Genomic DNA, 115,343 nt, shown 5'->3' with positions numbered 1-115,343 from the left:
GCCGTCGGGCAGCCCTTGACGCTTGGTGCGCAGACGCTCGTCCACGCCATGCAAGTCATAGAGCATGACGTACGGCTTGGGCAGGTTGCGCAGGAAAGTCAGGACTTCGACGAGTTTGGCGCGGGCAACCCAAAGCACTGGCATGCCGGTGCGGGTCGGCTGGGCGGTGAACGCCTCGGGGCCAAAACGGTTGTTCAGTTCGACGACCACATCCTGGTCGTCTGCCTTGTAAGGCGGGATGTACAGAGCACTGCCTGTAGTCATGGTTATTTATCGCTTTCGGTCAACGTAAAGAATGAAGCCAGGTTCTCGTTTCTTATGCAGAGCAGAGCTGGATCAGACTTCGTCGGGGCTGCGCAGGTTGGTGACTGCGATACGCTGTTCGCGACGCTGTTCCTTTTGCGATGGCATCTCGGCGCGATAGACGCCTTGATCACCAACGACCCAGGACAGTGGGCGACGCTCCTGGCCAATCGACTCCTGCAACAGCATCAAGCCTTGCAGGAAAGCTTCAGGGCGAGGCGGGCAGCCAGGCACGTAGACGTCCACGGGCAGGAACTTGTCCACCCCTTGAACGACGGAATAGATGTCGTACATGCCACCGGAGTTGGCGCACGAACCCATGGAGATAACCCACTTCGGTTCGAGCATTTGCTCGTAGAGACGCTGGATGATCGGCGCCATCTTGATGAAGCAGGTCCCGGCAATAACCATGAAATCCGCCTGGCGCGGCGATGCCCGGATCACCTCGGCGCCAAAGCGCGCGATGTCGTGGGGCGCCGTGAAGGCGGTGGTCATTTCCACGTAGCAGCACGAAAGGCCGAAGTTGTACGGCCACAGGGAGTTCTTGCGACCCCAGTTGACCGTGTTGTTCAGCACGTCTTCGAGCTTGCCCATGAAGATGTTTTTGTGGACTTGATCTTCTAACGGATCGGAAACGGTTTCCCGCTCGCCAATCGGATACTGCTCGTTAGGAGCATCGGGGTCGATCCTGGTGAGATTGTATTGCATTGCCAAAGCCTCATTGTTTCAGCTTCGCTTGCCGCTTACGACGACCTTCCGGAGCCCAATCAAGAGCCCCCACCCGCCAAAGGTAGACAAGACCTGCCAACAGAATTGCTATGAAAACGAGAGCTTCGACGAATCCGGTCCAGCCGCTTTCGCGGACGGACACAGACCATGCAAAGAGAAAGAGGGCTTCGATATCGAAGATCACGAAGAGCATCGCGACCAGATAGAATTTGGCTGAGAGCCGCAAGCGGGCGCCACCGGTAGGCAGCATGCCGGACTCGAACGGTTCATTTTTGCTGCGGCCCCAGGCTTTTGACCCGAGCAGGCTCGACACGCCGAGCATGAAGGCACACAGGCCGACAACGCCCAGAAGGAAAATGGCAAAGCCCCAGTTGTGGGCCATGAGTCCTGTCGCTTCGGGCATGCTGGAAATCCTTAACAGAGAGCAAAGGTCTCTGAGCTTGAAAAGAAATAACGCAGTGACGATATGTCGCAGCAATCAATCGCGGTGATTTTATGGCTAAACACCGGGCAAGTAAAATTCCTATAGCGAAATTATTTATTGGAATAAGCACATAGCGTACCTCCAGGACCCTGCGGCCCCGGCCCCGTGGGCGTTGGCCGGCTGTTGATCAATAATATTTCGTGCGGAATGCAACAATGATAATGGCTTTCAAATGATAATTATTATTATCTGTGGCGGCCTTTCTGCTACGCACTTAGTGTTGTGTCCGAGGGGCAGCCTTACATTGCCGCTACTGCAATTGTCAGCGTCGGACGTTTTACTCCTTTTCGGACTGCCCAATACTGCGTTCGATCAATTTTTCTAACCGTGCGCCGCAGTTTTTTTGGGGGGGGCGGGCTCGGTGAAGGTTGGATCTGCATGGGGACTGCTCCTGTGGGAGCCAAGCTTGCTCGCGATGCCGGCAACGCTGTCCCGAGGCAGACTGCGCAATCGTTCATTACGGGCAAGCTTGGCACCCACAGATGCAGGCTAGCTCCTACAGAGTAGATTGCTTGAAAAAAAACGGCTCAAAAAAGCCGTGGGCGTCCGATCAATGTCGCTCAGCTAGCCCCGCGCAGATCCTATGGCCAGGGTATTTCGTGTTTAAGCGACCACCGTCGTGCGAGCAAAAAACGGCACGAGGTTGGGTTTAAGGTCTTGAAGAGGTGATATCAAATGGCTATCTTTATGCTTCATTCATCTAATCATCTATATCAATGCTGGTTAGATTTTCGGCCCCTTCTTAGATAGCCGCGTCAGTTTTCATCGTTCGTGGCTGATACCAAAGGAAAGTCATGAACTCTTGGATCGCGAATATGAGCGTTATGCTCAAGCTGGCTTTGGGCTTTGCTGTTGTGCTGCTTCTGACCGCTATTCTCGCCGCGACCGGCTGGTTCAGCCTGGGGAAAATGATCGAGCGCACGGATCGAATGACCAGCATTACCGAACTGGGCAACCGCCTTGATCACCTGCGCAGAGCTCGCTTGCAGTACCAGTTGGACCGGGGTGATGAACAAAAGGGTGCATTGATCCAGGCGTCGCTGGAGCAGTTTGTCGCCCAGCAGAAAAGCCTCGCCAAAGAACTGAGAAAACCGGAAAACCTGAAGAAACTTGCTCTGATCGAGCAGGCCAGCACGCAGTATCAAGTGGCACTCAATACGATGCGCGAGGCTTATCGCAATGACGCAGCCATGCGCAAGGAAATGGGCGTCAATGCGGTCAAGGGCGCCGCGCTGATTGCCAGGGTCATCGCTGACGTGGAAGCACTGCCCGCCTCGGATGAGCGCCGCTTTGACCTTTACAAGCTTATTCTCAAGGCCAAAGAGGACGTGGCGCTGGTGCGTTATGAAGTGCGTGGCTATACCGGCAACCCCAACAGCGCCACCGAACAAGCCGCCACCCGCCAGCTCGAAAATGCGTTCAAGAGCATCGAAGCGCTCAACAGCGCTTTCGGCCCAACCTATGCCGACACCATCAAGCAGTTGGAAACCGCGCTGATTGCTTACCGTCGTTCGGTACAGGACTTCACGGCCAGTAATCAGGCCATAGGCAAGGCTGTGCAGGACACCACCGATTTGGGTGAAACCATCACCCGTCTGTCTGACGAAATGTATGCCAGCCAACTGGCGTCCCGTGACGAAGACAGCGCCCAGGCTCGCATTCTGCAGCTGAGCTGTACGGCCTTGGCGATGTTGTTGGGGATTTTCGCCGCCCTGATCATCACCCGCCAGATTACACGGCCGTTGCAAGACACATTGGCTGTGGTCGATCGCATTGCGGCAGGCGACCTCACGCAACACATGATCGTGACTCGTCGTGATGAGCTGGGTGTCTTGCAGCAGGGTATTCAGCGTATGGGCAGCACCTTGCGCGACCTGATCGGTGGCATCCGCGATGGTGTCACCCAAATCGCCAGTGCCGCCGAAGAGCTATCGGCTGTTACTGAGCAGACCAGTGCCGGGGTCAATAGTCAGAAGATCGAGACCGATCAGGTGGCGACCGCCATGCACGAAATGTCGGTTACCGTGCATGAAGTCGCGCGTAATGCCGAACAGGCTCGCGCAGCCGCTTCAGAGGCCGATGCACAAGCCCGTATTGGCGACCAAGTGGTCGCGCAAGCCATCGTTCAGATCGAGCGCTTGGCCAGCGAGGTCGGGCGCTCAGTCGACGCCATGAACGAGCTGGAGCAAGAAAGCGGTCGCATCGGCAAGATCATGGACGTGATCAGGGCGGTGGCTGAGCAGACCAACTTGCTGGCCCTTAACGCCGCCATTGAGGCCGCTCGCGCGGGTGACGCCGGGCGCGGTTTTGCCGTGGTCGCCGACGAAGTACGTGGGCTGGCCCAGCGTACCCAGCATTCCACCGAAGAGATCGAGAGCCTGGTGGCGGGCTTGCAGAGCGGCACGCGTCAGGTATCGAGCATTATGCAGAGCAGCCGCGAACTGACCGACAGCAGCGTGGAATTGGCATGCAAGGCCGGCACATCCCTGGGTAACATCACCCAGGCGGTTTCTGGCATTCAGGCCATGAACCAACAGATTGCCGCCGCCGCGGTGCAACAAAGCTCGGTGGCCGAGGAAATCAGTCGCAGTGTCCTGAGTGTGCGCGATGTATCCGAACAGACCGCCTCAGCCAGCGAAGAAACCGCAGCCTCCAGCATCGAATTGGCGCGCCTGGGTAACCAGTTGCAGCAGTTGGTCAGTCACTTCAAGGTGTGAAAGGGGGGGGGCGTTCTGGCGGCCATGCTCCAACTGGTAATTCCAGCAATGGTCGTTCCGATCCCCACTCATACCAAAAAACCGCATGGCCTTGACGATCAACGGTTGGTGAAAGCTGGAAAAACGGCGAAAAAAAGCCCCGAACCAGTCGGGGCTGTAGAACGTCGGCTTTGCGGTTAGCTTTTATTCGGTCCACAAGGGCCGTTGACTCAAGGCATGCCGAGGATCAGTGGAACTGCTCTTCTTCGGTGGAGCCGGTCAGCGCGGTTACCGAGGAGGTGCCGCCCTGGATCACGGTGGTCATGTCGTCGAAGTAGCCGGTGCCCACTTCCTGCTGGTGAGCCACGAAGGTGTAGCCCTTGGCGGCGTCAGCGAACTCCTGCTCTTGCAGCTTCACGTAGGCGGTCATGTCGTTGCGGGCGTAGTCGTGCGCCAGGTTGAACATGCTGTGCCACATGTTGTGAATGCCGGCCAGGGTGATGAACTGGTGCTTGTAGCCCATGGCGGACAGTTCGCGCTGGAACTTGGCGATGGTCGCGTCGTCCAGGTTTTTCTTCCAGTTGAAGGAAGGCGAGCAGTTGTACGACAGCAGTTGGTCCGGGTATTCCTTCTTGATCGCTTCGGCGAAGCGACGCGCCTCGTCCAGATCCGGCTTGGCGGTTTCGCACCAGATCAGGTCGGCGTACGGCGCGTAGGCCAGGCCACGGGCGATCGCCTGGTCGAGACCGGCGCGAACCTTGTAGAAGCCTTCCTGGGTGCGGGTGCCGGTCACGAACGGCTGGTCGTACGGGTCGCAGTCGGAAGTCAGCAGGTCAGCGGCGTTGGCGTCGGTACGGGCCAGGATGATGGTCGGTACGCCGGCAACGTCGGCGGCCAGGCGGGCAGCGGTGAGCTTCTGCACGGCTTCCTGGGTCGGCACCAATACTTTGCCGCCCATGTGGCCGCATTTCTTCACCGAAGCCAGTTGGTCTTCGAAGTGAACGCCGGCGGCGCCTGCTTCGATCATGCTCTTCATCAGCTCGTAGGCGTTCAGTACACCGCCGAAACCGGCTTCAGCGTCGGCCACGATTGGCGCGAAGTAGTCGATGTAGCCTTCGTCGCCTGGGTTCTTGCCGGCTTTCCACTGGATCTGGTCGGCACGACGGAACGAGTTGTTGATGCGCTTGACCACGGTTGGAACCGAATCCACCGGGTACAGCGACTGGTCCGGGTACATCGACTCGGCGGAGTTGTTGTCCGCAGCCACTTGCCAGCCCGACAGGTAGATCGCCTGGATACCGGCCTTGACTTGCTGCACAGCCTGGCCGCCGGTCAGGGCGCCCATGCAGTTGACGAAATCTTTCTCGGGACGGAAGGCTGGCTTGGCGCCCTGGGTGACCAGGTTCCACAGTTTCTCGGCGCCCATTTTCGCAAAAGTGTGCTCAGGTTGAACCGAGCCACGCAGACGGACGACGTCAGCAGCGGAGTAATTGCGCTTCACGCCTTTCCAGCGCGGGTTTTCAGCCCAATCTTTTTCAAGGGCTGCAATTTGCTGTTCGCGTGTCAGTGCCATGGAGATAAACCTCGTCGCATAGGTCTGGGGTGGAAAATTCCTGCTCCTGCCGACCAGGGGTTGGACGGTCAAGTCGGTTCAGGCGGGGAGGCGACGGGATGAACGATGGGCTCGAGGGGAAAGTGAGCAGGTAGAGGCGAACTGCGGGCGCATTCGGGCGTCGTGGGCCTTTATACGAACTCAGAGTGATGCCGGGTTACCTAGTTACGCTTCCGTCCCTCGGGACAACTTCGTTCCAGTCGCAACCTCGTCAAACACACCTTGTGGGCGGTACAGACACGAATCGGCTCGCAGGGTAGTTGCAAGCGTCGACCCGAAGGCCCTTGCCAGGGCCCCTGATTAGCGGGAGCGAGGCCATCATGCCTTCGGTTTTTTGGCTCGTCAAACGTTTTGTAGTGCTTTTTTTATAGCACTACATCTTTGGTCTAATACGACTCGTCAGTCAGTTTTTGGTGCTTCAGTTCAGGGTGTCCACCTTGACCCGCAGAATCATGTCGTCCCGGCCTTGGGTCGAGTAGCTGCGGCTCAGCCCCTGTTTATCGGCCTGAGTCTGGCGATTGACCCCGGCCAGGGTGATCCATTCACCCAAGCGGCCGCTGACCGTTGTGTCGGTACTTTGAACGTTCACTACATCGGGACGTTCCTGGCTCATACGGTCACGGTTGGTACTGATGTTCAGATGAACGGTCTCGCCGGTGACGCTGGCCGTGACATAGAAGCCCTGGGTGACGTTGCGGTATTCGGTCTGGCTTTGCAGGCGGCCGTAGGTGTCGGTCTGGGTGCTGGTGAACGGCACGCTCTGGCCGACCTGAATCAGCGCCGGCTGGCCTTCGCTGGCTTGTACCTGCTGCACGCCGCCTTCGCGGCTGGCGGTGCTGCGGTTGATGATGCGGGTCTGGCTGGGAGCGGCGCCGTTGATCGAATAGCCCTGGTCGCCCTGCAAGTTGTTTTCGTTGGTGTCGACCGTGATCAGCAGGCGCTTGGGGGCGGTGTCCAGTTGGGCGAGAAATGCCTTGAGCTCCTCGATTTTACTGGGCTCGGCATTGACGATCAGTTGGTTGCCATAGGCGCTGACCTGGCCGTCCTTGCCGATGAAATTCTGCGCCACCGGCAACAGGTCGGCGCTGGTTCGGTAGTTCAGCGGGACGATTTCAGTAGCGGCCATCACCGACAGGCTGCAGCCGAGCAGCAGGGTGGCGAGCAGGGTGCGTAAGGACATGTCCATTTCTCCGCGAGACAAAGGCTTGATATTGCCAGTTTGTCGGCCTGGGGTGGGGCAAGTTGAATGTTAGACGGCAAAACGCCCCGGCATCGGTGGATGGCGGGGCGTTTTGTGGTGTTCTTCAGGGCCTCATCGCGAGCAAGCTCGCTCCCACATTGGAATAGTGATGTACACGAAACCTCTGTTCACCGCAGATCCCTGTGGGAGCGAGCTTGCTCGCGATGGCCGCGCCACAGGGTTTCAGGCTGAATGGCGAACCATGTCCACATGCGGAATCCCGGCTTCCAGGAACTCCTCGCTGACCACGGCAAAACCCAGTCGCTCGTAGAACGGCGTGGCATGCACCTGGGCGCTGAGCATCTGTTGCTTGAGCCCGAGCTTCTCGGCTTCGGCGATCACGGCGTGCATCAGTGCGTCACCCACCTTCAGGCCGCGCCAATCCTTGAGGACCGAGACGCGACCGATATGGCCGTCAGTCAACAGGCGCGCGGTGCCGATGGGGAAGTCGCCTTCAAACGCCAGAAAATGCACCGCGCTCTGGTCATCGGCATCCCATTCCAGTTCAGGCGGGACGGATTGCTCGGCAATGAACACAGTCTCACGAATGCGCCGGATCTCGGCGTTATCCTTTTGCCAGTCTGCGACACGAACGTGGATTTTATTCATCAGCGAACCCCAGGCTGCCTTGCTTGACCAGCTCGCAGATCAGGCCGCGACCGTCTTCGTCGGCCAGCCACGGGCCGAGGTTTTCGCTGTGCAGGGCATCGGCGGCGCAGATCATTTTCAGCAGGTCGCGCAGCTTGCCCGGCAGATAACGGCTCTGGCCGCTGGCAAACAGCAGCAGGTCATCATCGACTTCCGACCAGGCCAGGCGGGCGCTTGGGTTGCGGATGATCACTGCGCCCTGTTCCAGGCCGGCCAGCAGGTCGTCTTCTTCCAGTTCCGGGCCTACCACCAGCTCCGGGTAGCGCGGCTCGGTCATGAACTGGCCGAACCAGGTCAGCAGCAGGCGCTCGTCGCTCATGTGCTCGGCCAGCAGGCCCTTGAGGCGATCGAGGGCGTCGTGCTGGATCTGGTGCGGGTCGGCCACCGGGCGCGCATCGGCGTCGGTGTAGCGTTCTTCGTCCGGCAGGAACTGGCTGAGGAAGTCGGTGAAGTGGGTCAGCACTTCGGCGGCGCTCGGCGCGCGGAAGCCTACCGAGTAGGTCATGCAGTCATCCACGGCCACGCCGCAGTGCGCCAGGCGCGGCGGCAGGTAAAGCATGTCGCCCGGTTCCAGGGTCCACTCGTCGGTGGCTTCGAAGTCGGCGAGGATGCGCAGGTCGGCGTGTTGCAGCAGCGGGCTCTCGGAGTCGCACATCTGGCCGATTTTCCAGTTGCGCTGGCCATGGCCCTGCAGCAGGAACACATCGTAATTGTCGAAATGCGGGCCGACGCTGCCACCCGGGGCGGCGAAGCTGATCATCACATCGTCGATGCGCCAGCTCGGCAGGAAACGGAAGTTTTCCAGCAGTTCGCTGACTTCGGGTACGAACTGATCGACAGCCTGCACCAGCAGGGTCCACTCGCGCTCCGGCAATTTGCTGAATTCGTCTTCGGCAAACGGGCCGCGACGCAATTCCCAGGGACGTTCGCCGTGCTCGATGACCAAGCGCGATTCGACTTCTTCTTCCAGGGCCAGGCCGGCCAGTTCGTCGGCATCGATCGGGCTTTGGAAGTCTGGAATCGCCTGGCGGATCAGCAGTGGTTTTTTCTGCCAGTAGTCGCGCAGGAACTCCCGTGCCGTGATGCCGCCCAGGAGTTGCAGAGGAATATCAGGATTCATGTGTAACCTATTGAAAAAATATACTTTTCAGACGCGAATAAAAACGCCCGGCGCGGCCGGGCGTCTCAGGGCAAAACGGTGGATCAGATGCGCTTGGCTTGTGCCGCTGCGTTGCCGATGTAGTTGGCCGGCGTGAGCTTTTTCAGCTCGGCGCGGGCCTCGGCAGGCATGTCCAGGCCATCAATGAAAGTCTGCAACGCTTCAGGACTGATGCCCTTGCCACGGGTCAGTTCTTTGAGCTTTTCATACGGGTTTTCGATGTTGTAGCGACGCATCACGGTCTGGATCGGCTCGGCCAGGACTTCCCAGCAGGCGTCCAGGTCGGCGGCGATTTTCTGCTCGTTGAGTTCCAGCTTGCTGATGCCCTTGAGGCTAGCTTCATAGGCAATGACGCTGTGGGCAAAGCCCACGCCCAGGTTGCGCAGCACGGTGGAGTCGGTCAGGTCGCGCTGCCAGCGGGAGATCGGCAGTTTGCTCGCCAGGTGCTGGAACAGCGCGTTGGCGATGCCCAGGTTGCCTTCGGAGTTTTCGAAGTCGATCGGGTTGACCTTGTGCGGCATGGTCGAGGAACCGATTTCGCCGGCAATGGTGCGCTGCTTGAAATAACCCAGGGAGATGTAGCCCCAGATGTCACGGTCGAAGTCGATCAGGATGGTGTTGAAACGGGCGATCGCATCGAACAGCTCGGCGATGTAGTCGTGCGGCTCGATCTGGGTGGTGTACGGGTTGAAGCTCAGGCCCAGCTCGTCTTCGATGAAGGCGCGGGCGTTGGCTTCCCAGTCGATGTCCGGGTAGGCCGACAGGTGGGCGTTGTAGTTGCCCACGGCGCCGTTGATCTTGCCCAGCAGTGGCACGGCGGCGACCTGGGCGATCTGGCGCTCCAGGCGGTACACCACGTTCGCCAGTTCCTTGCCCAGGGTGGTCGGCGAAGCCGGTTGACCATGGGTGCGCGATAGCATCGGAACGTCGGCGAAGCGGATTGCCGACTCGCGGATGGCCTGGGCGGTCTGGCGCATCAGCGGCAGCATCACGTCATCACGGCCTTCGCGCAGCATCAGGGCGTGGGACAGGTTGTTGATGTCCTCGCTGGTGCAGGCAAAGTGGATGAATTCGCTGACGTTGGCCAGTTCCGGCAGCTTGGCCGCCTGCTCCTTGAGCAGGTATTCAATGGCTTTGACGTCGTGGTTGGTGGTGCGCTCGATCTCTTTGACGCGCTCGGCGTGCTCCAGCACAAAGTTTTCAGCCAGGGCGTTCAGCACCGCGTTGGCTTGCGCGGAAAACGCCGGGACTTCGGCAATGCCAGGGTGAGCGGCAAGGCGCTGGAGCCAGCGCACTTCAACCAGGACGCGAGCGCGGATCAGGCCGTACTCGCTGAAAATCGGGCGCAGGGCCTGGGTTTTGCCGGCGTAGCGGCCGTCAACAGGGGAAACCGCAGTGAGCGAAGAAAGCTGCATGGGGTGTTCTCGGACAGTCGGGCAACGAAATGGGGCGCGTATCATACATGAAAACAATCGCCGGTCCGTCGCCAACTGACCGGCGTATTACGCGTAACGGAACACTATTTACCACCTGTGGCGAGGGAGCTTGCTCCCGCTGGGGCGCGAAGCGGCCCTGAGTCCAGGCAGTCCGCTGGATCAGCCGGACTCAAAGGACTGCGTTGCAGTCCAGCGGGAGCAAGCTCCCTCGCCACAAAAAAAACGGGTTGAGGCGACTTATTCGTTGCGCATCAACGGGTAAAGCTCTTTCAGCAATTTGCGTCGGCTGATCACCAGTTGCCAGCGATGACCACCCAACTGCCGCCACAGCCGCGCCGAGCGAATTCCGGCCAGTAACAGGGCGCGGATCTTCGAGGCATTGCTCGGTTGTTGCAGATTGCGCATGTCGCCGTGTACCTGAATGCGCTGGCGCAAGGTGCTCAGGGTGTCCTGGTACAGCGCACCGCAAGCGGCGATGACGTTTTCGTGGGCGGGACCGAAGTGTTCAACCTGGGACTGAATCTGCGGCAGGCGATTGCCGATGGTATCCAGCAGGTCGTCGCGCTTGGCCAATTGCCGTTCCAGACCCAGCATCGACAGCGCGTAGCGCAGCGGCTCGCGTTGCAGAGTGCTGGGGTCGCGCTCCAGGGCACCGATCAGTGCGCGATAACCCTCGCGCAGGTTCAGGTCATCGCCGCCATAGACTTCAAGTGTGTCCTTGGGATCACGAATCAGCAGGCTGCCGAGCATGCAGCTCAGGCCCGCTTCGGTGGCCTGGCCGGTCTTGGCGATCCGATCCACCAGCACGGCGGCGAGAAACACCCCGCCCAATGCCGTCAGTTGCTCCTGGGTCGGACTCATGCCTTGCTGCTCCAGGGCTCTGCGACTTCGATCACGCCGCCGCCCAGGCAGATTTCCCCGTCGTAGAACACCACGGACTGGCCGGGTGTGACTGCTCGTTGTGGGTCATCGAACGTCGCGCGATAGCCCGTGGCGGTTTTTTCCAGCATGCAGGGCTGATCACTCTGGCGGTAGCGAACCTTGGCCGTCAGACGGCGCGGTTGGCTGAGGTCGATCGGGTTGACCCAATAGATGTCGGAGGCGAGCAGGGCGCGGGAGAACAACCACGGATGGTCGTTGCCCTGGCCGACGATCAGCTCGTTGTGCTCCAGGTCCTTGACCAGCACGTACCACGGCTCTTCACCGGCGTCTTTCAGGCCGCCGATGCCCAGGCCCTGGCGCTGGCCGATGGTGTGGTACATCAGGCCATGGTGGCGGCCGATGACGTCGCCTTCGGTGGTCTTGATTTCGCCTGGCTGGGCCGGCAGGTACTGCTTGAGAAAGTCGCTGAAACGCCTTTCACCAATAAAGCAGATGCCGGTGGAATCTTTCTTCTTGGCGGTGGCCAGGGCGTGTTTTTCGGCGATCGCGCGCACTTGCGGCTTTTCCAGCTCGCCCACCGGGAACAGGGTCTTGGCGATCTGCTCGCCGCCGACGGCGTGCAGGAAGTAGCTCTGGTCCTTGTTCGGGTCCAGGCCCTTGAGCAGTTCGGTACGGCCGTCGATGTCGCGGCGGCGCACATAGTGACCGGTAGCGATCAGGTCAGCGCCGAGCATCATGGCGTAGTCGAGGAACGCCTTGAACTTGATTTCCCGGTTGCAGAGGATGTCCGGGTTCGGCGTACGACCGGCCTTGTATTCGGCCAGGAAGTGCTCGAACACGTTGTCCCAGTACTCGGCGGCGAAGTTGGCGGTGTGCAGCTTGATGTCGATCCTGTCGCAGACGGCCTGGGCGTCCGCCAGGTCGTCCATGGCGGTGCAGTATTCGGTTCCGTCGTCTTCTTCCCAGTTCTTCATGAACAGGCCTTCCACCTCATAACCCTGCTCGATCAGCAGAAGGGCGGAAACGGAAGAGTCCACGCCGCCGGACATGCCGACAATGACGCGCTTGTTGGTGGTGTCAGAAGGGGCTGGATCACGCATAGCAGTTCAATGAGTGTCTTGAAAAAGGACGCGATTCTATCAGGCCCGGACGCGCAAGGCTAAAGAGAAGGACGGATCAGCGTCAGACTGTGGCGATGACCGGCCAGATAATCGTCGATGCAGCGGATGATCAGCTCGCTGCGCCAGTGGTCACGCTGTTCGAGCAACTCGTTGCGGGTCAGCCACTTGGCGCCCAGGATGCCATCATCCAGTGGATAGTCCGGGCGGTGGTTCAAGGCCTTGGCGGCGAAACAGACCCGTTGGTAGGTCACGCCATTGCTGGGGGCGGTGTACAGGTAAATGCCCACCACGCTGGTAGGTTCGACGTCCCAGCCGGTTTCTTCCAGGGTTTCGCGCACGGCGGCTTCGATCAGGGTTTCGTTCGGGTCCAGGTGGCCTGCAGGCTGGTTGAGCACCGCTCGTCCGCCCTTGGATTCTTCCACCATCAGGAAACGGCCGTTGTCTTCGACGATGGTGGCGACGGTGATGTGGGGGTTCCAGTCCATGGGGTTTCCTCTATTTCTCAGATTGGAATACGGGCCACTGTGGGAGCGAGCTTGCTCGCGATAGCGGTGGGTCAGTCAATATCAATGTTGAATGTTATATCGCTATCGCGAGCAAGCTCGCTCCCACAGGGGAATACTGTGTTGTCAGGGGAATATGGTGTGTCTGGAAACACAAACCCCGGCACCAGGGCCGGGGTTTGTGGTGTTCCTTTACAACCTTACACCAGCGCAGCAATCGCCGCGTTGAAGGTGTTGCTTGGGCGCATGGCCTTGCTGGTCAGCTCCGGGTTGGCGAAGTAGTAACCGCCGATGTCCACCGGTTTGCCTTGGACGGCATTGAGCTCGGCAACGATTTTTTCTTCGTTGTCGGTCAGTGTCTTGGCCAGGGCAGTGAACTGGGCCTTGAGGGCTGCGTCGTCGTTTTGCGCGGCCAATGCCTGGGCCCAGAACAGGGTCAGGTAGAAGTGGCTGCCGCGGTTGTCGATGCCGCCGACCTTGCGCGAAGGCGACTTGTTGCGGTCCAGGAACTCACCGGTGGCCTGGTCCAGGGTCTTGGCCAGCACCAGGGCTTTAGGGTTGTTGTAGGTCACGCCCAGGTGTTCAAGGGACGCGGCCAAGGCCAGGAACTCGCCCAGGGAATCCCAGCGCAGGAAGTTTTCTTCCAGCAACTGCTGAACGTGCTTGGGTGCCGAACCGCCGGCGCCGGTTTCGAACAGGCCACCGCCGTTCATCAGCGGCACGATCGACAGCATCTTGGCGCTGGTGCCCAGTTCCATGATCGGGAACAGGTCGGTCAGGTAGTCGCGCAGCACGTTGCCGGTCACCGAAATGGTGTCCTTGCCTTCGCGGGTACGGGCCAGGGTGAATTTCATCGCGTCGACCGGCGACATGATGCGGATGTCCAGGCCGGCAGTGTCGTGGTTCTTCAGGTAGGCCTGGACTTTCTCGATCACCACGCCGTCATGGGCGCGCATCGGGTCCAGCCAGAAAATCGCCGGGGTGCTGCTGGCGCGGGCACGGTTGACGGCCAGCTTGACCCAATCCTGGATCGGCGCGTCCTTGGTCTGGCACATGCGGAAGATATCGCCCGCCTCGACGTTCTGCTCCAGCAGGGTGCGACCGGTGTTGTCCGAAACACGGACCACGCCGTCGGCCTTGATCTGGAAGGTCTTGTCGTGGGAACCGTATTCTTCGGCTTTCTTGGCCATCAGGCCGACGTTCGGCACGCTGCCCATGGTGGTCGGATCGAAAGCGCCGTGTTGCTTGCAGTCTTCGATCACCGCCTGGTAGATGGTGGCGTAGCAGCGATCCGGGATCACGGCCTTGGTGTCGTGCAACTGGCCGTCGGTGCCCCACATCTTGCCGGAGTCACGGATCATGGCCGGCATCGAGGCGTCGACGATGACGTCGCTCGGTACGTGCAGGTTGGTGATGCCTTTATCGGAGTTGACCATCGCCAGGGATGGGCGCGCCGCGTAGACCGCCTGGATGTCGGCTTCGATCTGCGCCTGCTGCTCGGCCGGCAAGGCCTTGATGCGGGCGTACAGGTCGCCGATGCCGTTGTTCAGGTTGAAGCCGATCTGCTCCAGCACTTGTGCGTGCTTGGCCAGGGCGTCTTTGTAGAACTCGGCGACGATCTGACCGAACATGATCGGGTCGGAGACCTTCATCATGGTGGCCTTGAGGTGGACCGACAGCAGGACGCCTTTTTGCTTGGCGTCTTCGATTTCAGCGGCGATGAAGTCGCGCAGGGCGTTCTTGCTCATCACGGCGCAGTCGAGGATCTCACCGGCTTGTACGGTGGTTTTTTCTTTCAGGACAGTGGCAGTGCCGTCCTGAGCGATCAGCTCGATTTTCACGCTGCCGGCGGCGTCGATCAGGGCGGCTTTTTCGCTGCCGTAGAAATCACCGGTGCTCATGTGGGCCACATGAGACTTGGAGTCGGCTGCCCAGGCGCCCATTTTGTGCGGGTGCTTGCGCGCGTAGTTCTTGACCGACAGCGGTGCGCGGCGGTCGGAGTTGCCTTCACGCAGGACCGGGTTCACGGCGCTGCCCTTGACCTTGTCGTAGCGGGCGCGTGCGTCTTTCTCGGCGTCGCTGGTCACAGTTTCCGGGTAGTCCGGCAGTGCATAGCCCTGGGCCTGCAATTCCTTGATCGCGGCCTGCAGTTGCGGCACCGAGGCGCTGATGTTCGGCAGCTTGATGATGTTAGCTTCAGGCGTCACGGCCAGGTCGCCCAGTTCGGCGAGGTGGTCGGCGACGGCTTTGTCACCCAGTTGCTCGGGGAAGCTGGCCAGGATGCGCCCTGCAAGGGAGATATCGCGGGTTTCCACGGCGATGTCGGCCGAGGCGGTAAAGGCTTCGACGATCGGCAGCAGCGAATAGGTGGCGAGGGCGGGAGCTTCGTCGGTGAAGGTGTAGATGATCTTCGAGCGGGTGGGCATATTCGGATTAACTCTCTTCTTTGCTAAAGCATGCGCAGAAACTCGAGGGGCGCCGGGTAAGCGCGTTCGTTCAAAGTCATCCGTGAGTCGAATGTCGAGGTTTCTTCGCGGTGATGTTGGGTGCATCAGTCGAGCGTCAAGCGGTCGGGCCGCGGTAACGGTCCGGCTTTCAACGGGCCGAAAGTCTTGTGATAGAGCCATCAGCCGTCGTGACCCTGTGGTCAGCGGCGGCATTATACATAGGTAGCTGGCGATCTGCCGATGGTTCATATACTTGCGTACTCGTCCATTGGTCTAAACGTCGCAGTGCTAGAGGAGCAGGCTATGCTCACGTTTGGCGCTTTTCCCTTGTTTTTCAGGGTTGTACACCGCGAACTGCAACGCTTTTCCCCGGATGAGCCTAACGTAGGGTTTGCGCGCCGATACAACTGGGGTACGCTCGAACGCAGCCAGATGTTCAATCCAAGCAATGGAGTTCAGCATGGGGTATCAAAAGATTCAGGTTCCAGCCGTCGGTGACAAAATCACCGTCAATGCAGACCATTCTCTTAATGTTCCCGACAACCCGATCATCCCCTTCATTGAAGGCGACGGCATTGGCGTCGATATCAGCCCGGTCATGATCAAGGTGGTGGACGCTGCGGTTCAGAAGGCCTATGGCGGCAAGCGCAAGATTTCCTGGATGGAAGTCTACGCCGGTGAGAAAGCAACTCAGGTTTACGACCAGGACACCTGGCTGCCCCAGGAAACCCTGGACGCGGTCAAAGACTACGTGGTTTCCATCAAGGGCCCGCTGACCACGCCGGTCGGTGGTGGTATTCGCTCGCTGAACGTCGCCCTGCGCCAGCAGCTCGATTTGTATGTATGCCTGCGTCCGGTGCGCTGGTTCGAAGGCGTGCCAAGCCCGGTCAAGAAGCCTGGCGACGTGGACATGACGATCTTCCGTGAGAACTCCGAAGACATCTACGCCGGTATCGAGTGGAAAGCCGGTTCGCCCGAAGCCACCAAGGTCATCAAGTTCCTGAAAGAAGAAATGGGCGTTACCAAGATCCGTTTCGACGAGAATTGCGGCATCGGCGTCAAGCCGGTTTCCAAGCAGGGCACTCAGCGTCTGGCCCGCAAGGCCTTGCAATATGTAGTGGATAACGATCGCGATTCGCTGACCATCGTGCATAAAGGCAACATCATGAAGTTCACCGAAGGTGCCTTCAAGGAGTGGGCCTACGAAGTGGCGGCCGAGGAATTCGGCGCGACCCTGCTCGACGGTGGGCCTTGGATGCAGTTCAAGAACCCGAGAACCGGCAAGAACGTCATCGTCAAGGACGCTATCGCCGATGCCATGCTCCAGCAAATCCTGCTGCGCCCGGCCGAATACGATGTGATCGCGACCCTGAACCTCAACGGCGACTACCTCTCCGACGCCCTGGCGGCGGAAGTGGGGGGCATTGGTATTGCGCCGGGCGCCAACCTGTCCGACACCGTGGCGATGTTCGAAGCCACCCACGGCACGGCACCCAAGTATGCCGGCAAGGACCAGGTCAACCCGGGTTCGCTGATCCTGTCGGCGGAAATGATGCTGCGGCACATGGGGTGGACCGAAGCGGCCGACCTGATCATCAAGGGCACCAACGGCGCGATTTCCGCCAAGACCGTGACCTATGACTTCGAGCGCCTGATGGACGGCGCCACGCTGTTGTCTTCCTCGGCCTTCGGTGATGCACTGATCTCGCACATGTAAGCGGATCGGCAGTCAGCAAAACAATGCCCGGCTCGAGTGATCGAGTCGGGCATTGTTGTTGTCAGGGGAGGCTTGTGCCGATCAATGGGCTTCAGTGGTCATGGCATTGACGGGGGTAGCGCAAGAGGTATCTTCGACGGTGTCGGGTGCAATATTGACCGCGTGCAGGCCCTTGGGCCCCTGGATGACTTCGAACGTGACGCGTTGTCCGGCTCTCAGGGTTTTATAGCCATCCATCTGAATCGCCGAGTAATGGGCGAAAAGGTCTTCATCCCTGCCGTTTGCGATAATGAAACCGTAGCCCTTGGCATTGTTGAACCATTTGACTTTGCCACTCATCTTGACGACCGACATAGGCCATATCCCTCTGCAACACACTCCGTCAGTGGAGTATCATCCAATCCATCCGCAGGCTAATCTTGGAAAACAGGATCGATTCCACGGACCTTTTTAACCCACGATGGGCTCTATTGGTTGTAACACCGTTTTCCCGATAGTCAAGGTGACCCGGCGAACGTGGTTGAAATCGCCTACAAGCGCCCCCATCACTGTATTTGCCAACTAAACGAACCTTTCTTTCCATGCATGCAATCAGCCAGATTCGACTAACATTCAATCAGGATCGCCCGGATCTACATGACGACGATTCCGCAGGCATTGCTGTTCAGGAAGCAAAGCCTGCATTACAGGCGCCACCGATGTACAAGGTGGTTTTGTTCAACGATGACTACACACCGATGGATTTCGTCGTCGAAGTGCTCGAGGTGTTTTTTAACCTGAATCGCGAGCTGGCGACCAAGGTCATGCTGGCCGTCCATACAGAGGGACGGGCAGTATGTGGAGTGTTTACCCGCGACATCGCCGAGACGAAGGCCATGCAGGTCAACCAGTACGCCCGGGAAAGCCAGCATCCGCTACTCTGTGAAATCGAGAAGGACGGTTAACGCCGACCACTTGGGTATGAGGTGAAGCTATGTTAAACCGCGAGCTCGAAGTCACCCTCAATCTTGCCTTCAAGGAGGCTCGTTCGAAGCGTCATGAATTCATGACCGTCGAGCACCTGCTGCTGGCCCTATTGGATAACGAGGCTGCCGCCACCGTTTTGCGTGCCTGCGGCGCAAACCTCGATAAACTCAAGCATGATTTGCAGGAGTTCATCGACTCCACCACGCCATTGATCCCCGTTCATGACGAGGATCGCGAAACCCAGCCAACCCTGGGCTTCCAGCGTGTCCTGCAGCGTGCTGTCTTTCATGTACAGAGCTCGGGTAAGCGTGAAGTGACCGGCGCCAACGTGCTGGTCGCCATCTTCAGCGAACAGGAAAGCCAGGCGGTTTTCCTGCTCAAGCAGCAGAGTGTTGCGCGCATCGATGTCGTCAATTACATCGCCCATGGCATTTCCAAGGTACCTGGGCACGGCGATCACTCCGAAGGTGAACAGGATATGCAGGATGACGAGGGCGGTGAGTCTTCTTCTTCGGGCAATCCGCTGGACGCCTACGCCAGCAATCTGAATGAACTGGCGCGCCAGGGGCGTATCGATCCACTGGTCGGACGTGAGGCGGAAGTCGAGCGGGTCGCGCAGATCCTGGCCCGACGCCGCAAGAACAACCCGCTGCTGGTGGGCGAGGCGGGCGTGGGCAAGACTGCGATCGCCGAAGGCCTGGCCAAGCGCATCGTCGATAACCAGGTGCCGGACCTGCTCGCCAACAGTGTGGTGTATTCCCTCGATCTGGGGGCCTTGCTGGCGGGCACCAAGTACCGCGGTGATTTCGAGAAGCGCTTCAAGGCATTGCTGGGCGAGCTGAAAAAGCGTCCGCAGGCGATCCTGTTCATCGACGAAATCCACACCATCATTGGTGCCGGTGCCGCGTCCGGTGGCGTCATGGATGCCTCGAACCTGCTCAAGCCGCTGCTGTCTTCGGGTGATATCCGTTGCATCGGTTCGACCACGTTCCAGGAATTTCGCGGGATCTTCGAAAAAGACCGTGCCCTGGCCCGGCGTTTCCAGAAAGTCGATGTGTCGGAGCCTTCGGTGGAAGACACCATCGGTATCCTGCGTGGGCTGAAGGGGCGTTTCGAACTGCACCACAATATCGAATACAGCGATGAAGCCCTGCGCGCCGCTGCTGAGCTGGCCTCGCGCTATATCAATGACCGGCATATGCCGGACAAGGCCATTGATGTTATCGACGAGGCGGGTGCCTATCAGCGGCTTCAGCCAGTGGAGAAGCGCGTCAAGCGCATCGAAGTGCCACAGGTCGAAGACATCGTGGCGAAAATCGCGCGGATTCCGCCCAAGCACGTCACCAGTTCCGACAAGGAGCTGCTGCGTAATCTGGAGCGTGACCTGAAGCTGACCGTGTTCGGTCAGGATGCAGCCATCGATTCGCTGTCCACCGCCATCAAGTTGTCTCGCGCCGGACTCAAGTCGCCGGACAAACCAGTGGGTTCTTTCCTGTTCGCAGGTCCCACCGGTGTCGGCAAGACCGAGGCCGCACGGCAATTGGCCAAGGCGATGGGGATCGAGCTGGTTCGCTTCGACATGTCCGAGTACATGGAGCGTCACACCGTATCGCGTCTGATTGGTGCGCCTCCGGGATATGTCGGTTTCGACCAGGGCGGCCTGCTGACCGAGGCCATCACCAAGCAGCCGCATTGCGTGCTCTTGCTCGATGAAATCGAGAAGGCGCATCCGGAAGTCTTCAACCTGCTCCTGCAGGTCATGGATCACGGTACGCTGACCGACAACAACGGGCGCAAGGCGGATTTCCGCAATGTGATCATCATCATGACCACCAACGCCGGCGCCGAAACCGCGGCTCGCGCTTCGATCGGTTTCACCCATCAGGACCATTCGTCCGATGCGATGGAAGTGATCAAGAAGAGCTTCACGCCTGAATTCCGCAACCGCTTGGACACCATTATCCAGTTTGGTCGCCTCAGCCATGAGGTCATCAAGAGTGTGGTGGACAAGTTCCTTACCGAACTTCAGGCGCAGCTCGAAGACAAGCGTGTGCTGCTGGAAGTCACCGATGCGGCCCGCAGTTGGCTGGCGGCCGGTGGTTACGATGTGACGATGGGGGCACGGCCGATGGCTCGCCTGATCCAGGACAAGATCAAGCGTCCACTGGCGGAGGAGATCCTCTTTGGCGAACTGGCCGAACATGGCGGTGTGGTCCACATCGACATCAAGGATGGCGAGCTGACCTTCGACTTCGAAACCACGGCTGAAATGGCCTGATCGTTACACGCAGGAAAAGCAAAAGGCGCCGAAAGGCGCCTTTTTGCTATTCCGAACTCACATCAATCCTTGTGGGAGCGAGCTTGCTCGCGATGGCGGCGGTACATTCGGCATTGGGGCAAGCTGGCCCACAGCTATCGCGAGCAAGCTCGCTCCCACAGGGTTTTGTGTGCTCATGGAGAGAGGGGCAAATCCCAGACAAACAAAAACGCCCGGCATCAGCCGGGCGTTTTGTATTGACTTGTTAGCGAGCGCGGTAAGTGATGCGCCCTTTGCTCAAGTCATAGGGCGTCAGCTCGACGCGCACTTTGTCACCGGTAAGAATACGAATGTAGTTCTTGCGCATCTTGCCGGAGATGTGCGCGGTTACGACGTGCCCATTTTCCAACTCCACACGAAACATGGTGTTGGGCAGGGTGTCGACGACAGTGCCTTCCATTTCGAAGCTGTCTTCTTTCGACATGCAGTAAAGCCCTCGGTATCCAGTGAATGGCCCGGTGCAACTGCGCCAGGCAAAAGCGGCGTGCATTGTGCCCGAAAAAGGGGGTTTAAGCCAAGGGGTTCTAACTGAGGACGACCCATCTCTGGTTAATCAGCAATTCGATGGGGCGATATTGGGTCTTGTAATTCATTTTTTTGCAGTTTTTGATCCAGTAGCCCAAGTACACCGCTTCCAGCCCGAGGCGCCGGGCTTCGTTGATCTGCCAGAGGATGGCAAAACGCCCCAGACTGCGCCGTTCTTCGTCGGGCTCATAGAAGGTGTACACCGCCGAAAGCCCGTTGGGCAGCAGGTCTGTGACGGCGATTGCCACCAGTCGCCCTTCGAGGCGGAACTCATAGAAGCGGGAAAAGGGCAGGTCGCGGACCAGAAAGGTCGAAAACTGATCACGACTGGGCGGGTACATGTCGCCGTCGGCGTGGCGCTGCTCTATGTAGCGCTGGTACAGATCGAAATACTCCTCGCTGAACTGCGGCTTGGCTGGCCGGACCTGCAGGTCGGCGTTGCGCTTGAAAATCCGCTTCTGCTGGCGATTGGGTACAAACTGAGCCACGGGGATGCGCGCCGGAACGCACGCATTGCAATGTTGGCAATGGGGCCGGTAGAGATGATCGCCGCTGCGACGGAAGCCCATCTCCGACAGATCTGCGTAGACATGCACATCCATGGGCTGGCTAGGGTCGAGGAACAGAGTCGTGGCCTGCTCCTCGGGCAGGTAACTGCAAGAGTGGGGTTGAGTGGCATAGAACTTCAAGCGCGCCAACTCGGTCATGATCAACCCTCGGGAGTAAGCTTTGGATTAAGTGTAAGCCAGGAGCGCCATTGTCGCTCAGCAAACCCAGGTTGCGTGGTTGGGCTGGTCCAGATGCGCCTTGAGGTAGCCGGCAAACTCAGCCCTTGGGATCGACCGGGCGCCGAGGCTGTGCAGGTGTTCGGTGGGCATTTGGCAGTCGATCAGCACGAAACCGGCCGCTTTGAGATGTTGGACCAGGGTGGCGAAGCCGAATTTCGAGGCGTTATCGGCCCGACTGAACATGGACTCGCCAAAAAACAGCTGCCCCATGGCCAGGCCATACAGGCCGCCCACCAATATACCCTGGTCCCATACCTCCACTGAATGGGCGAAACCGCGTCGATGCAGCTCCAGATAGGCGGTTTGCATGGCCTCGGTGATCCAGGTGCCGTCAGCATAGTCCCGGGGCGCGGCGCAGGCCTCGATGACAGCGGCAAAGTCCTTGTCGAACGTCACGGCATAGCGTTGCTTGCGCAGGAGCTTGCCCAGGCTGCGCGATACATGCAGTTCGTCGGGAAACAATACGGTGCGTGGATCCGGTGACCACCACAAGATCGGCTGGCCTTCGGAGAACCACGGGAAACAGCCGTGGCGATAGGCCCGGATCAGCCGATCGGCGGACAGGTCGCCACCGGCGGCCAGCAAGCCATTGGGGTCGCTCAGGGCTTTGGCCAGTGGCGGAAAATCGAACGTGTTGCGTTGTAGCCAAGTCAGCATGGTCATCCGGGCTTGCAGAAGGGGAGGGCGGGTCTTGTGCGCAGACAAGAGGCCGCCTAAAGGTTAACCGTCAAACCACCGGAATGTCATCGAGATACTTCTCGGCGTCGAGTGCGGCCATGCAACCGGCGCCGGCCGATGTAATGGCCTGTCGATACACGTGATCGGCCACGTCGCCGGCGGCGAACACGCCTTCGATATCGGTTGCAGTGGCATTGCCCTCGCTGCCGCCGCGGACGATCAGGTAGCCGTCGCGCATTGTCAGTTGGCCCTGGAACAACTCGGTGTTGGGTTGATGGCCGATAGCGATAAACACGCCGGCCAGGGACAAGGTGCTGGTCTGGCCGGTCTCACTTTGGCGCAGACGCGCGCCGGTGACGCCGCTGGCGTCACCCAGCACTTCATCCAGATTCTGCTTCCAGTGCAGTTTCACATTGCCGTGGCGGGCTTTTTCGAACAGCTTGTCCTGCAGTATTTTCTCTGCGCGCAGTTTGTCCCGGCGGTGAATCAGGTGTACCTCGCGGGCGATGTTGGACAGGTACAAAGCCTCCTCAACCGCCGTATTGCCACCACCGACCACCGCCACTACCTGATTGCGGTAAAAGAATCCGTCGCAGGTTGCACAGGCGGAAACGCCCCTGCCGGCGAAGGTCTGCTCCGAGGCCAGGCCCAGGTATTGGGCTGAAGCGCCAGTGGCGATAATCAGCGCGTCGCAGGTGTAGGTGCCGCTGTCGCCGATGAGTTCGAAAGGGCGCTGTTGCAACTTGGCGGTGTGGATATGGTCGTAGACGATCTGCGTGTCGAAGCGCTCGGCGTGGCGTTGCATGCGTTCCATCAGCACCGGACCGGTCAAGTCCGTGACATCGCCGGGCCAGTTGTCGACTTCGACGGTGGTAGTGAGCTGGCCACCGGCCTGCAGGCCAGTAATGACAACGGGTTTGAGGTTGGCACGGGCGGCATAGACAGCGGCGCTGTATCCCGCAGGGCCGGAACCGAGAATGATCAGGCGTGAATGCTTCACTTCGCTCATAAAAACACCTCATAAGCCTTTGTCACGAAAGAGAATGCATGCTCCAATTGACGCCAACACAGCTGGTTTTTGGCTATGCTGTAGCCCATCGTGCGGGCAATGCCTTGGGGCTGACAAACCCGTACAATGCTTGAGTTTTGAACGCAGGAGAGGCAAAAGATCAAAATCTTCGGCAACACCTGCGGTTTTCTGGATGCACGTCACAGTGGTAAAAGTAGTACCGGTTGTGCACATTCACTTTTTTGCCTGCTCGTGATGAGCAGTTTTTTATAGTCATTCAACAGATGGACGCGCCTTTGGCGCAGGAAAAGAAGCGTTTTGAAGAAATCCACCGCAGCACCTAAAACAGTCGTTCCGCTCTGGCGCCAGCAATTGCACTACCGGCTCAAGGAAGGTGCGTTGATCGCCATCGGCGCCTTGTGCCTGTTCCTGATGATGGCCTTGCTGACCTATGGCAAGGACGATCCGGGCTGGAGCCACAACAGCAAGATCGACGATGTGCAGAATTTCGGCGGTCCGGCCGGTTCCTACAGCGCTGACATCCTGTTCATGGTGCTGGGCTATTTCGCCTACATCTTTCCGCTTTTGCTGGCGATCAAGGCCTATCAGATTTTCCGTCAACGCCACGAGCCCTGGCAGTGGAGTGGTTGGCTGTTTTCCTGGCGCCTGATCGGCCTGGTGTTCCTGGTGCTGTCGGGCGCTGCGCTGGCCCATATCCATTTTCACGCTCCCACCGGCCTGCCGGCCGGAGCGGGCGGTGCGCTGGGGGAAAGTCTTGGCGAGCTGGCCAAAAACGCCCTGAACATCCAGGGCAGCACGCTGCTGTTCATCGCCCTGTTCCTGTTCGGCCTGACGGTGTTCACCGATTTGTCATGGTTCAAGGTGATGGATGTCACCGGCAAGATCACCCTGGACCTGATCGAGCTGATCCAGGGAGCGATGAATCGCTGGTGGGCGGCGCGCACCGAGCGCAAGCAACTGGTGGCGCAACTGCGCGAGGTGGATGACCGCGTCCACGACGTGGTGGCCCCGACCGTCACGGACAAGCGTGAGCAGGCCAAGGTCAAGGAACGCCTGATCGAACGTGAACAGGCCCTGAGCAAGCACATGTCCGAGCGCGAGAAACAGGTGCCGCCGGTCATCACCATGGCTCCGGCCAAGGCGCCGGAGCAGAGCAAGCGCGTGCAGAAAGAGAAACAGGCGCCGCTGTTCGTTGACAGCGCGGTGGAAGGCACCTTGCCGCCGATCTCGATCCTGGACCCGGCCGAAAAGAAACAGCTCAACTATTCCCCCGAATCCCTGGCGGCCGTCGGTCACCTGCTGGAAATCAAGCTCAAGGAGTTCGGCGTCGAGGTCTCGGTGGATTCGATCCACCCGGGCCCGGTGATTACCCGTTACGAAATCCAGCCGGCCGCCGGCGTGAAGGTCAGCCGTATCGCCAACCTGGCCAAGGACCTGGCACGTTCTCTGGCCGTGACCAGCGTGCGGGTAGTGGAAGTGATTCCCGGCAAAACCACCGTGGGCATCGAGATTCCCAACGAAGACCGGCAGATCGTGCGCTTCTCCGAAGTGCTCTCCACCCCTGAATACGACAACCACAAGTCGCCGGTCACCCTGGCCCTGGGCCATGACATCGGCGGCAAGCCTGTCATCACTGACCTGGCGAAAATGCCGCACCTGCTGGTGGCCGGTACCACCGGTTCCGGTAAGTCGGTGGGTGTGAACGCGATGATCCTGTCGATCCTGTTCAAGTCCGGCCCGGAAGACGCCAAGCTGATCATGATCGACCCGAAAATGCTCGAGCTGTCGATCTATGAAGGCATTCCGCACCTGCTGTGCCCGGTGGTGACCGACATGAAGGACGCCGCCAACGCCCTGCGCTGGAGCGTTGCCGAGATGGAGCGCCGCTACAAGCTGATGGCAAAGATGGGCGTGCGTAACCTGTCGGGCTTCAATGCCAAGGTCAAGGAGGCCGAAGAGGCCGGTACGCCGTTGAGCGACCCGCTGTACCACCGCGAGAACATCCACGACGAAGCGCCGCTGCTGCACAAGCTGCCGACCATCGTGGTGGTGGTGGACGAATTCGCCGACATGATGATGATCGTCGGCAAAAAGGTCGAAGAACTGATCGCCCGGATCGCCCAGAAGGCCCGTGCCGCTGGTATCCACCTGATTCTCGCGACGCAGCGGCCGTCGGTGGACGTGATCACCGGCCTGATCAAGGCCAACATTCCGACCCGCATGGCGTTCCAGGTGTCGAGCAAGATCGACTCGCGGACCATCATCGACCAGGGTGGCGCCGAGCAGTTGCTGGGCCACGGTGACATGCTCTACATGCCGCCGGGCACCAGCCTGCCGATTCGTGTGCACGGTGCGTTCGTGTCCGACGATGAAGTGCACCGGGTCGTTGAAGCCTGGAAACTGCGTGGCGCCCCTGAATACAACGACGACATCCTCAATGGTGTCGAGGAGGCCGGCAGCGGCTTTGAGGGCAGCAGCGGTGGTGGCGATGACGATGCCGAAACCGATGCGCTCTATGACGAAGCGGTGCAGTTTGTCCTGGAAAGCCGCCGGGCCTCGATTTCCGCCGTTCAGCGCAAGCTCAAGATCGGCTACAACCGTGCCGCACGCATGATCGAGGCCATGGAAATGGCCGGGGTCGTGACGGCGATGAACACCAACGGCTCGCGCGAAGTACTGGCGCCGGGCCCGATGCGCGATTAATGACCTGAGCGGCCTGGCGACACGCCGCTCGACCTCCCACGACTTCAAGAGGACTCCCATGCGCCTGATTCGCATGTTGCTGTTGCCCGTACTGGCCCTGACCACCTTGTCGGCCCATGCCGATGAAAAGGACGTGGCCCGCCTGACCCAGTTGCTGGAACGTTCCCAGACCCTGACCGCTCGCTTCTCCCAACTGACCCTCGACGGCAGTGGTACCCAGTTGCAGGAAACCGCCGGTGAGATGGCCTTGCAGCGTCCGGGCCTGTTCTATTGGCACACCGATGCACCGGCTGAACAACTGATGGTTTCCGATGGCAAGAAAGTCTCGCTGTGGGACCCGGACCTGGAACAGGTCACCATCAAGACCCTGGATCAGCGCCTGACCCAGACGCCGGCGTTGCTGCTCTCCGGCGATGTTTCCAAGATCAGCCAGAGTTTCGACATCAGCTCCAAAGAGGCCGGTGGCGTGATTGACTTCACCCTCAAGCCCAAGACCCGGGACAGCCTGTTCGACAGCCTGCGCCTGTCCTTTCGCAACGGTCTGGTCAACGACATGCAACTGATCGACAGTGTCGGTCAGCGCACCAATATCCTGTTCACCGGGGTCAAGGCCAACGAGCCGATCGCTGCGTCCAAGTTCAAGTTCGACATCCCCAAGGGTGCGGACGTGATCCAGGAGTAAACCCAAGCCCCCTGTGGGAGCGAGCTTGCTCGCGATAGCTGCATCACATTCAACATCTCCGTTGATTGACACACCGCTATCGCGAGCAAGCTCGCTCCCACAGGGGAACTGTGTTGTTCGTTGTTTAACTGATCGGCAACAGGACCCAGCGGAGGTTTTGTAGTAATCATGGACCTGTTTCGAAGCGCCCCGATTGCCCAGCCATTGGCCGCCCGCCTGCGCGCGACCAACCTGGATGAGTACGTCGGCCAGGAGCATGTGCTCGCTCGCGGCAAGCCTCTGCGCGAAGCGCTGGAGCAGGGCGCGCTGCATTCGATGATTTTCTGGGGCCCGCCGGGCGTGGGCAAGACCACCCTGGCGCGGCTGTTGGCCGAAGTCTCGGATGCCCATTTCGAGACGGTTTCGGCAGTGCTGGCCGGGGTCAAGGAAATCCGCCAGGCGGTGGAAGTCGCCAAGCAACAGGCCGGGCAATACGGCAAGCGCACCATCCTGTTTGTCGATGAAGTGCACCGTTTCAACAAGTCGCAGCAGGACGCGTTCCTGCCCTACGTCGAAGACGGGACGCTGATCTTCATTGGCGCGACCACCGAAAACCCTTCGTTCGAACTCAATAACGCCTTGCTGTCCCGGGCGCGGGTCTATGTGCTCAAGAGCCTCGACGAGGCGGCGATGCGCAAGTTGGTGCACCGGGCGCTGACCGAGGAACGCGGCCTGGGCAAACGCCAGTTGAGCCTCAGCGACGAAGGCTTCCAGATCCTGTTTTCGGCCGCCGATGGCGATGGCCGGCGCTTGCTCAACCTGCTGGAAAACGCCTCGGACCTGGCCGAAGACAACAGCGAGATTGGCGTCGAACTGCTGCAAAGCCTGTTGGGCGATACCCGTAGACGCTTCGACAAGGGCGGTGAGGCGTTCTACGACCAGATTTCGGCGCTGCACAAATCCATCCGTGGCTCCAACCCCGACGCGGCCTTGTACTGGTTTGCGCGCATGATCGACGGCGGCTGCGATCCGCTGTACCTGGCGCGTCGAGTGGTACGCATGGCCAGCGAAGACATCGGCAATGCCGATCCCCGCGCCCTGAGCCTGTGCCTGGCCGCCTGGGATGTGCAGGAGCGCCTCGGCAGCCCGGAAGGCGAACTCGCCGTGGCCCAGGCCATCACCTACCTGGCTTGCGCGCCAAAGAGCAATGCGGTGTACATGGGCTTCAAGGCCGCGATGCGCAGCGCCACCGAGCATGGCTCCCTGGAAGTGCCGCTGCACCTGCGCAACGCGCCGACCAAACTGATGAAGCAATTGGGCTATGGCGATGAATACCGTTACGCTCACGACGAACCGGACGCCTATGCCGCCGGTGAAGACTATTTTCCCGAAGAACTCGAACCCCAGCCGTTCTATCAGCCGGTGCCCCGTGGCCTTGAACTGAAGATCGGCGAGAAACTCAATCATTTGGCACAACTGGACCGTCTGAGTCCAAGGCAGCGGAGAAAACCTTGATCCCCTTGATCCTCGCAGTCTCTGCTGGTGGCGTTGCCGGCACGTTGTTGCGCTTTGCGACTGGCAATTGGGTCAACGCAAATTGGCCGCGGCACTTCTATACCGCCACGCTGGCCGTTAATATCGTGGGCTGTCTGCTGATCGGCGTTCTATACGGTCTGTTTTTGATTCGCCCCGAGGTGCCCATCGAGGTGCGCGCGGGGCTGTTGGTCGGCTTTCTTGGCGGCCTGACGACTTTTTCATCCTTTTCACTGGATACGGTGCGCCTGCTGGAAAGCGGGCAGGTGCCGCTGGCCCTGGGCTACGCGGCCATCAGCGTATTCGGCGGGCTGCTCGCCACCTGGGCTGGCCTGTCCCTGACCAAACTTTGATAACGAGAGACCGACATGCTCGATTCCAAACTGTTACGTAGCAACCTTCAGGACGTAGCGGACCGCCTGGCATCCCGTGGCTTCGCCCTGGACGTCGCGCGCATCGAAGCGCTGGAAGAACAGCGCAAGACCGTCCAGACCCGCACCGAAGCCCTGCAGGCTGAACGTAACGCGCGCTCCAAATCCATCGGTCAGGCCAAGCAGCGCGGCGAAGACATCGCACCGCTGATGGCCGATGTCGAGCGCATGGCGGGTGAGTTGAGTGCCGGCAAGGTCGAGCTGGACGCGATCCAGACCGAACTGGATTCGATCCTGCTGGGTATCCCCAACCTGCCGCATGAATCGGTCCCGGTCGGTGAAGATGAAGACGGCAACGTCGAAGTGCGCCGTTGGGGCACGCCCAAAGTCTTCGATTTCCCGGTGCAGGATCACGTCGCCCTGGGCGAGAAGTTCGGCTGGCTCGATTTCGAAACCGCCGCCAAGCTGTCGGGCGCCCGTTTTGCCTTGTTGCGCGGGCCGATTGCCCGTCTGCATCGCGCCCTGGCGCAGTTCATGATCAACCTGCACGTCACCGAGCACGGCTACGAAGAAGCCTACACGCCTTACCTGGTTCAGGCGCCAGCCTTGCAGGGCACTGGCCAGTTGCCGAAGTTCGAGGAAGACCTGTTCAAGATCAGCCGCGAAGGCGAGGCCGACCTGTACCTGATCCCTACCGCCGAAGTGTCGCTGACCAACATCGTCGCTGGCGAGATCGTCGACGCCAAGCAACTGCCCATCAAGTTCGTCGCCCACACACCGTGTTTCCGCAGTGAAGCCGGGGCATCGGGCCGTGATACCCGGGGCATGATCCGTCAGCATCAGTTCGACAAGGTCGAGATGGTGCAGATCGTCGAGCCCTCGGTGTCCATGCAAGCGCTGGAAAGCCTGACCGCCAACGCCGAGAAAGTCTTGCAACTGCTGGAGCTGCCATATCGCACCCTGGCGCTGTGCACCGGCGACATGGGCTTCAGTGCGGTGAAGACTTACGACCTGGAAGTCTGGATCCCGAGCCAGGACAAGTATCGCGAGATTTCTTCGTGCTCCAACTGTGGCGATTTCCAGGCCCGCCGCATGCAGGCGCGTTTCCGCAACCCGGAAACCGGCAAGCCGGAGCTGGTCCACACCCTCAATGGCTCCGGCCTGGCCGTGGGCCGCACCCTGGTGGCGGTACTGGAAAACTACCAGCAGGCCGACGGTTCGATCCGTGTGCCCGAGGTGTTGAAGCCCTACATGGGCGGCATCGAGGTCATCGGCTAAATGGACTATTTGCCACTGTTCCACAACCTGCGCGGCAGCCGCGTGCTGGTGGTCGGCGGCGGCGAGATTGCCTTGCGCAAGTCTCGCCTGCTGGCCGATGCCGGCGCGTTGTTGCGGGTGGTCGCACCCGATATCGAACCGCAGTTGCGGGAACTGGTCAGTGGCAGCGGCGGTGAATGCATCCTGCGTGGCTACGTGGAAGCGGACCTGGACGGCTGTGGCCTGATCATCGCCGCCACCGACGACGAATCGCTCAACGCCCAGGTGTCGGCCGACGCCCACAAGCGTTGCGTGCCGGTCAACGTGGTGGACGCACCGGCCCTGTGCAGCGTGATCTTCCCGGCGATTGTCGACCGCTCGCCGCTGGTGATCGCGGTGTCCAGCGGCGGCGATGCGCCGGTGCTGGCGCGGTTGATCCGAGCCAAGCTGGAAACCTGGATTCCTTCGACCTATGGGCAACTGGCCGGGCTGGCGGCGCGTTTTCGCAGCCAGGTCAAAGGGCTGTTCCCGGATGTGCAGCAACGCCGGGCGTTCTGGGAAGAGGTGTTCCAGGGGCCGATCGCTGATCGACAGTTGGCCGGGCAGGGCGCCGAGGCCGAGCGCCTGTTGCGTGAAAAGATTGCAGGCCAGGCGCCGAATGCACCGGGTGAAGTCTATCTGGTGGGCGCTGGCCCTGGTGATCCGGACCTGCTGACCTTCCGTGCCTTGCGTCTGATGCAGCAGGCGGACGTGGTGCTTTACGACCGTCTGGTGGCTCCGGCGATCCTTGAGCTGTGCCGGCGTGACGCCGAGCGGATCTACGTCGGCAAGCGTCGCTCAGAGCACGCGGTGCCCCAGGAGCAGATCAACCAGCAATTGGTCGATCTGGCCCGGCAAGGCAAACGTGTGGTGCGATTGAAGGGCGGTGATCCGTTCATCTTTGGCCGTGGCGGTGAAGAAATCGAAGAACTGGCGGCCCATGGCATCCCGTTCCAGGTGGTTCCGGGCATCACCGCCGCCAGCGGCTGCGCGGCCTACGCCGGGATCCCGCTGACCCATCGCGATTATGCCCAGTCGGTGCGATTCATCACCGGTCATCTGAAGGACGGCACCAGTGACTTGCCGTGGGCGGACTTGGTGTCGCCGGCGCAGACGTTGGTGTTCTACATGGGGTTGGTGGGGCTGCCGATCATCTGCGACGAGTTGATCAAGCACGGTCGCGCGGCGGACACACCGGCGGCGCTGATCCAGCAAGGCACCACCTCCAACCAGAGGGTGTTCACCGGCACCCTGGCAGATTTGCCGAAAATGGTGGCCGAGCATGAGGTTCATGCACCGACCCTGGTGATCGTTGGGGAAGTGGTGCAACTGCGCGAGAAACTGGCGTGGTTTGAAGGGGCTCAGGGGCAGGTCTAGACAGACCGTGTCGCTCCAATCGCGAGCAGGCTCGCTCCCACCGTGATCGTGTACAACCGCAGATTCATGGTTGAACAACGATCACATATGGGAGCGAGCCTGCTCGCGATTGGCCTTCAGAATCAACAAAGATCCTGGATCAGTTCTCAACCCCCCGCCAAATCCCTTTCCCACTCAACCGCTCCCGATCATGGGCAACCCTGAAGTCCTGCTCCGGCCCCTTGGGCACGATTCCGTTGGGGTTGATGGTCTTGTGGCTGCCGTAGTAATGGCGCTGGATATGGGTGAAGTCCACAGTCTCGGCAATCCCCGGCCACTGGTACAACTCCCGCAACCAGTTCGACAGGTTCGGATAATCCGCAATGCGCCGCAGGTTGCATTTGAAATGGCCGAAATACACTGCGTCAAAGCGGATGATGGTGGTGAACAGGCGGATATCGGCTTCGGTCAGGTATTCACCGGCCAGGTAGCGTCGGGTTTGCAGCAATGCTTCCAAGCGGTCCAGCTCAGCGAACAAACCATCGAACGCTTCTTCGTAGGCCGCCTGAGTGGTGGCGAACCCGGCGCGGTACACGCCATTGTTCACAGCCGGGTAAATGCGTTCGTTCAATGCATCGATATCGTTGCGCAGGTGCTCAGGGTAGAGGTCCAGGTCGTTTCCGGTCAAGCCGTCGAAGGCGCTGTTGAACATGCGGATGATTTCCGCTGATTCGTTGTTGACGATGCGTTGTTGCCGTTTGTCCCACAGCGCTGGCACGGTGACGCGACCGGTGTAGTGCGGCGTATCGGCGGTGTAGCGCTGGTGCAGGAAATCCAGGTGATCGAGTTTGTCGCCAGTGGAGCCCTGACGCTTGTCGAAGGTCCAGCCGTTTTCCAGCATCAGGTAGCTGACCACCGAGACATCGATCAGGTCTTGCAGGCCTTTGAGGTTGCGATAGATCAGCGTCCGGTGGGCCCAGGGGCAGGCCAGGGATACATACAAATGGTAGCGCCCGGACTCGGCGGCAAATCCGCTGTCGCCCGTGGGGCCGGCGCTGCCGTCGGCGGTGATCCAATGGCGGCGTTGCGCCTGTTCACGCTGGAAGGTGCCGTCCTTGCTTTCATACCACTGGTCCTGCCAGCGACCTTCGACTAACAAACCCATCTCGATCTCCTCTACCAATAAACGTTGGAGAGGAGTCTATTCCCATAGGTTCGAACAAAAAGCGCAAAGGTTGGGCGTTGATGATCGGTTAAATCGATCGATCCCGCGCGGCCCAGTATTGGCGGGCTTGCTCTAACGCGTCTTCCCGAGCCAGACCCAGGCCGCGCAAGGCCAGGGCCATGGTGGCGATCAGCGCCAGTTGCGGGTAGCTGTCTTCAACATCGCCTCGCCAGATGGCTTTGAGGTGCTCAGGGTCGAGGCTTTGCGGTTTGACGTGGCGCTGTTCGGCCAGTCGCGGCCATTCCTCATCCCAGCTCACACCGTCGCGGGTGCCATACAGGTGGCTGTCGGCGTCCGGGTTGATCTCGATCTCGCCACCGTCGCCCTTGATCACGATGGTGGTGTCTCCCAGCAAACCGCTGGCATCGCGGTGGACCGCCTGGTAGCCCGGATGGAAAATGCTTTGCAGCCCGCAACGGGCGCCCAGGGGGTTGAGGATCCGCGCCAGGGAATGGATCGGTGAACGCAAGCCCAGGGTGTTGCGCAGGTCAATCATCCGTTGCATCTGCGGTGCCCAGTCCACCAATGGCATGAAGGCCAGGCCACCGTCGTCCAGCGCTGCGCCAACCTGCTGCCAGTCGCGGCACAGGGGGATGTTCAGGAAGCCAAGCAGTTGTTCGGTGTAGAGCCGGCCCGCCGTATGCGCGCCGCCGCCATGCATGAAAATCCGCACACCGTTCTGCCCGAGGCATTTGGCCGCCAGCAGGTACCACGGTAAATGACGCTTCTTGCCGGCGTAGGTCGGCCAGTCCAGATCCACCGCCAACGCTGGGGTCTGCAGGCGCTCACGCAAGGCTTGGGTGAAACCGGTCATTTCTTCGGCGCTTTCTTCCTTGTGCCGCAATAGCATCAGGAAGGCGCCGAGCTGGGTGTCCTCGACTTGCTCGTCCAGCACCATGCCCATGGCTTGCCGCGCTTCTTCGCGGGTCAGGTCACGGGCGCCGCGCTTGCCTTTGCCGAGGATGCGCACGAATTGGGCGAACGGATGTTCGGCCGGGGTCTCAAGGGTCAGCGATGGGAAGTCGGTCATAAGCAGTTCGTCGGTTTGGGCAGGCCCGCCAGCTTGGCGGCGAGTTTGGCGGGGGTGCCTTTGAACAATCGGTTCAGGTGCAGGCTGTTGCCCTTGTCGGCGCCCAGTTTCAGCGCCGTGTACTTGATCAGCGGCCGGGTCGCGGGGGAGAGCTGGAATTCGTTGTAGAAGCCGCGCAGCAGTTCGAGGACTTCCCAGTGTTCAGGGCCCAACTGGATGTCTTCGGCGGCCGCCAGGGCTGTGGCGACTTCGGCCGACCAGTCATTGAGATCGGCCAGGTAGCCGTCCTTGTCCAGCGCAATGGCGCGTTGGCCCACGTTCAGCACGTTCATAACCAGGTGTTGACCTTGTCATGGTGGACCGACAGCGCGACGAACGCCGGGTAGTCGATGGCCTCGGCCCATTGCGGAATGTCCAGGGCCCGGGCTTGTGCGTCTTCGCCAAGCACGAAAAGCTTCAGGCCTCTGCGCTGCAGTTCTGCAAACGGCACCGCGGCGGCTCCCAAGGCGTATGTCGCGTCGCCGCACAGCAGCAGTGCGTCCTGCTCGCCCAGTACCCGCAGGCAACTGGCGAAGCGGCTATCGCCGAAGGGGGAATGAGACAACACATGCAAAGTCGACATCAGAGGGTGATCACCTGGTCATAACGATCAATGAGCGCGGCGATCTGCGGCGCGCTGAGTATTTTCAGCTCGTCCAGCGCCAGGGCAGCGGTTGCGACGCCACGTTCGGCGGCACTGTCGGCGCAGACGTAGAGGTCCTCGACGCCAAACATGGGCAACGCCTGCAAGTTCGCGCTCAGGTCCTTTTGCTGGAGCGCCTTGGCGTTCTGGCCGTTGGCGAGCTGAAAGACGCCGTCGTCGAGGAACAGCAGGCCGATGGGCAGGTCGAACGCGCCGCCGGCCAGCACGATGTCCAGCGCTTCCCGGGCCCCGGGGCCCGACCAGGGAGCCTGGCGGCTGATGAGTAACAAGGATTTGGCCATTACGCGCCTCCAAAACAGATCAAGCGGTCGGCGTCCTGGATCGCATCATGCAACTGGCCCAGGCCGGACAAGGCCCAGGGCGCACTGACGCTGACCGCCGAACGCTGGTAGCGCTGGGCCTCTTCATCGTTCAGCACGCCACGGCGCAACGCCGCTGCGATGCAAACCACGCCGTCGAGCTGGTTGTCGCTGACAAAGGCGCGCCACTGTCGGGGCAGATCTTGTTCATCCTGGGGCGTTACGAGGCTGTCGGCAGCGTTATAGACGCCATCCTGATAGAAGAACAGCCGCACGATTTCATGCCCACCGGCCAGCGCGGCCTGGGCAAACAACAGGGCGCGGCGCGAGGAGGGCGCATGGGCGGCGGAAAACAACGCGATGGCAAACTTCATGACAGACCCGATCAGCAAAACTGCGGCCATGATAAAGCTTTATGGACGGGGGGGCGATTGCCAGGAAAGGGGCGAGCGCCACAGGAAGTACTCAGCCTTGGTTTTTGAGACCATTCAACTCGCAATATTCCGCCCACTCCATCCCCGCCATCTGCGCCACCTCCTTGTGGACTTCCATGCGCTGGTTTTCATAGTCCTGGGGCGAGGTGGCGGTCAGTTGCAGGGTCAGTTCCCAAGCGAACAGGCCCTGATGCTCAGCCTCGGCTTCGAATGCTTCATGCAAGCGCTCGGCGCGATATTGCGCGGCGGTCTCGCCCTTGGCCTGGGCCAACAGCGGGTTGAGGTTGTCCAGCTCGACGCGCAGCTCGGGGCGTTCATCGAGAAATTTGTCCAGCGCTCGTTCATGTTGCTGTTCGGTTGCCGCCATGGTCACTCCTTGGGTGCCGGGGGTTGTTTCTTGCTGGCCTTGGCCGCAGCGGCCAGGCATTCGAGGGCGAACTGTTCGGTGTAGGTCATCTGTATCGGCGTGGTTTCGCCCTTGACGGTGCGTTCGCCGTCGAGGATGTAGCGAATCCGCTTGTCGGTGACACCGATTCGCTTGGCGATCCAGGCCGGGGTCTGGCCGATCTGGCTGATCAGTTTGTCAGCGTATTCGGTGCTGGGTTTGTAGAACTCGGCATTGGGTGTCATGGGCTGTTCCGCGCGGGCAAGTGGCAATGGCGCGACAGGTTGCGCGAATCATCGCCCGGTGTCGCGTATAAATTTCAGTAAAGCAGCATGAAGGCCCAGGCCGCAGTGCTACAGTCAGTTTTTTTTCTCTATGAGTGAACGCAATGCGAATGCTGATGGTGGCCGTGGCCGCAACGTTGCTGGTTGGCTGCGCGGGTTCGGCGATGAACCAGGCCCGTACTCAAGCACCCTATAAGACATTGACTTCGGACAAGCCGCAGCAGGTGGTGGCCGAGTGTGTGCAGTTTTCCTGGCAGGACGAAGCTGCGTTTGGCGTCGATGCCGGTGCCTATCTGCAACCCGGCAAGACGGGTGGCATGACCGTGTACACCCGCTCGGCCGAGTCGTTTGTGGATCTGCAAACCAGCGCTTCCGGCACGGCGCTGAACTACTACGCCCGGCATGACGACTTTGTTGCCAAGCGTCGGTTGGCGGCGTTGGCGACTTGTCTGTAGACCACTTGCACTGCTATCGCGAGCAGGCTCGCTCCCACAGGTTTTTGTGTCGTTTGCAGATACTGTGAACACCCGCAACCCCATGTGGGAGCGAGCCTGCTCGCGATGAGGCCGGCACAGCCCACATCACCGCAGCTGACCCACCGCTATCGCGAGTAAGTCCACAAGAGCCTGTATTTCACTCGGTCTGGCTCAGGCGCTTCTGGAAGAAGAAGCGCTGGTGGCCCGGCGGGTAATCGTCGATCTGGCCGATTTCCGTGAAGCCCAGTTGCCTGTAGAACGCGGGCGCCTGGAAGTCGAAGGTGTCCAGCCACATGCCCACGCAGTTTTTCTCTCGGGCAAAGTCTTCGGCCATCTGCATCAACGTCGAACCAGTGCCCTGGCCACGGGCCTGTTCCGGCACCACCAGCAACTCGATATAAAACCATTGAAAGAACACTCGACCGTAGAGCCCGCCCACGGTTTCGCCGCTGTGTTCGTCGCGCACCAGCCAGGCGACCAACTCAGGCACCGTCCCGCCGGTCTTGGCCGTGTTGTAGGCGCGCAGCGGGACGAGGATCGCCTCGCGGTCTTCTGCGGTGGGGGTGTCCGTACGTTCGATTCGTAGCGTCATCGGCAATGTCCTTGTGCGGTGGGGGATGAGCCGCACGAGCCTATCCCAAACCTGGCTTTTGCGTCACCCAAGCGACGGCGAACAGGCGTACTACGCAAACCGGGCCATACTGCCTAGTGTTTTGACGCGATCCGCGACAGGGAATGATCGCCAGGTTGTTAATCTGTTGTCGGGATCCAACACGTTTTGAAGAGGAACGTCATGAACACCGCATTGCTGATCATCGATGTCCAGAGCGCGCTGTGCAGCGGCCAAGAGGAGTGTTTCGACAGCCCACGCATGATCCGGACAATCAACGAGCTCAGCGCCAGGGCCAGGGCCGTCGGCTTGCCGGTGATCCTGATCCAGCACGAAGAGCTGGAGGGGGCGCTGACTTATGGTTCCAGCGCCTGGCAACTGGCCGACGGCCTGTTGACCGCACCGGATGACTTGCGAGTACGCAAGACCACGCCGGACGCCTTCTACCAGACCGATCTGCTGTCGCTGCTGCAAGCGCGGATGATTGATCGCGTGGTGATCTGCGGGTTGCAAACCGACTATTGCGTCAACGCCACCGTACGTCAGGCCCATGCCCTGGGTTACGACGTGGTGCTGGCCGCGGACGCCCATTCCACCGTGGACAACGGCAGCATGGCGGCCGAGCAGATCATTGCCAACCACAACAACCGGCTGGGACGCCTGAGCAGCGCGGTGTCGCGGATCGATGTGCTGCCGGCGGGGGAAATCCGTCTCTGACCGCGACACCCAAACCTGTGGCGAGGGAAACCGGACGATGGCATCGGATGCGTTGATCAGCGCCGCAGCACGAGCACTGGCGGCGGGGGATCCGGTGGCCGCGCTCAATCGCGTTTCCCTGCGTGACGATGCGCCGGCCTTGGCGCTTCGCGGCATTGCCATGGCGCAGTTGGGCGAGCTGGAGCGGGCCAGGGTGCTGATGCGGCGGGCGGCTCGGGCCTTCGGGCCCCGGGAGGCCGTGGCACAGGCGCGGTGCGTGGTGGCCGAAGGGGAGATCGCCCTGGCGTCCCGTGATCTGGCTTGGCCGGTGAAGCGCCTGGAGGCTGCGCGGGCGGTGCTTGAACGCCAGGGCGACCGGACGAACGTCGCCCACGCACGCTCAATCGAAATCCGCCGCTTACTGCTGCTAGGCCATCTCGACGAGGCCGAGGCGAGGCTGGTTGACCTTGACCCGGGCTGTCTTCCACCGCCGTCCAGAGCCGCTTGCGAACTGGTGGTGGCGGGCATCGCCATGCGGCGGTTACGAACGAAAACCGCACGGGCGGCACTTGAACGTGCCACCCAGGCTGCGCGACAAGCCGGCATTGGCGCGCTGACTGCCGAAGTCGAAAGCGCCTGGCGCGTCCTGCAGGCTCCGGCGGCGCGTCTGATTGCAGGGGGCGAGGAGCGCTTGCTGACCCTTGAGGAGGTTGAAGCACTCCTGTCCAGCGACGCGTTGGTGGTGGACGCATGTCGCAATGGCGTGAACAGGGCGAGCCTGCGGATCTCTCTTGCCAGGCGCCCGGTGTTGTTCACCCTCGCCAGGCAATTGGCTCAAGCCTGGCCTGCCGATGTGTCCAGGGAAACCCTCGTTGCCCAGGCCTTTGGCTTGAAACTGACGGATGATTCCCATCGCGCCCGACTGCGTGTTGAAGTCGGGCGCTTGCGCGTGGCGCTGCGCCCGCTGGCCGAGGTGACGGCGACCCCGCGTGGGTTTGCCCTGGTGCCGCGCAGGGAGGGCGAAGTGGTGGTGCTGGCGCGTCCTGTAGAAGAGCCCCACGCCGCAGTGCTGGCGTTGCTGGCCGATGGCCAATCCTGGTCCAGTTCCGCCCTGGCGCTGGCCCTGGATGCCAGCCAGCGCACCGTGCAACGGGCCCTCGATACGCTGGCCGCGTCGGGCAAGGTGCAGTCGGTCGGGCGTGGGCGGGCCTGTCGCTGGCTGGCGCCACCGCTGCCCGGATTCACGACGGTATTGTTACTCACCGCGCTGCTGCCCGATGGTTAGGATGCAGTCACACCCCAACGAGGAGGCTTGCAAGATGAAACGTTCAGATGCGCAGATCCTGCGTGAATACGGCCCTTTTCCCGGCGTCGATTGCGTGCATGGTGTCAGTCATGACGGCGAGCTCGTCTGGTTCGCTTCCGGCGACAAGCTGCATGCCCTCGATCCGGCCAGCGGCCAGACGTTGCGTTCGCTGGACGTTCCGGCAAACGCCGGAACGGCTTTTGACGGTGAACACCTGTTCCAGATCGCCGGAGACACCATTCGCAAGATCGACCCGCGCAACGGCCAGGTACTGGCGACCATTGCGGCGCCCAATAGTGGTGATGATTCAGGACTGGCCTGGGCCGAAGGATCACTCTGGGTCGGCCAGTACAAGGCGCGCAAAATCCTCCAGATCGATCCCTCCACTGGCAAGATCCTGCGCACCCTCGAATCCAACCGCTTCGTCACGGGCGTGACCTGGGTCGACGGCGAACTCTGGCACGGCACCTGGGAAAACGATGAAAGCGATCTGCGGCGCATCGACCCGCAAACCGCAGAAGTGCTGGAAAGCGTGACCATGCCGCCGGGGATTGGCGTGTCGGGGCTTGAGTCAGACGGCGGCGAGCGGTTCTTTTGCGGCGGTGGCAATAGCGCGAAGGTGAGGGCGGTGCGTCGGCCGGCCTGAAGCGTGTGTGGGAGCAGCTTTTGCTCCCACACAGCGACGATGGATGCTGATGTGTTTCAGCTGCGTCCAGCGGCTTCGGCAACCGGCGCTTTGATGCGCTCGACCTTGCGATAAGTCAGCAACACGATGCCGGTGACCACAATCGCGCCGCCAATCACCTGGCCCGGGTTGAGCATCTGGTCCAGCACCAGCCAGCCTATCAGCAGGGTCGCCAGCGGTTCGATGTTCATCACCGGGGCGTTGCGCGGCATGTCCAGGCGGGGCACGGAAATGAATAGCACGATAAACCCGGTGCCATAGAGCACCACCAGGGTCGCCAGGGCAAACCAGCCGGTGCTGCTGGCCGGCAGGTCGAAGCCACCGGGAAGGGCGCCGGTCAGGCCGGCGAGGTTGACGCTGCTGAACACGATGAAAATGGTCAGCAGGCTGCGGACCGAACCGCGCACCTGGGACAGTTTGTGATCGGTGATCCATAGCGCGCAGGCGAACACGCAGGCGGCACAGAAGGCCAGGCCCACGCCGAGCAACCATTGCGGGCCGACGCTTTCTTGCGACGACAGCCGGGCCGGTACTTCCAGCACGAACACCAGGCCAACCAGAATCATGCCCATCAACGCGGCAGTGCGCGCGGTCGGACGTGGCCCGCCGAGTGCCCAGGTCAGCAACGCCAAGAGGATCGGAAAGACATTGCCCACCAACAGCGCCAGGGCGACCGGCACCCGAGCCACGGCGGAATACAGGCACAGACTCTGGGCGGCAATCAACAGCCCCAGAGCCAATTGCCAGCGCCAGACCCCCTGCGGCAGGCGCAGGTTCTGGCGTTGCCAGAGCACCATTGCGGCCAGCACCAGCAAGGTGCCGCCCGAGCGCAGCAGGATCGCCAGCAAGACCCCGGCACCGTCATCAAATGCTGCCCTGGCAGCGACATGGTTGCCGGCGAAGGCACATCCCATGCACAGCAGAACCAGCACGGCGAGGTGCCGAGGGAGCGGAGTGGGGGTGTCAGGTACAGCCGTGGAGCGGGTCATGGCAGGGGGTCTCAAAGGGAGGCCGCCGAAGCAAGACGCTTCGGAACGGCTAATATAGTTATGGGTTGTCGTACAACATCAAAAGGGATTTGTACCGTATAGCGTTGCAAGAGACAAGTGCCCTATTTTGGCGCAAGGCTGTTCATTCAAGCGCCTACGCGGTGTGGCGTCAGCTGCGCGCGCGCCACGATGAATCACAAAGCCCCCTCGGTTTGCTGTACAACAATGGAACCGAGGCCGGCAGCCCATGCGTTGTTGCGTCACTGACCCTCGATAATCCCTTTGTGCGGAGCAACCCATGCGCCTGGCTGATTTCATCCTCGACAATATCGAGCCGATTCTTCAGGCGTGGGAAGACTTCGCCAAAACCATCACACCCGCCTCCCATGGCATGGATTCGGTGGCTCTGCGCGATCACGCCGAGCAGATGCTGCGCACCATTGCCGCTGACCTGCGCACTTCGCAAACCGTCAAGGAGCAGATCGCCAAGTCCCAGGGCGATGCGCCGGCGGCAGAGGCTGAAACTGCAGCCGAAACCCATGCGGTCATTCGCCAGTCCTCGGGGTTTACGGTGGAGCAGATGGTTTCGGAATACCGGGCGCTGCGCACCAGCGTGCTGATGCTCTGGATGCCGCAGACCCAACTGGACCACGAGCAAGTGGTGTCCGACGTGATCCGCTTCAACGAGGCCGTAGACCAGGCCCTGGCGGAGTCCGTGGTCAGCTATTCGGGCGCCGTCGATGCGGGCCGCAATATCTTCCTCGGGATCCTGGGGCATGACTTGCGCAGCCCCCTGGGCGCGATCCTGCTGAGTTCCGAAGTGCTGCTGCGGGCAGGCGACTTGCCCGCCAAAGCCACCAAGATCTCTTCGCGCATCTACACCAGCGTCAAACGGGCCAACAAGATTGTCGGCGATCTGCTGGACTTTACCCGTACCCAACTGGGGGCGGGCATTCCGGTGCAGCGCTTCAACGGTGACCTGGTAGCGGCCTGCGAGGGCATGGTGGAAGAGGCGCGGGCCTATCATCCGGAAAGCAGAATCATCTTTGAAACGACGGGCGCCCTTGAAGGCCTGTTTGACCAGGCGCGTATGGAGCAAGTGTTCGCCAACCTGATTGGCAATGCCGTCCAGCATGGCAGCGAGGGTGCGCCGATTACTGTTTCGTTGAGTACCGAAGAGGATACGGCGGTGATTGCCATCAACAACCAGGGCAAGCTTATCGAGAAGGACGCCATTGCCAGCATCTTCAACCCGATGGTCCGGCAATTGCGCAGCGGTGACATGCAGTATGGCTCTGCGGCTGGGCTCGGGCTGGGCCTGCACATCGCGTCCGCCATCGTATCCGCCCATAAGGGCACTATCGAGGTTCATTCCAAGGCCAGATCGGGCACCACCTTCACCGTACGGATCCCGCTCCACGGCAACTGAATTTTTTCTTGCGCAGGGCAGAGCGCATACTTGTACGATGTCCTATCACGGAGTAAAACTGTCGTCGCCGTCCAATAATAATTAACGGAGACGCACGATGGATGCTTCGCAACCTGCAACGACTGCCCATCAGGGCCGCCGGGTATTCCTGAAAAAATCCTTGGTGGTTTCGGCCGCCGCCGCAACCCTGGGCAACCTGCCCGGGCTGACTCAGGCAGAACCCTTGAGCCAGCGCTACCCTGACCCACTGATCAAGATCCTCGACCCCAGCTTCATGGACCTGCGGCTGTTCAACGCCAGTGTTGAAAAGCTCGCCAGTGGCCTGCGCTGGGCGGAAGGGCCGGTGTGGGTGGGCGACGGTCGTTATTTGCTGGTCAGTGACATTCCCAACAACCGCATCATGCGCTGGGATGAAGTCACCGACAGCCTGTCGGTTTACCGCGAGAACTCCAACTTTTCCAACGGCCTGTGCCGCGATCGCCAAGGGCGCTTGCTGGTCTGCGAAGGCTCCACCACGTCGACTGAAGGCCGGCGCGTCACCCGCACCGAGCACAACGGCACCATCACCGTGCTGGCGGACAGTTTCGAGGGCAAGCCTTTCAACTCGCCCAACGACATCGTGTGCAAGCGCGACGGTTCTGTCTGGTTCACCGATCCACCGTTCCAGACCGGCAACAACTACGAAGGGCATAAAGTCGCCCCTGCCCAGCCCCACGCGGTGTATCGCATCGACGGTGAAACCGGCAAGGTCACGCGAGTGATCGACGACATGGCAGGGCCCAACGGCCTGTGCTTTTCGCCAGACGAGAAGATCCTCTACGTGGTCGAAGGCCGGGCCAAGCCGAACCGCCTGGTGTGGGCGATCACGGTCAAGGACGATGGCACCCTGGGCGAACGGCGCAAGCACATCGAAGGCTTGGATTACGCGGCCATCGATGGGCTCAAATGCGACGAGAGTGGCAACCTCTGGTGCGGGTGGGGCGGGAATGGCGATCCCAAGGCCGACCTGGAAAAGCTCGACGGTGTGCGAGTGTTCAACCCCGAGGGCAAGGCTATCGGCCACATCTCCCTGCCGGAGCGTTGCCCTAACGTCTGCTTCGGCGGACGGGAGGGTAATCGCCTGTTCATGGCCGGCAGCCACTCGTTGTATGCACTGTTTGTGAATACCCGTGGGGCGACGTTTGCGTGAGTGACTGACCTTCAGACCCTGGGTTTGATTGTGGTGAGGGGGCAGTTGTGGGAGCAAGGCTTGCTCCCACAAAAAAACCTCGCCACAGAGTTCTGTTTGGACCAGGGGACCTGGTTATCCGCAACTCCACAATTCCACCGTTGGCTGACTTGCCTTGGGCGGCCCGAGCCAGTGGCTCATCGGCTGGCAAGCCCCGTCGACGCACAACTGGTAATCACCCGCTTCGGGTGTTCGCCCCAGTTTCAGCGGTTGCAGGGGCGGCAACTGGCGCTGATAGTGCCAGCTGCCGTTTTTCAACCGGGCACCGTCCGGAACTTCCATGCCGGCGCCGTTGCCCTTGACCCTGGCTTCGCCCAGAACCAGGCCTTGTTCAGTCACGCGGTAATCTTCCTCCCAGCGGATTTTCTCGATGGTGTGATTCCACGCCAGGGTGAAATCAGTGACAGGAAGCTGGGCCCAGACCGCACCGGCCAGGCCCAGGCACAAACCGATCACGCCAAGGCCCGTCCGGTACGCCGCGAGCGCCACACGTGTTGAAAGATCAGCAGAGCCCCCAACACGAAGCCGATCTCATCGGTCAGCGGCAGCGCCACGACCAGCAAAGCCCCGGCGGCAAAGCACATCAGGCGTTCCCAGATCGGCATTTTCTGTTGCAGGTAGCCGGTGGACGCCATGCCCCACAGCCCGACCGCGAGCATCGTCTTGATCAGCATGTAAGCAGTCATCCATAGGCTGTCGCCCTGGAGCATCAGCGCCGGGTTATAGACCGCCATGAATGGAATGACAAAACCGGCAAGGGCGATGCGCACCGCCCAGAAGCTGATTTTCAGCCCCGTTTCCCTGGCAATGGGCGCAGCGGCGAAGCAGGCCAGCGCGACCGGTGGCGTCAGGTCGGCGAGGATGCCGAAATAGAACACGAACATGTGCGACACGATCAGTGGCACGCCCAGTTCCAGCAGGGCGGGCGCGGCGATCGAACTGGTGATGATGTAATTGGGAATGGTCGGGATGCCCATGCCCAGCACCAGGCAGGTGAGCATGGTCAGGATCAGCGACAGCAGCAGGTTGTCCTTGCCGATGGCCAGGATGTAGCCGGCGAAGGTTGACGCCACACCGGTCAACGACACCACGCCGATGATGATCCCCACCAGGGCGCAGGCAATCCCCACCGGCACCGCATGCCGCGCGCCGTCCACCAGTGCGTGCAGGCAAACCGTCAGGGTTTCCCGTGCGCCTTTGATGAACCAGCAGATCGCCACCAACACTGCGATCACCGCAAATATGACGCCAATGCCTAACTGGAAAAAGCCCACGCACAAGATGCCCAGGGCGATCCAGAAAGCGCAGCGCATTGCAAAGCTCGACACCCGCAAAATGATCGCCGAGCCGAGAATCACGATGGCAGTGAGTGCCAGTCCGACCATGCCGGAAAAGAGCGGCGTGCGACCGGAGAACAGCAGGTAGATCAGCACGGCGAGTGGGATCAGCAGGTACCAGTTCTCTTTGACGGCGCCCAGCGCGCTGGGGCATTGGTCTTTGGGCAAGCCCTTGAGGTTGGAGCGCTTGGCTTCCAGGTGAACCATCCAGAACACCGAGCCGAAGTACAGGCACGCGGGAATCAACGCCGCTTTGGCGATTTCAACAAATGGCACGTTGATGGTCTCGGCCATGATGAACGCCACGGCGCCCATGATCGGCGGCATCAACTGACTGCCCATGCTCGAGGTGGCTTCCACGCCGCCGGCAAACGCGGCCTTGTAGCCGAAGCGTTTCATCAGCGGGATGGTGAATTGCCCTGTGGTCACCACGTTGGCGATGCCCGAACCGGTAATGGTGCCCATCAAGGCAGAGGAGGCAACCGCCACTTTGGCCGGGCCGCCGAGCTTGTGGCCGAACAGGCCCATGGCGAAATCGGTGAACAGCTTGATCATTCCGGCCTTTTCAAGAAAGGAACCGAACAGAATGAACAGGAAAATGTAGGTGGCCGATACGTAGGTGGGCGTGCCATACAGGCCTTCGGTGCCGAAGGATAACTGATTGACGATCTGATCGAAGCCGTAGCCGCGATGGGACAGGTCGCCTGGCAAGTATTCACCGAACAGCCCATAGGCCAGGAACAGCCCGCAAATCAGCGGCAGGGCAATCCCCATCACCCGTCGGGCCGCTTCGAACACCAGCACGATCAAAACGATACCGATGATGAGGTCCGCGGACGTCAGGTCACCGGACCGCTGGATCAGGTCGGCTTCGAACACCCACTGATACGCCGCCGTGGCCACGCCGGCCAGGGACAACAGCCATGCCAGAGGTTGCCAGGGGCGGCTTGCGCCATAGGCGGGGTAACTGAGGAACACCACCCACAACAGGAAACCCACGTGCACGGCACGCAGCACCTGGCTGGAAATGGGGGAGAAGGCGGCGGTGATGATCTGGAATACAGAAAACAGCAGGGCCACGTAGAACAGCGTCTTGGGCCAGTCTCGTGGGTCGGAGGGAAGACCGTGCTGAATTTCACTCATTAACTGAAAGCCTCTTGTCTACATCGAAGGTGCGAACCAGAAGGGTGCAACGGCGATCATCGCCGCTGCACCGGGTCGGTCTACAGCGCGCCGACTTCCTTGTAGTAGCGCTCGGCACCGGGATGCAGCGGGATAGGCAGGTTCTTCGCGGCATTTTCCAGCTTGATGTCCTTGGCCGCCGAATGGGCGTTGCCCAGGCGGGTGAGGTTATCGAACATCAGCTTGGTCATCTGGTAGGCCACCTCGTCCGAGACGTCCGCGCGGGTAACCAGGATGTTGGTGATGGCCACGGTCGGCACGGCTTCGGCCTGGCCGTCGTAGGTATTGGCCGGGATATTTGCGCTCTGGTAGGCCGGGTTGCCGATCTTCGCCACCACGTCTGCCGGGATCGACACGTAGTTGAGCGCCATGGTCGAGGCCAGGTCACGAATGGCCGCCATCCCAAGCCCGGAGGACTGGAGCGTGGCATCCAGTTGACGGTTCTTGATCAGGTCTACCGATTCGGCGAACGGCAGGTACTGGACCTTCATGTCGCTGTAGCTCAACCCTGCGGCCTTGAGGATGGCCCGCGCGTTGAGCTCGGTACCGGATTTGGCCGCCCCCACGGAGATGGATTTACCCTTGAGGTCGGCCAGGGTCTTGATACCCGACTCCTGGCTGGCAACGATCTGGATGTAGTTGGGGTAGGCGCCGGCGATGGCCCGCAGTTTGGTCAGAGGGGCTTTGAAACCGGCATCTTCCACGCCGTTCTTGGCGTCCGCCACCGAGTCGCCCAGCGCCAGCGCCAGCTCACCACGACCGGCCTGCAGCAGGTTGAGGTTTTCCACCGAGGCCTTGGTGGCCTGTACCGACGTCTTGGAGCCTTCGATCCCGTTGCTGTAAATCTGCGACAGGCCGACCCCGATCGGGTAATAAACCCCGCTGGTGCCCCCCGTCAGGATGTTGATGTACACCGGTGCTGCCTGGGCTGTGGTCGTGACCACCAGTGCTGCCGCGGCGGCCAGAAGGGTGAAGCGCTTGTTGACTCGCATGGGAAACTCTCCGTCTTGTTATGGCTTTATGCAGAGTAGTGCCACTGTAGTCGAAACGGACCGGCAGGTGGCGAGTCAATAGCGCATCAAAAGGTGACGGGCGTCGTTTTTTTCAAGCATCTTTGTTAAACGCCGGGCCTGGCGCAGCGCTGCTGCCGCGCACGGTCAACTCGAACGGCAGCACGACATGCCGTTCGGCAAGCGGTGTTTTCTCGATCAGGGCGATCAGCATTTGCACCGCCCGCTGGCCGAAGGTTTCGGCAGGTTGTGAGAGAGTGGTCAGCGGCGGATCACAGTAGGCGGCGAAAGGAATGTCATCAAAACCCACCAGTGAAATGTCCTCGGGCACCCGCAACCCCATTTGCTTGATGCGCTTGAGCGCGCCAATGGCCATCTCGTCGTTTTCACAAAACAGCGCGCTGGGGCGCTCGGCCAGCTCCAGCATCGCGCCGGCCCCGTCGTAACCGGCCTTCAACGTGAAGTCGCCGTGACATATCAGGCCAGGGTCGGCGGCGATACCGGCCTGGTGCAGTGCATCCTGATAACCGGCTACGCGGTCCAGGGTCAGGGGACTGCTTCGGGGCCCTTTGATGATGCCGATGCGCCGGTGGCCGAGCCCGATCAGGTGTTCGGTCATGGCCTGGGCGGCGGCCCGGTTGTCGAGGCTGATGGTCGGGTAGGGGGCGCCTTTGACCACTTCGCAGGCGTTGACCAGCGGCAAGGATTCGGCGCCCGCGGGAAGCGATTCGAAAGGGTTGCTCGCGCGCAACTGGATCACCCCGTCGGCCCGGTGCGCGTAGACGAGGGCGGCAAATTCGCGCTCGATTTCTTCTCGACCCTGGGTGTCGCACAACAGCAGTCGATAACCGGCCGCCTGCGCAGCCTGTTGGGCCCCGCTGATGACCCGGGCGAAAAAGGTGTTGGCGATGGTCGGGACCAGAATCACCAGGTTGCCGGTTCGCCGGGAGCGAAACTGCACGGCCATCAGGTTGGGCCGATAACCGGCCTGTTCCACCGCCGCGTTAACCTTGTCGCGAGTCTGGGGCAGCACCCGTTCGGGAGATTTCAGCGTTCTGGAAACCGTGGCCACCGAAACTCCGGCCAGCCGGGCCACTTCACGGATATTGGACAAAATCACCTCGATTCGGCGCCAGGAATGCCGGCACGGTTGGGGAGCTTACCGCAGGTTGCGCGTCGCACAAATGCTCATGCATGGGCCAACGGGTTTGACATGCCGCAAAACTGAGCCTAGATTTCCGCCATGATGTAACCGGTTACATCGTCATCAGTCCCAGCATAAGAGAGTCGCGATGAATCCTGTAGCAGCCAAAATAAGAATGGGCTTTGTCGGCGGTGGAGAGGGCGCTTTCATCGGCCAGGCCCACCGTCAGGCCGCGGGTCTGGACGGTGGTTTTGAACTGGTGTGCGGTGCGTTCAGCCGTGATGCGCACAACAATCAGCAGACCGGCGCGGCCCTGGGGCTGGCCGCGTCCCGTTGCTACAGCGATTGGCAAGGCATGCTCGACAGCGAAGCGGCGCTGCCGGCCCACTTGCGCATGGAACTGCTGGTCATCGTCACTCCCAATCATCTGCACGCCCCCATCGCCAACCAGGCGCTGAAGGCGGGTTTTCATGTGTTCAGTGAAAAGCCCGCCGCTATGAACCTGCGTGAGTTGCTGGCCCTCAAGCAAGTGCTTCAAAGCAGCGGCCGGCTCTACGGCCTGGCTCACACCTACCTGGGTTATCCGATGGTCTGGCAGGCCCGGGAGATGGTGCGCACCGGCGTGATCGGTGCGGTGCGCAAAGTGCTGGTCGAATACCCCCAGGGCTGGCTCAGTCAGGACGTCGCCGGGCAAGGCAACAAACAGGCCGGCTGGCGCGACGATCCTCAACAGTCAGGGTTGGGTGGTTGCATTGGCGACATCGGCACCCATGCGTTTTCCCTGGCGGAGTTCGTCGCCGACCAACCCATCGAGCAGATATGCGCGGCGTTGGGCACCCACATCCCGGGTCGGCAACTGGACGACGACGCGGCGATGCTGTTGCGCATGGCCGGTGGCGCCAGCGGCGTGCTGATTGCCAGTCAGGTCTGCGCAGGTGAAGAGAACCCGCTGAAAATCCGCCTGTATGGCGATAAGGGTGGCTTGGAATGGCGCCAGGAAGAACCGGCCAGCCTGATCCATCGTCCCCTCGACCAACCCCTGCGAGTCTTGCGGTCCGGTGTGGGCCAGCCCTGGCTGTGTGAGGCCGCCCGCCAGCGGATGCGGCTGCCGGCCGGGCATCCTGAAGGTTATCTGGAAGCCATGGCCAACCTCTATGGCGATTTTGCCCGTGCCATACGGGCCGCCGCGCCAGGGCCAGACGCCCCCGGCGTACCCGGCATCGAAACCGGTCTGCGGGGCATGGCCTTTATCGAAGCGGCCATCGCCAACCATCGCGGCGATACCAAGTGGACCGCACTGGCCTGCACACAATGAATCAGGAGAGCCCCGCCGTGAAACCCATTGCTCAAACACCGACAGGCCTGCGTGGCCCGGGTATTTTCCTGGCGCAGTTCATGTCCGCCGACGCGCCGTTCGACACCCTGGCGAACATCGCTCAATGGGCGGCCGCACAAGGTTATAAGGCCATCCAGCTGCCGACGTCGGGCACGCAATACATCGACCTGGCTCGCGCCGCCGAGAGCCAGGAATACTGCGACGAACTCAAGGCCATTTGCGCCCAGGCCGGTGTCCAGATCAGTGAGTTGTCGACGCACCTGCAAGGCCAGTTGGTGGCGGTGCATCCGGCGTTCGACGCACTGTTCGACGACTTCGCCCCGGCCCATCTGCGCGGTCAGCCCCAGGCGCGGACCGAATGGGCGATAGAGCAATTGAAGCTCGCCGCCCGCGCCAGCCAGCGACTGGGCCTCACCGCCCATGCGACGTTTTCCGGTGCGCTGTTGTGGCCGTACCTGTACCCGTGGCCGCAACGCCCCTCTGGCCTGGTGGAGCAGGGATTCGCCGAACTGGCCCGACGCTGGTTGCCCATTCTGGACTGCTTCGACGCAGCCGGCGTGGACCTGTGCTACGAGATCCATCCGGGTGAAGACCTGCACGACGGCGCCTCGTTCGAGCGCTTTTTGCAGGCCGTCGATCATCACCCTCGGGCAGCGATCCTCTACGACCCCAGCCATCTGCTCCTGCAGCAGATGGACTACCTGGGCTTCATCGATCGCTATCACGAGCGCATCCGCATGTTCCACGTCAAGGACGCCGAGTTCCGGCCCGACGCTCGTTCCGGCGTGTACGGCGGCTATCAGGGCTGGGTTGATCGTCCTGGGCGGTTCCGTTCGCTGGGCGATGGCCAGATCGATTTCAAATCGATCTTCAGCAAACTGACCCAATACGATTTCAGCGGCTGGGCGGTGTTGGAGTGGGAGTGTTGCCTGAAGGACTCGCAACAGGGCGCCGCAGAAGGCGCGGCGTTCATTGAGCGACACATGATCAGCAAGACCCGAAAGGCGTTTGACGATTTTGCCGGGGTAACGGCTGATGAAGATTCCAACCGGCGGTTATTGGGCCTGTTGAGGTAACCGGCCCAACTCAAAACCCTATGGCGAGCAAACTCATTGTGGGAGTAAGGCCGGCCCGCGATGAACGAAAACGCGGTTCAACGGTTGGACCGCGGCGCGGCCATCGCGGGCCAGCCTTGCTCCCACAGCGGCTCGCCACAACAGCGTTCCTGAGCATTTTTCTTCACAAGAACAACAATAAAACGGTGACTGTCATGACCACGATGAACGCACGCTTGAGCGTGATGATGTTTCTGCAGTTCTTTATCTGGGGTGGCTGGTTCGTCACCCTGGGGACCTTTCTGTCCAGCACCCTGGGCGCCAGCGGTGGGCAGATCGGCATGGCGTTCTCCACCCAGTCCTGGGGAGCGATCATTGCCCCCTTCGTGATCGGCCTGATCGCCGACCGCTACTTCAATGCCGAACGCATCCTGGCGGTGCTGCATCTGTTGGGCGCGGTGTTGTTGTATCAGCTGTATGCGGCGGCGGATTTCAGCGTGTTCTACCCGTACGTGCTGGCGTACATGGTGATCTACATGCCGACCCTGGCCCTGGTCAATTCCGTGGCGTTCCGCCAGATGCGCGACCCGGCGCTGGAGTTCTCCCGTATCCGGGTGTGGGGCACGATCGGCTGGATCGTCGCCGGCGTGGTGATCAGCTTTGTGTTTGCCTGGGATTCGCGCGAAGCGATCTCGGCGGGCGGCTTGCGCAATACTTTCCTGATGGCCGGCATCGCCTCGCTGGTCTTGGGACTCTACAGCTTCACGTTGCCGGCCACCGCACCGCTCAAGGCGCAAGCGAGCGCAGGTGGCGTCAAACAGCTGCTGGGCCTGGATGCCTTGGGCCTGTTGAAGGATCGCAGCTACCTGGTGTTCTTCATCGCCTCGATCCTGATCTGCATCCCCCTGGCCTTCTATTACCAGAACGCCAACCCGTTCCTGGCCGAAACCGGCATGACCAACCCCACGGCAAAAATGGCCATCGGGCAAGTCTCCGAAGTGCTGTTCATGTTGCTGTTGCCGCTGTTCATCCAGCGCTTCGGCATCAAGTTGGCGCTGCTGGTAGGCATGCTGGCCTGGGCGCTGCGTTACGTGCTGTTCGCCTACGGCAATAACGGCGACCTGGCGTTCATGCTCTTCACCGGTATCGCCCTGCACGGCATCTGCTATGACTTCTTTTTTGTCTCGGGGCAGATCTACACCGATGCCAAGGCGCCGGAGCGTTTTCGCAGCTCGGCCCAGGGGCTGATTACGTTGGCGACCTATGGCGTGGGCATGCTGATCGGCTTCTGGGTGGCGGGGCAGGTGACCGATCACTATGCCGTGGACGGCGGCCACGAGTGGAAGAGCATCTGGTTGTTCCCAGCCGGTTTTGCGCTGCTGGTGTTCGTCTGCTTCCTGTTTACCTTCAACGGCCGGCAGGCGGTCGTGGCCGCTTCAAAGGCCTGAGGGGCTGGACGTCAGTCATTTATGGCTGACGTCCAGTTTGGTGTAGGTCACTTTCCCGCCTTCGCTGGAAGAACCGACGTTGTCCAGGGTGTAGACGCCGGCCTTGAAGTAAAAGTTGTAGCCATGCCAGGCGCGGTCCAGCTTCACCTGCTTGCCAACGTTGTTGATCAGCACCGTGAGCTTGCCTTGCTTGTCCATTTGCAGGGAGTAGCTGAAGGTTTTGTTCAGTGCCACTTTTGGCACGGTATAGATCACCGGGCTCTTCTTGTCCTTGGGTTTTACCCGATATTCCACATCGATGTTGCCGGTGCCCTTGGCGTAGCGATACACCAGTTTCAACAGCGGCGTAGGGGCATCCTTGGCGTGGATCTGCGCCACGACTACACGGCCCTCGGAAGGGACCTGGTTCACCGCCAAAGTACCTTTGAGGGTATTGACGCCGCTGTTGTAACGCCAGTTGCGCAACTTGCCGTCTTTGGTGGTTTCGCGCAATTCGGAGCGCGGGTAGTCACTTTTACCGGTGTGGGAGCCGGTCACCGGCGCCCAGAAGACAATCCGCTCGCCGGAGCGGTTGAAATACTTGTTCTGCAGCGTCGGCATGGCCTTGGTCGCCACGACTTGCGCCGGGGTCTGCACGGGCAGGGTGATGTTCCAGACAGTCAAATCGATCATGGTCAATGCTCCGACGGAACCGGCCATTACTCATCAGCCGGAATGGGCAAGATTACCTTCCGTGGCACAGTGTCCATGGTATCGACGGGGGCCTGTTTAGCTGCAGAGGCAACTGACGAATGGCTCTGCGCTGAGCCTTGCGGCCGGTTGAGCGCAGTGATGTCAATTTGACGCTGATCGGTTAGAGTACGCGCCGCCCGAGAGATGGATCCCGGGCGTTTTCTCATGGAGTATTCAATGAACCACCTCAGCAAAATTGTCGCCTGCGCACTGGTTGGCCTGGCCTTGGCGGGTTGCACCGGCACCCCGATGAAAACCAAGCAGTACGACAGCAGCCAATACACCGTGGTCGGCCACAGTGAAGCGAAAGCCACCGGCCTGCTGCTGTTCGGCATGATCCCGATCCGCCAGAACAACCGTTTCGTGCGCGCTCAGAATGCCGCGATCCTGGCCAAGGGCGGCGACGCCATGATCAACACCCAAGTGCAGGAAGACTGGTTCTGGGCCTGGGTCCTGACCGGTTACACCACCAAGGTGTCCGGTGATGTGGTCAAGTTGAAAACCGTTCAGTAAGACTCACGCTGTTGTGGGGGAGGGATGTGCAGTGCCGGCTGGCGCGGATCGATCTGATCCAGTCACTGCTAGTCAACAGTACGAGCACTTTCCTCCTCCCGAAGCCCAAGGCTCATGTCATCGCAGCTTTGCGACCAGGCGCTGAGCCATTCGGGCATGGCCGGTGAGTGTTCGGCCAACCCCAGTGCGCGAATAAACTCTCCCGGTGCAATCGTGCCTTGGGCCGAACGGAACAGGCCGCGCATCATCACCACGCCCACCACGCGCCCCTGGCTCAGGAAGCGGTGTTCCATGAAGGTCCACTTCTCGTCCCAGCCCAGCAGGCGGGTGTGCACCTCGAACGCTTCGAACAGCTTCAGCTCCCGGCGGAACTTACCCCACACATCCCCCACGATCGGCACTGCCCTGTTGCGCAAGGCCACTTTGTAGGCGCCGCTGCGCAGCACGTAATCCATACGCCCTACGTCGGCCAGGGTGAAATAGCGGCCGTTGGTGACATGGCGGTTGAGGTCCAGGTCCAACGGCCACACCCGCATGCGCACCACGGTGGTATTCAGGGGGCCGGTCGGCTTGCGCCAGGGACGACGAAACAGCATGAGCAACAGTCGGAACCAGAGATTCATAAATACGCCCGCGAGGGTGGAAAACGCCGCACTTTAGACAGGCGCCGAGGCTTGGGCTAGGTGCGCAAATGACTGTTTTCGTGGAAATCGCACATTTGGGACAGGTCCGGCGGGTTTGAGCTCATCAAGAACCTGAGTTTGCGACGGCTGCGCCGCCGAGCGGGAGCAAGCTCCCTCGCCATAAGGGCACTTTGGATTATCGATCGTTCCCACGCTCCTGCGTAGGAACGTCGCCAGGGACGCTCCGCGTTCCGCTTCTGGAAGGTGACGCAGAGCGTCACGGGATGCATTCCCACGCAGAGCGTGGGAACGATCAAAAACAGCCGTAACCTCAGCCTTTGGCCGCCATCGCAGTCACTTCCACTCGCATTCCTTCAACCGCCAGCGCCGCCACGCCCACTGCGGCGCGTACCGGCCAGGGTTTGGCGAAGAAACGCTGATACACCTCGTTGAAGGCCGCGCGGTCGGCCATGTCGGTGAGGTAGATGGTCAGGTGCAAGACCCGGTCCATGGAGCTGCCGGCGCCTTCCAGGGCTGTCTTGAGCGCCTGCAATGTGCATTCGCTTTGCAAGGTGATGTCACCCAGCTCCAGGCTGCCGTCAGGGCGAGTGGGGATCTGGGTGGAAACCAGCAGGCCGCCGAAGCCGGCGACGTCGGAAGAGATGGAGTCCGCGTCCGGGTCGGGGATGAACGTGATGTCTTGGTTTGCCATGAAAGCCTCTTGTTCAGGAAAGGGTTAAGGGGACGGATCAACTGCGCGCCTCATCCGTTTCGTTTCGATGATGGTCAGGCCAACTGTCGACTGGGTGCGCACGGTCTTCGTTGAACATTTCGGTGAGCAACGCGTTGGCGCGCTGGTAGGCGTCGTGCCTGAACTTGAGGTCGTCTTCCGGCTGGGCGACGATTTCCTCCAGCATCTGCAGATTCAAACGACGGAACTGATCCGCGCGCTCGCGCGCTTCGTAAGCCCCGACGCCCATCTGCACCAGCGCATTTCGGCCCAATGCCAGCGCGCTCTCGAAGGTTTCCCGCTCGGCGGTCTCTACGCCCATCTGCCGCAGGGTGATCAGGTGCCCCATGTCCCGCGCACGGACGATCAGTTTCAACGCGGGGAAGTGCTCCTGGGCCAGTCGGGTCAGCGTCAGGTTGTCCTGCTGGTCGTCAATCGCATTGATCAGCACCACCGCCTGGCCGGCGCCGGCCGCGTGGAGCAGATCGAGGCGAGTGGCGTCGCCGTAGAACACTTTTACGCCGAATTTGCGCAGCGTCTCGATGTTGTCGGGGTCATGGTCCAACACCACCACCTCGACGCCGCAGGACATCAAGAGACGCCCGGCGATCTGTCCGAAGCGGCCGAACCCGGCGATGATCACCCGTGGGTTCTGCTGATCGACGAGGTCGGATTCCTGGCGGTCTTTCTTGGTGGCGGACTCTATTCGATCCAGCAGCAGGATCAGCAAAGGCGTCAGGCACATGGACAGGGCCACCGCCAGCGTCAGGCTCTTGCCCCACTGGTCGGTCAGAATGCCGGCCAGCGTGGCGGCGCCGAACACCACGAAGGCGAACTCGCTGCCCTGGCCGAGCAACACCGCTTGCCATGAGCGTTGGCCGGCAGGGACGTTCAGCAAACGGCTGACGGCCTTGATCACCAGCAATTTGATCAGAATGAAACCCAGGGTCAGGGTCATGACCTTCAGCGGTGCATTGATCAGCGTGCCGAAATCGATCGACATGCCGACACCGATAAAAAACAACCCCAGCAGTAAGCCTTTGAACGGTTCGATGTCGCTTTCCAGGGCATGGCGGTATTCAGAACTGGCCAGCAGCACCCCGGCGAGGAACGCGCCCATGGCCATCGACAAGCCGGCCTCTTCCAGCAGAAACCCGAAGCCGAACACCAGAAACAGCGCCACGGCGCTGAAGATCTCACGTAGACCCGAGCGCGCGGCGAAGCGCAGCAGCGGGCGTGTCACGTAGCGTCCCAACAGCACGACGACGCTGATGGCCACGACGATCTTGATAATCGAAAGCACCAGAGCGGTGCCGGACGGCGTGTCGCCGTGGGCCGCCAACAACGGAATCATGGCAACCAGCGGAATGGCCGCGATGTCCTGGAACAGCAGGACGGCGAAGCTGCTGCGCCCGACGGCGGTCGACGTCAGGTTGCGCTCGTTCATGGCTTGCATGGCGATGGCCGTGGAGGACAGGCTCAGGGTCAGGCCGACCAGCAGCGCGGCCGTCCAATTCAGCCCCAGGGCCGCACAGAACACCGCGATTGCCCCGCCACAGGCGAGCATCTGCAAGGCACCGCCACCGAACACCATCCTGCGCAACGCCCAGAGCCGCTTGGGATCGAGCTCGAGCCCGATGACGAACAGCATCAGGACGACGCCGATTTCGGCGAATTCCAGAATCGCCTTTACGTCAGTAACGAGCTTGAGTCCCCACGGGCCGATCACGCACCCGGCCAGCAGATAACCCAACACCGGGCCCAGGCCCAACCTGACGGCAATCGGCACGATCAACACTGCCGAACCCAGGTAGATAAGCAGTTCAATCAGGCTGTGAGTCTCCATATCAATCTTCCTTCCAGGAGGCCAGGCGTGCGCTGTAGTGTTCGATTTGTGCATCCAGGGTTTCGGACGCGCCGGCATACGCGCCGTGTACCACGACCGGCTCCAGCCAGCGCATGTGGCAGTAGACGGCCGTTGCGTGGAGGGGCTGGGCCAGCACCTGGAAGCCCGGGTAGGCGCCGATCTGGAAATGATCGTGGTTGCCACCCGTGGAGACGGCCCACAGCAGGGGCTTGTCTTTGAGGGCTGTGGCGTCTCTGCCATAGGCCCAGCCATGGGTGAACACTTTATCGATCCACAATTTCAGCAGCGGCGGCATGCTGTACCAATACATCGGGTGTTGGAGGACGAGCAGTTGGCACTGTTCGATGGCGCGTTGTTCGGCCTCGACGTCGATGTCGAAGTCCGGATAAAGATCGTAGAGGGACCGTATGACCACGTCCGGATGACTGGATGCGCGCTGGAGCATTTGCTGGTTGACCCGTGACTGGTCAGGGTAGGGGTGGGCGTAAATGATCAGAATCATCAGGGCAATTCCGGTAGGCCGGTCCTGGTCAAAAGGTCGGACATCCTACCGAGGAAGGCGCGTGTTGTTTAGAACATTGTTTGCCGGCGTATGGTGCCGGGGTCAATTGAGCGGCAGCGAGACCTTGACCTCCAGGCCGCCGCCCCGCCGGTTCCTGAGGGTCAGCGTCCCGCCATGCTCCAGCACCGTCGCCCGCGCTGCCGACAGCCCCAGCCCGACACCGCCGGTGTGCTTGTTGCGCGAGCCTTCGATGCGAAAGAAGGGCGCGAAGACTTGCTCGTGGAACTGCGGGGCGATACCAGGCCCGCGGTCGTGGACGCGAATTTCGACACGGTCCATGAACGCCTTGAGCTGAACGCCCGGCTCGCTGCCATATTTGCTCGCATTGTCGATCAGGTTGACCAGGGCTCGCTTGATCCCGATGGGCCGGCCCATGTAAACGAAACGAGGGGCGCCCTCGAATGAAACCTCGGTGCCGGCATCCTTGAAGTCGTCGACGACCGTGTGCAGCAGTTCGGCCAGGTCGAACGCGGTGGCGTGTTCGAGCCGAGCTTCGTCGCGGAAAAATTCCAGCGCACTATTGACCATCGCCTGCATTTCATCCACGTCCCTGAACAGCCTCGATTGCTGTTCGGCGTCGTCGATGAACTCTCCACGCAGGCGCATGCGGGTCAGGGGGGCGCGCAGGTCGTGGGAGATGGCTGCGAGCATCTGCGTGCGGTCCTGGACGAAGTGTTGCAGCTGGGCCTGCATGGCATTGAACGCGAGGATCGCCTGACGGATTTCGTGAGGCCCGACCACCGGGATGGGCGGCGCCCTGAAGTCCACGCCAAAGCGCCTGGCGCCTTCGGCAAAGCGTTCCAGCGGTGTCGCCAGATGCCGTGTAGCAATCAGGGCGACGATAAACGTCGATAGAAGAATCAGCCCGATAATGATCAGGTTGCGCATCCACTCTTTCAGGCCCCAACTGCGAGAGGCTACGGAAAATTCCACCCAGGAATCGTCGGCCAATTGGATGAGGACCGCGTAGCGTCTGTCTGGCTGATCGGCGGGCCAATCGCCGGGTTCGAAGGCCTCTATCCTGGCCTCGGGCCTGCCCAGTTGCTTGCGCAGGAACGTCGCCCCCTCACTGAACTGTGGGTCGTCGATCACCGGCACTCGTGCGTCTTCACGGCGGGGTAACCATTGTGCGGTGAACGCCTGGTCGCTGGCTGCCCTGGCGATATCGGGCCGTTGTCCGGGCGCCACCGAGTCGATGATACGAGTGATGGCGGCGGCTTTCTCCATCAGGCCGGTTTCCATCAGGGGAGGGCGTGCCCAGGTCCCAGCCAACAGGCCGAACAGCTCGTTCAGGGCCAGTAAAGTCAGCATGGCGAGCATGGTGGTCAGGGCAATCCAGCGGGCTACCGTATCGCGTGGCCGATGGAAAGCTGAGTGCCGGGGCTTCATCGCTTCACCACATGGGGGCTGAAAAGGTAGCCGCTGTTGCGAATGGTGCGGATCATCGATGGGCCAGTGATATCGCTCTCCAGCTTGCGGCGCAGCCGGCTGACCTGGACGTCGATGCTGCGATCGAAGGCGTCATACGTTTCGCCGCGGGCCAGGTCCAGCAGTTGCTGGCGAGTGAGGACCCGGCGCGGGTGTTCGGCAAAGACCAGCAGCAACTCAAACTCGCCGGTGGACAACGGGATCATGACTTTGTCCGGTGAGCGCAACTCGCGGCGGGTGACGTCCAGCTGCCAATTTTCGAATTCCAGAATCAGGCGCGAGTTGTTGTTCAATGTGCCCCTGGCTTCGCCGGTGCGCCTGAGCACGGCGCGCACCCGGGCCAGCAGCTCGCGCGCATCGAACGGCTTGGTCAGGTAATCATCCGCCCCCAGCTCAAGACCGACGACGCGATCACTCAGCTCACCCATGGCCGTGAGCATGATGATGCCGACCGTATGTTCGGCCCGCAGTCGCTGGCAGAGCACCAGTCCACTGTCTCCCGGCAACATGACGTCGAGGATGATCAGGTCCGGCAAGCGACGCGCCACCGCCTGCCACAGGGCGGCACCGTCGGCGGCCACTTCGACGCTATAGCCATGTTGCTCGAGGAATTTGCGCAAGAGGGCGAGGACTTCGAGGTCGTCGTCCACCAGTAATAGATGGCTCACAGTGGGCACGCAGGGCAATGAATACAGAAGGGGATACTAGAGTCAATCCGGGGCCTGCGTCATATATTTCAACTCGGTAATAAAGTTGCCGACGGGCAATGTTGTGGAAATCTTCAGGCAAAGAATCAGGGGCAGGATCACCCGATGTCAGTCAGTTAAACGACGGCCAACCCAACACAACCCTCGCCACCAGAGCTGTGTACGGCGGTGTCTTCCCAAACTGACCGGTATCGCCCCAATTCCTCGCCGAGATAGCCTTGTATGCCGATCACCAAGCCCGCTCCGCTGTTTGTTCGTTGCACTGTTGTCGTAGGACTCGTGGCATTCGCCAGCGGCTGCACCAGCACGCCCGCTGCAACCCCTGGCAGTTGTGAACGTGCGAGCTACACCGTCGATGATCCGGCAGAGCCCGTCAACCGGGGCATCTTCGCTTTCAACCGGACTGTCGATGACTATGCGCTGGCCCCGGTTGCCCGTGGTTATCTCAAGCTTCCAGATGTGGTTCAGACGGGGGTGCATAACTTCGTGGCGAACTTCGGTGAGCCCAAGGTCTTCATCAACGATCTGCTGCAAGGCAACGCTCAACGCTCGGTCAACACCCTGGGTCGCTTCGTCATCAACACCACCGCAGGCATCGTCGGGCTGATCGATGTGTCGGGCAAACTGGGTATTGAGCGCCACAAGGCCGATTTCGGCCAGACGTTCGGCGTCTGGAACATCGCTCCCGGGCCGATCGTCGAACTGCCGTTGCTGGGAACGTCCAGCCTGCGCGACGCAACCGGCAAACTGCTGAGTTCTGCGGTCGATCCGTTCGGCAGCAACAGCGATACGGTCGATACGTTGGGCACGATCAATACCGTAGGCGGGGTTGTTGATGGTCGTGCCGAGGCGCTCCCGTTGACGGACAAGTTGCGGGCCAGGCCGGATTACTACGTGGCGCTTCGTGACGCGGTAGCGCAGCGGCGCGCCGATTTTGTCGCCCAGGGCAAGTTGGGCGCGGTGGCGGGGGACGACGCCTGCCCGGAGGGAGAGACCGTGGATGAGTAACCCTGTATTGGTTCTGCACCGGCGAGTGAAAAACCTTGAGCAAGGCATTCTGCATTGCCGGGAGATCGAGTTGCAGTTGACGGAGGATGGCCGACATTTACTGCTCAGCCGTTACCTGGAGTTGTACAGCCATGACCAGGTTGGCGCGTGCGACATCCAGAATTACCGGGTGCCTCTGGCGAGCATGATTCGCTGGATGGTCAGTCATGGGGAGCGGATGAGTCCACTGGTCCGCTAGCCTTGCGCCGACGCAGAGACTGCTAGACTTTACCGTCCAGTTATCTCTCGGAGAGATCGGATGAATAACAAAAACACGATTTGTCTCTGGTACGACGGTGCTGCGCTGGAGGCTGCGCAGTTCTACGCCGCGACGTTCCCGGACAGTGCGGTGCAGGCTGTTCATCACGCCCCCGGTGACTACCCGATGGGCAAGCAGGGCGATGTGCTGACGGTCGAGTTCACGGTAATGGGCATTCCCTGCCTGGGGCTGAACGGAGGCCCGGCGTTCCAGCATACCGAGGCTTTTTCGTTCCAGGTCGCGACTGATGACCAGGCCGAAACGGACCGCTTGTGGGATGCGATTATCGGCAATGGCGGCCAGGCCAGTGCCTGCGGCTGGTGCAAGGACAAGTGGGGCCTGTCCTGGCAGATCACCCCGCGCGTGCTGACCGCCGCGATAGCCAATCCCGATCAGGCAGCCGCCAAGCGCGCGTTCGAAGCCATGATGGAGATGACAAAGATCGACATCGCGGCCATCGAAGCAGCGTTGAAAGGTTGAGCGGCGCAGGCTGACAGTCCGCTATCGCGAGCAGGCTCGCTCCCACATTGGATCTGTGTCGGTCTCGATGGGTGGGTCAACACAATCCCCTGTGGGAGCGAGCCTGCTCGCGAAGACGGCGGGACATTCAACAGCCGCAACCTGACCCACCGCCAGTCAGCTCACCCCTGGGCGGTTTCAGGCAACCTGGCAATCACCTTGATCTCGAACTGAAAACCATACAACCAGGTCACCCCCACCGCCGTGAGCGTCGGGTGCGGTGCGCTGCCCCAGAATTCGGGCACCACTTTCCAGATCGTTTCGAATGTCGATTTGGGGTCGACGATGAACACGGTGACGTCAACCACATCATCAAAGGTGCAATCGGCGGCGGCGAGAATCGCCTTCAGGTTGTTGAACGCCCGCCGAACCTGGTCCTCCAGTTCAGGCTCTGGCGAGCCGTCTTCGGTGCTGCCGACTTGCCCCGATACGAATAAAAAGCCATTGGAACGAATCGCCGGCGAATAGCGATTACGCTCATAAAGTGCCTGGCGTCCGGCGGGGAAAACTACATCGCGCTGTGTCATGGGTGCCTCCATCAAAGGGTCGGATTCAATGTTGAAAACACTCTAGGGGCTTGTGCGCGGACGATAAACGAGCAACCTTGGCGATCACTGTTTGTAAAATCCAAACAATCTGACGGACACCGGGGCATTAATGGATCGTTTCGACGCGATGCAGGCATTCGTTCGAGTGGTGGAGGCGGGCAGCTTCACCAAAGCCGCCGAAACACTGCACATGAGCAAAACCACCGTGACCCAACTGGTGCAGCAACTGGAGGCCCGGCTGCGCGTCAAGTTACTCAACCGCACCACGCGCAAGGTCAACGTCACCGCTGACGGCGCCGCTTATTACGAGCGGGTGATTCGCCTGCTGGCCGACATGGACGATGCCGAGACCAGCCTGTCCGGCGCTCAGGCACTGCCCAGAGGGCGATTGCGAGTGGACGTGCCAAGCCCGTTGGCGACCATGATCCTGATGCCGGCATTGCCGCAATTTTACGCGCGATACCCGGACATCCAGATCGACATGGGCGCAAGCGACCGCATCGTCGATATGCTCGATGAAAACGTCGATTGCGTAGTGCGCGGCGGCGAGCTGACGGACCAGTCGCTGATCGCCCGGCGCGTCGGCGACCTGGCCCTTGGCGTGTTTGCCGCACCGAGCTATCTGCAGCGCGTGGGCACGCCTGCGCATCCGCGAGAACTGGAAGATTCCCAGCATCGCATCGTCGGCTTCCTCTGGGCGCGCACCGGCAAACCGCTCCCTTACGCCATGCACAACCACGGCGAGCATCTGCACATCAAAGGACGCTACGCACTGGCCGTCGATGATGGCAACGCCTACCTCGCGGCCGGTCTGGCGGGGTTGGGTGTGCTCTGGCTACCCGAGTACATGTCCAGATCCCATCAGGCGCGCGGTGAATTGGTGCCCTTGTTCGAAGACTGGCGCCTCGACCCGATGCCGCTCTACGTGGCCTATCCTCCTAACCGACACATCAGCGCCAAGTTGCGGGTGTTCATTGAATGGGTGGTGGAGTTGATGGCGCAGCATGCGCCTGTTATAGCTCGTGTTTGATCGGTTCGAATCCCAAGTATCCAGAAGAGTACGACTTCGTCAGCATGTCGTTGGTGAATGCGCTGCATCGACCTTGGGCGCTTGACCTCTATCACCAACTCCCTTAGTTTCGGCGCCCTCATCGGGGAGGCAGCTGAATTCTCGCTGCTTTCGCTCCATCAAAAGGATTTGCTCATGAGTTGCGCTCAACGTGTTCTGTTGTTCGCCTGTCTGTTCCCTTCGTTCGTTTTTTCCTCGCCCACAGCTGAGCGGGCCGAGTTGATGGCGGTCTATCGCCAAGCGGTCTCACATAACTCTGATCTGGCTGCGGCCCGTGCGGATTACGCGGCGCAACAGGAACTGGTGCCGCAAGCACGCGCCAACCTTTTACCTGTTATCAGCACCAGCGCGACGTTTGATGCTACGCGTCTCACGCGCGATGAGCCGGAACTTGCACGTGCGCGCAGTGGCAACACGATCCAGGCCAACTTGAAACAACCCTTGGTCAATGCTGCATTCTGGTATGAGTTCAAGGCCGCTAAAGTCAGCACTGTACAAGCGGCGCTGGAGCTGTCGGCAAAAGAGCAAGCGCTTATCTTGAAAACTGCCGAAGCCTATTTTGAAACGCTGCGTGCCACTGATGAGTTGGCGGCATCGGAATCCGAGGAGACGGCGCTCAAGCAGCAAATGGATCAGGCGCAAGCGCGTCTCAAAGGCGGATTGTCAAGCATTACGGATGTCTTGGACGCTCAGTCTGCCTACGATAATGCTCAAGCCAACCGCCAACTTGCGCAACGCAAGGTTGATGATGCTTTCGAGCAACTGGTGCATTTGACCAATAAAGAATATGCAAGCATTGAGGGCATGCAACACCAGCTGCCGGTGTTGGCGCCGATTCCAGATGATACAAAATCGTGGGTAGAGGGCGCTGTCCAACAGAATTTAATGCTATTGGCGAGCAACTACGCCGTAGAGGCAGCCGAAGAGCGTTTAAGTCAGCGCCAATCCGGACACGCACCGACGCTCGACGTTGTGGCTTCCTATCGCAAGGGTGATAACGACAGCTTTGGCTACAGCAATCCGACTGATTTTGGGCGGGACGGATATCGCAAAAACGTTTCTCAAAGCAGTGTCGCCCTGGAAGTGACCCTCCCGCTCTATAGCGGGGGACGAGTCAGTTCTCAGACTCAGGAGGCTTACCAGCGACTTACACAAAGCGAGGAGTTGAGGGAAAGTCAGCGCCGGGAAGTGGTCCTCAATACCCGTAACTATTTCCGCGCCGTCAACTCCGACATCCAGCAGATAAAAGCCAGACGGCAGACGATCCTGTCGAGCCAGAGATCCTTGAAAGCGTCCAAGGTCGGCGCGGATGTCGGGACCCGCAACACCGTCGACGTGCTCAATGCCCAACGTCAACTCTTCAAGTCGGTGCGTGACTATAACGACGCACGTTACGACTACATTCTCAATAATCTGCGCTTGAAACAGGCCGCCGGCACGCTGACTGCCAACGACCTGCAACAGCTTGCCCAATACCTGAAGGCAGACTACCAGCCGCAGCGTGATTTTCTGCCCCCGGAGCTGATGTAAGGCCCTGGCACGGGTGTTAGAAGTCGGTTCCTGGTCGACAGAGGCCGGAAAATCGAATAATGTTGTTTTGATATCGTTCTTGCCTCGGGCCTTGGCGCCAAGCGGAACACCGTGCCCCACCCAAGGAAGTTATTGGGGCTCGCTAATGAATTTTCCGCATGGAAGCGTTTATGCAAGAACAAGGTACTTCTCCAGGGCCGTCGGCGGCGCTGGATACAGGGCTGGCCTGTCTGGCCATGTTGGCGCGTTTTCACAACGTTGCCGTTTCTACGGAACAGCTTACCCACGAATACGTGGCTGAAGGGCAGTTGTTCGGCAAAGCCGAAATTCTGCTGGCCACGCGTCAGCTTGACCTCAAGGCCAAGGCCATCCGCACCACGTTCGAACGGCTCGGGCAAACGCCCTTGCCTGCGATTGCCTGCGCCAGTGACGGTGGATTTTTCATCATTGCCCGTATGGACCAGGAAAAAATCCTGATTCATGACCCCCGATCCCAGCGCCCCGAGATGATCAGTGCCGAACAGCTTCAGGCACGCTGGGGCGGCGAGTTGATTCTCATACGGTCCCAGTCGTCGTTGGCAGGGGAGCTGTCCAAGTTCGATTTCACCTGGTTTATCCCGGCCATCGTCAAATATCGAAAGCTATTGGGTGAAGTACTGCTGGTTTCTTTCGTCCTGCAAATATTCTCGTTATTGACCCCGCTTTTCTTCCAGGTGGTCATGGACAAAGTGCTGGTGCACCACGGGCTCACCACGCTGGATGTGATCGCCATTGGTCTACTGGGCATCATGTTGTTCGAGACAGTCTTGAGCGGGCTGCGCAGCTATGTGTTCGCCCACACGGCCAGTCGCATCGATGTTGAATTGGGCTCCAGGTTATTCCGGCACCTGGTGACGCTCCCTCTCTCGTATTTCCAGGCACGACGGGTCGGCGACTCCGTCGCTCGGGTTCGTGAGCTCGAAAACATTCGCAGCTTTCTCACCGGCAACACCATTACCTTGGTGCTGGATGTCCTGTTTTCGGTGGTGTTCATCGCCGTGATGTTTTTCTACAGTGGCTGGTTGACGCTGATAGTGCTGCTGTCACTGCCGTTGTACGTTGTGGTTTCCTTGTTGATTACGCCCGTGCTCCGCGCCCGCTTGAACGAAAGCTTCGCCCGTGGCGCCGAGAACCAGGCCTTTCTGGTGGAGACGGTCAACGGCATCGACACGTTGAAATCCATGGCGGTCGAACCCCAGATCACCCGCAAATGGGACAACCAGCTGGCGGCCTACGTCAGTGCGGGTTTCAAGACCCAGACCTTGTCCACGATCGCCAATGAAAGTGTGTCCCTGATAGGCAAATTGGTCACTGTCGCGACACTGTGGCTCGGCGCCCGGCTGGTGATTGACGGGCAACTGTCGGTGGGCCAATTGATTGCCTTCAACATGCTCGCAGGCCGAGTCGCGCAACCGATCATGCGCCTGGCTCAACTGTGGACCAATTTCCAGCAGACCGGCGTTTCGGTCCAACGCCTGGGGGATATTCTCAATACTCGGACCGAGATGTCCCAGGCGACCCGCAGTGCATTGCCCGCGTTGAAGGGGCGGATCGAATTCGACCAGGTGCATTTTCGTTATCGCCCCGATGGTTCCGAGGTGCTGCGCAGCGTTAGCCTGGAAATAGGCGCTGGAGAGGTGATCGGCATCGTCGGACGCTCCGGTTCCGGCAAAAGCACACTGACCCGCCTGCTGCAGCGTCTCTTTGTCCCGGAGCGCGGCCGTGTCCTGGTCGATGGCATGGACCTGGCGTTGGCCGATGTTTCTTCGTTGCGCCGGCAAATCGGCGTGGTGTTGCAGGACAACATGCTGTTCGCCCGCAGCATCCGCGAGAACATCGCATTGACCGATCCTGGCGCGCCTCTGGACGCGGTCATGCAAGCGGCAAAAATGGCCGGGGCCCATGAATTCATTCTTGAGTTGCCCGAGGGCTACGACACGGTGGTCGGTGAGCACGGCGCTTCGTTGTCTGGCGGGCAACGTCAGCGCGTGGCGATCGCCCGAGCCTTGATCGGCAACCCGCGAATCCTGATTTTCGATGAGGCAACCAGTGCGCTGGACTACGAGTCGGAGCGGATCATCCAGCAGAACATGCAGGCCATCTGCAAGGGGCGAACCGTGATCATCATCGCCCACCGGCTTTCGGCGGTGCGCGATGCCAACCGGATTGTCGTCATGGATCGCGGACAGATCGTCGAACAGGGAACTCACCACGAGCTCCTGGCCCATCAAGCGGGACACTATTCTCGCTTGCACCGTTTGCAACAAGGATAGTTGCCATGAGCGAACCCTCAGCAACACGTGCGTTGTTGCGACGCTATCGGACTGCCTGGCGCCAGGCATGGCGCCACCGCAAACAGTTGGACACACCGAATCGGCTTGCCCACGAAGTCCAGTTCCTGCCGGCCGCGCTCGCCTTGCAGGACCAACCTGCTCACCCGGCGCCACGTTACATCCAATGGACCATCATGGGCTTCGCCGCGCTGGCGCTTTTGTGGGCCTGCGTCGGTGAAATCGAAGTGGTCGCCACGGCGCGCGGCAAGGTCGTGGCAAGCGGCAAGAGCAAGACCATCCAACCGAGCGAAGTGGCGGTGGTGAAAGCCATCCGGGTCTACGATGGGCAATGGGTCAAGGCCGGGGATGTCCTGGTGGAGTTGGACGCCAGTGCGACCAGCGCTGACGTCAATCGCTTCAAGAGTGACTTGCTGGCGGCCGAGGTCGACAGCGCCAGGGCCACGGCGTTGCTTGAAGCGATTCAAAGTGGCAAGGAACCCGGCTCCCTTGCCACTTACCTGCTTCAGGCCGATCCGCCACAAGTGATGGCCGCACAACGTTGGCTCCAGGGGCAATACCTGGAACTGCGCAGCTCCTTGGACCAGGTCGATGCGGAAGTCGAGCAGCGCTCGGCGGAAATCCAATCGGCCAAGGCGATGGTTGCCTCGCTGCAACGGACGCTGCCGATCACCCGTCGCTTGGCCCAAGACTATCGTGAGCTGCTCGATCAGCAATACGTGCCTCGACACGCCTACCTGGAAAAACAACAGGCCCTGCTGGACCAGGAGCGGGACATGGCTGTGCAGCAAGCGCGCGTGATCGAACTCAATGCTAGTCGCAAGGAAGCCGAGCGCCGTCGCCAGGGCATCCTCGCCCAGACCCGCCGGGCAATGCTCGATTTGCAGCAGCAATCGGAACAGAAAGCGGCGGCACTGGCACAAGAACTGAAAAAGGCCGAACAACGCGACCACCTGATGAGCCTGACCGCGCCGGTGGATGGCACGGTACAGCAACTGGCAATTCATACCGTGGGCGGTGTGGTGACGGCGGCCCAGCCGCTGATGGTGGTCGTGCCCAATGACCAGCCGATGGAAGTCGAGGCCATGCTGGAAAACAAGGACGTTGGTTTTGTCCGCCAGGGCCAGCCTGCCACGGTGAAAGTCGAAACCTTTACCTTTACCAAATTCGGCACGGTCGAGGGTGAAATAGTCAGTGTTTCCAACGATGCGATCGAAGACGAGAAGCGTGGCTTGATCTACAGCAGCCGCATTCGTTTGTTGCAAGACTCCATTCTGGTGCACGGGAAAAAAGTGCCGTTGTCCCCCGGGATGTCGGTGACGGTGGAAGTGAAGACGGATCGTCGGAAGGTGATTGATTATTTCCTGAGTCCGTTGCAGCAGTATGCGGGTGAGAGTTTGCGGGAAAGATAGTAGGGGGTGTTAATGGATGAGTTAAAGGTGTTATTCAGCGGGTTAGATGGCGGCATAGTTTATCTTGGGTTGCTGCTGGCTGGTTGGGTGGCTGTAAAGTTTAGGCCAGCGAACGCTGGCTTACTATTTGTATGGTGCTGTAGCGTTCCGCTTACTTTTTTTTGCTATGTCGTTTGGCTTTATGCCAGTGGGGGCGACAAGTGGGGTCCTGCAATGCTTCTTATCGAGGCGTTAGCGCTTGCGCAGCTCGGTTGGCTAGGAGGAGGGCTGGCCTTGGTAGGAGTGCTGATTAAAACCGATATTTTGAAAAAAGCGGCATTATGGGTTTCCATTGGGTCTGTAACGTGTCACGGCCTGTTCTTGGCGTCGATTTATGCTTTTGGATATGGATCTTCGTAACAGATCCTCGATTGAGATCTATCTAAACTAATATGCCAGAAGGAACTGTAAGATGACATTTAGCACATCGACACTAGACTATATAAAGCAACAGGCTGAAAAGGCCAAGGAAATAGCCAGGGCGCTTGGCGCCCCGGACGTCACGGCCCAAGGGATTCTAGGTGCCATTGGCGAAGAGTATGAATCTCTCGGTATTGAAGAGGTCGTCCAAAAGGCCAGGGTTAATAGTTATAGCCATGAAGAGATCAAGGCAAACTATGAGAAAGTGGCTGCTGATGCGCAATTGCTTAAAGATGTTGTCAATGCTAATAAATTCGATAAAGGTATAATCAAGTGGAATAATCCGGCGCTGAATGATGTAGGGCCCGGCAATATCAAAATTATGACGGCTATTGAGCTTTTAAATAACTATAACAACAGCAATCCTGTGGCGGATCCGTTGGGAATAAAAGGCTACAATCAGGATTATAAAGCGTTGGTTGGCGATCTTTCTGATGAGAATAATGTTTTAAGCCTAAAGTTTGCGGCACTGATGCTGCAAGAGGCGCAGCAGTTTTATTCAACCAGGGCATCATCAGCATGGAGTACCTATGACCAAGACACCCAAGATGCCGTTCTGATCACCTATTACAACAACGGGAAGGAATGGGCGACCGAACGAGCGGATAAGTTTGCTGCAGAATCCCCGGGTGCTCTATATGCGCCCAAGCCAGGTGGCGGTGTCAGTGGTGGGGAAGTCTATCTTGAGAATGCCGAGCAAATTAAAAAATATGTGGGCGTTGTTTCCATCCCGGCGGTCAGCGATAACTTCTTTCAGCTCAACATCAATAATGCTGGCGCGGTTGTAGAAAAAGGCGCAACAGACCACGATCAAAGCGCCGCGCAAGTGGCAGATGGATTGGTCCGCAATGGTGGTGGTTGGGCGATCACCTATGATCCAAACAAACTGAACGTCAATCAGATGCAGGGCAGTTGGGTCAACAACACCTTTGCTGCTGCGGCGACGCAAATTCTCGCCGACGGTTACCGGCCGGGTAACGTGAACACGGTCAAGGAAGTGTTCGACTTCAGCCTGCGCGGTGCCAGCAACGGGATTTCATTCGGCAGTAACTCAGGACAGGCAGGTGCATGGCTCAACTCCGGTAATGCCCAGGCACGCCTGACGCTTCCGACTGACCCGCTGGTGCTCGATCTCAATGGTGACGGCGTTCGGTTAACTGATTATCTAAGCAACCCGGTGCTCTTCGACGTCGATAATGATGGTGGCAGCCTGGAGGAAACCGGCTGGGTCAGTGCGCAGGACGGAATCGTTGTTGTCGATCGCAACAACAATGGCAAGATTGACAACATCAGTGAAACCCTTTCCGAGTACTTCGGCGGGGCAGTTGGCACCGGCGCAAACACCGGAGAAAAGCCTTTTGCCAATGGTTTTGCCGCGCTGAAAAGCCTCGATAGCAATGGCGACAACCTGTTCGATAATCGTGATGACGCCTGGTCCAGCGTGAAGGTGTGGGTCGACGCCAATCACGACGGTAAAAGCTGGGCAGATAGCAACGGCAACAATGCCGTCGATGCCGGGGAGGCCAGCGAAGTTCGCACCTTGAGCGAGCTTGGCATTACCAGCATCAATCTTGCCAACACCGTGCAAAACGGCGAAGTCCGCGATGGCAACGAAGTGTTGGCCCGTGGCACGTTCGTGCAAAACGGTATCAGTAAGGAAGCGATTGCGGCCAATTTCCTGGCCAACCCCAACGGTCATACATTCAGCGCCAGTGGTAATGGCACGATCGTTTCGACTCAGGGCGGGGGCGAAGTAGCCCCGGTCAGCGCCTATGCCTCTTCCTCTACATCCGGGGAAACCATTGATGTCGCGCAAAAAGGTGTCAGCAATGCCAGTGGTGGCGTGGGTCGTGACGTCCTGCTTGGCGATGCCGGCAGTAACTGGTTGGCCGGCGGGCAAGGCAGTGACAGCTTCCAGGCGGGAGCCGGGGACGACGTGCTGTTGATCGATGCCGATGATCTGGCGGTCAATATCCACGGCGGTGCCGGTACCGATATTGTTCAGGTGATTGGCGACCGAGGTGTCACCCTCAATCTGACCGAGGCTGAAATCGAGATCGCACAGGGCGGCCGGGGTAATGATGTTTTTATCGCCGGGGGGCACAGCACGGTCTATATGCGCGGTGGTGACGGTGATGATGTCCTGGTAGGTGGATCGGCCAACGATGCCTTATCCGGCGAGGATGGCGATGACTTCATCAACGGCGGTGCCGGTAATGATGTCCTGCGCGGTCACCGCGGGCGAGACCAGGTCATGGGCGGGGAAGGCAACGATCTGATCGATGGCGGTCTGGAGGACGATAACCTGAGTGGCGGCGCTGGCGACGATGTTCTGATCGGCGGCGAGGGTGACGATACGATCAGTGGCGGTGACGGTGTGGACGTCATTGAGTTGTCCGGCGATTTCAGCGATTACCGCATTACCCGGACCGCCGAAGGCGTCTGGATCAGCGATACCGTGGCGGGCCGCGATGGTACCGACTTCCTGCAGAACGTCGAGAAAGCCAACTTCAAGAACCTGAAGCTGGTCGAGATCCCGACTGCGACCAGCGAGGGCATGGAGAGTGCACTGCTGGTCAAGGATGTCCTGAGCAAGGATAAAAGCGGTGTCGAGTTCGAGCGCACCAGCGCGCACCTGATCGGCAAGGAACAACTGCTGCAGAACGACATCGATTGGCAGCATGACGCGTTGCACATCACGGGCTTGTTCGATGTGGTGGGCGGAACGGCCGTCGTGACCCAGGCTGGTGACGTGCTGTTCACGCCGGACGCGACCTTCACCGGCATCATGGGCTTCAAGTACACCGTCGCCGATGCCAAAGGCAACGAGGCCAGCACGATCATTAACATGGGCACCGGCGAAAGCGCGACGATGCGGGCCGCTGTCTATCTTAAAACATCGGACCTGCCCGACGATCCATTGGTGACCGATCAGTGGTACCTGTCCCAGGCCAATATCCTGCCGGTATGGAAGGACTACACCGGCAAAGGCGTCAGGATCGCCGAGATCGAGACCAACAGTCCGTTCGGCACCACCAAGGAAATCCTCGATTACCGCCACGCCGACCTGAAGGACAACATCGACCAGAACTGGCTGGCCAATGCCACGCCGGGGCAGATGGCGGGCGAGGGCAGCGGTGGCAAGTTCAGCGATCACGCCACCCTGGTCGCCGGGGTGATGGTCGCCGCCCGCAATGGCGAGGGCAGTGTCGGTGTCGCCTACGACGCCACGGTGGCCGGGTATTGGGTCAATAAAGACGATTTCAGCAACATGTCCCACATGTATGAATACGATGTGGTGAACCACAGCTGGGGCAGCAACAATCACTTCGACCTGAAGTTCAGCCCCGCCGAGCTGGGGACATTGCCGACGGCCTATTACCAGGCCATCGACGAAGGCCGCAACGGGTTGGGGACAGTGATCGTCACTGCGGGCGGCAACGATCGGGAGAAGGGCGGCAACACCAACTACTCGAACGTCTCCAATACCCGCAGTAGCATCGTGGTTGGCGCGATCAACGCCACCACCGACCTGGGGGCGTTGCAGTTGGGCGGGAAACCGTTCTCCAGTCCTGGCGCCAGCATCCTGGTCAGCGCGCCAGGCTCGAACGTCACGTCGACCTCACGCTTGGTACAGAACGACAACGGGTCCACGTTCGGCGGGGACACAAGCGTTTCCCAAGGCACCAGTTTCGCAGCCCCCATAGTCTCCGGCATCGTGGCCTTGATGCTGGAAGCCAATCCGGAGCTGGGTTATCGCGATGTGCAGCAAATCCTGGCCATTTCGGCCCGCAAGGTAAACGACCCCACGACCTCGTGGCAGACCAATGGTAGTCAGAACTGGAACGGTGGCGGCATGCACGTTAGCCACGACTACGGTTATGGTGAAGTCGATGCCCGGGCCGCCGTGCGTTTGGCGGAAACCTGGAACACTCAGCAGACGTTGGGTAATGAGTTGCGCCTGACGAACCCGCTGGAATCCGGCGTGCTCAACCGCGCGATCACCGACGGACAGGGCGCAGGCATCAGCCATTCGCTGACGATGGGAGCGGTCGACATTTTGGCCGAGCATGTCGAGGTCAAGGTCAACCTGAGCCATGCGCGGCCAGGGGACCTGATTCTCAAGTTGATCTCGCCGTCGGGCACTGAGTCCATCCTGATGAATCGTCCGGGCAAAGCCCCGGGCAGCGCGGCGACTGATCGTGGCAATGCCGATTTTGATGGTCAGAACACCTTGAACTATGTCTTTGGCACGGCTCTGCTGCGTGGCGAAGCGGTGCAAGGGAACTGGACGCTGCAAGTGATCGACAGCGTGACCGGCGATACCGGGACGCTCAACAGTTGGAGCCTGAACGTCTACGGCAAGGGCGACACGATTGACGACCAGTATGTGTACACCAACGAGTACGCCCAACTGGCCGCTTCGGGCGGGCGCAATGCGCTTGACGACACCAACGGTGGCCAGGACACGATCAACGCGGCGGCGATCTCCAGTGCCAGTGTGATCGATTTGTCCAAAGGCGAGGCCACTCTGGCCGGCGCTCGTTTGGCGATCACCAACGCCGCGCAGATCGAGCACCTGATCGGGGGTGAATTCGCCGACACGCTGATCGGTAACGCGGCGGACAACCATCTCTCCGGTGGTCGTGGTGACGATGTGTTGTCGGGGGGTGCCGGCGTCGATACGCTCATCGGCGGCAAGGGTAACGACACCTTGACCGGCGGCGCCGACACGGATTATTTCGTGATCGACAAGGCCGCGGGCGACGTCGACACCGTCACTGATTTTGTGATCGGTACCGATCGAATCGTTCTGTCCGGCTTTGATGACGAGGTCTATACGGCGGCGACCATTACCCAGCAAGGCGCCGATACTCGGTTGAGCCTGGCGGATGGGCAAGTCCTGCTACTCAAGAACGTTCAGTCCGAAGGCCTGACGCTAAAGAACTTCGTTCACATCCCGGAAGGTGTGCGCCTGAGTCGGTTGGAGCAGGCTTCTGGCTACGGTTTCGGGCTCAGCGGCGCCAATACCGAGCGCAATTTGCCGGACGTGACCGGTGGCTTCCTGTATTGGACCCACGATGGTGGCGAGCGCGTATTCGGCGGCACCGGTGCCGATACGATCATGGGTGGCCAGGGTGACGATGTATTGGTTGGCGAGTCCTCGACGGCCTCGACCGTGGGCGGCAATGACGTTATCAGCGGAGGCGAAGGCTACGATGTCATCCGTGGCGGCGCTGGCGATGATGTATTGCGTGGCGATGTCGGGCTGGATTACCTGGGCGGTGACGCCGGCAACGATGTCCTCTACCTCGAAGGTGACCAGGCCATCGAGGACCATGCCTTCACCACCGTGCTGTCACCAAACATCAACCTGAGTGGTGCCGCGACGCACACCGGCGCCTCCGTCGCGGGCGGTGCCGGTAATGATCGTTTTGTGCTGGTCGAAGACCTGCTGGGCAGCGCCTCGCATGGGCTCATGGGCAACCTGATCGATGACTTCGAAGTGGCCAATCCCAACGAGAAAATCGACCTTTCGCAAATCCGTGCGGTGCACAGCTTTGCTGAATTGAACTTCAGTACCGTGACGGTCGATGGCGAGCAGTATCTCAGGGTCTGGCTGGGCACGATGGCCAGCGGTACTCAGTACCTCACGCTTAAAGGCGTGACGGCCGGCCAGCTCTCCGCGGCCAATTTCATTTTCGGCCAAGCGGTCACACAGCCCAAGGTGCTACTGAGCGGTACCGGCGCGAATGATCTGTTGGTCGGCGATGCCGGAGGTAACACGCTCGACGGTGGCGCTGGCGCCGATGTCCTTGAAGGACGGATGGGGGACGATACCTACCTCGTCGATAACGCGGGGGATGTCATCAAGGAGGTCGTAGGCGGTGGCTATGATGTGGTCAAGTCCAGTGTCAGCCACGTCCTGGCCAGTGAGGTGGAGTCTTTGCAGTTGCTGGGCAGTGCCGCCATCAATGGGACCGGTAATGAGCTCTCCAACCGTTTGGTTGGCAATAGTGCAAACAACATCCTCGATGGCGCAGGCGGCTCCGACGTGATGATCGGCGGCCTGGGCGACGATACCTATGGGGTGGATGACGGTTCCGACCGGATCGTCGAATCCGAAGGCGCGGGCACCGATACCGTCAATTCCTCGGTCTCCTTTACGCTGGCCAGCCACCTGGAAAACCTGAGCCTGACGGGTAGCGCGGCGATCAATGCCACGGGCAACGCGGCCAACAATGTCCTGCGTGGCAACGTTGCCGATAACCGTCTCGACGGTGCCCAAGGCGCAGACCGGATGATCGGTGGCCTGGGGAACGACACCTACTTCGTGGATAACGCCGGTGACGCCGTCGTGGAGGACCTCAACGGTGGCAATGACAAGGTGATTTCCACCCTCGACTACACTTTGACGGCCAATGTCGAGGCATTGACCTTGTCCGGTCCGGCCTTGAATGCCAGCGGTAATGAGCTGGGCAACGAACTGATCGGCAACGAACGCAATAACCGCTTGTATGGGGCTGCGGGCGATGACTTCCTGCAAGGTGGCAGGGGGGACGACCGCTATGTATTCGGCGTCGGCCACGGTCAGGATCACATCAGTGAAGACCTGGACGCGGCTGGCGGTATTGACACCATCGTGTTCGAAGCGGGTATCAAGGAAAGCGATGTCGCTGTCGACCATTCGGCCAGGGGCATGGTGCTGCGCCTGAATGACGGCCAGCAAATCATCTCCGGCTGGACGGCCGCTCGCGGTCATAGCGTCGAGCGCATCGAGTTCGCCAACGGGACGGTCTGGAACACCGCGACGCTGTCGACCCAGGCCAATCGGGCGCCGACGGTATCGACAGCGATTGTAGACCAGAAGGTCGCCGAGGACAGTGCTTTCGTCCTGACGCTCGCGGCCAATGCCTTCGTCGATGCGGATACGGGCGACGCTCTCCAACTGAGCGCAACCCTGGCCGACGGCAAGCCATTGCCCGCCTGGTTGCGTTTCGATGCCCAGACTCGCACTTTCAGCGGTACGCCGAATAACGATGCGGTGGGTGATTTGTCGATCCGGGTCACCGCAACCGATAAGGCGGGGTTGTCTGTCAGCGATAGCTTTGAACTCCAGGTCAGCAATACCAACGATGCACCGGTCCTGGTCAAGGCCATTGCCGATCAGTCCGTTGTCGAAGGGGCGCCTTTGACGTTCGCGTTGCCGGCAAGCACCTTCGCCGATGTGGATGTGGCGGATACGCTGAGCATCACCGCGCAATCGGCCGACGGCCAGGCGCTTCCCGGCTGGTTGTCTTATGACGCCGCGAGCCGGACATTCAGCGGTACGCCGGGCAATGCGAACGTTGGCAAACTGGCCATTCGTGTCCAAGCGACCGACAAGGCAGGCGCAACGGTTTCCGATACGTTCGAAATCGATGTGCAGAACGTCAACAACGCGCCAACCGTCAATCTCGGCCTGGCGGATCAGGTGGCGAGCGAAGACGCCCGGTTCAGCTTCACTGTGGCGGCAAGCAGTTTCAGCGACATCGATGCGGGTGATGCCCTGAGCCTGGTTGCGACCACTGCCAGTGGCGGTGCGCTGCCGAGCTGGTTGACCTTCGACGCGCTCACCCGGACGTTCTCGGGTGTGCCGACCAATAACGATGTAGGGTTGCAAGCGATCAAGGTGACGGCCACCGACAAGGCCGGCGCCACCACGTCGGACATTTTCAACCTGACCGTTGCCAACGCCAACGATGCTCCGCAGCTCGTCAATGCGGTCGCCGACCTGAGCATCCAGAGCGGCCAGGCGCTCAGCTACGTGTTGCCCGCCAATGCGTTCGCCGATATCGATGCCGGGGATCGGCTGAACTACAAGGCGACGTTGGCCAACGGTTCGGCGCTACCTGCGTGGCTGGTATTCGATGCGGCCACTAGAACCTTCAGCGGCACGCCCACGCAGACTGGAACCGTTTCGGTCAAGGTTTCAGCAGTCGACCTGTCTGCTGCCGTGGCAAGTGATGTGTTCGATATCGTGGTCAATGCCCAAGCCGTCACCAACGGAACCGCGGGTGCCGATAGCCTCAACGGCGATGCCTTGGGCAACGTCATCAACGGGCTGGGCGGTAACGACTCGATTTACGGTCGAGAGGGTAACGATGTGCTGAACGGCGGTGATGGCGCCGACTGGCTTTACGGTGGGGACGGCAACGATACCTTGGACGGTGGCGCCGGTAATGACAATCTGCGAGGCGATTCTGGTAATGACACCTATCGGTTCTACCGAGGCATGGGCCAGGACAGCGTCACCGATTTTGACTGGACGGTCGGCAACGTCGACACCATCCAGGTCGCGGCCGATATTGCTCCGGCCGATGTGATCGTCACCCGGGACCAGACTTACCTCACGCTGGCGATCAAAGGCACGACCGATAAATTGTCGATCACCTTCTTCAATAGTTCGAACTACATCGTGGAGCGCGTCGAGTTTGCCGATGGAACGGTCTGGGGAATCGATGCCCTCAAGCAAATGACCAAAGGCGTCGCCAGCAGCGGTGCCGATACCTTGTTCGGTGACACCGGGGCCGATGTCCTCGATGGTCTGGAGGGTGACGACAAGGTCTACGGTGAGGCAGGTGACGACAGGCTGGAAGGAGGCGCCGGTAACGACTCGCTGGGAGGGGGTGATGGCAATGACATCCTCAATGGTGGTGCGGGTAACGATTATCTGAACGGCGATAACGGCAATGACCGCCTCGATGGCGGCATCGGAAACGATCGATTGTCGGGGGGCGCAGGCAACGATACTTATCTGTTCTACAGGGGCATGGGCCAGGACACGATCAGCGAGTTCGATTCGACCGCCGGAAACAGCGATACGATCAAGGTCGCCGCCGACATCAATCCCGGCGATGTCATCGTCAAGCGTGAGGGGAGCGATGTTTACCTCGCCATCAAGAACACCACTGACCGGATGAGCATCTACAGCTACACCGACGCCAACTATCAGGTTGAGCGCGTCGAATTCGTAGACGGTACCGTCTGGTCCGTCAACGATCTCAAGCGCCTGTCGGTAGAGGTCGCCACCAATGGCGCCGATACGCTGATCGGCGACGAAGCCAATGATCGGTTGGACGGGCTTGACGGTGATGACAAGTTGTCTGGCCTGGCCGGCAACGATGTGCTCAACGGCGGAGCGGGCCAGGACACGCTTGACGGTGGGATGGGGCAGGATACGCTGGACGGTGGAGCGGGCAACGACTTGCTGCACGGAGGCTCGGACAATGACACCTATCTCTTCCAGCGTGGTGGTGGCCAGGACGTGATTTCCGATCGCGACTGGACCAGGGGTAACCTTGACGTGATCAAGTTGGCCCAAGGAATCGGCCCAGGCGACATCAAGGTTGCACGCGTGGGCTACAATCTGGAACTGACGATCCTCGGTACCACCGACAAACTGACCGTCAACGAGTGGTTCCTTTCCACGGACTCGCAGGTCGAGCAGGTTCAGTTCGCCGATGGCACGCTCTGGGACGCCGCCACCCTGATGACCCTGTCCAAGGGCGTGGCGAGTGAGGGCAATGATGTCCTGCAAGGCGACGACGCCAGCGCCGACCTCATCAATGGGCTGGGCGGGGATGATTCGCTCTACGGACTGTCGGGCAATGACACACTCAATGGCGGCTCCGGCAACGACAAACTGTTTGGTGGCGCGGGCATGGACACGCTCGATGGTGGCGCCGGCAACGACTCGCTTTATGGGGATGCCGGTAACGATACCTATCTGTTCTACCGCGGGGTCGGGCAGGATTCGATAAGTGACTATGATTCTTCGGTGGGTAACCTGGATACGATCAAGGTAGGGGCAGGCCTCAAACCTTCCGATATCCAGCTCAGTCGAGACACCAGCAACCTCTTTTTGGGCATTGCAGGAACCACCGACAAGCTGACCGCTTCCAGCTGGTTCTCCAACAGCGCGTATCGGATCGAGCAGATCCAGTTCGACGACGGAACCCTCTGGAATGCCAACACCATCAAGAACATGACCAAGGGCACGGCAACTTCAGGTAGCGATGCACTGTTCGGCGAGGATGCACTGGCTGACTCGTTAAGTGGTCTTGACGGTGATGACAAACTTTACGGGTTGGGCGGTAACGACACGCTGTCAGGTGGCAACGGGGCCGATGAACTGAGCGGTGGCGAAGGCTCCGACACCTTGCTGGGTGGGGCCGGTGATGATCGGCTGTACGGCGACATCGGCGCCGACACCCTGGTGGGTGGGACTGGCAATGATCAGTTGAATGGTGATCGCGGGAATGATCTTTATCAATTCGAGCGTGGTGGTGGCCAGGATGATATCGACGATTTCGACACGGACGCCAATACCGATGTGTTGCAGTTCGGTGCCGGTATTTCCGCCGATCAACTCTGGTTCAGCAAGAAAGGCTCCGACTTGGAGGTGAGCGTCATTGGCACCGCCGATAAAGTCACGATCTCCAGTTGGTCTTTCTGGGGGCCGGGCAGTTGGGAGAAAGCCCAGCACATCGAGCAGTTCCGTACCGCCGATGGCAAAGTCCTGTTGGAAAACCAGGTCGATCAACTGGTAGGCGCCATGGCCGCTTTCGCGCCACCGGCACCGGGCGAGACTTCATTGCCGCAGAACTACCAGGCCTCGTTGAACGCTGTGATTGCCAGCAACTGGCAATAGTGCTCCAAGCTGCCGCGCCTCAAGGCGCGGCAGTCACATTGGTGGTACGGTTACCCTGATGCTAGACAAAAACGCCCGTCAGGGCGTTTTCTGATTAATACGACCTTTTTTCAACGTGATTAGCCGCTACGCTGATCTCTACTGATAACGGTCGCTCGCGGGTTCTCGACGGCCTATTAAACGGTTGTAAGGGAGGCCCTCCATGGACCGATTCACCGGCGGTTGCCTGTGCGGCAACGTTCGTATCCAAGCCTCGGGCCGTCCGTATCGGGTTGGCCTCTGTCACTGCCTCGATTGTCGCAAGCATCACGGCGCGCTCTTCTACGCTGCCGCTGTGTTTCCACAGGATGCCGTGACGATCGAAGGTGAAACACGGGATTACGCCGGGCGCTTTTTCTGCCCCCGCTGCGGCTCGTCGCTGTTCGCCCGCTCGGGTGAGGAAATAGAAATGCACCTTGGGACGCTGGACGCCCCCGATCAACTGATGCCCACCTACGAAAGCTGGACCGTGCGCCGTGAGGCCTGGCTGCCGGCGTTTCCGCTCACCCGACACTACGAGCATGATCGCGAGGGGACAGGGCGGGCCGAGGACTGAGGCTCGCCTGCAGTTACGAGTGACTTCAGGCAGGTTCACCTATGCACCACCATTGAACTGCGATTTCGTCGTCCGCTTGAGTCACGTCATGCCCGTGCTCTATGAAGTGCGCCGGGGTGTGTAACGCGAGTGTCTGGCTGAGCAGTTGTGGTTTGAGTGCATTTGTTTCGCCGAGAAACCGCAGGTAATAGTCCCGATCATAGAAGAGGGTGACTTCACTCTGATGCACCCATGGCCACGTCAGCAGGCACGCGACCCGGTAGTAGCCCTGTGAGCGATCAGCTGCATTGGACAGATGGGTTGCCGCTTCGAGCAATTGTTGGATACAGAAGGCCTGGACTTCAATCCGGGCCTGAGGGCCTTCGACCAAGGCCTCATGAACAGGAATCTTCCAGTTTGCATATTTCCTGTCACCAGGCCTTGGGTAAAAGTTGTCTTGAAAACTTGATGCCCAGCGCTCTATGGAACGAAGGCGGCGATGGGGGCCCCTGAGTGGTTTGTCATTGATGCTGATTTGCCGCATTGATGTTTCCTGCCGAGTGAGGTCCGGCTATTCTCCGCGCCGCGACGCGGTATTCCAAGGATGACCCTGGTGGGTTTCGTGTCATTTGATGACATCGGTTTCTGTCTCACTCAAACCCCACAATCGCCTTGATCTCCAGATACTCCTCAAACCCATGAACACCATACTCACGGCCATTTCCGGAGCGTTTGTAGCCACCGAACGGCGCCATCGGATTCCACGCCGGATAGTTCAACAGCACTTGCCCTGCGCGGATACGCGAGGCAACGCTGCGCGCCTGTTCAAGGTCCTGACCCTGAACGTGAGCGCCTAGCCCATAGACGGTGTCGTTGGCGATGGCGACCGCTTCATCCACCGTGTCATAGGGGATGATGCACAGCACCGGGCCGAAGATTTCTTCCTGGGCGATGCGCATGGCGCTGTCCACCTCGGAGAACACAGTGGGGCGCGTGTAGAAGCCTTTTGCAAAACCCTGCACGCGGCCTGGCCCACCACACAGCAGTTTTGCACCCTCGTTCAGGCCCACTTCGATCATGGCCTGCACGCGCTGGAACTGGGCTTGATTGGCGATGGGACCGAGGATGGTTTCTTCCGATTGCGGATCACCGACGATGATCGCATTGGCGGTGGCGGCAGCCAGGGCTTCGACCTCCGCTAACCTGTTCCTTGGCACGATCATGCGGGTCGGTGCGCTGCACGACTGGCCGACGTTGCGAAACGCCGACATCACCCCCGGTGGCACGGCTTTGTCGAAGTCAGCGTCTGGCAGCAGCACGTTCGGTGACTTGCCGCCCAACTCCTGGGTCACGCGTTTCACCGTCGGGGCGGCCGCCTGGGCCACCAACGCGCCTGCGCGGTTCGAGCCGGTGATGGAGATCATGTCGATATCGGGATGCGCCGCCATGGCCGCACCGACCTCGGCACCGCTGCCGTTCACCAGGTTGAAGACACCGGGAGGAAGGCCCGCGTCATGCACCAGTTGCGCGAAGAGCAGGGCGCTCAGGGGCGACAGTTCGCTGGGTTTGAGAACGACCGTGCAACCCGCCGCAATGGCCGGAGCGACTTTTGCGGTGATCTGATACAGCGGCCAGTTCCACGGCGTAATGAGACCGCAGACGCCGATGGGTTCGCGGGTAATGGCTGTGCCGCCTTCGACCTTCTGGAAACAATAGCTGGACAGCACATCGCGGGCCACGCGCACGTGCTCGGCCGCCAGTGGCACTTGCATCGCCCGGGCAAAACCGATGGCCGCGCCCATTTCCAGAGAGAGCGCCTGGGCCAGCGCCTCCTTTCGTTCAAGGATCAGTTCATGGATTCTGCCGATCACCAGCGCGCGCGAAGCTGGCGAAGTCGAGGACCAGCCGGGGAAGGCCGCCCGCGCCGCCGCGACCGCCCGATCAACATCCTCGCACGACCCTTGGGCGACTTGGGCAACAATCTCTTCGGTGGCCGGGTTGATCACCGGCAAGGTGGCCGCATTGCTCGGCGTCGACCAGGCTCCATTGATGTAAAGCTGTCGGGACGATTGCAGGTTATTCGAAAATTGGGCGGTCATCCAACGGGCTCCCATAGAGCGATAATGGCAATTATCAGCAGCACAATCGTGATGCAGTGTCTGTCATCAAGCTACCAAAACGACCCTGATGGGATGTGCCGTTCTTGAAGTGGGTGAAGGAGAATCTGCTGTATGTCGAACCCACTTCACGAAAACGTACCGCAGGTCAGTTTTTTTTCGCCGAGTCTTCCAGCGTGCGCGATAGCGCGTCGATAGCCGGCTCCGCAGGGACCTCAACGGCTGACTTGTCGTCGCTTTCCATGGACTTGCGAAACCCCTTGATCGTGTCACCGATATCCGCGCCCAAGCCCTTCAGGCGCTTGGTGCCGAACAGCATGATCACGATCAATAGAATGATCAGGAACTTCCAGATACTGATGCCGCCTATTCCCACGATGTGCGCTCCGTAGTGAGTGGTCTGTCAATCGGACGAAGGGTTCAATGTTCACGAAAGCGCGGACATCCCTGGCGAAGCGCTGTCCATCAAGCTCGCTTGCGTCATTGGCCGGATGCGAAGGGCGCCCGCGGATCGATGGTGTTCGCGGGCACCCAATGCTGTTGCGTTTACTTGACGGCGTAGAACTTGCGAACGTAGACCGTGCTCTTCCAGGCGCATGGCGCGCCTTTGGGCACGAATACGGTATCGCCGGTGTTGACCGCCAGCTCACTTCCGTCGGCCGCTTGCAGGGTGACGCGGCCTTCTATCAAGTGCATCAGCTCATGCAGTTTGTGCGGGCGTTCCCGGCGGGTGTAGGGCGTTGAGTCCCAGACACCGATGTTCAGGTTGGTCGACTCTTCGATGAACATGTTGTGCGAGCGGCATTGCGGCGCAGGGCTGAGCAGAATCTCGGCGTCCAGGCCCCGGGAGGGCGAGAGTGGGGCGAGCGGGTCGAGTCCGGTGAGGCCCGGGCTGCGTTCGTCGACGTTCTGGAGGTCGGCGCAAAATGCCCAACGGGAATTCGCCTGCGCTTGCACCTGGAGCGGCGAACCGCGACCGATCACGGCGCTGGCACCGGGGCCCAGTTCAAGGGTGCTGCCCAGGCTCTGCAGGATGACCCGTCCAGAATGGACCACGATCATCTCGACATAAGGGTACTTATCGATGCTGAATTGGCCACTGGCCTCGACCAGGCCGGCAGCGATTTCTCCGGCACTTGCATAGGCCGTTTTCCGTTGCGCACCGAAAGGATCTCCCGCGCCCAAGGGGCCAGCGGTAAATGTTGTCGAGACAGGGGTGCCGTCGGCGCGTGCCAACAGTACGGAGGTGGGTTCTAACATCAGGGTTCTCCAGGTAGGGATAGGTCAAGGCGCGGGATGTGTGCGTGGGTGGGGTCAGCCAATGGCCTGGCTCACCAGGGCGAACTGGTTAACGCCACCGACAGACTGAGGTGGGGTCCCGCGGGCCATTTGCGCGACTTTGTCGACCTGTTTCAGACCCGCTGTTTCGAGCCAATCGGACAGGTCGCGATCTGCCGGAATATCGATGCGTACGAACTCATCCGGCACCCGCGCCAACAACGCGGCTATCAGGTGTTTGGCCTGTTCAGGATTCTGCGCGATGATCGGGCCGATGCAGTGGCCGCGACCGAAGGCGCGCTGGATGGCGAAGGCGCACAACTGACCGTCACGCTCGATACCGACTGCGTGCTCGATGACATCGAACAGGTCGTTGAGCACGGTTGTCCGGTCCAGGCCGCTGCCGGCGTTGGCCAGTTCGAGTTGGCGCGCGCGATCGGCTACGGTCAACGGCCGGCACCGTTCACCGGCTGACAGGGCAGGCAGATCGGTGGTTTGTGCCTGGCCCTGATGCTGTTGGACCTGACCGAATTCGACGAAACCCTGACTGCTATAAAGCGGGACCCCGGCCAGTGTGGCGTTGAGGATGGCGGTGCGTGGCGTGCAGGCCTCGAGCGCCAGGTCCATCAGTTTGCGACCGATGCCTTGACCCTGATAATCGTCACTGACGATAACCAGGCCAATGGTGGCGTACGCGCCCTGTGGACAGGTGAATGCGGTACCGATCAAACGCTCGCCGTCTTCGGCGACGAAGCCCTCGGCGACACGCTGCAACATCGCCCAGTCCTCCAGGCGGTGAGGCCACTTCAATCGGACCGACAAGGCGTGGGCCGCTGTTACATCGGCGGCGGTCATGGGGCGATAACGATACGAGGGCTTGTGTGAGACGGACATGTCAGGTCTCCGTTAATGGTGGGACGGTGGCAAATTTTCACCGGCGATGAAGGCTATATCCCACTTGCTACGGGGCCTGACAAGGGGGCGGAGTCAATTCGGCAGATTCCCCAAGCGACCGCTCTACAGGCCCAATTTTTGACTTAAACGAGAGTCGCTATCAGCAATAAATACTTGGTGGTTTTTTGGGGGAATGGCAGTGAACGGGGCTTCGCAAAATGATCCAGAACAAAAAAAGGCGCCCGGATGGACGCCTCAAGGCTAAGGGAGCGTGGAGAAAGCCTTCAAGAAAACCGGCCGGCCCAACGAGAGAAAAGCCGACCGGGGAACACCGTTACAGGATGCTCAGCGGGTACTCGATGATCAGACGCACATCATCCACGTCGCTCTCATAGGAGCTGGAGCGGTGGGTGGCCTGACGCAGGCGAAAGGACAGATCCTTGGCCGAACCCGACTGGATCACGTACTTGGCTTCAATGTCGCGCTCCCATTGCTTCTCGTCGTCCGCACCGGCACGGAAGTAGGCGCCCGAGGGATCGGCCTTGGTGAAATCGATCTGATCACCCTTGACGTAGCGGGTCATCAGGGTCAGGCCAGGTACGCCGAAGCTGGCCATGTCGATGTCGTAACGGATCTGCATGGACCGTTCGTTGGGGCTGTTGAAATCGGAGTACTGCACCGAGTTCGCCAGCCAGATCGAATCAACACCGATGTAATCGAAGGTCTCGTCGCCATCAATCTTTTGATAGGCCAGACTGAGCTTGTGCGGACCGAAGGTGTAGGCGGCTTTGGCCGACCAACTGGTGGTGTCGATCTTGCCGGCACGGGCCTGCCCCTCGTCGCTGGTCTTGTAGGCGACCAGGCCGAAGTTCAGTGACTGCTTGTCGGCCAGCGGGAGGGTGTAGGAGGCGCTGCCGAAGTACTGGCGCCAGACCTCTTCGGCTCTGCTGGCGTAGGCCATCAGGCGCAGGTTGTCGTTGACCTTGTAGGAGCCGCCGAGGAAGTCGACGCTGTCGGCTTCGGCACCTGCGTAGCTGGTGATCAGCTTGTCATTGGAGTTGGTCGAGTTTCTACCGTTGTATGCGGTGAAGTGACCCGCTTCAAGAAAAAGATCATCGAACTCTTTGCTCGACACCTGGAAGCCGGTGGCTACTTCCGGCAGCAAGCGGTTGTCACCCATGGCGAACACCGGTGCGGTCGGGCGCTGTTCACCGAACTTCAGTACGGTGGAGGAGACACGCATCTTCACCGCTGCGCCAATCTCGCCGTATGAGTCCGGCACATTGGCGTCGGAGGTTTGGTTATTGCTGATCGGCAGCAGGCCGTTGCCGACCCGGCCCCGACCGGTATCCAATTTGACCCCGCCATAAGCGAAGGCATCAGTGCCGAAGCCGATGGTGCCCTGGGTGAAGCCTGAAGCGAAGTTCAGCATGGCGCCCTGTGCCCATTCCTCACGATAGCCATTGCGCTCGCTGGCCGGCTTGGCGCCGTTGCTGCCCTGGCTGTTGCGGCCACCGTTGCGCAAGTCGCGGTTCATGTAGAAATTACGGTTGAGCAGGTTCAGGCTGCTGTCCTCGATAAAACCCTTGGCTTCCTCTTGCTGGCTGGCGATGGCCAGCTGCGAGGCAGTGGCGGTGACCGCCAGGGCAAGACAGCTGTGTTTCACGACGTTCATGGGTGACTCCATTGGATTTTTATTAGTGTTCGTTGCCCCGGCGTCGGACAACGCTTTTGTGGCAGACCAGTGAACTGCTCCAGGGCAAATGGGTGAGGACATGAGCCTGGTCGGCTACCTCATTGCGTTTGGAATCCGATCCCTGTTGCCCTGGGAGCGGTGGCTGTATCGCAGCTGCCGCCAGGGCTGACAAGAGGCCGAAAGTAATTTGGTAGATTGCATAAAAAATGGCTCGATAGACCGCATCTACGGCTCAAATCGATTGCATTGTCGGCAGCAAATGTCGGCTGATTTTTCTCGAGCGAATGCTTGGTTACCGCGCCACCGAGCGGCTCTCCAGCCCTTTTCGGGAACCGTTCATGAGTGGATTTCGCCCAGGTATCGTCCAGGCGAGTGCTACGAAGTCCAGCAGGGTTGGAAGCGGTGGTTGTCCAGAGGCGGGTGGTCCTGACGGATAAAAAAAAAGCGGGAGCAAAGCTCCCGCCAAACAACGAAGAAGGACGTTCAGAACTCGGAGACCTTGCCCCAGACCCCTTTGTTCAGGCGAGCAAGTGTGTATTGAGTGTGGTCCACAAATGGCGTCGTACCCGTCGCCAGTTCGGCAATCAGGCGTCCGGCACCGGGGCCGATGCCGAAGCCGTGACCCGAGAAGCCGGCGGCTAGAATGAAACCGGGCAGGTTTTGTGCTTCGTCGATGACCGGGACACCGTCTGGGGTGCTGTCGATATAGCCTGCCCAACCGGCCTGAACGGGCACGCTGCCCAAGGCGGGCAACAGTCGGCGTGCGCGGGCAAGGGTCTCCCTCAGGATTGCCTCCGACGGGCGAGGGTCGAGGATACGAACGCGCTCCATCGGCGTAGGCCGGTCGAGCGCCCACTTGCGTAGCGTCTCGTGTCCGTACTGCCAACCTTGCAGATCGCCGGGGGAAAGCATTTGCCAGCGTTTGGCGAACATCGGCAGAAAGTACGAGGAGAACCGAAGTTGCTGCGGCGTCGGATCCACGCATGCCCGTCCGGAAATGGCCAGAGTATGGCCGCCATCCCCGCGTCGCGTGACGGTCACGTCGCTGGTATGAAGTGTATCGGGAAGCCCTTGGGCCCCCGGCATGACCGACAGGATGCTCGATCGCACCGATGCCTGCGGAAAGCGGATGCCGAGCTGGGCACAGAAAGAGGAGGCCCAGGCACCGCCGGCCATCACTACCCGACGGGTTTTGATCACGCCCTTTTCAGTAATGACCCCCGACACCTGGCCGGCTTCGGTCTCGACGCCGCGGGCGGCACAGAATTGATGTATCGAACCGCCATGTTTGAGCACACCCTTGGCAATCAAGGGGGCCGCCCGTGACGGATCGGCGATACCATCGGACGGCGAAAACACTCCTCCCAACCAGGGTCTGCCGGTTGCCGCGCCGCGTTGCGTGGCTTCGGCGCTGCTCAGCATATGGGTCGTGACCCCTTGGGTAAGCGCGAAGTCGCGCCATTTTGCCCAACCATCCAGTTCGGCCTGGCTATTCGAGAGATAGAACAATCCGCAGCGACGAAAACCGAGGTCCTCGTCGAGATCGGCGGTGATCTCTTCCCAGAGCGCGAGGCTTTTGGTCGATAACGGCAGCTCACGCGCGTCACGGTTCTGCTGCCGGCACCAGCCCCAGTTGCGGCTGGACTGCTCGGCGCCTATGCGACCCTTCTCGATCACAGCGACACTCATACCCTGACGGGCCATGAAATAGGCGGCGCATACGCCGATGATACCGCCGCCGATGACGACGGCATCGGCGCTCTTTGGCAGCTCCGGTGTGGAGGCAATGGTTATCAAGGGAGCCGGCATTCTATTCTCCAGGCCTGAAATCTATTGTTTTACGGCTATGCAACGAGCAATGCAGACAGCGGCTGCAAAGCGGCCTCACTACGATGACATCATTGCCCGCCGATGAGTCGGCACCCACAGAATCAGGGCGGTCAACAAATGCCGTTGCGTTGATCCCATATTAGGCATCTCGGCCCGACGGGGCCTGTCGTATTGAGTATGCGCAATCGCAGAATCGGGCGTTTTCGAGGGTGCGCTCGGAAGTTTATGCTGCGGCGGGCGGAGTTATCGGCGCACCAGGTCCTATAGCTTTAGCGCTGACTGTTGCGCCCATCACTTGCTGCTCGCCTTTTCGTATGTCCTTCCCTCTTGGAGCAAGGTGGCGCGAAGCGACGCGTGCGGGCAACGAGCATGCCCGTTGCCACCATCATCGGGTATTCAGGCCCTTCACCCCGCCCGATGAGTACTCAGCTCAAGCGTGGTTGTAGGGTTGGAGCGTTTGCTTTGGTCGATTGCGATGAAAATAGTCGGAAATTGCGTATTCCCAAGGCATCCGGAATTTTCTGCTGAGTGCTCGGCGGCATACTAATCGCAGCAAACCGGCAATGCATTCTTGTGAGACTCGCGCCGAACATGGCGAGCAATCCTGTCTTGATGAGGCTTGCGTAAATCCTTGCCAACCACAGATACCCTGATCAGAGAACAGCGAGGTCCTGTAGATGAAAACACTGCTGCTTACTAAAGACGAAGTCGGCAGATTGATATCTATTAAGGAAGTCATAGGTACGGTGGAAGAGGCATACAAGGCTTTCAGCAGTGGGCAGGTGGTTCAGCCTGACTATATTGGGATACACCTTCCTGCGCCGCGTGGAGAGATCGACTTCAAGGTCGGTTACTGCAAGACCAATGAAATCATCTCAATGAAAGCCTCTTCTGGCGGCTTCCTCGATAACCCGACGGCGCATGGCGTGCCCAACGGCATGGGCAGCGTTTTGCTGTTCGATGCCAATAGCTGCGCGCTGATCTGCGTGATGGATGGCAGTTTGCTCACCGGTCTAAGAACGGGTGCCTCGGGTGCTGTCTCGGTCAAGGCGCTGGCGAGAAAGAACGCGAAGAAGATCACCTGCATAGGTAGCGGCAACCAGGCGCGGATGCAGATTCGCGCTATCAGCCTGGTGATGCAGATCGAAGAGATCCATGCCTGGAGCAGAAACCCGGAGACGCTCGCCGGTTTCAAGGCGGATATCGAAGGCGAGTTCGCTATTCCTGTAATCCTGGCCGATTCGAAGAAGGAGGCGGTCGAGCAGGCCGACATCCTGATCACCACCACCCGTGGCAAGGGCCCGCTGGTGGAAGCGAGCTGGGTGAAACCCGGCACCCATATCGTCGCCATCGGCACGGATATGAAAGGTAAGCAGGAGCTCGACCCCGAGATATTCAGGCACGCCAAGGTAGTCAACGACTCGATCTCCCAGTGCATCGATAAAGGGGAAACCTGGCATCCGCTGAACGAAAAGATCATCAGCCTGGGCGATATCCACGGCGAGCTCGGCGAGATCCTGCTGGGCACGAAGCCGGGCCGGGAGAACGATGAAGAGATCACGATCTTCGACTCCACCGGCATGGCCATACAGGACAACACCACGGCCGAAAAAATCTATCGAAATGCACTTGAAAACAACGTCGGAACTTTCTTTGCGTTCCTTTGAGTTGTGTTTTTTCGGCAGTACCTGATCAAGAGGAAATTACATGCGCGACCATCCAACCATTCAGGACGTTCGAGACGCACAGGAACGGCTGCGACCACATATCAAGCATACGCCGCTACTGCGCGCGGAGAAGCTAGAGAAAGCCGCCGGTTGTCAGCTCTATCTGAAGCCCGAAACCCTGCAGATCACCGGGGCGTTCAAGATCCGCGGCGCACTGAACAAGACGCTCTCGCTGCCCAGGGAAGAGATCGCCAATGGCATCATCGCCACCTCGTCCGGCAATCACGCCCAAGGGCTTGCCTACGCCGCCCGCATGCTGGGCGTAAAAGCCATTCTGGTGCTGCCGGTGACCACTCCGAAGATCAAGATCGCCAATACCGAAGCCCTCGGGGCGCAGGTCATTCTCTTCGATGGCGACACCGCCGCCCGCTGGAAAAGGGTGTACGAGATTGCCGAGGAAAACCGCTATGCGGTCGTTCACGCCTTCGAGGACCCACTGGTGATGGCCGGCCAGGGCACCATCGGCTGTGAGATCCTGGAGGACCTGCCGGATGTGGACACGGTCATCATCCCCATGGGGGGGGGCGGCCTGATTTCCGGCATCGCTACCGCCATCAAGGAGACTCGCCCGTCGGTGCGGGTCGTCGGTGCCGAACCTGCCTTGACGCCCAAGTACTACCACAGCCGGTTGAACAAGCAGCGCACCACATTGCCATTGAGGAACACCATCGCCGACGGTTTGCGCATCAGCGTGCCGGGGCAGAACCCCTATCCCATCATCGAGCGCTACGTGGACGAGATCGTCCTGGTCGAGGACGAGCACATCGTCCAGGGCATGCGCGCCCTAGCCAAGGACGCGAAACTGATCGCCGAGCCCGCCGCCGCGATCGGCATCGGCGCTCTGCTGGCGGGCGTGGTCAAGTTGCGGCCGGATGAGAAGGTCTGCGTGGTACTGACCGGCGGCAACTGGGACCTGGGCGATCTGGCCGAGGTATACGGTGCTGCAGAGTAAGCGTGCGGTGCATGGTGAGGAGGCGGGCAGAGTAAGTGATGTGGCCTCGACCCTTCGATAAAGAACGCCCCTCCTTGATGGAGGGGCGTTTTCGTTTGTGCTGTCTCAATGATGCGTTGCATGAGGGGTGAACCCATTTGCAGGGGGTAGGGAACAGAGCTTACTCGGCTACGCAGAATCTGCTGTTTCGCCGCGCAGGCAACACTTGCACCTCTTGTGAGAGACCGTCCTGGCCACAAGAAATCGGGCGAGCAGGTTTCTTTCGAGGTCGGCCGCAGCTCCTGCCAGCATACTGCGGATCGAACAGGAATCTGCTTGAGAGACCCGGCAATAGAGCATTTCCGTAGGGCCGGGATTCATAAACTTGTAGTCACCAACCTGTCATCCAAATCCTGGAGATCGTCCAAGTGACCTACAAACCGAAATTCATCAGCTTCGATTGCTACGGCACGCTCATCAACTTCGAGATGGGCCCGACCGCGAAAAAACTCTTCGAGGATCGTGTGCCGAGCGAGCGGATGCCGGCCTTCCTCGACAGTTTTCGCTTCTACCGCCTCGATGAGGTACTGGGTGAGTGGAAGCCGTTCTTCGACGTGGTGGAAAACGCCATTCAACGCACGTGCAAGAAGCACGGCATAGAGTATCGTCCTGCCGATGCGCTCGCTCTGTACGAGGCCGTGCCCACTTGGCAGCCGCACCCGAACGTCGTTGAGACACTAGAGGCAATCGCTCCGCATGTTCCGCTGGTGATCCTGTCGAAACGCGGTCTACACCGCCGAGCAAGCCTGCGCCTACAAGCCGCGGGCGCAGATGTTCGAATACATGTTCGATCAGCTCGGCTGCGGGCCGGAGCAGATGATGCACGTCTCCTCGAGCTTTCGTTACGACCTGATGACAGCCTCGGATCTGGGCTTCATGGCCAAGGTCTTCATCGACCGTGGTCACGAGCCTGCCAGATGGAAAAGGCGCTTTTTTTCCTGCTGTGATGGTCTCGCCGGGATATACGCGGTGAGACTCAAAACCCCGCCATAACGATAACGGGCACTTCCCTCGGGAAGCGCCCGTTTCGCGTTCATGGCGAGCGCATTCCCCGCACAGGCAGCGATCTATACTTGTTGAAACAGGGGCGATCAATGATCCGTAAGGGAGCATATGACGCTGCGGACGCCCTCTTCTGTGGCGTCCCGCAAAGTCTGCTGAGGGTGGGCGGAAAAACGGCGGTTTATGTCGAGCGGCTGACGCTTTTAACGCCATATGCTGGTTTCACGGTGCTGTAATAAAGCTGTGGTGCTGCGATGCATCGTCGCTCTTCAAGAGCAGAAAATGCTTGGTAGCGCATGACCTCAACGAACCTCCAGGACTGCCCCAATGAGCTTTCTTAAACCTAAGTACATCACTTTCGACTGCTATGGCACGCTGACCAACTTCCAGTTGGGCACCATGACTCGTCAACTGTTCGCAGATCGCGTGCCTGCCGCCCAGATGGATCAGTTCGTCCAGGACTTCTCTGCCTATCGCCTGGATCAGGTGATGGGGGACTGGCGTCCTTACGATGAGATCCTCAAGACGGCCATCGCTCGTGTGTGCAAGCGCTGGGGAGTCGAGTATCGCGGCGAAGGTCAGCTGTATTACGAAGCCGTACCGACTTGGGGACCGCATGCCGACGTGACGGCCGGCCTGGCAAAGATCGCCGACAAGATCCCGCTGGTGATCCTCTCCAACGCGATGGACGAACAGATCATGTCCAACGTCGACAAGCTGGGTGTGCCTTTCCACAAGGTGTTCACCGCCCAACAGGCCCAGGCCTACAAGCCACGCCTGCAAGCCTTTGAATACATGCTCGATAACCTTGGTTGTGGTCCGGAGGACCTGCTGCACGTGTCCTCGAGCTTCCGTTACGACCTGATGTCAGCCGATGACATGAAGATCAAGAACAAGGTCTTCGTCGCCCGTGGCCACGAACAGCCGGGTAACACCTGCTACAGCTACCATCAGATTGCCGATATCGGTGGGCTGGCCGGTCTGGTCGGTCTCTGATCCCTGGCGGCTGGTCTTTAAGGCATAAGGGGTTGCACATGCACAGTGAATCTTACTGGCTCGATACGGCACCGATGTTTACCGGTGCGCAGACCGGTGCTCTGCCGAGACAGGTGGACGTGGCCATCGTTGGCGGTGGCCTCACTGGGCTGTCGGCTGCCCGGTCTCTGGCCCTCAAAGGGGCCAGTGTGGTGGTGCTGGAGGCTGGGCGGGTGATCGGCGAAGCTTCCGGGCGCAACGGTGGACATTGCAGTACCGGTGTGGCCCAGGACTACGCTGGCCTCACTGCCAGCCTCGGCGCCGACACCGCGCGGGCCTATTACCAGGCGTACGAACGTGCGGTGCAGAGCGTGGTCGCGCTGGTGGAGCAGGAGCAGATCGCCTGCGACCTCAAGCGCAACGGCAAGCTCAAGCTGGCGGCCAAACCACAGCATTACGAAGGGTTGGCGCGAACCTGCGAGCTGATCCGTCGCGAGGTCGATGCCGATGTCGAGTTGTTGTCGGCCGAGCAGGCTCGCCGCGAAACAGACTCGGCTGAATTCCACGGTGGGTTGTTGCAACGCAACGGCGTACAGATGCATATCGGGCGTTTCGGCGTCGGCTTGGCCGAGGCGGCCGCCAGACGTGGAGCGCTGATTTACCAGGACACGCTGGTCAAGGCCTGGAAAGCCAATGCTGACGGCTATCAGGTCAGCACCAGCAGGGGCTCCTTGCAAGCCAAGCAGATTCTGTTGGCGACCGGTGCCTGTCAACACGGTGAGTTGAGTTGGTATCGGCGGCGGATCGTGCCGGTGGGCAGCTTCATCATTGCCACTGAAACGCTGTCGCAAGCGTTGCTCGACCGCATGCTGCCGCAGCGTCGGTCGTACGTCACCAGTCGCATGATCGGCAACTACTTTCGCGTAACCCCTGACAACCGATTGCTGTTCGGTGGCCGGGCTCGTTTCGCCATGTCTGGAGGAAACTCTGACGCCAAGAGCGGCAAGATCCTGCAGGCGGCGATGGCGCAGATGTTTCCGCAGTTGGCCCAAGTGAAAATCGACTACTGCTGGGGCGGGTTGGTGGATATGACCTCCGACCGCCTGCCGCGCGCCGGTCAGCATGGCGGCGTCTACCACTCCATGGGCTACAGCGGTCATGGGGTGCAGATGTCGGTGCACATGGGCCAGGTGATGGCCGAGGTCATGGACGGCAAGGCCGAGGCCAACCCCTGGGGTGAACTGGATTGGCCGGCGATTCCCGGGCATTTCGGCAAGCCTTGGTTCTTGCCGGCAGTGGGACTCTATTACCGCCTACAGGACTATTTGCATTGAGGCTGTTTGATGTTCGCGTGCAATGGCGTGCACGGACATCATTGTTCGAACCACTGAGTTTGTTGCTTCACCGTCGTTTGCGTTACCAGGTCGCTCAGGCTTGACCGTGAGCATTTGAGCCTTCTCATTATCGACAGGTAGAACCGATATGACTGACAACAAGAATAAATCCGAATCCCCACTGATCACCGGTGAAGAAAGCCTGCGTGTTTTTGAGGGACTCAATCGGGGCATGTCACGCCGTGATGCGTTGCGTATGCTGGGTATGGCCGGCGTGGCGGTTGCGGGTGCGGGCAGCCTGTTCGGCCCGGCCGGCAAGTTGTTCGCCGCGGAGGCCGGCGCGACAGTCGGCGCGGTGGGTAAAGGCAAGCGGGGCGGCCGCATCAAGGTCGCCAGTGCGACCAGCTCGACCGCCGATACGCTGGATCCGGCCAAGGGCTCGAACTACACCGATTACTGCCGTCACAACATGTTCTATAACGGCCTGACGACGCTGGACGAGGCACTGGTGCCGCGCATGGCGCTGGCGGAATCGTTCGATACAAGTGACGCGACCTCCTGGACGATCAAACTGCGCAAGGACGTCGTCTTTCACGACGGCAAGCCGTTCACTTCGGCCGATGTCATTTATTCGCTGAATCGTCACAAGGTTCCCCAGGTCGGCTCCAAGGCGTTGACCACCGCGCAGCAGTTGGATGAGGTTAAAGCCACCGGGCCGCATGAAGTGCAGATCCGCTTGACCAGCCCGAACGCCGACTTGCCGGCCATTCTCGCCACTACGCACTTTCTCATCGTGCGTGACGGCACCACCGATTTCGCTGTCGCCAATGGCACCGGTCCTTTCAAGTGTAAGGAGTTCCAGCCGGGCGTGCGTTCGATCGGCGTGCGCAACGACAGCTACTGGAAGCCGGGCCTGCCTTACCTGGACGAAGTCGAGTTTTTCTCGATCCCGGACGAGGCCGCTCGCATCAGCGCCTTACTCGCCGGTGACGTGGACCTCATCAACCCGGTCAACCCCCGTTCGACTTCGCGCATCCTGGAGAGCAGCAAGGTAGGGCTGATGGAGTCCCGGACCGGTGGCTATACCAATCTGGTGATGCGCGATGAACTGGGCCCGAACCAGAATCCTGACTTCGTGTTGGCGATGAAGTATCTGCTCGACCGTAAACAGATCAATCGAGCCGCCTTCCGTGGTTATGGCGCCATCGCCAACGATCAGCCGATCGCCTCGAATAGCCGCTACTACTTCGCCGATCTGCCGCAGCGTCAGTTCGACCCGGAGAAGGCCAAGTTCCACCTGCAAAAGTCCGGCATGGTCGGGCGCACCCTGCCGCTGGTGGCTTCCGAAGCCGCCACCGGCTCGTTGGACATCGCCCAGTTATTGCAACTGTCGGCTCAGCAGATCGGACTCAAGTTCGATATCAGGCGGGTGCCGGCGGATGGTTACTGGTCCAATCACTGGATGAAGCATCCACTGGGTTTCGGCAACATCGGTGCGCGTCCAACCGCCGATTTGATGTTCAGCCTGTTCTACCAATCCAGCGCCGGCATGAACGAATCGGGATGGAAAAACGAGCAGTTCGACCAGTTGCTGGTGGCTGCGCGCGGGGAGACCGACGACGCCAAACGCAAGCAGATGTACGCAGATATGCAGGTGCTGGTGCATGAAAAATGCGGCATCGGTATCCCGCAGTTCACCAGCAGTCTCGATGGGCACAACGCCAAGTTGAAAGGTCTGGTTCCCCATCCACTCGGTGGATTGATGGGTTACATGTTTGCTGAGCACGTCTGGCTGGATGCCTGAGCGAATAGCGCAACGATAGCTCGATAACCAAGGCGCGCCTGCGGGTCCCTGCAGGCGTCGTCATCAAGTAAAGGTATCCATTATGAACAGCACTATTGCGCGCCTTGTTTCCAGTCGGCTGGCTGTAGGCGTGCTTACGCTGCTTATCGTGTCGCTCGTGGTGTTTTTTCTCACCAGCCTGCTGCCGGGTGATGCTGTCCAGGAACAGCTCGGCCAGGACGCAACGCCGGAAGCGGTGGCGGCAATGCGCACGTTGTTAGGCCTGGACCAACCGGTGTACCTGCGGTACGTGCATTGGCTGGGCGGGTTGATCACCGGCAATCCCGGTGTGTCTCTGGTCAATGGCATGGCGGTCGACGAAATGATCGCGAGCCGTCTGCCCAACACCCTGCGCCTGGCATCGATCGCTGCGCTGGTCTCGGTGCCGTTGGCGCTGACGATAGGCATTTTGTCAGCGATGTACCGCGGTTCGATTTTTGACCGCTACAGCAACATGCTGGCGGTTTTCGCCGTCTCCGTGCCGGAGTTCCTGATAGCCACAGTCGCGGTACTGATCTTCGCGGTCAAGCTGGGTTGGCTGTCGGCGCTGTCGCGTGACGTCGAGGTCGAGTCTTTCGGTGAACTGGTGCGCGTCTATGCGATGCCGGTGCTGACGCTGTGTTGTGTACTGGTGGCGCAGATGGCGCGCATGACGCGGGCTGCGCTTATCGACCAACTGAGCAGCCCCTATGTCGAAATGGCGGTGCTCAAAGGCGCGCGACCGATACGGGTGGTGCTTCGTCATGCGCTGCCCAATGCAATCGGACCGATTGCCAACGCCATCGCACTGAGCCTGTCGTACCTGCTGGGCGGTGTCGTCATCGTCGAGTCGATCTTCAACTATCCGGGTATCGCGACACTGATGGTAAACGGTGTAGCCACTCGTGACATGCCGCTGGTGCAGGCGTGCGTCATGTTGTTTTGCCTGGGTTTCCTGGTGCTGGTACTGCTGGCTGACCTCTGTGCAATTCTGTCCAACCCGAGGCTGCGCAAATGAAACTTGACATGACTCCACCAAAGCCGGGCATAGGGAACGGCATCAAGCAGGATGGATTGAAGCAGACCGTTGCGCTGACTCATCGTCGTCGGCTCAAACTGACGCTGGGCGGCTTCATTGGCCTGGTGATCGTGAGCTTCTGGGCGCTGATGGCCATCGCCGGCCCGCTGTTGGCACCCTACGATGCCAACGCGATGCCCAGCGAAGGCTTCTTCGGCCCACTCAGCCGGCAGTTTCCGTTGGGCACCGACTACCTGGGGCGGGACATACTCAGCCGGTTATTGCACGGCGCGCCCTACACCATCGGCGTGGCGTTGGCGGCGACCGTGCTTGCCTGCATGGCGGGTGTGGTGCTTGGGCTGGTGGCGGCTGCCTCCGGTGGCTGGGTCGATGCACTCATAAGCCGTACCGAAGATGCGTTGATCTCCATCCCGAACAAGATTTTCGCGCTGTTGATGGTGGCCTCGTTCGGCTCCTCCGTGCCGTTGCTGTTGTTCATGGCCGCATTCGCCTATATGCCGGGCTCCTTCCGTATTGCACGTGCGGTGGCGGTAAACGTCATGACGATGGACTTCGTCCGGGTCGCTCGTACCCGGGGTGAGGCCATGCCCTACATCATCTTCATTGAGGTGCTGCCGAACATGCTGCGTCCGGTGCTGACCGATTTTGGCCTGCGCTTTGTGTACGTGGTGCTGCTGCTGAGCGCGATGAGCTTCCTCGGACTGGGCATACAACCGCCGGACGCGGACTGGGGATCTCTGGTGCGAGAAAACATCCAGGGCCTGGAGGAAGGTGCTCCAGCTTTATTGGTGCCGGCGCTGGCCATCGCCAGCCTGACCATGGGGGTCAACTTGCTCATCGACAGCTTCGGCGGGCGATCCAAGCGCGGGACGGAGAAGTGAAATGAACGAGATCGTCAGAGTAAGTGGCCTGCGTGTGGCCGCCCGAAATGAAGAGGGTATCGACGTTCCGATCGTACACGGTGCCGATTTAAGCCTGAATAAAGGTGAAGTACTGGCGCTGATCGGCGAGTCCGGTTCCGGCAAGAGCACCATCGCGTTGTCACTGATGGGTTATGCCCGCAGTGGTTGCAACATTGTCGGCGGCTCGGTACGTATCGGCGATGTCGACGTGCTCAAACTGTCGAATGCCGAGCTGGCAAAGTTGCGCGGGCGCACTGTGGCTTATATCGCACAGAGCGCGGCGGCAGCATTCAATCCGTCCATGAGCATCATGGAGCAGGTGATCGAAAGCGCGTTAATCCACGGCACTCTGTCGCGGCACGAGGCGCAGGCCAAGGCCGTCGAATTGTTTCGGGCGCTGGCGCTGCCGGACCCTGAAGGCATCGGTGCGCGCTATCCGCACCAGGTCTCAGGCGGCCAGCTGCAACGGTTGATGGCGGCGATGGCGCTGATCACCGATCCGGCATTGGTGATCCTCGACGAGCCGACCACGGCGCTGGACGTCACCACGCAGATCGAAGTGTTGCGCGCCTTCAAACGGGTGGTTCGTGAACTCGGCACAACGGCCGTGTACGTTTCGCACGACCTGGCGGTGGTGGCGCAGATGGCCGACCGTATCGTGGTGTTGCGCAATGGTCAGATCCAGGAAAACAGCAGTACCGAACAGATCCTCATAGAACCGGAACATCCCTACACCCGTAGCCTGCTGTCGGCAATGAAGCCGACGGCGAGCCGTGACACGGCCGATCAAGGCGCGGGCCCGTCGGACAATGATCTGCTGCTCGACGTCCGTGGCCTCGAGATTTGCTATGGCGTCAAGAAGGTCCTGCAGGATGTCGACCTGCAGGTTCGCAGAGGCGCGGCAGTTGGCGTGATCGGTGAGTCGGGATCGGGGAAAACCACGCTGGCTCAGGCCATCGCCGGCTTGGCGGAGCCGACGGCCGGGCGGATCCTGCTGGACGGCCAGCCGCTCAGCAAGACGCTGGCTGGCCGCACCCGCGAGCAGTTCCGACGCATTCAATTCGTATTCCAGAATGCTGATACGGCGCTCAATCCTCGACACAGCATCGAAGATATCCTGGGCCGTCCGTTGCGCTTCTACCACGGCATGAAGGGTGCGCAGCGCCAGCGTCGAGTGGCCGAGTTGCTGGAGTTGGTGCAACTGCCGGCAAGCATCGCGCAACGCCGGCCCGGCGAGTTGTCCGGCGGGCAGAAACAGCGGGTCAACCTGGCGCGGGCGCTGGCCGCAGAGCCGGACCTGATCCTGTGTGACGAAGTGACCTCGGCACTGGATACCGTGGTAGGGGCGGCGATCCTCGAACTGTTGCGTGACCTGCGTCGCGACCTGGGGGTTTCCTACCTCTTCATCAGCCACGACATTTCTACCGTCCGCGCCCTGTGCGACGACATCGTAGTGATGTACAGCGGCCACAAGGTCGAGGCGGGTGACTGTGAGTCGTTCGTCCAGGTGCCGTTCCATCCCTATACCGACCTGTTGATCAATTCGGTGCCGGAGCTGCGCCAGGGTTGGTTGGAAGGCTGCAATGCCTCCCACGGCGACCTGCCGCCGATCAACGCGGTGGATACCACCGCGCACCTGTGCCCGTTCCTCAATCGCTGCCCGGTGCGTATCGACGGGCTCTGCAATCGCAGCGCGCCGCCACGCCGGAACATCGCCGGCGGCAGCGAGGTTCTGTGCCACCACGAAAGTGCCGAGCTGCTCAAGGCACAGCAAGGATCGACCAGCCTGAAACGGGTGGGGACCTACGCATGAACGCGCGTTTCGTACGCTTGGCCGAGGGTCAACGGGCAAGGGTGAGGCTGATGGTTGATGGCGAACCCATCGAAGCCTTGCAGGGCGACACCCTGATGGTTGCGTTATTGACCCGGGTGTCGGCTCTGCGCCAGTCAGAATTCGATCCAGGCCAGCGCGCCGGCTTCTGCCTGATGGGCGCCTGCCAGGATTGCTGGGTCTGGACCCGCGACGGCGGGCGTCTGCGCGCCTGTTCCAACGAGGTTCGCGAAGGGCTGGATATCGTGACCAGACAGCCGGAGGCGCTATGGCCATTGCGCGGCTGAAAGACCTTCAAAAAAACGCTGTGCGCGTCGTGATAGTGGGTGCCGGCCCGGCCGGCACACGCTGTGCCGAGACGTTGGTGGCAGCCGGTATCAGGCCGATTGTGCTGGACGAAAACCGTCGCGACGGCGGCCAGATCTATCGTCGCCAGCCCGAGGGTTTCGGCCGCGATTACGCCACCCTGTACGGTAGCGAGGCGGACAAGGCCAAAGCGTTGCACGATAGCTTCGACCGCTTGCGCGGGCAGATCGATTACCGGCCCGATACCCTGGTGTGGAGCCTGAGCCCGGGGCGACTGTGTTGCGTCAGCCAGGGCAAGCACACGAGCGTTGATTACGATGCGCTGATCCTCTGCACGGGCGCCACCGACCGCTTGATGCCGGTCGCCGGCTGGCAGTTGGCGGGTTGCTATAGCCTCGGCGGCGCGCAGATCGCCCTGAAGGCGCAGGCGGTTGCCATCGGTCGCCGGGTGGTGTTCCTGGGCAGCGGTCCGCTGCTCTACCTGGTCGCCAGCCAGTACCTCAAGGCCGGCGCCGAGGTGGCCGCCGTGCTCGACACCTCGCCGCTGCGCAAACGCATATTCGCCTTGCCCAAACTGCTGGCTCGGCCACGGATGTTGTTCACCGGCCTGCAGTTGCTGGCCAAACTTTTCCTCGCGGGTATCCCGGTGCGCCTGGGTGTCGAGCCGCAGCAGCTAGTGGGCGAAACGAGCACAGGCGTCAGCGCCGTGCATGTGCGCACCGCAGACGGCCAAAGCCTGCAGGTCGACTGCGATGCGGTCGCCCTCGGTTATCACCTGCGCCCGGAAACCCAGTTGGCCGACCTCGCCGGGTGCCGTATGCGCTTTCATGAGCCCTCGCAACAGTGGGTGCTGGATACCGACGAAGAGGGCCGCACTTCGGTCGAAGGTGTGTATGCCGCCGGCGACGGTACGCAAATACGCGGCGCCGATGCCGCCGAACATGCCGGGCGCCTGGCCGCCATGGCGTTGCTGCAGGATCTGCGGCAACCCGTGAGCAGCGAGGCGCTGGTCCAGCAGCGATGCGCCTTGGCCGTGATGGAACAGTTCAGCCGGGGCCTGTATCAGGCCTTTCCCTGGCCGGCGGCGCAAGCCCAGGCGCTGGCGGACGCAGCAATCGTCTGCCGGTGCGAGATGATCACCGCTGGCGAGTTGCGCGACGCGGTGCGCGAGAAGGGCGCCTGCGAGGTCAATCGTGCCAAGGCCTTCAGTCGGGTTGGCATGGGCCGCTGCCAAGGCCGCTACTGCTCGCAGGCTGGCGCCGAGGTGATCGCCGCGGCGGCTGGCGTCCCGGTCGAGCAGGTCGGCCGTCAGCGCGGCCAGGCGCCGGTCAAGCCGCTGTCGATGCTGGCCGAGGAAGTCAAGTCAGTCGATGAGGTATCGCCGTGAGCGTTGAACAAACCGATGTACTGATCGTCGGCGGTGGCCTGATGGGCGCGGCCTCGGCATTTTTCCTGCGTCAGCGTGGGCGCTCGGTGGTGCTTCTGGAGCGGGACATGGTCGGCCAGTACGCCAGCGGGGTGAATTTCGGCAACGTGCGCCGCCAAGGTCGTTTCCTCGGCCAACTGGAATTGGCCACCCGCTCCTTCGCGTTGTGGAAGCGCCTGCCACAGTTGATCGACGACGATCTGGAGTTCGTCGCCAGCGGTCATATGCGTGTGTGCTACCGCGAGGACGAGATCGCCGAGCTGCAGGCCTATGCGGCTGCCCCTGAAGCGCGGGAACTGGATCTGAAAGTCTATCGCGGTCGGGAGCTGCATGAGCGCTTCCCGTTCCTCGGCCCGGAGGTCAAGGGCGGCTCTTATGCGCCGCACGATGGCCACGCCAACCCGCGCCTCGCCGCACCGGCCTTTGCCCGCGCCGCGCGGCGAGCAGGAGCGCGCATCGAGGAACGTACCGAGGTGACGCATGTACAGAAGGTTGGCGGGCAGTTCCTGGTGGAGACTGCCGATGGCCGCCGATACCGCGCCGAGCAACTGCTGATCACAGCCGGCGCCTGGGGCGAGAAGCTTTCCGCGCAATTCGGCGAGCCGGTGCCGCTGCTCGCCAAGGGGCCGCAGTTGTCGGTCACCGAACCGGTGCCCTACGCGCTGAAAACGGTGATTGGCGTGTACACCAAGCACCCCGAGGAAGTGTTGTATTTCCGCCAGATCCCTCGCGGCAATATCATCATTGGCGGCTGTCACCATACCCAGCCGGATATGCTCAACCGCCGCGCCCACTTCGATCCGCAGAGCGTTCTCAAGCAGTTGCAGCAGATGCGCCGGCTCGTGCCGCAGATGACCCACCTGAACATCATCCGTACCTGGAGCGGTATCGAGGGCTACGTCGCGGACTCCCTGCCGGTGATGGGCCCCAGCGGCCAGGTCGACGGGCTCTATTACGCCTTCGGCTTCAGCGGTCACGGCTTTCAGCTCGGCCCTGGTGTCGGCGATGTGATGGCCGAGCTGATCAGTACCGGCAGCACCAGTACCCTTATCACTCCCTTCCACGTCAGTCGCTTCGCCAGTACGGCCGAGCCGAGGAGCAAAGCATCATGAGAGAACGGGTACTGCAAATTCTCAAGCGACTGATCGCCTTCGAGACCGTTTCCTCGGAATCGAACCTGGCGCTGATCGACTACGTCCGCGATCTGCTGGCGAGCAAGGGCATCGAGTCGTTGATCGTCAAGGACGAGAGCGGACGCAAGGCCAACCTGTTCGCCAGCACCGGCCCGCACGACCAGCCCGGCATTCTGCTGTCCGGGCACACCGACGTGGTGCCTGCCGCCGGCCAGGCCTGGAGCGTACCCGCGTTCCAGGCGACGCTGAAGGATGAGCGGATATACGGCCGTGGCAGCTGCGACATGAAGGGCTTTATTGCCCTGGCGATCGACGCCATGCTCGAGGCCGCTGATTGCTCGTTGAGCCGTCCGTTGCAACTGGCCCTGTCCCATGACGAGGAAATCGGCTGCGTTGGCGTGCGCCGCCTGCTCGATGTGCTGCACCTGGCGCCGTTGCGACCGATGCTGTGCATCGTCGGCGAGCCGACCAATATGCAGTTCGTTCTCGGGCACAAGGGTAAGGGTTCCTACCGCGCTTTGTGCCGGGGGCAGGAAGCCCATTCATCCCTGGCCCCGCGGTCGGTCAATGCCATTCATGTGGCTTGCGACTTCATTGCCACGCTGCGCGAGGGCCAACGGCGCCTGCAACAGCACGGCGCGCACGACCCGGATTACGACGTACCCTACAGCACCGTGCACGTTGGGCAGATTGTGGGCGGCAAGGCCCTGAATATCGTGCCGAACCTCTGCACCCTGGATTTTGAGGTACGCAATCTGCCGGCCGACAACCTCGATCAGTTCCTCGAGCAGATGCGCGAACAGGCCGAGCAGATCGTTCGCGAGGCCAAGCGCTTGTCCGGCGCAGCCGATATCGAAATCCAGACGCTGAACGTCTATCCCGGCCTGGACACCCATCCCAGCGTGGAAGCCGTGCGCCTGTTGAAGAATTTCGCACCCGCGGATACCGGCAACGCAAAAGTTTCCTTCGGTACCGAGGGCGGCTTGTTCAGCCAGCGTCTGGATGTACCGGTGGTGGTCTGCGGGCCAGGCTCCATCGAACAGGCACACAAGCCCGATGAATTCGTCGCGCTGAGCCAGATGCAGGCAGGGGAGCGTTTTCTCGACGGGCTGCTGGGCTCGTTGAAGCTGTAACGTCAGCGTTTCTCGTGGCCCTGGCGAATTCGGTAGGGCCCTTTCGCGTGCTTACCGTTCACCCGATCCCTTTGATGGTCAGTCGAATGCTCGCTTGAGCAAAGCGCGCGTGCGCCCGTCTGGGTCGACGCCTTAACCGAGTAACCCCAAAAAAACGGGACTCTGCGAGTCCCCGACAACATGCCGGGAGTCCGTCCATGAAAGCCCTTGAACGTCTTTCCTTCCCCACCAAGTTCGTCTTGCTGGGTCTGCTGGTCATCACCCTGATTGCCGTGCCGAGCACCCTGTACGTGCTTGGTGCGCTGCAAACGGGTCGTCAGGCCGACCGGGAAGTGCAGGGGCTCGCGCCGGTGCAGGCGCTGTTGCGTTTGGTCGCGTTGACCCAGCAACATCGCGATCTGGCCGCCGTCGTGCTCGGCGGCATCGATGCTCTGCAACAGAATCGTCAGGTCAAGCAAGCCGAGCTGCAACGCGCCTTCGACGCGTGCGAGCAGGCGTTGCAGGCGGCCGAGGTCAAACCGGAGATTTTGACCGAGTGGCATCAGGTGCGAGAGCAATGGCAGGCACTGTCCGAGCAGGTCGATCAAGGCACCATCAAAGCCAGGCAGAGCCTGCAACTGCACTCGCAACTGATCGCCTCAATCTTGTTGATCGAGGATGCGTTGCTCGATCATTTCGAACTGGCGCTGGATCCGATGCTGGAAACCTACTCGTTGATGTACGCCGCGCTGATCGAGTTACCGCAAACCGCCGAGCTGTTCGGTCAGTTACGCGGTTTTGGTGGCCTGTACCTGGCGCAGGGGCGAATCATGCCCGAACAACAAGGTGCCGTGATGGGGCTGACCGCCCAGGCTTTGGCCAGCCTCGAGAGGATGAGCCGGGCCTTCACCAAGGCTGCAGGCACCGATCCGGCGCTCGCGGCGATACTGCAAACACCACTGGCGGCGCTGCGCCCGCTGATCGAACAGGCTTTGGCATTGACTGATCAGAAACTGGTCGCGGCCATCGAAATGGATCTTTCCGCCGATGGCGGCTACGGCGTGAAGTTGAGTTATCCGGTCGCCGATTACCTGGCCGCGCTTGATCGGCCGATCGACGCGTTGCAGGCACTTGAAGACAGCGCCTTGACGCACCTCGGTGAGGCGCTGACGGCGCGGCGCGACAGCTATCGGCATGACACCCTCTGGATGTCCATTGGTTTGCTGGCGCTGCTGTTGGTTGGCGGCACCTTGGCCGTTTTGATCGTACTGCGCCTGCTCGAACAGCTGGCTATCGCTATGGCGGCAGCCGAACGGATCGCCAAGGGCGACCTGACGCAGACGCTCGATATCCGTGGTATGGATGAAGCGGCACGGCTGCTGCAGGCATTGCAGTGTATGCAAACGGATTTGCGAGGTACCGTCACTCAGGTGGTGAGTTGCGCCGAACAACTGGGTTCGACTTCCGAGGCGTTGAGCGCCGTGACCGAAGACGCCAGCCAGGGACTGCAACGGCAGAGCGAGGAGCTCGACCAAGCCGTGACAGCCGTGACCGAATTGACCTGCGCCATCGAAGAGGTGGCACGCAATGCTGCCTCGGCCTCGCAGGTGTCTCACGCTGCCGATCAACGTGCTCGACAGGGCGAGGACAGCGTCACCCGGACCGTCGGCGCAATCGAGTCGCTGACCGGCGATATGGCACATACCGCTGATGCGTTGCAGAACCTGGCGGGCCAGATAGGTGATATCGGCTCGGTGCTGGATGTGATTCGTGGCATCGCCGAGCAAACCAATCTGCTGGCGTTGAATGCCGCGATCGAGGCGGCCCGGGCGGGAGAAAGCGGCCGCGGCTTCGCGGTGGTGGCCGATGAAGTGCGGGCCCTGGCTCAACGGACCCAGGCCTCTACCCGAGAAATCGAAACCATCATCGGCTCGGTACAGCAAGGCAGCCGCAGTGCCCTCAGCGCCATGCACAGCAGCCATGAGAAAACCCGCGCCACCCTGGGCCTCGCGCGCGCAGCGGGCACTGCACTCAATGCCATCGTCGAGGCTATCGGCCAGATCAACGAACGCAATTCGAGTATTGCCAGCGCTACCGAGGAGCAATCCCACGTTGCCCGTGAGGTCGATAGCAATCTTTTGAATATCCGCGATGTTTGCGCACGAACCTCGGCAGGCGCCAGGCAGACCCAGGTTTCCAGCCAGGAACTCGCCAGCCTGGCCTGCGAGTTGAGTGGCCGGGTCAGACACTTCAACGTCTGACCCGGGATCGAGGTCGCCCCTGCGGTAGGGCCTGCTGTCATCGGCTGATAATCAGCAGCCAACGCTGCTGATGTGATGCTTTCAGCATCCTGGCCTGTGGCGTCTGAATAAACTGAAGGCTGTCTCGGAACAGGACTCGATCATGCTCAAGAATCGTTTGCAAGACCCCAGCCTGCTGGTAGAACTCGCGTACATCAACGGCCAGTGGGTGGGCGCCGATGACGCCGCCACCCTGGATATCATTGACCCCGCCACGGGCGAGTGCCTGGCCCGGGTTCCGGCCATGCAAGGCGCGCAAACCCGTCTCGCCATCGAAGCTGCCGATCGCGCCTGGCCGGCCTGGCGGGCGCGGCCCGCCGCGGAGCGCGCGGCGCTGCTGGAGCGCTGGTATCAAGCCATGCTCGATAATCTCGATGACCTGGCGTTGATCATGACTTGCGAGCAAGGCAAGCCGCTCAACGAAGCCAAGGGCGAGATCCGTTATGGCGCCAGCTTCGTCAAATGGTTTGCCGAGGAAGCACGGCGGGTTTACGGCGAGACCATACCTGCCCCCAGCGGTGACCGTCGCCTGCTCACCCTGAAGCAACCGGTCGGCGTCTGCGCTGCTATCACCCCGTGGAACTTCCCCAACGCGATGATCACCCGCAAATGCGCGCCGGCCCTGGCGGCCGGCTGTCCGGTGATCGTCAAACCTTCGGACCTGACACCGCTTTCAGCCCTGGCGCTGGCGGTGCTGGCCGAGCGGGTCGGGATCCCGGCCGGGGTGTTCAACGTCGTGACTGGCCTGCCCAAGGGCATTGGCGAGGAACTGACCAGCAACCCGACGGTACGCAAGATATCCTTCACCGGCTCGACTGCCGTGGGGAGTTTGCTGATGCGTCAGAGTGCCGAGCAGATCAAGCGCCTGAGCCTGGAGCTGGGCGGCAACGCCCCCTTCGTCGTGTTCGACGATGCGGATCTGGAGCAGGCGGTGACCGGCATCATGCAAAGCAAGTTCCGCAACGCCGGGCAGACTTGCGTCTGCGCCAACCGGATCCTGGTTCAGGACGCAATCTACGAGCGTTTTGCCCAGCGCCTGGTGGAGGAGGTGGGCAAGCTCAAGGTCGGCAATGGCCTGGAGGCTGACGTGACCATCGGCCCGTTGATCAATGCGGCGGCGGTCAGCAAGGTCGCCCGGCATATCGACGATGCCCTGGGCAAGGGCGCTCGTCTGCTCTGTGGCGGCATCCCCTCGGGGGACGACCAGTTCGTCCAGCCGACGGTGCTTGCCGACGCTCATGCCGGAATGTTGCTGGCTAACGAAGAAACCTTCGGTCCGGTCGCACCGCTGATGCGCTTTCGCACCGAAGAAGAGGCGCTGGCCTTGGCCAATGCCACGCCCTATGGTCTGGGTGCCTATTTCTTCACCCAGGACCTGCGTCGTTCGTGGCGCTTCGGCGAGGCGCTGGAATTCGGCATGATCGGCCTCAATACCGGGCTTATTTCCATGGAAGTGGCCCCCTTTGGTGGCGTCAAGCAGTCCGGTCTGGGTCGTGAGGGTTCCAAGTACGGTCTCGACGAGTACCTGGAAGTCAAAGCCTTCCATATCGGTGGGCTGTAAGGCGACGGTTGTTGGTACAGGCTTGATTGACGCGAATCCGCGAAGGTAACGACATGAGCAAGACATTCAAAATCGCCGCGATCGCCGGCGATGGCATTGGCAAGGAAGTACTGCCCGAGGGGTTGCGGGTATTGGAGCAGGCTGCACGCAAGTGGGATCTGGATTTGAGCATCGAAGTGCTCGACTGGGCCCACTGCGATTACTACTTGGAACACGGGCAAATGATGCCCAGCGACTGGTTCGAACAGCTGAAAGGCTTCGATGCCATCTACTTCGGTGCGGTGGGCTGGCCGGACAAGGTGCCGGATCATATTTCCCTGTGGGGCTCGCTGCTCAAGTTCCGTCGCGACTTCGACCAGTACGTGAACATCCGCCCGGTGCGCCTGTTTCCTGGCGTGCCGTGTCCGTTGGCCGGTCGCGAGCCTGGTGATATCGATTTCGTGGTGATCCGCGAAAACACCGAGGGCGAATATTCCTCGGTGGGCGGCAAGATGTTCGAAGGCAGTGAACATGAGTTCGTGCTGCAAGAGTCGGTATTCACCCGTCGTGGCGTGGACCGGATTCTCAAGTTCGCCTTCGACCTGGCCCAGACCCGGCCGCGTAAGCATTTGACCGCGGCGACCAAGTCCAATGGCATTTCCATCAGCATGCCCTACTGGGACGAGCGCACTGCACTGATGGCCGAGCAATACCCGGACGTCAGTTGGGACAAGCAACACATCGACATTCTCTGTGCGCGCTTCGTGCTACAGCCGGATCGTTTCGATGTGGTAGTGGCCTCCAACCTGTTCGGCGACATTCTTTCCGATCTGGGCCCAGCCTGTGCCGGCACCATCGGCATCGCCCCTTCGGCCAACATCGATCCGGAGCGTCGGTTCCCTTCGTTGTTCGAGCCGGTGCACGGCTCGGCCCCGGACATCTACGGCCGCAACATCGCCAATCCGATCGCGATGATCTGGTCCGGCGCGCTGATGCTGGATTTCCTCGGCGATGGTGATGAGCGCTACCGCGCCGCCCATGATGGGATTCTCAAAGCCATCGAGCAGGTTATCGCCGGGGGACTGGTCACCCCTGACCTGGGCGGACAAGGTTCGACCCAGGATGTCGGCAAGGCGATTGTCGAGGCCCTCTGAACCGGGTTGTAAAAAATCACGCTTCACTCTTTTGCCCGCTCACACTGCGGGCTTTTTTTATCCAGGAGGCTGCCATGCTTAGACTGTCGACGTTGCTCTTGGCTTGCACCCTGCATGTCACGAGTTGGGCAGACGCGCCGATAGAAGTGGTCATTCTTTGCGACGCCGCTTACCCACCCTACAGCTATGCCGAGGGCGACGAGGCCAGGGGGATCTATACCGATATTCTGCGCGTCGCCTTTACGCGTATGCCGGACTATCGGGTGCATATTCGCCTCGTACCCTGGGCTCGAGGCCTGCGGGAGTTGTCCCGAGGTCGGGCCTTGGCCATCTATCCACCCTATCGCCGGCCCGATGAGCGGCCATGGATGGATTACTCACGCCCCATTCTGCGGGAGACGCTGGTCGTTTTTGTGCGCGCCGAAGTGGCCCGGACGCTCGAGCCAGAACATTTTCCGCAAGCTTATGGTGGCTTGCGCATCGGACAGAACAGGGGGTTCATCAACATTGTCGATCAGGACTATCAGGTCATGTTGGCCAAGGGAGAGCTGCGACAGATCTATTCCAAGGACAACCGCACCAACCTGGCGATGCTCTATCGCGGGCGATTGGACGCCTATATCAATGACCGCCGCGCCGTTCTCTGGGAGTTGGAGCAGATGCGGCGCGACGGCGTCTTCGAGAAGAGCGCCCTTAACTGGGTAGTCGAAGGGCCTTGGCTTTCAGGTGAGGAGGGGTACCTGGGTTATACCCGCGTCAATACGTCAACCTATCCTTACAAGGATGACTTCAAGAAACGCCTCGACGCGGTCCTGCTCGATCTTGAACGGGAGGGTGTCATCTATCGCATCGTGAGGAATTACGATGCGCTCTATCCGTTTGACCTGCAGGCTGCGGGCATTCAGAGCTCCGGCCAGTAAGTCAGGGCTAGTAGCCCTGTTTCCGGTCAACCTGGCCAAGCATGGGATCGCCACGCTGATGTCGGCGGATATTCTCCAGCAGCACGTCAAAGGCGCTTTCCGGCTGGGTCATCGCGGCGATATGCGGGGTCAGCAAGATCTGCGGGTGCCGCCAGAATGGATGCTCGGGCCGCGCCGGTTCTTCCCGTAGCACATCAAGCACCGCAGCGCTGAGTTGACCGCTGGCCAGGGCTTGCAGCAGATCCTCTTCCACCAGGTGCCCACCTCGGCCCATATTGACCAGTGCGGCCCCCTTGGGCAGGTGCTGGAACAGTTGACGGTCGAGAATTCCTTCAGTCTGTTCGGTCAGTGGCAGGACGCAGAGCAGGATGTCGCACTGACCCAGGAACGCCGGCAATTGTTCGTCGCCGGCAAAACAGTCGACCCCGGCTATGCAACGCCGTCTGCGTGCCCAACCCGACAAGGCGAAGCCATAGGGTCGCAAAGTGGCGAGTATCTGCTGGGCTTGCAAGCCAAGGCCCATGACCCCGACCCGGCGTTTCGACGCGGGTAGCAGTCGGTGCGCTTGCCAGTGCTTGTCGGCCTGTTGCTGGCGATAGCGCAACATGTCCCTGTGCAGGCTGAGCACGGCGAAACTGGCGTATTCGCACATGCCCTGAGTAATGCCCGGGTCAAGCAAGCGCACCACCGGCAAATTCGCCGGCAAGCGGTCAAGGTCGAGCTGATCGACGCCGGCCGACAAGGCGAACAGCACTTGCAGGTTTGGCAGCAGTGTTTCGAGATCGTCCGGCGCCTGCCAGGCCGCCAGGTAGCGAATAGCCTGCGGGTCGCCGAGGTTTGGCCAGGCGCGCCATTGGATATCCGGGGCTCGTTCAGCGAACAGCGCCTTCCACTGTTCGCCGCGCACCGGGTCGGCTTTATAAAGCAGGGTCATGGGCTTTTCCTCTCATGAGCGAAGAAATGGAGCATGCCCGAACGGCGGAGCAGAATCTGTCGAAAAGCCTGGTTTGAAAAGGGCTGTGGCGTTGTATCGCGGCGCAATCCGGCAGATTCCAAGAGCCATCAACGGCTGACGGATTCTGCCGTTTTACGGGGTGAAAACAGTCGATCCGGATTTCTCAGCGGCCAAGTTCGGCTTAGAGCGTTGCGTCAAACGCTTAACCTAGGGTACATCGCAGCCGCCTCCTGGTTGCCTGGCTCACTATGGGAGATGCCATGAACAGCAAATGCGAAGAAACCCCTTATCTGCTCCAGCAGCGTGATCAGTTCGTGCCGCGTGGTCTGGTCACTGCTCACCCGCTGGTCATTGACCGGGCCCAGGGGGCCGAGGTGTGGGACGTGGAGGGTAAGCGTTACCTGGACTTCGTCGGTGGCATCGGCGTGATGAACATCGGCCACAATCATCCGAAGGTGCTGGCGGCGGTTCAGGCACAGATGCAGAAGGTCACCCATGCCTGTTTCCAAGTGGTGGCGTACCAGCCTTACCTCGACCTGGTGCAGCGTCTGTGTCAGCTGGTCGGTGGCTCCAGTGGCATTGCGCACAAGGCAGCGCTGTTCACCTCGGGTGCGGAAGCCGTGGAAAACGCCGTGAAGATTGCCCGCGCCCATACCAAGCGCCCGGCGGTCATTTCCTTCCGTGGCGGTTTCCATGGCCGGACGTTGCTCGGCACCACCCTGACCGGCATGAGCCAGCCCTACAAGCAGAACTTCGGCATGGCGCCCGAGGTTTTCCATACACCTTATCCGAATGCTTATCGCGGATTCACCAGCGAAATGGCGTTGCAAGCGCTGAATGAGCTGTTTGCCACTCAGGTCTCGCCGGAGCGCGTCGCTGCGATCATCATTGAACCGGTCCAGGGCGACGGTGGCTTCCTGAGCGCGCCGGTCGAATTTCTCCAGGCCCTGCGGGCGCTGACCGAACAGCACGGCATCGTATTGATTGCCGATGAAGTACAGACTGGCTTCGGCCGCACCGGCACCTGGTTCGGTTTTCAGCACGCCGGGATTCAGCCGGACCTGGTCACCGTAGCCAAGAGCCTGGCCGCCGGCATGCCGATCTCGGGTGTGGTGGGTCGCGCAGAGATCATGGATGCACCAGCCCCAGGCGGCCTGGGCGGCACCTATGGCGGCAACGCGCTGGCTTGCGCTGCGGCGTTGGCGGTGATCGAAACCTACGAGCAGGAACAACTGCTGGCGCGCGGTGTGAAGTTGGGTGAGCGCTTGCGTCAGGGCCTGTTGCGCCTGCAGACGCGCTTTCCTCAAATTGGAGACGTACGCGGTACCGGCTTTATGTTGGCGATCGAACTGGTCAAGGACGATGCGGCCCGCAGCCCGGATCCAGAGCTGAACCAGCAAGTGATCGATGAGGCTCGCAAGGGCGGTCTGCTGGTGATCAAGTGTGGCGTGTACCGCAACGTGCTGCGTTTTCTCGCGCCTCTGGTCGCCGAAGAAGCACAGGTCGACGAAGCGTTGAATATCCTCGAAAAGGCGTTGTCCCGCGTTTCAAGCTGATGCCAGCTCTCGGTCGGCTATTGAAGCATTAGCCCGACCGAGCATCCTGGCGAGTCTTTATTTATGAAATGCCATCATGGGAGGCATTAAGGCCATGGAGCTGACTGACTACCGTGCACTGTTGATCGATTGCGATGAGGTCCTGTTCGATCGGGACTCTGGCACCTGGACGGCATTGCAACCACTGCTCGAGAGTTATCCGGATACACTGAGTAGAGAACAGGTGTTGGCTGAATATGATCAGGTGGTGCGCGGGCTTTATCCGCGCTTCTCCGAACTGGGGTTCAGTGGTCTGCTGTGTTTCGCACATCGCCAGTTAGCCGAGCGCCTGGGGCTCAAGGCCAGTTGGGAGGAGGGCATGACGTTCGCCCGTTCGGTACACGACTGGTCCCTGTACGAGGACGCACCTGGCGCGATGTTGTACCTGCGCAAATTTTACCGGCTGCTGATTTACGGAGACCGTGACAGTGCCGATCGGGAGGCATTCTGTGAACGTTTGGGAATCCCGTCGGAAGATTTCCTGTCGCTGTCCAGCAAGCCGCTGGAAGATCGAGACTGGCTATTGACCAACGACCTGGAACCTAAGGATATTCTGCTGGTGTGCGGTTCGTCTGCCGGTCTATCTTTGGCAGGTGGCGTGTGTCTGATTCAGCGTGGTTGCAGCGATCCTCGTTCATCGGGCCCTGCGGACTTTTATATCGACAGCATGGCGGATCTGGTGACACAGCATCAACAATCTCTCAGGCGTTGATACTCACAGAATGATTGCATAGAACAATCACGAGGTATGCGATGGAAGGTTTAGTCAAGCTTGACCGAATTGATATCAATATTTTGGTTGAGCTGCAAAAAGATGGCCGCATTACCAACGTCAGCCTCGCCGATGCAGTAGGCTTGTCGGCCAGCCCATGCCTGCAGCGAGTCAAGCGCCTCGAGGCGGCTGGGTATATTTCCGGGTACAGCGCGCACCTCAACCTGGCCAAGATCACTGAGTCGGTCACGGTGTTCACGGAGATCACGCTGCACGATCACAAACGCGAAGATTTCGCCAAGTTCGAGTCCAATATTCGTTTGGTCGATGAAGTGCTCGAATGCCATTTGATCAGTGGCGGTTACGATTACCTGGCACGCTTCATGACCCGCAGTATTCCGCATTATCAGGAAGTGATGGAGGGGTTGCTGGATAAGAACATCGGCATTGCCAAGTATTTCAGCTACATCGTTATCAAGTCGCCGGTGCTGAAGGATGGTGTTCCGTTGCGCAAACTGCTGCATCGCTGATACTCGGCGAAGTCCCGTTGAGTAGGGTATGGTCGCACTGAATAGCAGGCGCCTGCGTCTGCAACGAAAAAGCCCTTCCTGAGGAAGGGCTTTGCATGGCGTGGGTATATGGCTTATTCCTTGAGAAACGTCAGCAAATCCTGGTTCAGCCGGTCCTTGTGCGTATCGGTCAGGCCATGCGGCGCGCCAGGGTAGACGATCAGACGTGCACCCTTGATCAGCGCCGCCGAGGCCCGACCGGAAGCATCAATGGGAACAATCTGATCATCGTCTCCATGAACGACCAGCGTCGGCACATCGAATTTCTTCAGGTCGTCGCGAAAATCGGTCGCCGAGAACGCCGCGATCGACTCATAGGTGTTCTTGCTGCCCGCCTGCATGCCCTGCACCCAGAACGACTGGATCAGCCCTTGGGATGGCTTGGCACCCTCGCGGTTGAAACCGAAGAAAGGACCGGAGGCAATATCCAGGTACAGCTGTGAGCGGTTCTCCAGGGACGCCTTGCGCAGGCCGTCGAACACCTCGAGAGGCAAGCCGCCGGGGTTGGTTTGGGTCTTGAGCATCAGCGGTGGGACGGCGGAAACCAGCACGGCCTTCTTCACCCGGCCCGTACCATGGCGACCGATGTAGCGAGCTACTTCACCACCTCCGGTCGAGAACCCCACCAAAGTCACCTCTTTGAGGTCCAACGCTTCAATCACCGCCGCCAGATCGTCGGCGTAGTGATCCATATCGTTGCCTTCCCACGGCTGGCTGGAGCGGCCATGACCGCGACGGTCGTGGGCAACGACGCGATACCCCTTCGAGGCGAGGAACATCATCTGCGCTTCCCAGCTGTCGGCGTTCAGCGGCCAGCCGTGACTGAAGGTCACCACCTGGCCATCCCGTGGGCCCCAGTCCTTGTAGTACAGCTGCACGCCATCCCGAGTGGTGATGTAGCTGGCGGACTGGATCATGCTGCCGACGGCGGACATGCTCGCAGCGGTCTGGGCGGGGGAGGCAGCTTCGGCGCTGAGGGTGGCCAGTGCCAGCGTCGCGATGGCCATGGTGCGGTTGAGTGTGTTCATCGTCTCTCTCCATAGGGGTCGGTTTGACCTGTCGCGACCGCCGTCGATCGCGTTGGTGGGCAGATTAGAGAGAGAGACTGCTACCGAGAACCGCTGCGCTATCGATAGCTGCTATACGCATAACCGATGGTTGCGGCGCGCTTGGATGGACCCCCTACGCTGAAGCATTCAAGCGGGCTCCAGTTCCGCGCTGAGATAGACCTGGCGGCGCAGCCATTGATGGCCGGCGTCCTTGTTATTGCGCGGGTGCCAGGCCAGCACCAGGCGCAGCGCCGTCAGCTCGAGGGGTGGTTCGAACAGGTCCAACCGGTCGCGGTACTGGCAGAGGAAGCGCGAGGGCAGTGTGCACAGGGTATCGGTGGACGCAACGAGCAGCGGCGCCAGTGCATAGTTCTGAATGGAGAAGGCGACGTTGCGAACCTGATTGATCTCCACCAGTGCCTCGTCGACCACCCCGGCGAAACGCCCGCCTTCCGAGGACACGAGCACATGATCAAGGGCGCAAAAGGTCTCGAGATCAAGTGGTCCCGTGCCGCGAGGATGGCCCTTGCGCTGGGCGGTCAGGAAGCCATCCTCCCAAAGAGGTCGCTGCATGAGGTCGTCGCGAAGCGCGCCTGGCACGGTGATCAGAAGATCGATCTGGCCTTGCTCAAGACGCTCGAACACGTCGCGTGGGGGATGGATGAACGCCAGCTTTGCATGCTTTGCCTCATGCTTCAGACGGGCGCAGAGATCCGGCGCCAGAACGGCCGCCGGCGTTTCGAACAAGGCGATGACGAAGGTGCGGGTCGTGGTGGCCGGATCGAAACGTTCCGGTTGACTGACCAGGCGTTTGAGCCCTTCGAGCACTTGCAGCAACTCTTGCTCCAGTGCCTGCGCCCGGGGCGTGGGGACCACGCCACGACCGTTCGCCGCCGGGACGAACAACGGATCCGCCAGGATATCCCGCAGACGCGCCAGCCGTGCCGACAGAGCCGGTTGGCTGATGCCCAACTGGGCAGCGGCACGCGTGACATTGCGCTCTTGCAGCAGCGCCTTGAGTGCCAGCAGCAACGCTCCGTCGAAATCCGTGTAGTTCATCTTCATCTCCCGATCAGCGCCATCAGACAGGCTGCTGTGCGGGCATGAAATCAAACAAGGTGCCGGTTTGTATAGCGTTGCGCAGGTGGGAGCGAGCCTGCTCGCGAAAGCGGAGTGTCAGTCAGCGCCGGTGGGGAATGTGCCACCGCCTTCGCGAGCAAGCTCGCTCCCACCCTTGATCGGCGCCAGCCGCAGAATTTTCATTCACCGCAGATTCCCTGTGGGAGCGAGCTTGCTCGCGAAAGCGGAGTGTCAGTCAGCGCCGATGGGGAATGTGCCGCCGCCATCGCGAGCTGGCTCGCTCCCACCCTTGACTTCCTGTGGCCGCAAAATCTTCATTCACCGCAAATCCCCTGTGGGAGCGAGCTTGCTCGCGAAAGCGGAGTGTCAGTCAGCGCCGATGGGGAATGTGCCGCCGCCATCGCGAGCAGGCTCGCTCCCACCCTTGATCACCGCCAGCCGCAGAATCTTCATTCACCGCAGATCCCCTGTGGGTGCGAGCTTGCTCGCGAAAGCGGTGTGTCAGTCAGCAAAGATGTTGAATGTGCCGCCGCCATCGCGAGCAGGCTCGCTCCCACCCTTGATCGGCGCCAGCCGCAGAATCTTCATTCACCGCAGATCCCCTGTGGGAGCGAGCTTGCTCGCGAAAGCGGAGTGTCAGTCAGCGCCGATGGGGAATGTGCCGCCGCCATCGCGAGCAGGCTCGCTCCCACCCTTGATCACCGCCAGCCGCAGAATCTTCATTCACCGCAGATCCCCTGTGGGAGCGAGCCTGCTCGCGAAAGCGGAGTGTCAGTCAGCGCCGATGGGGAATGTGCCGCCGCCATCGCGAGCAAGCTCGCTCCCACCCTTGATCGGCGCCAGCCGCAGAATCTTCATTCACCGCAAATCCCCTGTGGGAGCGAGCTTGAACTGGCCTAATGATTTTGGACACTTCAATCGGGCGCTATGATGGCGCCCAAATCTGAGGTGTTTGGATAT

General features: G+C 60.5%; 98 protein-coding genes and 2 pseudogenes (1 of these 100 running past the window's edge). 51 read left to right on the top strand and 49 right to left on the bottom strand.

What is annotated here, in order from left to right; genetic code table 11:
• The 3 genes from nuoC to T3A99_RS20320 form a co-directional block, all read right to left on the bottom strand.
• Positions 1–264 carry the start of an NADH-quinone oxidoreductase subunit C/D gene (gene nuoC, locus T3A99_RS20330; protein ID WP_047227734.1) on the bottom strand. It extends 1,521 nt beyond the left edge of the window, so 264 of the gene's 1,785 nt are visible here — the first part of the coding sequence; it begins with the start codon at positions 262–264; its stop codon lies beyond the left edge, outside the window.
• 72 nt (positions 265–336) lie between these two features.
• Positions 337–1,011 (bottom strand): NuoB/complex I 20 kDa subunit family protein, encoded by a 675-nt coding sequence (locus T3A99_RS20325; protein WP_047227733.1) that lies wholly within the window; start codon positions 1,009–1,011, stop codon positions 337–339.
• Between the two features lie 10 nt (positions 1,012–1,021).
• Complete coding sequence (locus T3A99_RS20320) at positions 1,022–1,435, bottom strand: NADH-quinone oxidoreductase subunit A (RefSeq protein WP_011062185.1); 414 nt, start codon at positions 1,433–1,435, stop codon at positions 1,022–1,024.
• A gap of 875 nt (positions 1,436–2,310) precedes the next feature.
• Here T3A99_RS20320 and T3A99_RS27965 point away from each other — a divergent pair.
• Positions 2,311–3,330: pseudogene (locus T3A99_RS27965) on the top strand (methyl-accepting chemotaxis protein); the annotation flags it as partial.
• On the top strand, positions 3,316–4,233 hold the full coding sequence (locus T3A99_RS27960; RefSeq protein ID WP_371516483.1) for a methyl-accepting chemotaxis protein: 918 nt from the start codon (positions 3,316–3,318) through the stop codon (positions 4,231–4,233). The pseudogene T3A99_RS27965 and the gene T3A99_RS27960, both read left to right, overlap by 15 nt.
• A gap of 226 nt (positions 4,234–4,459) precedes the next feature.
• On the opposite strand, the gene aceA is transcribed toward T3A99_RS27960, so the two are convergent.
• The 9 genes from aceA to T3A99_RS20270 form a co-directional block, all read right to left on the bottom strand.
• Entirely contained in the window at positions 4,460–5,785 is a 1,326-nt protein-coding gene (gene aceA / locus T3A99_RS20310; protein ID WP_014337679.1) for an isocitrate lyase, read from the bottom strand.
• A gap of 457 nt (positions 5,786–6,242) precedes the next feature.
• Entirely contained in the window at positions 6,243–7,004 is a 762-nt protein-coding gene (locus T3A99_RS20305; RefSeq protein ID WP_047227731.1) for a secretin N-terminal domain-containing protein, read from the bottom strand.
• 243 nt (positions 7,005–7,247) lie between these two features.
• Positions 7,248–7,673, bottom strand: coding sequence for a GNAT family N-acetyltransferase (locus tag T3A99_RS20300; protein ID WP_322834737.1), 426 nt, complete (start codon positions 7,671–7,673; stop codon positions 7,248–7,250).
• Positions 7,666–8,832 (bottom strand): cupin domain-containing protein, encoded by a 1,167-nt coding sequence (locus T3A99_RS20295; RefSeq protein ID WP_047227729.1) that lies wholly within the window; start codon positions 8,830–8,832, stop codon positions 7,666–7,668. Before T3A99_RS20295 ends, T3A99_RS20300 begins: the two co-directional genes overlap by 8 nt.
• 83 nt (positions 8,833–8,915) lie before the next feature.
• Complete coding sequence (gene purB, locus T3A99_RS20290) at positions 8,916–10,286, bottom strand: adenylosuccinate lyase (RefSeq protein ID WP_322834736.1); 1,371 nt, start codon at positions 10,284–10,286, stop codon at positions 8,916–8,918.
• Positions 10,287–10,544: 258 nt separating this feature from the next.
• The gene (gene hflD / locus T3A99_RS20285) at positions 10,545–11,168 is read right to left on the bottom strand and encodes a high frequency lysogenization protein HflD (RefSeq protein WP_047227727.1); all 624 of its coding nucleotides are present in this window, start codon (positions 11,166–11,168) and stop codon (positions 10,545–10,547) included.
• On the bottom strand, positions 11,165–12,289 hold the full coding sequence (gene mnmA, locus T3A99_RS20280; protein ID WP_322834735.1) for a tRNA 2-thiouridine(34) synthase MnmA: 1,125 nt from the start codon (positions 12,287–12,289) through the stop codon (positions 11,165–11,167). The genes hflD and mnmA overlap by 4 nt, the downstream gene beginning before the upstream one ends.
• A 59-nt stretch (positions 12,290–12,348) precedes the next feature.
• On the bottom strand, positions 12,349–12,795 hold the full coding sequence (locus T3A99_RS20275; protein ID WP_139050646.1) for an NUDIX hydrolase: 447 nt from the start codon (positions 12,793–12,795) through the stop codon (positions 12,349–12,351).
• 218 nt (positions 12,796–13,013) lie between these two features.
• On the bottom strand, positions 13,014–15,239 hold the full coding sequence (locus tag T3A99_RS20270) for an NADP-dependent isocitrate dehydrogenase (protein ID WP_047227724.1): 2,226 nt from the start codon (positions 15,237–15,239) through the stop codon (positions 13,014–13,016).
• 481 nt (positions 15,240–15,720) lie between these two features.
• Between T3A99_RS20270 and icd the strand changes: the two genes are divergently transcribed.
• Positions 15,721–16,977, top strand: a complete 1,257-nt coding sequence (gene icd, locus T3A99_RS20265; protein ID WP_047227723.1) for an NADP-dependent isocitrate dehydrogenase — start codon at positions 15,721–15,723, stop codon at positions 16,975–16,977.
• 81 nt (positions 16,978–17,058) lie between these two features.
• Here the strand turns inward: icd and cspD are convergent, their stop codons facing one another.
• Entirely contained in the window at positions 17,059–17,331 is a 273-nt protein-coding gene (gene cspD / locus T3A99_RS20260) for a cold shock domain-containing protein CspD (RefSeq protein WP_047227722.1), read from the bottom strand.
• A 227-nt stretch (positions 17,332–17,558) separates the two neighbouring features.
• On the opposite strand from cspD, the gene clpS reads away from it, so the two are divergent.
• Together clpS and clpA are read left to right on the top strand one after the other, a co-directional pair.
• Entirely contained in the window at positions 17,559–17,921 is a 363-nt protein-coding gene (gene clpS / locus T3A99_RS20255) for an ATP-dependent Clp protease adapter ClpS (RefSeq protein ID WP_015094394.1), read from the top strand.
• 29 nt (positions 17,922–17,950) lie between these two features.
• Positions 17,951–20,221 (top strand): ATP-dependent Clp protease ATP-binding subunit ClpA, encoded by a 2,271-nt coding sequence (clpA, locus tag T3A99_RS20250; RefSeq protein ID WP_047227721.1) that lies wholly within the window; start codon positions 17,951–17,953, stop codon positions 20,219–20,221.
• Between the two features lie 244 nt (positions 20,222–20,465).
• Here the strand turns inward: clpA and infA are convergent, their stop codons facing one another.
• The 4 genes from infA to trxB form a co-directional block, all read right to left on the bottom strand.
• Positions 20,466–20,684 carry a translation initiation factor IF-1 gene (infA, locus tag T3A99_RS20245; RefSeq protein WP_002553999.1) on the bottom strand — a complete coding sequence of 73 codons (219 nt, stop codon included), beginning with the start codon at positions 20,682–20,684 and terminating at the stop codon, positions 20,466–20,468.
• A gap of 100 nt (positions 20,685–20,784) precedes the next feature.
• The gene (locus tag T3A99_RS20240; RefSeq protein WP_047227720.1) at positions 20,785–21,492 is read right to left on the bottom strand and encodes an arginyltransferase; all 708 of its coding nucleotides are present in this window, start codon (positions 21,490–21,492) and stop codon (positions 20,785–20,787) included.
• Between the two features lie 57 nt (positions 21,493–21,549).
• Complete coding sequence (aat, locus tag T3A99_RS20235; protein ID WP_047227754.1) at positions 21,550–22,230, bottom strand: leucyl/phenylalanyl-tRNA--protein transferase; 681 nt, start codon at positions 22,228–22,230, stop codon at positions 21,550–21,552.
• A 70-nt stretch (positions 22,231–22,300) separates the two neighbouring features.
• The gene (gene trxB / locus T3A99_RS20230) at positions 22,301–23,260 is read right to left on the bottom strand and encodes a thioredoxin-disulfide reductase (protein ID WP_107322300.1); all 960 of its coding nucleotides are present in this window, start codon (positions 23,258–23,260) and stop codon (positions 22,301–22,303) included.
• A 318-nt stretch (positions 23,261–23,578) separates the two neighbouring features.
• Between trxB and T3A99_RS20225 the strand changes: the two genes are divergently transcribed.
• From T3A99_RS20225 to cysG, 6 genes are all read left to right on the top strand, one after another.
• Positions 23,579–25,984 (top strand): DNA translocase FtsK, encoded by a 2,406-nt coding sequence (locus T3A99_RS20225; protein ID WP_076385477.1) that lies wholly within the window; start codon positions 23,579–23,581, stop codon positions 25,982–25,984.
• 58 nt (positions 25,985–26,042) lie between these two features.
• The gene (lolA, locus tag T3A99_RS20220) at positions 26,043–26,666 is read left to right on the top strand and encodes an outer membrane lipoprotein chaperone LolA (RefSeq protein ID WP_047227717.1); all 624 of its coding nucleotides are present in this window, start codon (positions 26,043–26,045) and stop codon (positions 26,664–26,666) included.
• Between the two features lie 168 nt (positions 26,667–26,834).
• Positions 26,835–28,160, top strand: coding sequence for a replication-associated recombination protein A (locus tag T3A99_RS20215; protein ID WP_047227716.1), 1,326 nt, complete (start codon positions 26,835–26,837; stop codon positions 28,158–28,160).
• On the top strand, positions 28,157–28,531 hold the full coding sequence (gene crcB, locus T3A99_RS20210) for a fluoride efflux transporter CrcB (protein ID WP_047227715.1): 375 nt from the start codon (positions 28,157–28,159) through the stop codon (positions 28,529–28,531). The genes T3A99_RS20215 and crcB overlap by 4 nt, the downstream gene beginning before the upstream one ends.
• 15 nt (positions 28,532–28,546) lie before the next feature.
• Positions 28,547–29,827, top strand: coding sequence for a serine--tRNA ligase (gene serS, locus T3A99_RS20205; RefSeq protein WP_047227714.1), 1,281 nt, complete (start codon positions 28,547–28,549; stop codon positions 29,825–29,827).
• On the top strand, positions 29,828–31,222 hold the full coding sequence (gene cysG / locus T3A99_RS20200; RefSeq protein ID WP_047227713.1) for a siroheme synthase CysG: 1,395 nt from the start codon (positions 29,828–29,830) through the stop codon (positions 31,220–31,222).
• 139 nt (positions 31,223–31,361) lie between these two features.
• Here cysG and T3A99_RS20195 read toward each other — a convergent pair whose 3' ends face one another.
• The 8 genes from T3A99_RS20195 to T3A99_RS20160 all read right to left on the bottom strand — a co-directional run bounded on the left by T3A99_RS20195 (position 31,362) and on the right by T3A99_RS20160 (position 35,522).
• Positions 31,362–32,366 (bottom strand): glutathione S-transferase family protein, encoded by a 1,005-nt coding sequence (locus tag T3A99_RS20195; RefSeq protein ID WP_322834734.1) that lies wholly within the window; start codon positions 32,364–32,366, stop codon positions 31,362–31,364.
• An 88-nt stretch (positions 32,367–32,454) separates the two neighbouring features.
• Positions 32,455–33,456 (bottom strand): glycosyl transferase family protein, encoded by a 1,002-nt coding sequence (locus T3A99_RS20190; RefSeq protein WP_274091061.1) that lies wholly within the window; start codon positions 33,454–33,456, stop codon positions 32,455–32,457.
• Positions 33,453–33,788, bottom strand: a complete 336-nt coding sequence (locus tag T3A99_RS20185) for a TusE/DsrC/DsvC family sulfur relay protein (RefSeq protein ID WP_188251543.1) — start codon at positions 33,786–33,788, stop codon at positions 33,453–33,455. The genes T3A99_RS20190 and T3A99_RS20185 overlap by 4 nt, the downstream gene beginning before the upstream one ends.
• Complete coding sequence (tusB, locus tag T3A99_RS20180; RefSeq protein WP_316912932.1) at positions 33,785–34,078, bottom strand: sulfurtransferase complex subunit TusB; 294 nt, start codon at positions 34,076–34,078, stop codon at positions 33,785–33,787. Before tusB ends, T3A99_RS20185 begins: the two co-directional genes overlap by 4 nt.
• Positions 34,078–34,440, bottom strand: a complete 363-nt coding sequence (gene tusC / locus T3A99_RS20175) for a sulfurtransferase complex subunit TusC (RefSeq protein ID WP_281459367.1) — start codon at positions 34,438–34,440, stop codon at positions 34,078–34,080. Before tusC ends, tusB begins: the two co-directional genes overlap by 1 nt.
• Positions 34,440–34,832, bottom strand: a complete 393-nt coding sequence (gene tusD / locus T3A99_RS20170; RefSeq protein WP_047227753.1) for a sulfurtransferase complex subunit TusD — start codon at positions 34,830–34,832, stop codon at positions 34,440–34,442. The genes tusC and tusD overlap by 1 nt, the downstream gene beginning before the upstream one ends.
• A gap of 91 nt (positions 34,833–34,923) precedes the next feature.
• Complete coding sequence (locus T3A99_RS20165; protein WP_322834733.1) at positions 34,924–35,259, bottom strand: DUF6388 family protein; 336 nt, start codon at positions 35,257–35,259, stop codon at positions 34,924–34,926.
• A 2-nt stretch (positions 35,260–35,261) separates the two neighbouring features.
• Positions 35,262–35,522: a hypothetical protein gene (locus tag T3A99_RS20160; RefSeq protein ID WP_047227706.1), complete on the bottom strand. Its 261-nt coding sequence runs from the start codon at positions 35,520–35,522 to the stop codon at positions 35,262–35,264.
• Between the two features lie 143 nt (positions 35,523–35,665).
• On the opposite strand from T3A99_RS20160, the gene T3A99_RS20155 reads away from it, so the two are divergent.
• Positions 35,666–36,016 carry a hypothetical protein gene (locus T3A99_RS20155; RefSeq protein ID WP_322834732.1) on the top strand — a complete coding sequence of 117 codons (351 nt, stop codon included), beginning with the start codon at positions 35,666–35,668 and terminating at the stop codon, positions 36,014–36,016.
• A gap of 178 nt (positions 36,017–36,194) precedes the next feature.
• Here T3A99_RS20155 and T3A99_RS20150 read toward each other — a convergent pair whose 3' ends face one another.
• Entirely contained in the window at positions 36,195–36,629 is a 435-nt protein-coding gene (locus T3A99_RS20150) for a GNAT family N-acetyltransferase (RefSeq protein WP_076385461.1), read from the bottom strand.
• A 201-nt stretch (positions 36,630–36,830) separates the two neighbouring features.
• Here T3A99_RS20150 and T3A99_RS20145 point away from each other — a divergent pair, with 201 nt between their 5' ends.
• Genes T3A99_RS20145 through T3A99_RS20135 form a run of 3 tightly spaced genes read left to right on the top strand, consistent with a single transcriptional unit; the run spans position 36,831 to position 39,295 of the window.
• On the top strand, positions 36,831–37,364 hold the full coding sequence (locus tag T3A99_RS20145) for a cysteine hydrolase family protein (RefSeq protein WP_047227703.1): 534 nt from the start codon (positions 36,831–36,833) through the stop codon (positions 37,362–37,364).
• 37 nt (positions 37,365–37,401) lie between these two features.
• Positions 37,402–38,628 carry a helix-turn-helix domain-containing protein gene (locus T3A99_RS20140; protein ID WP_107322305.1) on the top strand — a complete coding sequence of 409 codons (1,227 nt, stop codon included), beginning with the start codon at positions 37,402–37,404 and terminating at the stop codon, positions 38,626–38,628.
• Positions 38,629–38,662: 34 nt separating this feature from the next.
• Positions 38,663–39,295 carry a DUF5074 domain-containing protein gene (locus tag T3A99_RS20135; RefSeq protein ID WP_107322306.1) on the top strand — a complete coding sequence of 211 codons (633 nt, stop codon included), beginning with the start codon at positions 38,663–38,665 and terminating at the stop codon, positions 39,293–39,295.
• A 56-nt stretch (positions 39,296–39,351) separates the two neighbouring features.
• Here T3A99_RS20135 and T3A99_RS20130 read toward each other — a convergent pair whose 3' ends face one another.
• Positions 39,352–40,323 carry an EamA family transporter gene (locus T3A99_RS20130; RefSeq protein WP_107322307.1) on the bottom strand — a complete coding sequence of 324 codons (972 nt, stop codon included), beginning with the start codon at positions 40,321–40,323 and terminating at the stop codon, positions 39,352–39,354.
• 298 nt (positions 40,324–40,621) lie between these two features.
• Between T3A99_RS20130 and T3A99_RS20125 the strand changes: the two genes are divergently transcribed.
• Together T3A99_RS20125 and T3A99_RS20120 are read left to right on the top strand one after the other, a co-directional pair.
• On the top strand, positions 40,622–41,752 hold the full coding sequence (locus tag T3A99_RS20125; RefSeq protein WP_188251548.1) for a sensor histidine kinase: 1,131 nt from the start codon (positions 40,622–40,624) through the stop codon (positions 41,750–41,752).
• Between the two features lie 97 nt (positions 41,753–41,849).
• Complete coding sequence (locus T3A99_RS20120) at positions 41,850–42,941, top strand: SMP-30/gluconolactonase/LRE family protein (protein ID WP_047227698.1); 1,092 nt, start codon at positions 41,850–41,852, stop codon at positions 42,939–42,941.
• Between the two features lie 114 nt (positions 42,942–43,055).
• Here the strand turns inward: T3A99_RS20120 and T3A99_RS20115 are convergent, their stop codons facing one another.
• The 4 genes from T3A99_RS20115 to T3A99_RS20100 all read right to left on the bottom strand — a co-directional run bounded on the left by T3A99_RS20115 (position 43,056) and on the right by T3A99_RS20100 (position 47,623).
• Positions 43,056–43,436, bottom strand: coding sequence for a DUF1850 domain-containing protein (locus T3A99_RS20115; RefSeq protein ID WP_107322309.1), 381 nt, complete (start codon positions 43,434–43,436; stop codon positions 43,056–43,058).
• Positions 43,433–45,460 (bottom strand): TRAP transporter permease, encoded by a 2,028-nt coding sequence (locus T3A99_RS20110; RefSeq protein WP_322834731.1) that lies wholly within the window; start codon positions 45,458–45,460, stop codon positions 43,433–43,435. The genes T3A99_RS20115 and T3A99_RS20110 overlap by 4 nt, the downstream gene beginning before the upstream one ends.
• An 80-nt stretch (positions 45,461–45,540) precedes the next feature.
• Positions 45,541–46,491 (bottom strand): TAXI family TRAP transporter solute-binding subunit, encoded by a 951-nt coding sequence (locus tag T3A99_RS20105; RefSeq protein ID WP_047227696.1) that lies wholly within the window; start codon positions 46,489–46,491, stop codon positions 45,541–45,543.
• Between the two features lie 112 nt (positions 46,492–46,603).
• The gene (locus T3A99_RS20100) at positions 46,604–47,623 is read right to left on the bottom strand and encodes a LacI family DNA-binding transcriptional regulator (RefSeq protein ID WP_322834730.1); all 1,020 of its coding nucleotides are present in this window, start codon (positions 47,621–47,623) and stop codon (positions 46,604–46,606) included.
• A gap of 178 nt (positions 47,624–47,801) precedes the next feature.
• Between T3A99_RS20100 and T3A99_RS20095 the strand changes: the two genes are divergently transcribed.
• From T3A99_RS20095 to T3A99_RS20085, 3 genes are all read left to right on the top strand, one after another.
• The gene (locus T3A99_RS20095; protein WP_160892917.1) at positions 47,802–48,968 is read left to right on the top strand and encodes a Gfo/Idh/MocA family protein; all 1,167 of its coding nucleotides are present in this window, start codon (positions 47,802–47,804) and stop codon (positions 48,966–48,968) included.
• Entirely contained in the window at positions 48,965–50,065 is a 1,101-nt protein-coding gene (locus T3A99_RS20090; protein ID WP_416221561.1) for a sugar phosphate isomerase/epimerase family protein, read from the top strand. The genes T3A99_RS20095 and T3A99_RS20090 overlap by 4 nt, the downstream gene beginning before the upstream one ends.
• 194 nt (positions 50,066–50,259) lie before the next feature.
• The gene (locus T3A99_RS20085; protein WP_139050634.1) at positions 50,260–51,492 is read left to right on the top strand and encodes a nucleoside permease; all 1,233 of its coding nucleotides are present in this window, start codon (positions 50,260–50,262) and stop codon (positions 51,490–51,492) included.
• A gap of 15 nt (positions 51,493–51,507) precedes the next feature.
• On the opposite strand, the gene T3A99_RS20080 is transcribed toward T3A99_RS20085, so the two are convergent.
• The gene (locus T3A99_RS20080; protein ID WP_047227751.1) at positions 51,508–52,164 is read right to left on the bottom strand and encodes a polysaccharide lyase family 7 protein; all 657 of its coding nucleotides are present in this window, start codon (positions 52,162–52,164) and stop codon (positions 51,508–51,510) included.
• 237 nt (positions 52,165–52,401) lie between these two features.
• Between T3A99_RS20080 and T3A99_RS20075 the strand changes: the two genes are divergently transcribed.
• Positions 52,402–52,737 (top strand): lipoprotein, encoded by a 336-nt coding sequence (locus T3A99_RS20075; RefSeq protein ID WP_047227691.1) that lies wholly within the window; start codon positions 52,402–52,404, stop codon positions 52,735–52,737.
• A gap of 68 nt (positions 52,738–52,805) precedes the next feature.
• On the opposite strand, the gene T3A99_RS20070 is transcribed toward T3A99_RS20075, so the two are convergent.
• From T3A99_RS20070 to T3A99_RS20045, 6 genes are all read right to left on the bottom strand, one after another.
• On the bottom strand, positions 52,806–53,360 hold the full coding sequence (locus T3A99_RS20070; RefSeq protein WP_322834729.1) for a thioesterase family protein: 555 nt from the start codon (positions 53,358–53,360) through the stop codon (positions 52,806–52,808).
• A 331-nt stretch (positions 53,361–53,691) separates the two neighbouring features.
• Entirely contained in the window at positions 53,692–54,072 is a 381-nt protein-coding gene (locus T3A99_RS20065; RefSeq protein ID WP_047227689.1) for a RidA family protein, read from the bottom strand.
• A gap of 37 nt (positions 54,073–54,109) precedes the next feature.
• Positions 54,110–55,936, bottom strand: coding sequence for a glutathione-regulated potassium-efflux system protein KefC (gene kefC / locus T3A99_RS20060; protein WP_160892913.1), 1,827 nt, complete (start codon positions 55,934–55,936; stop codon positions 54,110–54,112).
• Position 55,937: 1 nt separating this feature from the next.
• Positions 55,938–56,459 carry a glutathione-regulated potassium-efflux system oxidoreductase KefF gene (gene kefF, locus T3A99_RS20055; RefSeq protein WP_047227687.1) on the bottom strand — a complete coding sequence of 174 codons (522 nt, stop codon included), beginning with the start codon at positions 56,457–56,459 and terminating at the stop codon, positions 55,938–55,940.
• A gap of 102 nt (positions 56,460–56,561) precedes the next feature.
• Positions 56,562–57,908, bottom strand: coding sequence for a sensor histidine kinase (locus tag T3A99_RS20050; protein ID WP_076385437.1), 1,347 nt, complete (start codon positions 57,906–57,908; stop codon positions 56,562–56,564).
• Positions 57,905–58,615: a response regulator gene (locus T3A99_RS20045; protein WP_047227685.1), complete on the bottom strand. Its 711-nt coding sequence runs from the start codon at positions 58,613–58,615 to the stop codon at positions 57,905–57,907. Before T3A99_RS20045 ends, T3A99_RS20050 begins: the two co-directional genes overlap by 4 nt.
• Before the next feature lie 261 nt (positions 58,616–58,876).
• Between T3A99_RS20045 and T3A99_RS20040 the strand changes: the two genes are divergently transcribed.
• Genes T3A99_RS20040 through T3A99_RS20030 form a run of 3 tightly spaced genes read left to right on the top strand, consistent with a single transcriptional unit; the run spans position 58,877 to position 60,440 of the window.
• Entirely contained in the window at positions 58,877–59,662 is a 786-nt protein-coding gene (locus T3A99_RS20040) for a VacJ family lipoprotein (protein ID WP_047227684.1), read from the top strand.
• Complete coding sequence (locus T3A99_RS20035) at positions 59,655–59,900, top strand: hypothetical protein (RefSeq protein ID WP_047227683.1); 246 nt, start codon at positions 59,655–59,657, stop codon at positions 59,898–59,900. The genes T3A99_RS20040 and T3A99_RS20035 overlap by 8 nt, the downstream gene beginning before the upstream one ends.
• A gap of 60 nt (positions 59,901–59,960) precedes the next feature.
• Complete coding sequence (locus T3A99_RS20030) at positions 59,961–60,440, top strand: VOC family protein (RefSeq protein ID WP_047227682.1); 480 nt, start codon at positions 59,961–59,963, stop codon at positions 60,438–60,440.
• Between the two features lie 161 nt (positions 60,441–60,601).
• Here T3A99_RS20030 and T3A99_RS20025 read toward each other — a convergent pair whose 3' ends face one another.
• A complete protein-coding gene (locus tag T3A99_RS20025) occupies positions 60,602–61,006 on the bottom strand; it encodes a RidA family protein (RefSeq protein WP_076385431.1) in 405 nt (134 codons plus the stop codon).
• A gap of 130 nt (positions 61,007–61,136) precedes the next feature.
• Here T3A99_RS20025 and T3A99_RS20020 point away from each other — a divergent pair, with 130 nt between their 5' ends.
• The 7 genes from T3A99_RS20020 (at position 61,137) to T3A99_RS19990 (ending at position 79,115) form a co-directional block, all read left to right on the top strand.
• On the top strand, positions 61,137–62,057 hold the full coding sequence (locus T3A99_RS20020; RefSeq protein WP_274091049.1) for a LysR family transcriptional regulator: 921 nt from the start codon (positions 61,137–61,139) through the stop codon (positions 62,055–62,057).
• Between the two features lie 174 nt (positions 62,058–62,231).
• On the top strand, positions 62,232–63,626 hold the full coding sequence (locus T3A99_RS20015; protein ID WP_322834770.1) for a TolC family outer membrane protein: 1,395 nt from the start codon (positions 62,232–62,234) through the stop codon (positions 63,624–63,626).
• A 170-nt stretch (positions 63,627–63,796) separates the two neighbouring features.
• A complete protein-coding gene (locus tag T3A99_RS20010) occupies positions 63,797–65,938 on the top strand; it encodes a type I secretion system permease/ATPase (protein WP_322834728.1) in 2,142 nt (713 codons plus the stop codon).
• A gap of 5 nt (positions 65,939–65,943) precedes the next feature.
• Entirely contained in the window at positions 65,944–67,368 is a 1,425-nt protein-coding gene (locus tag T3A99_RS20005) for an HlyD family type I secretion periplasmic adaptor subunit (protein ID WP_322834727.1), read from the top strand.
• A 12-nt stretch (positions 67,369–67,380) separates the two neighbouring features.
• Positions 67,381–67,767, top strand: coding sequence for a hypothetical protein (locus tag T3A99_RS20000; RefSeq protein ID WP_322834726.1), 387 nt, complete (start codon positions 67,381–67,383; stop codon positions 67,765–67,767).
• Between the two features lie 772 nt (positions 67,768–68,539).
• Positions 68,540–78,520 (top strand): putative Ig domain-containing protein, encoded by a 9,981-nt coding sequence (locus T3A99_RS19995; RefSeq protein ID WP_322834725.1) that lies wholly within the window; start codon positions 68,540–68,542, stop codon positions 78,518–78,520.
• A 202-nt stretch (positions 78,521–78,722) separates the two neighbouring features.
• On the top strand, positions 78,723–79,115 hold the full coding sequence (locus T3A99_RS19990) for a GFA family protein (protein WP_274091042.1): 393 nt from the start codon (positions 78,723–78,725) through the stop codon (positions 79,113–79,115).
• Positions 79,116–79,140: 25 nt separating this feature from the next.
• On the opposite strand, the gene T3A99_RS19985 is transcribed toward T3A99_RS19990, so the two are convergent.
• From T3A99_RS19985 to T3A99_RS19955, 7 genes are all read right to left on the bottom strand, one after another.
• Positions 79,141–79,638 (bottom strand): DUF3916 domain-containing protein, encoded by a 498-nt coding sequence (locus T3A99_RS19985; protein WP_274091041.1) that lies wholly within the window; start codon positions 79,636–79,638, stop codon positions 79,141–79,143.
• A 106-nt stretch (positions 79,639–79,744) separates the two neighbouring features.
• Positions 79,745–81,193 (bottom strand): aldehyde dehydrogenase family protein, encoded by a 1,449-nt coding sequence (locus T3A99_RS19980; protein WP_322834724.1) that lies wholly within the window; start codon positions 81,191–81,193, stop codon positions 79,745–79,747.
• Between the two features lie 166 nt (positions 81,194–81,359).
• Entirely contained in the window at positions 81,360–81,587 is a 228-nt protein-coding gene (gene tatA / locus T3A99_RS19975) for a twin-arginine translocase TatA/TatE family subunit (protein WP_274091039.1), read from the bottom strand.
• A 170-nt stretch (positions 81,588–81,757) separates the two neighbouring features.
• Positions 81,758–82,471 (bottom strand): cupin domain-containing protein, encoded by a 714-nt coding sequence (locus T3A99_RS19970; RefSeq protein ID WP_322834723.1) that lies wholly within the window; start codon positions 82,469–82,471, stop codon positions 81,758–81,760.
• 54 nt (positions 82,472–82,525) lie between these two features.
• The gene (locus T3A99_RS19965; RefSeq protein WP_322834722.1) at positions 82,526–83,383 is read right to left on the bottom strand and encodes a GNAT family N-acetyltransferase; all 858 of its coding nucleotides are present in this window, start codon (positions 83,381–83,383) and stop codon (positions 82,526–82,528) included.
• A 334-nt stretch (positions 83,384–83,717) separates the two neighbouring features.
• The gene (locus tag T3A99_RS19960; RefSeq protein ID WP_322834721.1) at positions 83,718–85,058 is read right to left on the bottom strand and encodes an OprD family porin; all 1,341 of its coding nucleotides are present in this window, start codon (positions 85,056–85,058) and stop codon (positions 83,718–83,720) included.
• Between the two features lie 504 nt (positions 85,059–85,562).
• A complete protein-coding gene (locus T3A99_RS19955; RefSeq protein WP_188251563.1) occupies positions 85,563–86,888 on the bottom strand; it encodes an NAD(P)/FAD-dependent oxidoreductase in 1,326 nt (441 codons plus the stop codon).
• 698 nt (positions 86,889–87,586) lie between these two features.
• Between T3A99_RS19955 and T3A99_RS19950 the strand changes: the two genes are divergently transcribed.
• The 17 genes and pseudogenes from T3A99_RS19950 (at position 87,587) to T3A99_RS19870 (ending at position 108,423) form a co-directional block, all read left to right on the top strand.
• Complete coding sequence (locus tag T3A99_RS19950; RefSeq protein ID WP_188251564.1) at positions 87,587–88,576, top strand: ornithine cyclodeaminase family protein; 990 nt, start codon at positions 87,587–87,589, stop codon at positions 88,574–88,576.
• A 40-nt stretch (positions 88,577–88,616) separates the two neighbouring features.
• Positions 88,617–89,588, top strand: coding sequence for a threonine/serine dehydratase (locus T3A99_RS19945; RefSeq protein WP_188251565.1), 972 nt, complete (start codon positions 88,617–88,619; stop codon positions 89,586–89,588).
• Between the two features lie 407 nt (positions 89,589–89,995).
• Positions 89,996–90,620 (top strand): annotated as a pseudogene (locus T3A99_RS19940) (HAD family hydrolase).
• Between the two features lie 336 nt (positions 90,621–90,956).
• Entirely contained in the window at positions 90,957–91,625 is a 669-nt protein-coding gene (locus T3A99_RS19935) for a haloacid dehalogenase type II (protein ID WP_188251566.1), read from the top strand.
• A 38-nt stretch (positions 91,626–91,663) separates the two neighbouring features.
• Positions 91,664–92,938: an NAD(P)/FAD-dependent oxidoreductase gene (locus T3A99_RS19930; RefSeq protein WP_188251567.1), complete on the top strand. Its 1,275-nt coding sequence runs from the start codon at positions 91,664–91,666 to the stop codon at positions 92,936–92,938.
• A 148-nt stretch (positions 92,939–93,086) separates the two neighbouring features.
• A complete protein-coding gene (locus tag T3A99_RS19925; protein ID WP_188251568.1) occupies positions 93,087–94,742 on the top strand; it encodes an ABC transporter substrate-binding protein in 1,656 nt (551 codons plus the stop codon).
• 82 nt (positions 94,743–94,824) lie between these two features.
• On the top strand, positions 94,825–95,778 hold the full coding sequence (locus T3A99_RS19920) for an ABC transporter permease (RefSeq protein ID WP_322834720.1): 954 nt from the start codon (positions 94,825–94,827) through the stop codon (positions 95,776–95,778).
• An 8-nt stretch (positions 95,779–95,786) separates the two neighbouring features.
• Positions 95,787–96,680: an ABC transporter permease gene (locus T3A99_RS19915; protein WP_322834719.1), complete on the top strand. Its 894-nt coding sequence runs from the start codon at positions 95,787–95,789 to the stop codon at positions 96,678–96,680.
• Between the two features lies 1 nt (position 96,681).
• Positions 96,682–98,514: an ABC transporter ATP-binding protein gene (locus T3A99_RS19910; protein WP_322834718.1), complete on the top strand. Its 1,833-nt coding sequence runs from the start codon at positions 96,682–96,684 to the stop codon at positions 98,512–98,514.
• Positions 98,511–98,819, top strand: a complete 309-nt coding sequence (locus tag T3A99_RS19905; RefSeq protein ID WP_322834717.1) for a (2Fe-2S)-binding protein — start codon at positions 98,511–98,513, stop codon at positions 98,817–98,819. The genes T3A99_RS19910 and T3A99_RS19905 overlap by 4 nt, the downstream gene beginning before the upstream one ends.
• Positions 98,801–100,225, top strand: a complete 1,425-nt coding sequence (locus T3A99_RS19900; protein WP_322834716.1) for an NAD(P)/FAD-dependent oxidoreductase — start codon at positions 98,801–98,803, stop codon at positions 100,223–100,225. The genes T3A99_RS19905 and T3A99_RS19900 overlap by 19 nt, the downstream gene beginning before the upstream one ends.
• On the top strand, positions 100,222–101,376 hold the full coding sequence (locus T3A99_RS19895) for an FAD-binding oxidoreductase (protein ID WP_322834715.1): 1,155 nt from the start codon (positions 100,222–100,224) through the stop codon (positions 101,374–101,376). Before T3A99_RS19900 ends, T3A99_RS19895 begins: the two co-directional genes overlap by 4 nt.
• Positions 101,373–102,530 carry an acetylornithine deacetylase gene (gene argE / locus T3A99_RS19890; protein WP_322834714.1) on the top strand — a complete coding sequence of 386 codons (1,158 nt, stop codon included), beginning with the start codon at positions 101,373–101,375 and terminating at the stop codon, positions 102,528–102,530. The genes T3A99_RS19895 and argE overlap by 4 nt, the downstream gene beginning before the upstream one ends.
• A gap of 197 nt (positions 102,531–102,727) precedes the next feature.
• Positions 102,728–104,770, top strand: a complete 2,043-nt coding sequence (locus tag T3A99_RS19885) for a methyl-accepting chemotaxis protein (RefSeq protein ID WP_322834713.1) — start codon at positions 102,728–102,730, stop codon at positions 104,768–104,770.
• A gap of 142 nt (positions 104,771–104,912) precedes the next feature.
• Positions 104,913–106,370, top strand: a complete 1,458-nt coding sequence (locus T3A99_RS19880; protein WP_322834712.1) for an NAD-dependent succinate-semialdehyde dehydrogenase — start codon at positions 104,913–104,915, stop codon at positions 106,368–106,370.
• A 53-nt stretch (positions 106,371–106,423) separates the two neighbouring features.
• Positions 106,424–107,503: a tartrate dehydrogenase gene (locus T3A99_RS19875; protein ID WP_188251578.1), complete on the top strand. Its 1,080-nt coding sequence runs from the start codon at positions 106,424–106,426 to the stop codon at positions 107,501–107,503.
• A 74-nt stretch (positions 107,504–107,577) separates the two neighbouring features.
• Positions 107,578–108,423, top strand: coding sequence for a substrate-binding periplasmic protein (locus T3A99_RS19870; RefSeq protein ID WP_322834711.1), 846 nt, complete (start codon positions 107,578–107,580; stop codon positions 108,421–108,423).
• A 7-nt stretch (positions 108,424–108,430) separates the two neighbouring features.
• On the opposite strand, the gene T3A99_RS19865 is transcribed toward T3A99_RS19870, so the two are convergent.
• On the bottom strand, positions 108,431–109,357 hold the full coding sequence (locus tag T3A99_RS19865; RefSeq protein ID WP_322834710.1) for a glyoxylate/hydroxypyruvate reductase A: 927 nt from the start codon (positions 109,355–109,357) through the stop codon (positions 108,431–108,433).
• A 281-nt stretch (positions 109,358–109,638) separates the two neighbouring features.
• On the opposite strand from T3A99_RS19865, the gene gabT reads away from it, so the two are divergent.
• The 3 genes from gabT (at position 109,639) to T3A99_RS19850 (ending at position 112,215) form a co-directional block, all read left to right on the top strand.
• Complete coding sequence (gabT, locus tag T3A99_RS19860) at positions 109,639–110,934, top strand: 4-aminobutyrate--2-oxoglutarate transaminase (protein ID WP_274091031.1); 1,296 nt, start codon at positions 109,639–109,641, stop codon at positions 110,932–110,934.
• 94 nt (positions 110,935–111,028) lie between these two features.
• On the top strand, positions 111,029–111,685 hold the full coding sequence (locus T3A99_RS19855) for an HAD family hydrolase (RefSeq protein ID WP_274091068.1): 657 nt from the start codon (positions 111,029–111,031) through the stop codon (positions 111,683–111,685).
• A 41-nt stretch (positions 111,686–111,726) separates the two neighbouring features.
• Entirely contained in the window at positions 111,727–112,215 is a 489-nt protein-coding gene (locus T3A99_RS19850; RefSeq protein WP_188251583.1) for an Lrp/AsnC family transcriptional regulator, read from the top strand.
• 113 nt (positions 112,216–112,328) lie between these two features.
• Here the strand turns inward: T3A99_RS19850 and T3A99_RS19845 are convergent, their stop codons facing one another.
• Positions 112,329–113,282 (bottom strand): alpha/beta fold hydrolase, encoded by a 954-nt coding sequence (locus T3A99_RS19845; RefSeq protein ID WP_188251584.1) that lies wholly within the window; start codon positions 113,280–113,282, stop codon positions 112,329–112,331.
• A 168-nt stretch (positions 113,283–113,450) separates the two neighbouring features.
• A complete protein-coding gene (locus T3A99_RS19840) occupies positions 113,451–114,362 on the bottom strand; it encodes a LysR family transcriptional regulator (protein ID WP_083714446.1) in 912 nt (303 codons plus the stop codon).
• Positions 114,363–115,343 lie beyond the last annotated feature (981 nt).

It is taken from the genome of Pseudomonas sp. N-137 (genome assembly GCF_034555295.1).
In the GTDB taxonomy this organism is placed as follows: domain Bacteria; phylum Pseudomonadota; class Gammaproteobacteria; order Pseudomonadales; family Pseudomonadaceae; genus Aquipseudomonas; species Aquipseudomonas rhizophila.
The sequence above is the reverse complement of the archived record's forward strand: the minus strand, read 5'-3'. Positions and strand labels throughout refer to the sequence as shown.

Excerpts from the sequence above, each read along its gene's own strand:
- T3A99_RS19950 (WP_188251564.1), top strand. The coding sequence starts at position 87,587 with ATGAAAACACTGCTGCTTACTAAAGACGAAGTCGGCAGATTGATATCT.
- cspD (WP_047227722.1), bottom strand. The coding sequence starts at position 17,331 with ATGTCGGTCGTCAAGATGAGTGGCAAAGTCAAATGGTTCAACAATGCC.
- T3A99_RS20030 (WP_047227682.1), top strand. The coding sequence starts at position 59,961 with ATGAATAACAAAAACACGATTTGTCTCTGGTACGACGGTGCTGCGCTG.
- argE (WP_322834714.1), top strand. The coding sequence starts at position 101,373 with ATGAGAGAACGGGTACTGCAAATTCTCAAGCGACTGATCGCCTTCGAG.
- T3A99_RS20125 (WP_188251548.1), top strand. The coding sequence starts at position 40,622 with ATGCGCCTGGCTGATTTCATCCTCGACAATATCGAGCCGATTCTTCAG.
- infA (WP_002553999.1), bottom strand. The coding sequence starts at position 20,684 with ATGTCGAAAGAAGACAGCTTCGAAATGGAAGGCACTGTCGTCGACACC.
- T3A99_RS20155 (WP_322834732.1), top strand. The coding sequence starts at position 35,666 with ATGCGAATGCTGATGGTGGCCGTGGCCGCAACGTTGCTGGTTGGCTGC.
- gabT (WP_274091031.1), top strand. The coding sequence starts at position 109,639 with ATGAACAGCAAATGCGAAGAAACCCCTTATCTGCTCCAGCAGCGTGAT.
- kefC (WP_160892913.1), bottom strand. The coding sequence starts at position 55,936 with ATGGAGACTCACAGCCTGATTGAACTGCTTATCTACCTGGGTTCGGCA.
- T3A99_RS20090 (WP_416221561.1), top strand. The coding sequence starts at position 48,965 with ATGAATCAGGAGAGCCCCGCCGTGAAACCCATTGCTCAAACACCGACA.
- T3A99_RS19945 (WP_188251565.1), top strand. The coding sequence starts at position 88,617 with ATGCGCGACCATCCAACCATTCAGGACGTTCGAGACGCACAGGAACGG.
- T3A99_RS19885 (WP_322834713.1), top strand. The coding sequence starts at position 102,728 with ATGAAAGCCCTTGAACGTCTTTCCTTCCCCACCAAGTTCGTCTTGCTG.
- T3A99_RS19980 (WP_322834724.1), bottom strand. The coding sequence starts at position 81,193 with ATGACCGCCCAATTTTCGAATAACCTGCAATCGTCCCGACAGCTTTAC.
- T3A99_RS19910 (WP_322834718.1), top strand. The coding sequence starts at position 96,682 with ATGAACGAGATCGTCAGAGTAAGTGGCCTGCGTGTGGCCGCCCGAAAT.
- T3A99_RS20065 (WP_047227689.1), bottom strand. The coding sequence starts at position 54,072 with ATGGCAAACCAAGACATCACGTTCATCCCCGACCCGGACGCGGACTCC.
- T3A99_RS20190 (WP_274091061.1), bottom strand. The coding sequence starts at position 33,456 with ATGACCGACTTCCCATCGCTGACCCTTGAGACCCCGGCCGAACATCCG.
- T3A99_RS19845 (WP_188251584.1), bottom strand. The coding sequence starts at position 113,282 with ATGAACACACTCAACCGCACCATGGCCATCGCGACGCTGGCACTGGCC.
- T3A99_RS19855 (WP_274091068.1), top strand. The coding sequence starts at position 111,029 with ATGGAGCTGACTGACTACCGTGCACTGTTGATCGATTGCGATGAGGTC.
- T3A99_RS20095 (WP_160892917.1), top strand. The coding sequence starts at position 47,802 with ATGAATCCTGTAGCAGCCAAAATAAGAATGGGCTTTGTCGGCGGTGGA.
- T3A99_RS20075 (WP_047227691.1), top strand. The coding sequence starts at position 52,402 with ATGAACCACCTCAGCAAAATTGTCGCCTGCGCACTGGTTGGCCTGGCC.
- T3A99_RS19930 (WP_188251567.1), top strand. The coding sequence starts at position 91,664 with ATGCACAGTGAATCTTACTGGCTCGATACGGCACCGATGTTTACCGGT.
- T3A99_RS20130 (WP_107322307.1), bottom strand. The coding sequence starts at position 40,323 with ATGACCCGCTCCACGGCTGTACCTGACACCCCCACTCCGCTCCCTCGG.
- trxB (WP_107322300.1), bottom strand. The coding sequence starts at position 23,260 with ATGAGCGAAGTGAAGCATTCACGCCTGATCATTCTCGGTTCCGGCCCT.
- tusB (WP_316912932.1), bottom strand. The coding sequence starts at position 34,078 with ATGTCGACTTTGCATGTGTTGTCTCATTCCCCCTTCGGCGATAGCCGC.
- hflD (WP_047227727.1), bottom strand. The coding sequence starts at position 11,168 with ATGAGTCCGACCCAGGAGCAACTGACGGCATTGGGCGGGGTGTTTCTC.
- T3A99_RS19840 (WP_083714446.1), bottom strand. The coding sequence starts at position 114,362 with ATGAACTACACGGATTTCGACGGAGCGTTGCTGCTGGCACTCAAGGCG.
- T3A99_RS20105 (WP_047227696.1), bottom strand. The coding sequence starts at position 46,491 with ATGCGAGTCAACAAGCGCTTCACCCTTCTGGCCGCCGCGGCAGCACTG.
- aceA (WP_014337679.1), bottom strand. The coding sequence starts at position 5,785 with ATGGCACTGACACGCGAACAGCAAATTGCAGCCCTTGAAAAAGATTGG.
- T3A99_RS20080 (WP_047227751.1), bottom strand. The coding sequence starts at position 52,164 with ATGATCGATTTGACTGTCTGGAACATCACCCTGCCCGTGCAGACCCCG.
- T3A99_RS20035 (WP_047227683.1), top strand. The coding sequence starts at position 59,655 with ATGAGTAACCCTGTATTGGTTCTGCACCGGCGAGTGAAAAACCTTGAG.
- T3A99_RS20015 (WP_322834770.1), top strand. The coding sequence starts at position 62,232 with ATGAGTTGCGCTCAACGTGTTCTGTTGTTCGCCTGTCTGTTCCCTTCG.
- icd (WP_047227723.1), top strand. The coding sequence starts at position 15,721 with ATGGGGTATCAAAAGATTCAGGTTCCAGCCGTCGGTGACAAAATCACC.
- T3A99_RS20295 (WP_047227729.1), bottom strand. The coding sequence starts at position 8,832 with ATGAATCCTGATATTCCTCTGCAACTCCTGGGCGGCATCACGGCACGG.
- kefF (WP_047227687.1), bottom strand. The coding sequence starts at position 56,459 with ATGATTCTGATCATTTACGCCCACCCCTACCCTGACCAGTCACGGGTC.
- T3A99_RS19960 (WP_322834721.1), bottom strand. The coding sequence starts at position 85,058 with ATGAACGTCGTGAAACACAGCTGTCTTGCCCTGGCGGTCACCGCCACT.
- T3A99_RS19925 (WP_188251568.1), top strand. The coding sequence starts at position 93,087 with ATGACTGACAACAAGAATAAATCCGAATCCCCACTGATCACCGGTGAA.
- T3A99_RS20215 (WP_047227716.1), top strand. The coding sequence starts at position 26,835 with ATGGACCTGTTTCGAAGCGCCCCGATTGCCCAGCCATTGGCCGCCCGC.
- T3A99_RS19850 (WP_188251583.1), top strand. The coding sequence starts at position 111,727 with ATGGAAGGTTTAGTCAAGCTTGACCGAATTGATATCAATATTTTGGTT.
- T3A99_RS19965 (WP_322834722.1), bottom strand. The coding sequence starts at position 83,383 with ATGTCCGTCTCACACAAGCCCTCGTATCGTTATCGCCCCATGACCGCC.
- T3A99_RS20195 (WP_322834734.1), bottom strand. The coding sequence starts at position 32,366 with ATGGGTTTGTTAGTCGAAGGTCGCTGGCAGGACCAGTGGTATGAAAGC.
- T3A99_RS20165 (WP_322834733.1), bottom strand. The coding sequence starts at position 35,259 with ATGGCGGCAACCGAACAGCAACATGAACGAGCGCTGGACAAATTTCTC.
- T3A99_RS19875 (WP_188251578.1), top strand. The coding sequence starts at position 106,424 with ATGAGCAAGACATTCAAAATCGCCGCGATCGCCGGCGATGGCATTGGC.
- clpA (WP_047227721.1), top strand. The coding sequence starts at position 17,951 with ATGTTAAACCGCGAGCTCGAAGTCACCCTCAATCTTGCCTTCAAGGAG.
- T3A99_RS19990 (WP_274091042.1), top strand. The coding sequence starts at position 78,723 with ATGGACCGATTCACCGGCGGTTGCCTGTGCGGCAACGTTCGTATCCAA.
- T3A99_RS19970 (WP_322834723.1), bottom strand. The coding sequence starts at position 82,471 with ATGTTAGAACCCACCTCCGTACTGTTGGCACGCGCCGACGGCACCCCT.
- T3A99_RS20070 (WP_322834729.1), bottom strand. The coding sequence starts at position 53,360 with ATGAATCTCTGGTTCCGACTGTTGCTCATGCTGTTTCGTCGTCCCTGG.
- T3A99_RS20085 (WP_139050634.1), top strand. The coding sequence starts at position 50,260 with ATGACCACGATGAACGCACGCTTGAGCGTGATGATGTTTCTGCAGTTC.
- T3A99_RS19880 (WP_322834712.1), top strand. The coding sequence starts at position 104,913 with ATGCTCAAGAATCGTTTGCAAGACCCCAGCCTGCTGGTAGAACTCGCG.
- aat (WP_047227754.1), bottom strand. The coding sequence starts at position 22,230 with ATGCTGACTTGGCTACAACGCAACACGTTCGATTTTCCGCCACTGGCC.
- T3A99_RS20140 (WP_107322305.1), top strand. The coding sequence starts at position 37,402 with ATGGCATCGGATGCGTTGATCAGCGCCGCAGCACGAGCACTGGCGGCG.
- T3A99_RS20135 (WP_107322306.1), top strand. The coding sequence starts at position 38,663 with ATGAAACGTTCAGATGCGCAGATCCTGCGTGAATACGGCCCTTTTCCC.
- mnmA (WP_322834735.1), bottom strand. The coding sequence starts at position 12,289 with ATGCGTGATCCAGCCCCTTCTGACACCACCAACAAGCGCGTCATTGTC.
- T3A99_RS20110 (WP_322834731.1), bottom strand. The coding sequence starts at position 45,460 with ATGAGTGAAATTCAGCACGGTCTTCCCTCCGACCCACGAGACTGGCCC.
- T3A99_RS20325 (WP_047227733.1), bottom strand. The coding sequence starts at position 1,011 with ATGCAATACAATCTCACCAGGATCGACCCCGATGCTCCTAACGAGCAG.
- T3A99_RS19900 (WP_322834716.1), top strand. The coding sequence starts at position 98,801 with ATGGCCATTGCGCGGCTGAAAGACCTTCAAAAAAACGCTGTGCGCGTC.
- T3A99_RS19985 (WP_274091041.1), bottom strand. The coding sequence starts at position 79,638 with ATGCGGCAAATCAGCATCAATGACAAACCACTCAGGGGCCCCCATCGC.
- T3A99_RS20240 (WP_047227720.1), bottom strand. The coding sequence starts at position 21,492 with ATGACCGAGTTGGCGCGCTTGAAGTTCTATGCCACTCAACCCCACTCT.
- T3A99_RS20320 (WP_011062185.1), bottom strand. The coding sequence starts at position 1,435 with ATGCCCGAAGCGACAGGACTCATGGCCCACAACTGGGGCTTTGCCATT.
- T3A99_RS20150 (WP_076385461.1), bottom strand. The coding sequence starts at position 36,629 with ATGACGCTACGAATCGAACGTACGGACACCCCCACCGCAGAAGACCGC.
- tusC (WP_281459367.1), bottom strand. The coding sequence starts at position 34,440 with ATGGCCAAATCCTTGTTACTCATCAGCCGCCAGGCTCCCTGGTCGGGC.
- T3A99_RS20275 (WP_139050646.1), bottom strand. The coding sequence starts at position 12,795 with ATGGACTGGAACCCCCACATCACCGTCGCCACCATCGTCGAAGACAAC.
- lolA (WP_047227717.1), top strand. The coding sequence starts at position 26,043 with ATGCGCCTGATTCGCATGTTGCTGTTGCCCGTACTGGCCCTGACCACC.
- T3A99_RS20300 (WP_322834737.1), bottom strand. The coding sequence starts at position 7,673 with ATGAATAAAATCCACGTTCGTGTCGCAGACTGGCAAAAGGATAACGCC.
- T3A99_RS19905 (WP_322834717.1), top strand. The coding sequence starts at position 98,511 with ATGAACGCGCGTTTCGTACGCTTGGCCGAGGGTCAACGGGCAAGGGTG.
- T3A99_RS19915 (WP_322834719.1), top strand. The coding sequence starts at position 95,787 with ATGACTCCACCAAAGCCGGGCATAGGGAACGGCATCAAGCAGGATGGA.
- T3A99_RS19870 (WP_322834711.1), top strand. The coding sequence starts at position 107,578 with ATGCTTAGACTGTCGACGTTGCTCTTGGCTTGCACCCTGCATGTCACG.
- T3A99_RS19920 (WP_322834720.1), top strand. The coding sequence starts at position 94,825 with ATGAACAGCACTATTGCGCGCCTTGTTTCCAGTCGGCTGGCTGTAGGC.
- T3A99_RS20120 (WP_047227698.1), top strand. The coding sequence starts at position 41,850 with ATGGATGCTTCGCAACCTGCAACGACTGCCCATCAGGGCCGCCGGGTA.
- T3A99_RS19955 (WP_188251563.1), bottom strand. The coding sequence starts at position 86,888 with ATGCCGGCTCCCTTGATAACCATTGCCTCCACACCGGAGCTGCCAAAG.
- T3A99_RS20010 (WP_322834728.1), top strand. The coding sequence starts at position 63,797 with ATGCAAGAACAAGGTACTTCTCCAGGGCCGTCGGCGGCGCTGGATACA.
- T3A99_RS19935 (WP_188251566.1), top strand. The coding sequence starts at position 90,957 with ATGAGCTTTCTTAAACCTAAGTACATCACTTTCGACTGCTATGGCACG.
- serS (WP_047227714.1), top strand. The coding sequence starts at position 28,547 with ATGCTCGATTCCAAACTGTTACGTAGCAACCTTCAGGACGTAGCGGAC.
- purB (WP_322834736.1), bottom strand. The coding sequence starts at position 10,286 with ATGCAGCTTTCTTCGCTCACTGCGGTTTCCCCTGTTGACGGCCGCTAC.
- tusD (WP_047227753.1), bottom strand. The coding sequence starts at position 34,832 with ATGAAGTTTGCCATCGCGTTGTTTTCCGCCGCCCATGCGCCCTCCTCG.
- T3A99_RS27960 (WP_371516483.1), top strand. The coding sequence starts at position 3,316 with ATGATCGTGACTCGTCGTGATGAGCTGGGTGTCTTGCAGCAGGGTATT.
- T3A99_RS20025 (WP_076385431.1), bottom strand. The coding sequence starts at position 61,006 with ATGACACAGCGCGATGTAGTTTTCCCCGCCGGACGCCAGGCACTTTAT.
- T3A99_RS20160 (WP_047227706.1), bottom strand. The coding sequence starts at position 35,522 with ATGACACCCAATGCCGAGTTCTACAAACCCAGCACCGAATACGCTGAC.
- T3A99_RS20040 (WP_047227684.1), top strand. The coding sequence starts at position 58,877 with ATGCCGATCACCAAGCCCGCTCCGCTGTTTGTTCGTTGCACTGTTGTC.
- T3A99_RS20020 (WP_274091049.1), top strand. The coding sequence starts at position 61,137 with ATGGATCGTTTCGACGCGATGCAGGCATTCGTTCGAGTGGTGGAGGCG.
- T3A99_RS20000 (WP_322834726.1), top strand. The coding sequence starts at position 67,381 with ATGGATGAGTTAAAGGTGTTATTCAGCGGGTTAGATGGCGGCATAGTT.
- clpS (WP_015094394.1), top strand. The coding sequence starts at position 17,559 with ATGCATGCAATCAGCCAGATTCGACTAACATTCAATCAGGATCGCCCG.
- T3A99_RS20050 (WP_076385437.1), bottom strand. The coding sequence starts at position 57,908 with ATGAAGCCCCGGCACTCAGCTTTCCATCGGCCACGCGATACGGTAGCC.
- T3A99_RS20145 (WP_047227703.1), top strand. The coding sequence starts at position 36,831 with ATGAACACCGCATTGCTGATCATCGATGTCCAGAGCGCGCTGTGCAGC.
- T3A99_RS20270 (WP_047227724.1), bottom strand. The coding sequence starts at position 15,239 with ATGCCCACCCGCTCGAAGATCATCTACACCTTCACCGACGAAGCTCCC.
- T3A99_RS19865 (WP_322834710.1), bottom strand. The coding sequence starts at position 109,357 with ATGACCCTGCTTTATAAAGCCGACCCGGTGCGCGGCGAACAGTGGAAG.
- T3A99_RS20185 (WP_188251543.1), bottom strand. The coding sequence starts at position 33,788 with ATGAACGTGCTGAACGTGGGCCAACGCGCCATTGCGCTGGACAAGGAC.
- T3A99_RS20005 (WP_322834727.1), top strand. The coding sequence starts at position 65,944 with ATGAGCGAACCCTCAGCAACACGTGCGTTGTTGCGACGCTATCGGACT.
- cysG (WP_047227713.1), top strand. The coding sequence starts at position 29,828 with ATGGACTATTTGCCACTGTTCCACAACCTGCGCGGCAGCCGCGTGCTG.
- T3A99_RS20305 (WP_047227731.1), bottom strand. The coding sequence starts at position 7,004 with ATGTCCTTACGCACCCTGCTCGCCACCCTGCTGCTCGGCTGCAGCCTG.